The following is a 113,702-nucleotide window of genomic DNA, read 5'->3' as shown; positions in this document are numbered from 1 at the left end:
GGCGGGGGAGCGGGCCCACTCCGCGCGCAGCTGGATGGGGTCGAACGCGATCCACGCCGCGGCCCCCGTGCTGGCCAGGCTCGCCGCGTACGAGCCGCGACGCCCCGTGATCGACGGCCTGGAGTACCGCGAGGGGCTCAACGCCGTCGGCATCGAGGGCGGCGTCGCCACCAACGTCATCCCGGACTCCTGCACCGTGGTGGTCAACTACCGGTACGCCCCCGACCTGGACCCCGACGCGGCCGAGGCGCACGTCCGGGAGGTCTTCGCGGACTGCGGCGTCGTCGAGTTCACCGTCGACGACCACTCCGGCGCCGCGATGCCCGGGCTCTCGCACCCCGCCGCCAAGGCGTTCATGGACGCGGTCGGCGGCACGGCACAGCCCAAGTTCGGCTGGACCGACGTCTCCCGGTTCGGCGCGCTCGGCGTTCCCGCGGTGAACTACGGTCCCGGGGACGCGCTGTTCGCGCACAAGCGGGACGAGCACGTGTCGGTCGACCGGATCACGCACTGCGAGGAGCGCCTGCGCTCCTGGCTCACCAGCTGACTCACGGCATTCCCCTGCGCGTAACCTCCGCCGATCTAGGCTGAAGCGACACACGCACAACGCAGGTCGGCGGAGGGAGCAGGTCATGGGCAACCCGGAGGACGCACGGATCCCCGAGGGCGCGCAGATTCCCGAGGGCGCGGTGCCGCCCGAGGAACAGCGGATGGGCCCGGTCCTGCGCCGCAGGGACCAGGTGCAGCCGGGCACGACCGACCAGCGGCTGCTCGACACCGAGGGTGACTCCGAGTGGGTGCACACCGACCCGTGGCGGGTCATGCGGATCCAGTCGGAGTTCGTGGAGGGCTTCGGGGCGCTGGCCGAGCTGCCGAGCGCCATCAGCGTCTTCGGCTCCGCCCGCACCCCGGCCGACGGGCCGGAGTACGAGGCGGGCGTGCGGATCGGCAAGGCCCTGGTCGAGGCGGGGTTCGCCGTCATCACCGGCGGCGGCCCCGGAGCGATGGAGGCGGCGAACAAGGGGGCCCGGGAAGCCAAGGGCGTCTCGGTCGGGCTGGGCATCGAGCTGCCCTTCGAGTCCGGGCTGAATCCACATGTCGACATCGGTGTCAACTTCCGCTACTTCTTCGTCCGCAAGACGATGTTCGTGAAGTACGCCCAGGGATTCGTCGTCCTGCCCGGCGGTCTGGGCACGCTGGACGAGCTCTTCGAGGCGCTCACCCTGGTCCAGACGGGCAAGGTGACGCGCTTCCCGATCGTCCTCTTCGGTACGGCGTACTGGGGCGGCCTGGTGGACTGGCTGCGGGACACGGTGGTGGCGGGCGGCAAGGCGTCCGAGCGGGACCTGCTGCTGTTCCACGTCACGGACGACGTGGACGAGGCGGTCCGGCTGGTGACGAAGGAGGTCGGCCGCTGAGGACCGCCCCGCGGAGGTTGCCGGAGTAGGAACCCCTACGCCAGTCCCCGCCGCGCGACGGCCGGTGGCCGGTGGCCCGCGATGGACGCCACCATGTCCAGGACCTGGCGGGTCTCGGCCACCTCGTGCACGCGGTAGACCCGCGCCCCCAGCCACGCCGAGACGGCCGTCGTCGCGAGCGTGCCGATCACGCGTTCCTTCACCGGCCTGTCGAGCGTCTCACCGACGAAGTCCTTGTTGGAGAGGGAGACCAGCACCGGCCATCCCGTGGCCGTCATCTCGTCGAGCCGGCGTGTCGCCTCCAGCGAGTGCCGGGTGTTCTTCCCGAAGTCGTGACCGGGATCGATCATGATCCCGTCCGGCCTCACCCCGAGCTCCACGGCACGCTCCGCGAGGCCCAGGGTCACCCCCAGGATGTCGGACACCACGTCGTCGTACGCGATCCGGTGCGGCCGGGTACGGGGCTCCGCGCCGCCCGCGTGCGTGCACACCAGCCCGGCACCGTACCGTGCGGCCACCTCCGCCAGCTTCGGGTCGACGCCGCCCCACGCGTCGTTCAGGAGATCGGCCCCGGCCTCGCAGACGGCCTCACCGACGTCGTGCCGCCAGGTGTCCACACTGATCACGACGTCCGGGTGGCGGCGCCGCACCTCGGCGACGAAGCCCACCGTGCGACGGGCCTCCTCGTGCGCGGTCACCTCCTCGCCGGGACCGGCCTTCACCCCGCCGATGTCGATGATCGCGGCGCCTTCCGCGACGGCCTGCTCGACCCTGGAGAGCGCGGGTTCGTCGCGGAACGTCGCCCCCTGGTCGTAGAAGGAATCGGGGGTCCGGTTCACGATCGCCATGATCACCGGCTCATGAGGTCCGAACTCCCGCCGCCCCAGCCTGAGCGCCCCGCTTCGCATTCCTGGTTCCTCCCTGTAGCCCGCCTGCGACCCTAACCGTCGGTGGCGCATGGCACGATCTGACCTGGACAGGTATTCCGCTTCCGGGGAGATGCACGTGTTCTGGTTCTTGCTGCTCACGATGGCCGTGGTCGTGGCCGCGGTCACCCTGGCGGTGGTCGGCGGAGGCGGAAGCCCGGTGCTGCAGGACGTCGAGTCCGAGCGGCTCACCGACCCGCTGCCCGCGAACCGCCCCGTCGGCCGCGCCGACGTCGAGGCCATGCGGCTCCCCATGGCCGTGCGCGGCTACCGCATGACGGACGTGGACGAGGCCCTCGGCCGGCTCGGTGCCGAGCTGGCCGAGCGGGACGCCCACATCGCCGAGCTGGAGTCGGCGCTCGCCGGTGCCCAGGCGACCGCGGTGAACGGCGGCCCGGACCTGTTCAAGCGCCCCGGCGAGCAGGACCCCGGCGAGGACGGCCCGCAGGACGGCGAGGACGGGCGGTGAGCGGCGCCGTGGCAGCCGCCGACGGCCGCCCGCGCTGCCCGTGGGGCCTGTCCACGGAGGACTACCTCGCCTATCACGACACCGAGTGGGGACGTCCGGTCCACGGCGACGACGCCCTCTTCGAGCGGCTCTGCCTGGAGGCCTTCCAGTCGGGGCTGTCGTGGCTGACGATCCTGCGCCGTCGCGAAGGGTTCCGCAGCGCCTTCGCCGGGTTCAGGATCCCCGCCGTGGCGGAGTTCACCGACGCCGACAGGGAACGGCTCCTCGCCGACGCCGGGATCATCCGCAACCGCGCGAAGATCGACGCCACGCTCGCCAACGCCAAGGTGCTGGCCGGCTGGGGCGAGGGCGAGCTGGACGCACTGATCTGGTCCCACGCCCCCGACCCCGCCGCCCGCCCCGCCCCGCGCACCCTCGGCGACGTCCCGGCGATCACCCCGGAATCCACCGCGCTGGCCAAGGACCTGAAGAAGCGGTCCATCCGCTTCGTCGGCCCCACGACCGCCTACGCCCTGATGCAGGCGTGCGGGCTGGTCGACGACCATCTGGCCGACTGTGTCGCCCGGGGCGGCGGCCGGTAGCCCCGCCTAGGCGCCGAGGTACCTCGCCGGCTGCTTGGTGAGGAACGCCTCGACCGCGATCGTGTGGTCCCGCGACGCGCCCGCCTTCGTCTGGAGCTCGTCCTCCTTCTCCAGTGTCTCGGCGAGCGTGTGGCCGGCGCCGTACGCCACGGACGCCTTCAGGGCCGCGTACGCCACCGTGGGCCCCTCCGCCAGGGCCCGGGCCACCGCCTGTGCCTCCTTCGCCAGGTCCGCCGAGGGCACCACCCTGTTCGCGATGCCCAGCTCGTAGGCCTCCTGGGCGGTGATCGAGCGCGGGAAGAAGAGCAGGTCCGCCGCGCGGCTCGCACCGATGAGGCGCGGCAGGGTCCACGAGACGCCCGAGTCGGCGGTCAGGGCGACGCCCGCGAAGGAGGTGTTGAAGGCGGCGGTGTCGGCGACCACGCGGTAGTCGGCGGCGAGCGCGAAGCCGAAGCCCGCCCCCGCTGCGACCCCGTTGACCCCCGCGACCACGGGCTTCTCCATCTCGGTGATGGCGCGGACGATCGGGTTGTAGTGCTCCCGCACCGTGCTCAGCGCGTTCCCGCCGTCCGACCCACGGGCCTCGGAGAGCTTGGCGACGTGCTCCTTGAGGTCCTGGCCCACGCAGAAGGCGCGCCCGGCGGCCGTGAGCAGAACCGCCCGTACGGCGGGATCGTCGGCGACCGCCCGCAGGGCGTCGCGCAGCGCGACCTTCGCGTCCGTGTTCATGGCGTTCATCGCGTCGGGGCGGTTGATCGTGATCGTCGCGAGCCCGTCGCTCACGTCCGTGAGCACCGGGTCAGCCGTGGTGTCGGCCATTGAGGGATCTCCTTACGGGGCCGGCGTCGTTGCCTGTCGAGGCAAGCATGGCGGACTTCCGGCGGGCCGGACATGTGACCTGCGTCTAACGATTGGACCTCGGCTGGGGGGTGAAGGTGGCGCAGTATCGCAGCCGGATCGCCGAATTGGGTGGTTATGGGAAAGCGCGTTGCGTAAGCGATGCCGACCGATGTTGGTCATCGGGGTCTCCGATGCGGGATAATGCGGAGGAAGCATTGTGTTCGACGCCGGTGAGGCAGCGCCTGTCATGGAGCCGCCGGCTGCGATGAGCTGGTTTCAGGAAGGGGAACGAGCATGGCGGCCATGAAGCCGCGGACGGGCGACGGCCCGCTCGAGGTGACAAAGGAGGGGCGGGGCATCGTCATGCGCGTTCCGCTCGAAGGCGGCGGTCGGCTTGTCGTCGAGCTGACTCCGGACGAGGCAGACGCACTCGGTGACGCGCTGAAGAAGGTCGTCGGCTGAGGCCGTAGCGCCCACACTTCACTGCTGCCCCGGCACACGGTTTCCGTGCCGGGGCAGCGGTGCGTCGACGCCGGATCCCGCGAACGGACGACGGACGGGCCGACGTGAGGTCGAACGGATCCGGAAGGGGTCAGCCGCGCCGGACCGCGCACAGCAGGCCGTCGCCCACCGGGAGCAGCGTCGCCATGAGCTCCTGGCTCTCCCGTACGGCCCGCAGCAGTTCGCGCAGGCGCAGTACCTCGGCCGGCTGGGCGGCCGAGTCGATCGTGCGGCCGTCCGCGAAGACGCCCTCGAAGCAGACGAGACCGCCCGGCTTGAGCAGACGCAACGATTCAGCCAGACAGTCCAGGCTCTCCAGCCGGTCGCCGTCGCAGAAGACGAGGTCGTACCCGCCGTCCGCGAGGCGCGGCAGTACGTCGAGGGCACGCCCGGGGATGAAGCGGGCGCGGTTCGTGGCGAAGCCGGCGGCCCGGAAGGCCTCACGGGCGAACTGCTGGCGTTCGGGTTCCGGGTCGACGGTCGTCAGCACGCCGTCCGCGCGCATGCCCTGCAGCAGATAGATGCCGGACACGCCGGTCCCGGTGCCGATCTCGGCCACCGCTTTGGCGTCCGCGGTGGCAGCGAGCAGGCGCAGTGCCGCACCGGTGCCTGACGACACCGGGCGGATCCCCGCCTCGTGGGCCCGGTCCCGGGCCCAGAGCAGAGCTTCTTCCTCGGCGACAAAGGCGTCGGCGAATGCCCAGCTCGTCTGCCGGTTGGCGGTAATGACCCTCTCCTGTCCCCGTAGTTGGCGCAACGGTGACTGTATCCGCTGCACCCGGGAACCCGCAGATGGGACCGGGCGTTATGAAGGGGCGAGGGGGAACGCGCCGACCAGGCCCTGCGGCCGGGTCCGGAATGTTCCTCTTGCTCCCGGAGACACCGGGGCACCAGCAGGTAAAAAGGCTTATCCGGAGCTAACGGGCGAGGTGGTTATGGTAGGGGCTCCGCTGGACACCACCAGAGCCGATAGGGGAGGTGCGGCTGCGCCTGTGGATCGGAGAGGCGCGCTGCGGCGGCTTCTCGGGTCGGCGGGTGAGCCGAAATCCGTGACCGACACCGCTGACCGTTCTTCCAACGCTTCCGCACCGACCGCGACCTTCGCCTCAGATGCGGATTCCCAGGCGTGGACCCCGCCCTCATGGGAAGAGATCGTCAGCACGCACAGCGCCCGTGTGTACCGTCTCGCGTACCGGCTGACGGGTAACCAGCACGACGCCGAGGACCTCACCCAGGAGGTCTTCGTCCGGGTGTTCCGGTCGCTGTCGACCTACACACCCGGCACTTTCGAGGGCTGGCTGCACAGGATCACGACGAATCTCTTCCTGGACATGGTCCGCCGCAAGCAGCGGATCCGTTTCGACTCCCTCGGCGACGACGCGGCCGAGCGACTGCCGAGCCGTGAGCCGTCCCCGCAGCAGGTCTTCAACGACACGCACTTCGACGCGGACGTCCAGCAGGCGCTGGACACGCTCGCGCCCGAATTCCGTGCCGCGGTGGTGCTCTGCGACATCGAGGGCCTCTCGTACGAGGAGATCGCCGCCACGCTCGGCGTCAAGCTCGGGACCGTGCGCAGCCGCATCCACCGCGGTCGGTCGCACCTGCGCAAGGCGCTCCAGCACCGTTCGCCCGAGGCCCGCGCCGAGCAGCGTTCCCTCGCGGACGCTGTCCTCGCGGGGGAGGGCGGGACGGCGTGAGTGGCACAGGTGCGACCCCGGCCGAACAGCATCTGGGGGACCGGCTCGCCGCGCTCGTCGACGGCGAGCTCAAACACGATGCCCGGGAGCGGGTCCTGGCCCACCTGGCGACCTGCGCCCGGTGCAAGGCCGAGGCCGACTCCCAGCGGCGGCTGAAGAGCGCCTTCGCGACATCGGCGGCCCCTTCGCCCTCGGAGGGCTTCCTCGCCCGTCTGCAGGGGCTTCCCGGCGGTGGCGGTGAGGGCCCGGGCGGCGGCCCGCGCTTCGGGGAGGGGGTCTTCCCCGTTCTGCAGTCCGGCGGGCCGGCCGACCAGGCGCGCTCTCCGCTGGACGGCTTCGGATACCTTCCCACCGCTCACGGCTCGACCTCCGTGCTGCCCGGCGGCCCCTCCGGTTCCGGCTTCCGCGTCCATGACGTGGCCCGGGACGCCGAGCGTTCGCCCTGGCGCGCGAGGCGCTTCGCGTTCGTCGCGGCCAGCGCCGTCTCGCTCGCGGCCATCGCACTCGGAGGCTCGCTTCCGCTCGACTACGGCCCCGAGCCGCCGCTCAGTGCCGAGGGCGCGGGCAGCAACGCCACCCCGCTCGCCGCCGACGACCGCACGGGCGGTGCCACCGCGGCCGCCAGCCGCAGTGGTGGCGGTGCCCTCGCCTTCGGAGAGGACGCGAGCGCCCGGCCGAGTGCCGCGCCGTCCTCGTCCGCCCGGCCCGCGTCCGCCTCCGCGCCCACACTGCTGAGCACCTCGGTGCTCACCGGGGGCACCTTCGTCTTCCCGGTGCTCAACGTGGCCGTGCCGCCGCTGATACGCCCGACGGACGCCGGCCCGCTGTACTCGGCCGCGGTCGGCGGGGGAGAGGACCCGAAGCCGTCGGCGACGCCCTCCGCCCCGCTGCTGCACGACCGCGCGATGCCGCTCACCCCGCTGCGCTGACCGGGACCCTGCGCGCCCATTCGCAAACCTGGTTGAATTCCGGCAGGGACGCCTCTGTGGGGCGTGCACGGGCCAGTTGCGGGGAGAGCATGGACGACGGGAAGCCCAGCGGGCCGAAGGCGAAGTGGTGGAGCCGCCCCTCAGCGGGACGGGACCGTCCGGCCGGGCCGGAGGGCGAGCCGGCCGCCACCCACTCCGCTGCCGTGCCCGCCCCGGACACGGTGGTGGGGGCGCATACCGACCCCGGCGGGCCCCCCGGGCCCCTGCGCGGGGAGCGCACCCTGCCGACGACAGCGGACGGCGACTACACGCCCGCACCGCCGGCCACCGCACCGGCGCCGCCCGTCGCCGACCAGGACACACCGGTGCCGGCCGCGCCCGTGCCGTCCGTCACCGAACCGCACCGTACGCAGCCGCTGCACGCGCCCGACGAGTACAGCACCCCTCCCTACGGAGGCCCGGGACCGTGGGCGCCCGCACCGCCCGTGCAGCGCCCGGTGCCGACTCCCGCCCACGGGACGCCCGTGCCGCCGCCGTACGCGGGCACGAACGGCCACGGTGCGGCCGCCGCCTCCGCACCCGCTCCGGCACAGGACGGCCAGGGGCACCACGCGGAGGCCTGGGCGCCGCCGCCCCCGCAGCACACCGTGCCGCAGCAGCACCCGGTCCCCCAGACCTCCCAGCAGACCTCCCAGTGGCTGCGTTACGACCCGTGGGGGGCGCCCCAGCAGCCGCTGAGCCACCCCGGGCCCGGCCACCAGGGCACGGACAGCGCACGGCCGCGCAGGGCCCGCCGGGGAACGGTCCTCGTCGGAGCGGTGCTGCTCGCCCTCCTCGCAGGCGGGATCGGCGGCGGGATAGGCGCCTACGTCGAGCGCAACGGCGGTCTGACCACGGTCGAACTGCCGCAGTCCGGCCGGGGCGCCGGCGGGCGGGCACCCGACAGCGTCGCCGGTATCGCCGCCAGCGCACTGCCCAGCGTGGTCACCCTGCACGTCAACGGCTCCGCCGAGTCCGGTACGGGCACCGGCTTCGTCCTCGACGACAAGGGCCACATCCTCACGAACAACCACGTGGTCGCCCCGGCGGGCTCGAACGGCGACATCACCGTCACCTTCAGCGGCGGGGAGAGCGCGGCGGCCGAGATCGTCGGCAAGGACAGCGGCTACGACCTGGCCGTCGTCAAGGTGACCGGCGTCTCCGGCCTCACACCGCTTCCCCTCGGCAACTCCGACAACGTGCGGGTGGGCGACCCGGTGGTGGCGATCGGCGCGCCCTTCGACCTGTCCAACACGGTCACCTCCGGCATCATCAGCGCCAAGGAGCGTCCCATCACCGCGGGCGGCGAGAAGGGCGACGGCACCGACGTCAGTTACGTCGACGCCCTGCAGACCGACGCCCCGATCAACCCGGGAAACTCCGGCGGCCCCCTGGTCGACGCCGAGGCCCGCGTCATCGGCATCAACAGCGCCATCCGCGCCGCCGACAGCGGAACCGGCCTCGACGGCGGCCAGTCCGGTTCCATCGGCCTGGGCTTCGCGATACCGATCAACCAGGGCAAGCGGGTCGCCGAGGAGCTGATCAACACCGGTAAGGCCACCCACCCCGTGATCGGCGTCACGCTCGACATGGAGTTCACCGGGGACGGGGCCAAGGTCGGCGGCGAGGCGGGCGACGGTGCCGCGGTGACCGAGGGGGGTCCGGCCGCCGAGGCGGGCATCCGGTCGGGCGACATCATCACCGAGGTGGAGGGCCAGCGCGTGCACAGCGGTGAGGAACTGATCGTCAAGATCCGCGCCCACCGGCCCGGCGACCGGCTCCGTCTCGTCCTGGAACGCGGTGGCAAGGACCTGTCCATGACGTTGACCCTGGGCTCCGCGAGCGGTACCTGACGGCCACCGGCAGGTACCGCACGGACAGCTTCGCCGGGTACCGTGGAGCGGTCCGGGCCCCTGACCTGGCGGCGGAGACCACGCGGAGAAGACGCAGAGAACACGAGGAGCAGCAAGGTGTTCAATGACATAGGCGCACTCGAGCTGCTGACGCTCGTGGTTCTCGCCGTGCTCGTATTCGGCCCGGAGAAGCTCCCGAAGGTCATCCAGGACGTCACGCGCACCATCCGCAAGATCCGCGAGTTCTCGGACAGCGCCAAGGAGGACATCCGCTCGGAGCTCGGTCCGCAGTTCAAGGACTTCGAGTTCGAGGACCTCAACCCCAAGACGTTCGTCCGCAAGCAGCTCATGGACGGCAACGACGACCTGGGGCTCAAGGAGATCCGCGAGAGCTTCGACCTGCGCAAGGAGATGGCCGAGGTCACCGACGCGGTGAACGGCCGCGAGAGCGCCCCCGCGGCGGCCGCGGCCGGTGCCGCCGCCACACCCGACCTGCTCGAGAAGTCCGCGCCCGACCTTCTCGAGAAGACCACGCCCGACCCCCTCAAGAAGCCCGCGCAGCCGGTGAGGGACGAGCGCCCGCCCTTCGACGCCGACGCCACCTGAGACCGTCAATCCCGACTCGTCCGGACGGTATGGCTATTCTCCATCTGTCCGGTTGCGAGTTTGCCCATGCCCACGGGGGGAGGGCCGCTCCGGATCAGCGAAAGATCGAGGAGGCGGCCGGGCAGATGGAGACGACGAGTCGGGCAGGGGCGGACGGTGCGCCCAGCGCGGACACCGCAGAGGGGGTGCCGGCGACCCGGCGTACTGTCGACGGCTATCTCAAGGCGCCGTTCCCCTGGTACGGGCTGGACGAGGCCTTCACGGGCCCGCGCTGGCTGATGCACGTCACCGCCGCGGCGGACGACACGGTGCAGCACGGTTCCACCGGGCACGGCGAGGAGCCCGTCGTGCGGGCCGACGCGGGGGCGGAGAAGGCACGCTTCGCGGTGGTCGTGACCGTGGGCAGCAGCCCGGTGCGGGACAGCGACGACGGTACGGGGGTGCTGGACGCCACCACGGTGTCGTCGGCGGCCTGGCTGGCGGGCTCGGGCCTGCTGGACTGCACCTGGCCCCCGCAGATGGACCACACGCTGCGTGGCGAATGGCTGAACCAGCAGACGGAGACCGCGTTCGAGCTCGCGGACGATCTGGGCCGCGCGCCCTGGTCGACGCTGTCCCTCCCCGTGGACGGCGTACCGGTGGACTTCCACTACAGGGAGTCCGAGTTCGGCTGGGTGCTCGCGGGTTCGGCCCCCGACGGGGTGCACATCGGCGCGTACGGGCGCGGTATGAGCGCCTACGGTCTGGGCTTCGCGGTGATCGGCGACATCGCCTCGTACGACGAGAGCTGAGCGACACGCGCACGGGCGGTGGGCGGACTTCCGAGGAGGCCGCCCACCGCCCGTCGGACGCTCAGAACTTGTTGCGCGGGGTGAGACCCAGCGACATGCCGGACAGGCCGCGCTGACGGCCGCTCAGCTTCTCCGCGATGGAGCGCAGCGCGGAGCCCGCGGGGGAGTCCGGGTCGGAAAGGACGACGGGCTTGCCCTCGTCGCCGCCCTCGCGCAGCCGTACGTCGATCGGGATGGACCCCAGCACCGGAACCTCGGCACCGACCGTCCTGGTCAGCCCGTCGGCGACCCGCTGTCCGCCGCCCGAACCGAAGACGTCGACCATCTCGTCGCAGTGCGGGCACGGCATGCCCGACATGTTCTCGACGACACCGACGATCTTCTGGTGGGTCTGCACGGCGATCGAGCCGGCCCGCTCCGCCACCTCGGCGGCGGCCTGCTGCGGGGTCGTGACGACCAGGATCTCGGCGTTCGGGACGAGCTGCGCCACGGAGATCGCGATGTCACCGGTGCCCGGCGGCAGGTCGAGGAGCAGGACGTCCAGGTCGCCCCAGTACACGTCGGCGAGGAACTGCTGCAGCGCGCGGTGGAGCATGGGACCGCGCCACACCACCGGGGTGTTGCCCGGGGTGAACATGCCGATGGAGATCACCTTCACGCCGTGCGAGGAGGGCGGCATGATCATGTTCTCGACCTGGGTCGGCTTGCCGTCGGCGCCGAGCATCCGGGGCACGCTGTGCCCGTAGATGTCCGCGTCGACCACACCCACCTTGAGGCCGTCGGCGGCCATCGCCGCCGCGAGGTTGACCGTCACCGAGGACTTGCCGACGCCGCCCTTGCCGGACGCCACCGCGTAGACCCGGGTCAGCGAGCCGGGCTTGGCGAACGGCACCTCGCGCTCCGCGGTGCCGCCGCGCAGCGACGCGGCGAGCTCCTTGCGCTGTTCGTCGCTCATCACGTCGAGCGTGACCTCGACCCGCGACACGCCCTCGACACGGGCCACCGCGTCGGTCACGTTCTTGGTGATCGTCTCGCGCATGGGGCAGCCGGAGACCGTGAGATACACGGTGACAGCGACCACACCGTCAGGGTCGATCCCGACCGACTTCACCATGCCGAGCTCGGTGATCGGCCGGTGGATCTCCGGGTCGTTCACTGTCGCCAGCGCTTCGCGCACCGCGTCTTCCGTAGCCATACCCCGATAGTACGGGTGCGCGCAGCGCTCCTTGGAAGGGTGGTGGTGGGCGACGGGTACGGGTGCGCGCGCAGCGTTCCTTGGAAGGGTGGTGGTGGGCGACGGGTACGGGTGCGCGCGCAGCGTTCCTTGGAAGGGTGGTGGTGGGCGACGGGTACGGGTGCGCGCGCAGCGTTCCTTGGAAGGGTGGTGGTGGGCGACGGGTACGGGTGCGCGCGCAGCGTTCCTTGGAAGGGTGGTGGTGGGCGACGGGTGGGCGGTACGGCGCGGGTGCCTACGGGCGGGTAGCCCCTCCGTGGTCGCCTTCGTCACTCTCGGCCTGGGAGAAGAGCCGGCGCTCCTCCAGATCCTTCACCATGGCCTCCAGCTCCGAGCGGATCCAGTCGCGGGTGGCGACCTCACCGAGGCCCATCCGGAGCGCGGCGATCTCCCGGCTGAGGAACTCGGTGTCCGCGATCGAGCGCTCGTTCTGCTTGCGGTCCTGCTCGTGCGTCACCCGGTCGCGGTCGTCCTGCCTGTTCTGCGCGAGGAGGATCAGCGGGGCGGCGTAGGAGGCCTGGAGGGAGAGCATCAGGGTCAGGAAGATGAAGGGGTACTCGTCGAACCGCACCTCCTGCGGCGCGAAGATGTTCCACACCACCCAGACGATGATGATCAGCGTCATCCAGACGATGAACCGTCCCGTGCCCAGGAACCGGGCGATGCGCTCGGAGAACCGGCCGAACGCCTCGGGGTCGTACTCGGGCACCAGCCGGCGCCTCGGTGCCTTCGGGATGTCGAGCCGGGGCCGCGGCGGGCGCACGATGCCCGACGCGCCCGTCGGCACGGCCCTCGAACGTTCCTCAGCGGCCACCGGCGATCCCCTCCTCGCCCTGGAAGTCGGTCTCGCGCCAGTCCTCGGGCAGCAGGTGGTCCAGCACGTCGTCGACGGTCACCGCGCCGAGCAGCGACCCGCTCTCGTCGACCACGGGCACCGAGACCAGGTTGTAGGCGGCCAGATAGCTGGTCACGGCCGGCAGCGGGGTCTCCGGCGTGAGGGGCACGAGATCGCTGTCGACGATCGAGCTGACCAGGGTGAACGGCGGGTCCCGGAGCAGCCGCTGGAAGTGCACGGTGCCCAGGTACCTGCCGGTGGGGGTCTCGTCAGGCGACCGGCAGACGTACACCTGCGCGGCCAGCGCGGGCGACAGGTCCTGCCGGCGGACCCTGGCCAGCGCGTCCGCGACCGTGGCGTCGGGCCGCAGGATGATCGGCTCGGTCGTCATCAGCCCGCCCGCGGTCCGCTCCTCGTACGACAGCAGGCGCCGTACGTCGGCGGCGTCGTCCGGCCGCATCAGGGCCAGCAGCCGCTCCTTGTCGGCCTCCGGCAGCTCCGAGAGCAGGTCGGCGGCGTCGTCCGGGTCCATCGCCTCCAGGACGTCCGCGGCGCGGTCCTCCGCCAGCTTGCCGAGGATCTCCACCTGGTCGTCACCGGGGAGCTCCTCCAGGATGTCGGCCAGCCGGTCGTCGTCGAGGGCCGCGGCGACCTCGGCCCGGCGCTTGGGCGTCAGATGGTGCAGGGCGTTGGCGACGTCGGTGGGGCGCAGCCGGTCGAAGGTCGCCACCAGGTTCTCGGCGCCCTGTCCCTGCTCCTCCAGCGAGAAGCCGCTGATCGCCGACCACTCCACGGTCAGCGTCTCGCCCTTGCGGCGCAGGGCTCCGCCGCGGCCCTTGCGTACGAAGAACTTGTCGATCTCCCAGTCGCGGCGGGCCGGGAGCTGCTGGATGGCGACGTCGAGGACGGTCACCTCCTCGTCCGTCTCCACGAGGCGCACCCGCCGGTCAAGGAACTCGCCGAGGACGAGTCGCTCGGTCGGGCGCTGCTCGAAGCGCCGCATGTTGACCACTCCGGTGGTGATGACCTGGCCCGACTCGACCCCCGTCACCCGGGTCATCGGCACGAAGATGCGCCGCCTGCTGACGACCTCGACGACCATGCCCAGCAGCCGGGGCGGCTTGCCGCCGACCCGGAGCATCGCCACCAGGTCGCGGACCCGGCCCACCTGGTCGCCGTTGGGGTCGAACACCGGTACGCCGGCGAGGTGCGAGACGAAAACCCTGGGAGTGCCTGCAGCCATCCTGTGCGCCTCCCTCCGTCCCTCACGTCCTCCTTCGCCGTGATCAGGCTAGCCCGTACCTGTCCGTGCCGCCCCGGCGGACCGTCCGTACGGAGCTCTGCCGAAGGGCGTGCGCGGCACGGGTACGCTGCGGTCTGCCAACCCCCGACACAGATGAGAGGCAGTGCGCCCGTGACCTCTTCCGCCCCGGTCGTCCGGGCCCGTCGCCGGACCGCTTTCGCCGTGGTGCTCTGCGCGGGGCTGACCGTCGCGCTCACGGCCTGCGCCGGAGAGGACCCGGACAAGGGGACCAACGGCGTCGGCAAGCTGACGGCAGAACAGATCGACAAGAAGGCGCGGGCCGCCGCCGGTGCCGCGGACGCCGTGCGCCTGACGGGAAAACTGGTCAGCAAGGGCGGGACGTACACCCTGAACATGCAGCTCAGCGGCAAGGGCGGCACCGGGTCGGTCACCTCGAAGCAGAACACCTTCGAACTGCTGCGCGTCGGCGACGAACTCTTCCTCAAGGCCGACGCGGGCTTCTGGAAGCACGAGCAGGGCGACGACGGGAGCGACCAGGCGGCCGACAAGCTCGACGGCATGTACGTCAAGGTCCCGGAGGACGACCCGACCTACCAGCAGCTGCGCGGCTTCACGGAGAAGGACACGCTCCTCGACGGGATGCTGAGCCTGCACGGGAAGGTCAACAAGGGCGACCGGGGCACGGTCGGCGGAGTGCGTACCGTGCAGATCATGGGCGGAAAGGGTGAGGGTGGTGCGCTGGACGTCTCCCTCAAGGGCACGCCGTATCCCCTGCGTGTCGCCCGTGGCGGGGGCGGCGGCACCGTCACCCTCGCCGACTGGGGCCATGCCTTCGAGCTGGAGGCGCCGGCCGAGAACGAGACCGTCGACTACGGCGGCCAGTTGCCCAAGTCCTCCGGCTGACGGCCGGTTCCTCACGCACTCCGGCCTGCGGGCACGGTCAGCGCTTCCCGCGGCGCTTCAGCAGCAGCCGGGGGAGCGCGGCGGGAGCCGTCCGGCGCGTCGTCGCCCCGGTGGGCAGCGGCGCGACCGCCAGTGAACCGTCGGGAAGGTCGGTGCTCGACGCACCGGGCGTCAGCCGTACGACACGGCACTCACGGGCCCAGCGATCCGTCAGCTGTTCGGCGTCCGGGGCGTTCAGCCGTTTGCCCCTGAGTTCGCCGACCGCCGCCTCCCACTCCTCGGAACGCGGCTCCAGCACGGTGACGGCGGCGGTCCAGGCCACGAGCCTGCCGCCCTTGTCCTTGCTGCGTACGGTCACCTCGGCCGCGGCCCCGGCGTCCAGTCCGGAAGGGAACGGCTGTTCCCCCGGGCCGTCCCCGACGAGCACGGCCGCACCCTCGTGCCACACGTGCCACAGAGCCCGGGCGGGTCCGGTGCCCCGCACCCAGATCAGGCCGGACTTCTTGGTGGCCTCCTCGACGAGAGCCCGGGCAAGCAACACGTCAGATGAAGTCATGCCCGAACTCTATTAGAGCCAGCCGTTGCGCTTGAGGGTGCGGTGGATGGAGAAGCAGACGACACCGATGAGGGCCAGCACCATCGGATAGCCGTACGTCCACCGGAGTTCGGGCATGTGCTCGAAGTTCATGCCGTAGACCCCGCAGATCATCGTCGGGACGGCGATGATCGCCGCCCAGGAGGTGATCTTGCGCATGTCCTCGTTCTGCGTGACGGTCGCCTGCGCCAGGTTGGCCTGGAGGATCGAGTTGAGCAGCTCGTCGAAGCCGATGACCTCCTCGTGCACCCGGGCGAGGTGGTCGGCCACGTCGCGGAAGTACTTCTGGATGTCGGGGTCGATCAGCCGCATCGGGCGCTCGCTCAGCAGCTGCATCGGCCGCAACAGCGGCGACACGGCGCGCTTGAACTCCAGGACCTCGCGCTTCAACTGGTAGATGCGGCCCGCGTCCGAACCCCGCGTGCCGCCCTTCGCGGGGGTGGAGAACACGTCGATCTCCACCTCGTCGATGTCGTCCTGGACCGAGGCCGCCACCGCGATGTAGCCGTCGACGACGTGGTCCGCGATGGAGTGCAGCACCGCGGACGGCCCCTTGGCGAGCAGCTCCGGGTCCTCCTGGAGGCGGTGGCGCAGGGCGCGCAGCGAACCCTGACCGCCGTGCCGGACGGTGATCACGAAGTCCCGCCCGGTGAAGCACATCACCTCACCGGTCTCGACGACCTCGCTGGTCGCGGTCAGTTCGGCGTGCTCGACGTAGTGGATCGTCTTGAAGACGGTGAACAGCGTGTCGTCGTACCGTTCGAGCTTGGGCCGCTGGTGGGCGTGGACCGCGTCCTCGACGGCGAGCGGGTGGAGGCCGAACTCCCGGGCGATGCCGGCGAACTCCTCCTCGGTCGGCTCGTGCAGACCGATCCAGGCGAAGCCGCCCTCCTCCCGCACGCGCAGCATCGCCTCGCGCGGCGTCAGGCAGGAGACCTCGGTGACCCGGCGTCCGTCCCGGTAGACCGCGCAGTCGACGACGGCGCTGGAGGCGGACGGGTCGCGGGTCGCGTCGTAACTGTTGTACGGGGTGTTGCCCTTGCGCAGGGACGGGCGCACGGCGGCGCGCAGGTCACGGATCATCGACATGGCTGGCTCCTCTTCACGGAGGGCCGTCGGCGGGCACGTGGAACAGCCCGGAATGGGGACGTGCGCTCACGTCCGCAAAGCGGGCGGCACCGCGCGGGCACGATGACGGCGTTCGCTACAGACAGGCAAAAACGAGGGGCGCTTCCGGTGCGCGAACTGCCGTGATGACGTCCGGGAAGGGCGTCAGATCACAGAAGGAAGGCGTCGTGCGGAAGGGCGGTTGGTACTGCACGGTCGACTTGGATCCACCGCGGCCCCACCTCCTCCGGCCGGTCCCCCGTGGGGGATCACGTGTTGTCAGGACTGAGAGCGACGCTTCTGCGTGCTGTCCCGACCGACGCCTCAGGCTATCAGCCGGGTGAGGAGCCAATCCCGTCCTTTGCCCGTTCCGGACGCGTTCTATGCTCGCGGCATGGGAGAAATTCTTGATCTGGTCGAGGCCCGGCTCCGTACGGCGCTGGGGGAGCCGGACGCGCGCGCCGATGTCACGTTCCTCGGCACGGACCGCATCGAGGTGCTCCGCTTCGTCGACGGCGATGTCGTGCGCTACGCCACGCTCGGCATGTCGGCCCAGCCGATGGCCGACCCCACCTCGTCCCTCGCCGACCCCGTGAAGGGCCCGCGCGCCGAACTGGTCCTGTCCGTACGGCTGGGCCTCGCCGACACCGACCAGGTGCTGCGGCCGCTCGCGGTGCTGGCGGCCTCTCCTCAGGTCGAGGGCCTGATCGTGGCCCCCGGCGCGTCACTGGACCTCGGACAGCCGCTGTGGACCGGGGCCCCCTTCAGTTCCGTCCTCGTCGCCGAGCCGGGCGGACTGGTCGAGGACCTGGAGCTGGACGCCCCGATGGAGCCGGTCCGCTTCCTCCCGCTGCTTCCCATGACGCACAACGAGGCCGCCTGGAAGCGGGTCAGGGGCGGGCAGGAGCTCCAGGAGCGCTGGCTCGCGCAGGGCACGGACCTGCGCGACCCGCTGCGCGCGTCCGTACCGCTGGACTGACGCGTCCGACCCCGGCGGCCCGCCACGCGGGCTCAGTCGGCGAAGACGCCGACGCCGTCCTCCGTGGTGCCGTCCTCCGCGGCGTGGCGCGGCTCCAGCTCCTCCGCCTCCCCATCGCTCCCCACCGGATGGTTGTGTTATGCACGTAACGAGTTGGACGGCCTAATGGGTGCAAGGTACATGCATCTCCCCCGGTGGGAGCCGCGCTGCGGACGGGTGATCGTCCTTGACGCGGCGACGAGCGGGGAGGACCGTTGGGCGCTATGAGGGGCGAACCCAGTTGCCCGAAGTGTGGTGGCCGGGTCAGGGCGCCCGGCCTCTTCGCCGATGCCTGGCAGTGCTCCACGCACGGCCAGGTACACCCGATGCAGCCGGTGGTCCCACCCAGCGTCGAGGCGCTGGGCGTGGTGGTGCACCGGGCCGAGGTGCCGGTGTGGATGCCCTGGCCGCTCCCGGTGGGCTGGCTGTTCACCGGCGCGGCGTACGCAGGTGACGACCGCAGCGGCGGCCGGGCCACCGCCGTCGCGTGCTCGGGCCCCGGGCCGCTCGGCGGGATGGCCGAACTGCTGCTCGTCGCCGAGGAACTCGGCGTCGGGCTCGGTGCGCGTTACGCCGGCATCGACGGCCTCGATCCCGGCTCCGGGCTCCGCGTCGACGCGGCCCCCGATGCCAAGGTCCTCGCGGCGGGGCACCCCACCCCGCTCTGGCACGTCAAGGACGCCCCCGCCGACCGGGCCGTCTTCGCCGGCGAGGCGTGTGGGCTGTGGCTCTGGGCGATCGTCTGGCCCGAGCAGTCAGGCCTCCTGATGTACGACGAACTGGTGCTGACCGATCTGCGCGACGCCGGCGGGGAAGTGGACCTCCTGCCGTGCGGAGCGCTCACCCCCCGGCTGATCGCACCGCCCTGACCTGGTGTGCGCGGCAGCGAACGGGGGCCGTAAGGGTGACGCCCGGCGGTTATCCTTGAGCGTCCCCCTGTCCGTCCGCCAGCACTGGAGTACGCGTCGTGCGCATCGATCTGCACACCCACTCCACCGCTTCCGACGGCACGGACACCCCCGCCGAGCTGGTGGCCAACGCCGCCGCGGCGGGCCTCGACGTCGTCGCCCTGACCGACCACGACACGGTCGGCGGGCACGCGGAGGCCGCGGCAGCCCTCCCCGAGGGCCTCACGCTCGTCACCGGCGCCGAGCTCTCCTGCCAGGTCGGCGGCGTCAGCCTGCACATGCTGGCGTACCTCTTCGACCCGGCCGAGCCCGAACTGGCCCGGGAGCGCGAGCTCGTCCGGGACGACCGGGTGCCCCGGGCGCAGGCCATGGTGGTCAGACTCCAGGAGCTGGGCGTCCCGATCACCTGGGAACAGGTGGCGCGGATCGCCGGGAACGGCTCCGTCGGCCGCCCCCACGTCGCGACCGCCCTCGTGGAGCTGGGGGTCGTCGACTCGGTCTCCGACGCCTTCACCTCGGCCTGGCTCGGCAACGGCGGGCGCGCGTACGCAGGCAAGCACGAACTCGACCCGTTCGACGCGGTCCGGCTGGTCAAGGCCGCGGGTGGCGTCACCGTCTTCGCCCACCCGCTCGCCGTCAAGCGGGGTGCTGTGGTTCCCGAAGACGTGATCGCGGAGCTGGCCGAGGCCGGGCTGGACGGCATCGAGGTCGACCACATGGACCACGACCTGCCCACGAGGGCACGGCTGCGGGGGCTCGCCGCCGATCTGGGGCTGCTGCCCACCGGGTCCAGCGACTACCACGGCAGCCGCAAGACCGTCCACCTCGGGGAGTACACCACCGACCCCGAGATCTACGGCGAGATCACCCGGCGCGCCACGGGGGCGTTCCCCGTGCCGGGCGCCGGCGGACCGCTCCCCGCGTAACGGGGCCCCGCCCCCTCTTCCCCTGTCGCGTCACCGTGTGCCCGGCTGTCCCGTGGTGCGCGGGCGCACGCATCCTCCTGTTCGGCCCGCTCCCCACTCGCAAGGCTCACCGTGTTCGACATCGCTGTCTTCGGATCCCTTTTCCTCACCCTCTTCGTGATCATGGATCCGCCCGGAATCACCCCGATCTTCCTGGCCCTCACCGCGGGCCGCCCCGCCAAGGTCCAGCGCAGGATGGCCCTGCAGGCCGTGGGCGTCGCCTTCGGCGTGATCGCCGTCTTCGGTCTGCTCGGCCAGCAGATCCTGGACTACCTGCACGTCTCGGTGCCCGCGCTGATGATCGCGGGCGGTCTCCTCCTGCTGCTCATCGCGCTGGACCTGCTCACCGGCAAGACGGACGAGCCGACGCAGACCAAGGACGTCAACGTGGCGCTGGTGCCGCTCGGCATGCCGCTGCTCGCCGGCCCCGGCGCGATCGTCTCGGTGATCCTCGCGGTGCAGAACGCCGACGGGACCTCCGGCCAGATCTCGGTCTGGTCGGCGATCGTCGCCATGCACCTCGTGCTCTGGGTGACCATGCGGTACTCGCTGCTGATCATCCGCGTGATCAAGGACGGCGGCGTGGTCCTGGTGACCCGGCTCGCCGGGATGATGCTCTCGGCGATCGCGGTGCAGCAGATCATCAACGGCGTCACCCAGGTCATCCAGAACTCCTGAGACCCGGGTGTCCGGACACGGGCCGGACACCACAGCGCCCCCGCACGGACCTTCCGTGCGGGGGCGCCTCGTCTTCAGCTCGTCATCCGCTCGAAATCAGCGACACGAAGCGATGCAAGGTGTTACGAAGCCGACGTGTCGGCCGGCCGGATGTAGATGCGCTGGCCCATGGCGGCGGCCTGCTGCACGATCCGGTTGACGGAGGCGGCGTCCACGACGGTGCTGTCCACGGCGGTACCGTCGACGTCGTCGAGTCGCATGATCTCGAAGCGCATATGGCTTCCCTTCGTCTGATCCTCCTGCTGGAGAACTACTGGGAGGACGGTCTGGCCGTCCGCAAGGATGGGAGCGCAAGACGCCTGCGCCTCGCGCTCCACAAGGGGTACAACGGCTTGCCCTGCGCAAACATTCCCTACGCTAAGGAAATTTTTTGGATGTCTAAGTACCCGTCGGTAATCAGTCATGCGCGGACAATGAGGTCCGCATGAGTCACGCGGACGCGCGGACGGACGAAGGGTCCGGAATCCGCGATCAGCTGGACCGCACCAACGAGTTGCTCCTGCGGGTGCTCGCCGAGGTGTCGAAGACGCCCTCCACCCACGCGATCTTCGTGGACGCGGGCTATGTCTACGCGGCGGCCGGGCTGCTCGTCACCGGCACGGAGGACCGCCGGTCCTTCGACCTGGACGCCGAAGGACTGATCGAGGCCTTCATCGACAAGGCCCGCACGATCTTCGCCGACAGCCGGCTGCTGCGCGTGTACTGGTACGACGGGGCCAGGCGCCGGATCCACACCGTCGAGCAGCAGGCCATCGCCGAACTCCCCGACGTCAAGGTCAGGCTCGGCAACCTCAACGCCAACAACCAGCAGAAGGGCGTCGACTCACTCATCCGCACCGACCTGGAGTCGCTCGCCCGGCACCGCGCCATCAGCGACGCGGCACTCGTCGGCGGCGACGAGGACCTGGTCTCGGCCGTCGAGGCCGCCCAGGGCTACGGCGCCCGCGTGCACCTCTGGGGCATCGAGGCCGGCGAGGGCCGGAACCAGGCCGAGCCGCTGCTGTGGGAGGTCGACAGCCAGCGCACCTTCGACCTCGACTTCTGCCGCCCGTACGTGACCAGGCGCTCCGTCACCATGTACGAGGACGACAGCCCCGCCCCCTCACGTGAGGACGTCCGCTTCGTCGGCGCGCAGATCGCCGCCGGCTGGCTCTCCTCGCGGGGCAGGGAGGCCCTGGCCGATCTGCTGCCCGGGCGCCCGTACCTCCCCGGCTCCGTCGACCAGGACCTGCTCGTCGAGGCCGAACGCCTCCTCCAGCACTCGCTGCGCGGCCACGCCCATCTGCGCCGGGCGCTGCGCGACGGTTTCTGGCAGCACCTGCAGGCGCAGTACTGACGCCGCTGCCCCCACGGCACGCGCGGGGGAGCGTCAGACGCCGTTCCAGAACGAGACCAGGGCCGCCGCGGTCTCCACCGGCCGGGCCGTGTTGGGGGAGTGCTCGGCGTCCTCGATGACGGTGCGCCGGGCGCCGAGCCGTCGCGCCATGTCGTCCAGCAGCGGCACCGGCCAGACGTCGTCGCGCTCGCCCGAGATCACGTGCACGGGCAGGGCCAGCGAGGCGAGCTCGGCCACCCGGTCCGGCTCTGAGGACAGCTGCGCCCCGGTGGCGATCAGCTGGGCCGGGTCGTGGCGCATCCAGCGGCGGCGCAGGTCCTCGCCGTCACCGGTGTCCGCGTCCTCGGGCGGGTCCATCGCGCGCATCATCCGCCACACCTCGGCCATGGTCCAACGGCCGAGCGCGTCGCTGAGCAGCCGCGCCTTCTTCTGCTGGGCGGGGTCGATCTCGGCGGGACCGGACGACATCAGGGTCAGCGAGCGGAAGGGCGAGGCGTCCCGCAGCACGGCCGCGCGGGCGATCTGCCCGCCCAGGGAGTGCCCGAGCAGATGGATGCCGCCGGATGCCGGAACGTCGTCGACGGCGGCGGCCTGCGCCAGCACGTCAAGGGCCAACTCCGCCTGGACGTAAGCCTCTTGACGGCCGTCCCCTTCGGTCTCGTACTGCCCGCGGCCATCGAGGGAGAGCACGCGGAACCCGGCCTCGGCGAGGGGTTCGAGCAGCGCGATGAAGTCCTCCTTGCTGCCGGTGTACCCGGGCAGCAGGAGGGCGGTGGAGTGCGCGCCGGCAGCCGGCGTGGCGTCCAGCGCGGCGAAGTCCCCGCGCTCGGTACGCAGTACGCGGGCACGGGCACAGGGGGGCGGGGTGAAGGTGGGCGGCCGGCTCATGGGGCCGAGCGTATCCCCGGGGGCCCGGACATGCCCGGGCGGACGTACGGCCCCGGCCCCCGCACTGCGGGGACCGGGGCCGTACGAAGGTGACTGCGGCCGGGGATCAGCCCTCGGTCGTCTCGGTGGCGGCAGCCGCCGCGCGGGAACGGCGCCTGCGCGGCTTCGCGGGAGCCGCCTCGCCGTCCGTCGCCACGGTCACCGCGGCGGCCTCCGCCTTCTCCGCGGCGGCACGCGGCCGACGACGGCGCGGCTTGGTCTCCGCGGCCTCCTCGACGGCGGCCGTGTCGGCGACGGCCTCGGTCTTCGGCTTCGCCGCGCTCCGGGTGCTGCGGCGCGCCCTGGTCTGCGGCACGGGCTCGGAGACCGGGGCGATCTGGAAGTCGACCTCGTCGGCCGGCTTCACGACACGGGCCCGGCGGCGCGGCTTGGTGGCCACGGGCTCCGCCGCCTGTGCGGCGACGGCCACGGTCTGGAAGTCGACCACGGGCTCGGCGGCCGGGGCCTGCGCGACGGCAGGCTTCGTGGCCGTGGCCGTGGCCGTGGCGCGCGTGCGGCGACGGCGGGGCTTCTCCTCCGCGGCGGGCTCGGCTTCGGGTACGACCACGGGCTCGGCGGCCGGGGCCTCCACCACGGTCACCGCGGCCTCCGCCACGGCTTCGGCGGCGGCGCGGGTGCGGCGACGGCGGCGCGGGGTGCGCGGCTCCGACGTGTCCTCACCGGCCGCCCCGTCGGCGGGTGCCGGCACGGTGACGGCGCCCTCCTCGAGGGAGCTGCCGCCGCGGGTGCGACGACGCTGGCGCGGCGTGCGCGGCGCGCGCTCCTCACGGGGCGCGGCGGCGGCGGGGGCGGACTTGCGGCCGCGGCCGCCCGTCTCGCCGAGGTCCTCGATCTCCTCCGCCCGCAGACCCGCGCGGGTCCGCTCCGCACGCGGCAGCACACCCTTGGTGCCGGCCGGGATGCCGAGGTCCTCGTACAGGTGCGGAGAGGTGGAGTACGTCTCCGGCGGGTCGGGGAACTTCAGGTCCAGCACCTTGTTGATCAGCTGCCAGCGCGGGATGTCGTCCCAGTCGACCAGCGTGATCGCGGTGCCCTTGGCGCCCGCGCGGCCGGTACGGCCGATGCGGTGGAGGTAGGTCTTCTCGTCCTCCGGCGACTGGTAGTTGATGACATGGGTCACACCCTCGACGTCGATGCCGCGCGCGGCGACATCGGTGCAGACGAGGACGTCCACCTTGCCGTTGCGGAAGGCGCGCAGCGCCTGCTCACGGGCGCCCTGGCCGAGGTCGCCGTGGACCGCGCCGGACGCGAAGCCGCGCTTCTCCAGCTGCTCCGCGATGTCGGCGGCCGTCCGCTTCGTACGGCAGAAGATCATCGCGAGTCCGCGGCTCTCGGCCTGCAGGATGCGGGAGACCATCTCGGGCTTGTCCATCGAGTGGGCGCGGTAGACGTACTGCGCCGTGTTCTTGACGGTCGTGCCCTCGTCGTCGGGCGAGGTGGCGTTGATGTGCGTCGGCTGCGACATGTACCGGCGCGCCAGGCTGATGACCGCACCGGGCATGGTCGCGGAGAACAGCATGGTCTGGCGCTTCGGCGGCAGCATCGTGATGATGCGCTCGACGTCGGGCAGGAAGCCCAGGTCGAGCATCTCGTCGGCCTCGTCCAGGACGAGGGCGCGGATGTGCGAGAGGTCGAGCTTGCGCTGGCCTGCGAGGTCGAGGAGCCGGCCCGGGGTGCCGACGATCACGTCGACGCCCTTCTTGAGGGCCTCGACCTGGGGCTCGTACGCCCGGCCGCCGTAGATCGCGAGGACGCGGACGTTACGGACCTTGCCGGCGGTCAGCAGGTCGTTGGTGACCTGCTGGCAGAGCTCGCGGGTGGGGACGACGATGAGCGCCTGCGGCGCGTCCGTCAGTTTCTCGGGCGCCGCGCGGCCCGCCTCGACGTCGGCGGGGACGGTCACGCGCTCCAGGAGCGGGAGGCCGAAACCGAGCGTCTTGCCGGTGCCGGTCTTGGCCTGGCCGATGACGTCGGAGCCGGAGAGCGCCACGGGGAGCGTCATCTCCTGGATGGGGAAGGGGGACGTGATGCCGACCGCCTCGAGGGCTTCGGCCGTCTCGGTAAGGATTCCGAGGTCGCGGAACGTAGTCAGGGTGCTGCCTCTTCTGTGAGACGCGGCCCGAAGGCGAACGCTGGGGGTCGTACCGTGCCGGGGTTGGTCATCCGGCCGTGGATGGGCCGGGTGGCGCGGGACCACTGCCGTCGCTCGAGCGTTCGTGCCGCTGAGGGGGCCCCTCATCTGCGGTCGTACATGGTGTACGCCCCGCGTGGAGGGCTGTCGGGTCGGAGCCGATCGGGCCACCGACCGGGCATCCTCATTCAAGGTCGCGCTCGTGGCACAGGAAATGCTCAGCAAGCGCAATACCACTGTACCCCGGATTCGCGCATACGTGTCGGGCGAATTCATCGGAAGGGTGTGATGTCTCCTGCCGACCGGGCCCTTACGACGTCGTCGGCTCGGGCTATTCTGCGCTTCATGGAGACGCCTGACAACGCCACTGAAGCACCGGACGAAGCGCCCGCACCGACCGGAATCGCCGCCCAGGACTGGGCCACCGCGTCCGCAGACCCGCAGTACCGCGCCGCGGTCGTGGATCTCCTGGGTGCGCTCGCCTACGGGGAACTCGCGGCTTTCGAGCGGCTCGCCGAGGACGCCAAACTCGCGCCGACACTCGGTGACAAGGCTGCACTGGCAAAGATGGCGTCCGCCGAGTTCCACCATTTCGAGCAGATCACCGACCGGCTCTCGGCCATCCAGGAGGCTCCGACGGCGGCCATGGAGCCGTTCGCGAAGGCGCTGGACGACTTCCACCGCCAGACGGCCCCGTCGGACTGGCTGGAGGGCCTGGTCAAGGCGTACGTCGGCGACTCGATCGCCAGCGACTTCTACCGGGAGATCGCGGCGCGTCTCGACTCCGACACCCGCTCCCTCGTCATCTCCGTGCTCGACGACACGGGCCACGGCAACTTCGCCGTGGAGAAGGTGCGGGCGGCCATCGAGGCGGAGCCCCGGGTCGGCGGAAGGCTCGCGCTGTGGGCGCGCAGGCTGATGGGCGAGGCGCTCTCGCAGGCCCAGCGGGTGGTGGCGGACCGCGACGCCCTCTCCACGATGCTCGTGGGCGGGGTGGCGGACGGGTTCGACCTGGCCGAGGTCGGCAGGATGTTCTCCCGCATCACCGAGGCCCACACCAAGAGGATGGCCGCCCTCGGGCTCGCCGCCTGACGGGCCCGCCGGGTCGCCGGCCGGTCGGCGACCCGCGGCCGGTCCCTACTGGACCGCAGCCGACCGTGCCGGCCGGCTGCCGCGCGGTCGGATCAGCAGGGACAGGGTCACCGCCCCGACCAGCACGGCGCCCGTGGGCGTCGCCAGGACGTGGCCCGAGCCGAGCGTCGAGTGCATCAGGTAGGCGCCGAACAGGGCACCCAGCGCACCCGTGACGAAGACCACGCGGGAGGAGGCCGGGAGACGGCCGGGCAGGTAGTGGAGCGCGGCCCAGGACAGGGCGAGCCCGAGCACGACGGAGCTGATGGATTCCCAGAGCACGGAGGGGTCACCTCGCTTGATTGCGTGGCGGTCGGTCGGTCCCAGTCGGTCCTACCCGTGGCCCGCGGAACGCAATCCTCACTCCGCTCCCGTGAACCCCACCGAGGGAAGAAGGGGAGTGGATCCGGAGCGGAAGAGGTGGAGGCCCGGCGGAATCCTCCGCCGGGCCTCCACCTCTTCCGCCGCGTCGCGCGGGCTACAGCGCGCCGAATCCGACCCGCCGGGCGCTGGGCTCGCCGATCTCCACGTAGGCGATCCGGTCGGCCGGCACCAGGACCTTGCGGCCCTTGTCGTCCGTGAGGCTGAGCAGCTGCGCCTTGCCGTTGAGCGCCTCGCTGACCGCGCTCTCGACCTCTTCGGCGGAAAGCCCGCTCTCCAGAACGATCTCGCGGGGCGTGTGCTGCACCCCGATCTTGACCTCCACGGCTATGTCCCTCCGACGGTCCGTCTCTGCGCGGTGAACCGCGCCGTACGCAGGACACATTAGCCCGGTGAAAGGACGGACCACGGGTCGACCGGCAACGCCCGCAGCGAACACCCGCCGCGGGTCACGCCCGGCTCAGTGCTGATCGGTGCCGTGCAGCGGGAACCCGGCGATGCCGCGCCAGGCCAGCGACGTCAGGAGTTGCACCGCGGAATCGCGCGGGATGCCGGACGGGCTGGACAGCCAGTACCGCGCCACGACCTGGGACACCCCGCCGAGACCGACCGCGAGCAGCATCGATTCGTCCTTGGACAGCCCCGTGTCGCCGGCGATGACGCCGGAGATGGCCTCCGCGCACTGGAGCGAGACCCGGTCGACCCTCTCGCGGACCGCCGGCTCGTTGGTCAGGTCGGACTCGAAGACCAGGCGGAAGGCGCCGCCCTCGTCCTCCACGTAGGCGAAGTAGGCGTCCATGGTCGCCTCGACGCGCAGCTTGTTGTCCGTGGTCGAGGCGAGCGCCGTGCGGACCGCCTGGAGCAGCGACTCGCAGTGCTGGTCGAGCAGGGCGAGGTAGAGCTCCAGCTTGCCGGGGAAGTGCTGGTAGAGCACCGGCTTGCTGACACCCGCCCGCTCCGCGATGTCGTCCATCGCCGCGGCGTGGTAGCCCTGGGCGACGAAGACCTCCTGCGCGGCGCCCAGCAGCTGATTGCGTCGGGCACGGCGGGGCAGCCGGGTGCCCCCGCGGGCGCGCCGCCTCTGTCTGCTCGATGGCTGTCACGCCGCCTCCCAAAATCGTGTTCGAACACAGTCGTACCGTGCACGCTGCGCCGTGGGGACATCGTACTTTTCAGTAACCCGGGTGTGCGCGGCGCGGACGCAGAATTTCACGGACCGGACGGCTGCGGAACCCGCAGACACCTCGGCCCCTGCCGCAAAGCGGTGCGTTCTACCGGTAATCGTCCTCATCCTGTGTGACGACGCGTGCCTGCTCAGCCGCGTCGGCCTCGTTCACGGTGCCGCGGTCGATGCCGGAGAGGGGTTCGTCCCGCTCGGGCCGGACGGCGGCCTGCTGCTCGGCACTGTCGGCTTCCGGTGCCTCGGGGTCCGGTGCGTCCGGCTGCGGATCCTCGAAGGTCTCCGGGTCGCTCGGGTCGACCGTCATGATGGCTCCCTTCCCTTCACTTGCAGCCTAGGAGCAACCTTCCGGGGGCGCTATGCGGCCTGTGACCGCGAACACACGAACCACCGCGTGATCATCTCGTAACATTGCCGCATGCCTTCGACCGAGCTGCCCGGTTCCCAGGCCGCCGCCGCCGCGGTGGCACCCACGGTCAGTGCCGTCCGGGTCACGGAGGGGGAGGAGTTGCGCTCCGTCGCGCTGCCCGGTCTCACCCTGACCGTCCGCTCCCGCCCGGCCGGGACCGCGGAGTCCGCTCCCGCCCTCTTCGTGCACGGCCTGGGCGGCTCCTCCCAGAACTGGTCGGCGCTGATGCCGCTGCTGACGGACACGCTCGACAGCGAAGCGGTCGATCTGCCCGGCTTCGGGGACTCCCCGCCGCCGGACGACGGCAACTACTCCGTCACCGGACACGCCCGGGCGGTGATCCGGCTGCTGGACGCCGGCGGGCGCGGGCCCGTTCATCTTTTCGGTAATTCTCTGGGCGGCGCCGTCGCCACCCGGATCGCGGCCGGCCGGCCCGATCTGGTGCGCACGCTGACGCTGATCTCCCCGGCCCTGCCCGAGATCCGGGTCCAGCGGCCCGCGGTGCCGACGGCCCTGCTCGCACTGCCGGGGGTCGCTTCCCTGTTCGCCCGGCTCACCCGGGGGTGGACCGCGGAGCAGCACACCCGTGGCGCCGTGGCACTCTGTTACGGCGATCCGGCACGAATCTCCGACGAAGCCTTCCGTCACGCGGTGGCCGAGATGGAGCGCAGGCTGGAACTGCCGTACTTCTGGGACGCCATGACGCGCTCGGCACGGGGCATCGTCGATGCCTACACGCTGGGAGGACAGCACGGGCTGTGGCGCCAGGCCGAGCGGGTGCTCGCACCGACCCTGCTCGTGTACGGCGGAAGGGACCAGCTCGTCTCGTACCGGATGGCACGCAGGGCGTCCGCGGCCTTCCGCGACTCGCGCCTGCTCACACTGCCCGACGCCGGGCACGTGGCGATGATGGAGTACCCGGAGGCGGTCGCCCAGGCGTTCCGGGAACTGCTCGACGAACGTGGCGGGAGCTGATCCGGGGCGTGGGACGACACAGCCGAAAGGGCCCCGAGGCCACACGACACGACAGCGGGGCCCCTGCCGGCGCCGCTGCGGAGCGTGGCACCGGCCGCCGACGCGGGCGGGACGCCGCGACACCGCCTCCGCGGGAAGGCGGCGATCCGTTCGGCGACGCTCCGCGGGTGCGCGGCGGGCACCCCGAACAGCGCGAGCCGGGCGGTGGCTGGGGAACCGGACCGCAGCCGCTGCACGACAGCCGGCGGGAGCCGACCGGACCTGCCGGCCAGGAGGTCTTCCGCGCCGGGCAGGCCGCCCTGGCGCGGCAGCAGGCGGCGCAGCGGGCCGATGCCGGGCGCCGCACGGCCGGTCCGGAGACCGGCGCGCTGATACCGGGCCCGCGCCGGGAGTTCCTGGAGGCGTTCGACACCACACCTTCGCGCCCCACGGCACCGGTCGCTCCCGAGGAGACGGCCCGTACCCCCGACGGGCCCGACGAGCCCGAGGGTGGCGACACCCCCGGCGCGAAGGGCGACAAGGGCGGCAAGGGCCGTACGTTCACGGGGATCGCGGCCGCCGCCGTGACCACGGTCCTCGCGGTCGTGGTGGCCGGACAGGTGGCGCAGGACACGGGCGGCGCGAGGGACGGCCGGGAGTCCGCCGGCGTCGGCCGTCAGGACTCCGACGACACCTCACGCTCGGTGGACCGGACGGCCCCTCAGACGCAGAAGCGGGAGGTCAAGCCCCTGTCCTACGCGCAGAAGATGGCCACCGCCTTTCCGCTGGCGCCCGACCTGAAGGCGTCCGGGAAGTTCGACGCGGTGCCGGGGCTGGCGAAGGCGCCGGGCAAGGGCCACATGTACCGGTACCGGATCGATGTCGAGCACGGACTCGGTCTCGATTCCGGGCTGTTCGCCGAGGCCGTGCACAAGACGCTCAACGACGACCGCAGCTGGGCGCACAACGGCGCCATGACCTTCGAGCGGATCTCGTCGGGCGAGCCGGACTTCGTGATCACCCTCGCGAGTCCGGGCACGACGGCGGACTGGTGCGAGAAGTCGGGGCTGGACACCACGGAGGACAACGTCTCCTGCGACTCGGCCGCCACGGACCGCGTGATGATCAACGCGTACCGCTGGGCGCAGGGTGCCTCGACCTTCGGGCCGGACAAGCTGCTGGCCTACCGTCAGATGCTGATCAACCACGAGGTCGGCCACCGGCTGGGGCACAACCACGTGAGCTGCCGCACGCCCGGCGCCCTGGCGCCCGTGATGCAGCAGCAGACCAAGACCCTGGACCTGGACGGCGTCAAGTGCCGCCCCAACCCCTGGGTGTACCCGGGAAGTTGAGCCGGCCGAAGGCCGGGTCGTCCACATGGTGGGACGAACGTCTCATTGCGCGTTGACATCGGGGGAGGGCGTCGTTCATATTTCTCCGCATGTCACGCAGCCCCGCATCCTCCGAGCGCGCCGCCCTTGAGCTGGCGCTCCTCGGCGTGGCCGGGCACTGCGTAGCCGACATTCTCTGTCGCTGACGCCTGCTCGAGCGCGCGTCGGCCACCCCCTGAGGAGCCCTTTCGGCTCCTCGGCCGTTCTTCTGCCGCGCCCGGGCGTATTCCGTCCGCAGGCGCGGCAGTTCGGTTTCTCCGGTTCCTTCCCTCCCCACCGGGCAGGACCTGCTGCGCCCGTGCGGACCTGTCTCCTCACCCTGCCGCAGTACACCGAGAGGTCATCTTCCGATGAGTCAGCCGTCCGTCATATCGCGCCGCGTGGCAACCGCCGCCGCTGTCAGTCTCGCCCTGGTCGCCGGTCTCGCGGCCTGCGCAGGCCCCCAGAGCAACGACGACGGGGGCGACGGAGCCGGCTCCGGAGCTTCGGGCAAGCCGCGGAAGGGTGGCACCCTCACGGTCCTCAACAGCAACCCGCAGGAGGACTTCGACCCCGCGCGGCTCTACACCTCAGGCGGCGGCAACGTCCCCTCCCTGGTGTTCCGCACCCTCACCACCCGCAACCGCGAGAACGGCGAGGCGGGCGCCCAGGTCGTCCCCGACCTGGCCACCGACCTGGGCACGCCCAGCAAGAACGCCACCGTCTGGACGTACACCCTCAAGGAGGGGCTGAAGTACGAGGACGGGACCGCCATCACCAGCGCGGACATCAAGTACGGCATCGAGCGGTCGTTCGCCGCCGAACTCTCCGGCGGTGCGCCCTACCTGCGTGACTGGCTGATCGGCGGCGCCGACTACCAGGGCCCCTACAAGGACGAGAAGGGCCTCGACTCCATCGAGGTCCCGGACGACAGGACCATCGTCTTCCACCTGAACAAGCCCGAGGGCGAGTTCCCGTACCTCGCCACCCAGACCCAGACGACCCCTGTGCCGAAGGCCAAGGACACCGGTACCAAGTACGAGGAGCACCCGGTCTCCTCGGGCCCGTACAAGGTCGTCTCGAACGAGAACGACGGCGAGCGGCTCGTCCTGGAGCGCAACCCGCACTGGTCGGCCGCCACCGACGAGGAGCGCAAGGCCTACCCGGACAGGATCGACGTACGCTCCGGACTCGACTCCGCCGTCATCAACCAGCGGCTCTCCGCCTCGCAGGGCGCCGACGCCGCCGCCGTCACCACCGACACCAACCTCGGCCCGGCGGAGCTCGCCAAGGTCTCCGGCGACAAGAAGCTCGCCGCCCGCGTCGGCACCGGCCACTTCGGCTACACGAACTACATCGCCTTCAACCCCAAGGTGAAGCCCTTCGACGACCCGAAGGTGCGCCAGGCGATCTCCTACGCCGTCGACCGCTCCTCCGTGATCAACGCCGCCGGCGGCTCCTCGCTCGCCGAGCCCGCCACCACCTACCTGCCGAACCAGAAGTCCTTCGGCTACACGCCCTACGACCACTTCCCTGCGGGCGAGACGGGCAACGCCGCGAAGGCCAAGGAGTTGCTGAAGGAGGCCGGTCACCCCGACGGCCTGAAGATCACCCTCACGCACTCCAACGACAAGGACTTCGAGACCAGCCCGGAGATCGCCACGGCGATCCAGGCCGCCCTCAAGAAGGCCGGCATCACCGTCGAGCTCAAGGGCCTGGAGAGCAACGACTACTCCGACACCATCCACAGCGCGTCCAAGGAGCCGGGCTTCTTCCTCGCGCACTGGGGTGCCGACTGGCCCTCCGGCGGCCCGTTCCTCGCGCCGATCTTCGACGGCCGACAGATCGTGAAGGACGGAGCCAACTTCAACACGGCCTTCCTCGACGACGCCTCGGTCAACAAGGAGATCGACGAGATCAACAAGCTCACCGACCTGAAGGCCGCCGCCACGCGCTGGGGCGCGCTCGACAAGAAGATCGGCGAGCAGGCACTGACGGTGCCGCTCTTCCACCCGGTCTACAAGCGGCTCTTCGGCCAGGACGTCAAGAACGTGGTCATCAGCGACTGGACCGGCGTGCTCGACATCTCCCAGGCCGCGGTCAAGTAACCATGTCCGAAGCACTTCTGGCCCAGGAGGCGGGAGCGGCGCCCCTCGCCGCCCCCGCCTCGGGGGCCCGGCAGTTCTGGCGGCGGCTGCGCGCACAGCGCGCGGCCACCGCCGCGGCCGTCGTGGTCCTCCTGCTCTTCCTGACCGCGCTCTGCGCGCCCCTGCTCGCCGCGCTGGCCGGCCAGGACCCCGACACCTTCCACCCCGACCTCGTCGACTCGGCGGCCGGCGGGGTGCCCATGGGCTCCTTCGGCGGCATCGGCGCTGACCACTGGCTCGGCGTCGAACCGCAGACCGGCCGCGACCTGTTCGCCCGCATCGTCTACGGGGCCCGGGTCTCGCTGGGCGTGGCCGTCGCCGCGACCCTCCTCCAGGTCACGATCGGCGTGGTGGTCGGACTCGCGGCGGCCCTCGGCAGCCGACGGCTCGACCAGGTCCTCAGCCGCATCACCGACATCAACGTCGCCCTGCCGCTCATGGTCATCGCCCTGGGACTGCTCGCCGTCGTACCGCCCTCGTTCCCCCGGCCCGTCCTGATCGCGCTGGTCATCGGCGGTATCAACTGGGCGGGCACGTCGAAGATCGTGCGCGCCCAGGCGCTCGCCCTGAAGACCCTCGACTTCGTCTCGGCGGCCCGGCTCAGCGGACGCGGACGGTGGAGCATCGCCCGGCGCGAACTGCTGCCGTCGCTCGCCGCGCCCGTCATCACGTACGCCGCGCTGCTCTTCCCCGTCAACATCACCGTCGAGGCGGCCCTGTCCTTCCTCGGCGTCGGCATCAAACCGCCCACACCGTCCTGGGGACAGATGCTCACCGAGGCCGACACCTGGTACCAGTCGGCCCCCACCTACCTCCTGCTGCCGGCCGGGCTGCTCTTCGTCACCGTGCTCTCCCTGACCGTCCTCGGCGAGGGCGTACGCACGGCGCTCGACCCCAGGGCCGCGTCCCGGCTGAGCGTCGGCACGGGCCGCGAGGAACACACGAAGGAGCGGGCGTCGTGACCGGTTTCCTGCTGCGACGGCTCGGCGGGGCCGTCTTCGTGCTCCTCTCCCTGACCGTCGTCCTGTACGCCGTCTTCTACGTGGCCCCGGGCGACGTGGCCCAGATCGCGTGCGGTCCGCGCTGCTCGCCCGCCCAGGTCGCCCAGGTGACCGAGCAGCTCCGGCTCGACGACCCCGTGTACACCCAGTACTGGCACTTCCTCCAGGGCATCGTCGCGGGGCGGGACTTCTCCACCGGGACCGGCGTGGACCACTGCTCCGCACCCTGCCTCGGGGTCTCGTACCAGAGCGACCAGCAGGTCACGCGGCTGATCCTCACCAAGCTGCCGGTGACCGGCTCGCTCGTCGTCGGCGCGTTCCTCTGCTGGATCCTGCTCGGCGTCGGCACCGGCGTCCTGTCGGTGTGGCGGCGGGGCCGGATCACCGAGCGACTCCTGACCTGGCTGACCCTGGCCGGCACGGCGACGCCCGTCTTCGTCATCGGCCTGCTGCTCATCATCATCTTCTGCTCCACGCTGCAGTGGCTGCCGTCGCCGACCTACGTGCCCTTCACCGAGGACCCGGAGCAGTGGGCCTGGGGGCTGCTGCTGCCCTGGGTGTCCCTGGCGCTCATCGAGTCCGCCAAGTACGCCCGCCTGACCAGGAGCTCCATGCTGGAGACGCTCGCCGAGGACCACGTGCGCACCTTCCGCGCGTACGGCGTCAGCGAGCGGGCCGTCATCGGGCGGCACGCGCTGCGCGGCGCGGTCGCACCCGTGATCGCGCTCAGCGCGCTCGACTTCGGCAGCATGTTCGGCGGCGCGGTCCTGACCGAATCGCTCTTCGGGATCCCGGGAATCGGACGCGAACTCGTCCACGCCGTCAAGGTCGTCGACCTGCCGGTGGTCGTCGGCATGGTGCTGGTGACCGGCTTCTTCGTGGTGCTCGCCAATGCCGTCGCGGACATGCTGTACGCGCTGGCCGACCGACGGGTGGTCCTGTCATGACAACACCGCTGGTCCAGGTCGAGGACCTCACCATCGACTTCGGTACCGTCCGCGCCGTGGACGGACTCTCCTTCACACTGGAGGCGGGCGGCGCCCTCGGCGTCGTCGGGGAGTCCGGCTCCGGCAAGAGCGCGTCGGCCTCCGCGCTGCTCGGACTGCACCGGGGCACGGGCGCCCGGGTCACCGGGACCGTCCGCGTCGCCGGTACGGACGTGGGATCCGCCGACGAGGCGGCACTGCGCGCGCTGAGGGGGGCGAAGGCGGCGATGGTCTTCCAGGACCCGCTCTCCTCCCTCGACCCCTACTACACGGTCGGCGACCAGATCGCCGAGGTCTACCGGGTGCACAACTCCGTCTCCCGGCGGGCGGCCCGGGCCCGGGCCGTGGAGGTCCTCGACCGGGTCGGCATCCCCGACGCGGCCCGCCGCTCCCGGTCCCGTCCGCACGAGTTCTCCGGCGGGATGCGCCAGCGCGCGCTCATCGCGATGGCTCTGGCCTGCGAACCCCGGCTGATCGTCGCCGACGAGCCGACCACCGCCCTCGACGTGACCGTGCAGGCGCAGATCCTGGACCTGCTGCACGACCTGCGCCGGGAGACCGGGACGGCGCTGCTGCTGGTCACCCACGACGTGGGTGTCGCCGCGGAGAGCGTCGACGACGTCCTGGTCATGCGGCACGGCCGGGCGGTGGAGCGAGGACCGGTCGCCGAGGTGCTGGGCGCGCCGCGGCAGCCGTACACCCGCGAGCTCCTGGCCTCGGTGCCCCGGGTCGACGCGAGGCGGCCCGCGGGCACCGTCCCCGGCCCGAGGACCGCGCCCCCGGACTCAGGGCCGCTCCTCGAAGCCGTCGGCCTGAGGCGCGAGTTCGGCCGGGGCGCCTCCCGCGTCACCGCCGTGGACGACGTCTCGCTCACCGTCCACGCCGGCGAGACCCTCGGCATCGTGGGGGAGAGCGGCAGCGGCAAGACGACGCTCGGCCGCATGCTCGTGCGGCTGGACGACCCGACGTCCGGCCGGCTCCGGTACGGCGGCAGGGAGATCGGCTCGCTGCCCGAGAAGGCCGTCCGCCCGTTCCGCCGCGAGCTCCAGATGGTCTTCCAGGACCCGGTCGCCTCGCTCAACCCGCGCCGTTCCGTCGGCGAGTCCGTGGCCGACCCGCTCCGCGCGGCCGGGGAGACCGACGAGGCCCGGATCCGTGACCGCGTGAGCGGACTGCTGGAGAGAGTCGGTCTCGACGCCGGCCGGTACGAGCGCTATCCGCACGAGTTCAGCGGCGGGCAGCGTCAGCGGATCGGCATCGCGCGCGTGCTCGCCGCCGAGCCGAAGCTGATCGTGTGCGACGAGCCGGTCTCCGCGCTCGACGTCACGACCCAGGCCCAGGTGATCGCGCTCCTCGGCGAACTCCAGCGCGAACTCGGTATCGGACTCGTCTTCATCGCGCACGATCTGGCCGTGGTGCGGCAGGTCAGCGACCGTGTGGCGGTGATGCGGCAGGGCCGGATCGTCGAACAGGGCGTGGTCGACGAGGTCTACGGATCACCGCGCGACGCCTACACGAGACAGCTCCTGGCCGCGGTGCCCACGCTCGACCCCGCGCACGCCGCCGCACGCCGTGCGGCCCGCTCGGAGCTGGCCGCAGCCTGACCCGACGTCACCGACCGCTCAATCGTCGCAACAGAACGCGACTGGCGCGGGAAAGTTACGCCGGTTCACCCCTTTCGGTGGTGCGACGGACAACCGTCCGTCGCACCACCTGTCTGTCCGCATACGGTCGTCCCGCTGTGAGGCCGCCGATCAACGGCGGCCACCCACAAGGGAGATCGGGGGTGTGCTCGTGCGGATCGGACTCCTCACGGACGGTGGTTATCCGTATGCGACCGGTGAGTCCAGACTCTGGTGCGACCGTCTGGTGCGCGGTCTGCCCCAGCACGAGTTCGACCTCTTCGCGCTCAGCCGCTCCGCCGACCAGGAGAAACAGGGCTGGGTCAGACTGCCCGACAGGGTCGGACGGGTGCGGACGGCGCCGATGTGGAACCACGAGCAGGACGCCCGGCACCCGCGCCGCACGGGCCGATTCGCCACCGGCCTGGGGCGCTCGTACGGACGGCGGGACCGACGGCGCTTCACGGCGCACGTGACGGCGCTCGTCGGCGCCGTCTGCGCCGGCGCGGAGACCGGGCCGGAGTGCGGCGGTACGGACGCCGGTGCGGCGTCCGGCCGCTTCACGGAAGGCCTCTACGGCCTCGCCGAGCTGGCGCGGGAACGCGGTGGACTGCACGACGCCCTGCGTTCCGAGACGAGTGCGCGCATCGTGCAGTCGGCCTGCCGCGCCCCGGGCGCCGTGCGGACCGTCCAGAGTGCCACCGTCCCCGACTACCTCTCCTTCGCCGCCGAGCTGGAGCGCGCCCTGCGCCCCCTTGCCCTCGACTGGTACGAGGAGGACGGCCTCGGCGCGGTCGACCTCTGCCATGCCGCTTCCGGCGGCACGGCGGCCCTCCCGGGGCTGCTGGCCAAACGCTTCTTCGGCGTTCCGCTGCTGGTCACGGAGCACGGAGTGCCGTTGCGGGCCCACTACCTCGCGCCCAGGGCCCCTCTCGGCGCGCCGGTGCGCGCCATGCTGGCCACCTTCCACGGGCTGCTCGCCTCCGAGGTCTACCGGCAGGCCGCGATCGTCACCCCCGGCAACACCCACGTCCGGCGCTGGCAGGAGCGGTTCGGTGCCGAACGGAACAAGCTGCGCACGGTCTACCCGGGCATGGAGGCCGAGAGGTTCGGGCACGTGGGGGAGGGCGACGACGCGGGCGGCCCCGGAACGCTGGTGTGGATCGGGCGGATCGAACCGGCCAAGGACCTGATCGCCCTGCTCCACGCCTTCAAAGAGGTGCGCGGGGCCGAGCCGGACGCCCGGCTGCGGATCTTCGGCGCGCCGGTCCAGGGTGCCGAAGGGGAGACCTACCTCGCCCACTGCAAGGCCCTCGCCGTGCAGCTCTTCCCCGACGAGGCCACGGACGCGCACACCGCCGGCGACAACCCGGTCACCTTCGAGGAGATCGGCGGCCCCGAGGTGCCCGACCTCGCGGAGGCGTACGCCGCGGGCGGTGTCGTCGTTCTGTCCAGCCTCGTCGAGGGCTTTCCCATCAGCCTGGTCGAAGCGATGTTCTGCGGGCGGGCCACCGTCTCGACGGACGTGGGCGCCGTCGTCGAAGTCGTCGGCGGTACGGGGCTCGTGGTGCCCCCGCGCAATCCGCGGGCGCTCGCCGACGCCTGCGTCGCGCTGCTGCGCGACCCGGAGCGCCGCGCGCGCCTGGGTGCGGCCGCGCGCGCCAGGGCGCTCGAACTCTTCACCGTCGAGCAGAACCTCGCGGCGTTCCGCGAGATCTACCTGGACCTGGCAGGGCACGCCCCGGCCCGGTGGGCGGCGCAGGTGGACCCCCGGGACCCGGCCGGACCCCCGCGCCCCTTCGCCACGCCCCCGGAAGCCCACGTCCTCGGCGCCCTGCCTCCCGGACCGGTCGCCGTAGGGGCCGCGGCCGGTGCCCCCCGGGTGCCGAGCTGGGCCATCGGCGCGGAGGGCGTGTGCGCGGGCGCACGCGAGGCGGGAGACAGCGATGCGTGACGACACGAACGGCCACGACCACGGAGGACCCCCGAAGGGCGGACCGGCCGGGGCCCCGGACCCGGGCACCGGGGCCGAGCCCGCGGGCAAGGGACCGGGGGCGGTCCGCTCCGCGGTCAGGGCACCCGAGATCGCGTACCACCCGGCGCGCAGATCCCCGGTCCGGCGCGGTCCCGCGGACCCCGTGAAGGTGCTCATGCACCGGCACCGGGACCTCTGCGAGAGCGCCGTCGACCCCCTGGAGATCGCGGCCGGCCTGGAAGCGCACGGCCTGACCGACCGCACCGCCGCACGCTACCGGCACCGCGACGTCTTCTCGCTCGCGGAGGAGCTCTACGCCCGCGTCCCCCTCGCGGGCAGGTCCGCCCGGGCCCACGTCACACGGCCCGGCCCGGGCGGGGAGGCGCGTGCCGGCTGGACGCTGACGGCCCTGCTGCCCGGTGCCGCCTGCCTCGCGACGGCCGGGGCGCTCAGGGCCACGGAAGGGGTGCTCGGCGGCGGAGCCAGGTGCGCGGTGACCGCCGCCGGAGCGCTGCTCGTCCTCCTCGCGCTCCGGCTCTGTCTGCGCGCGGGTCCGCTGCACGCCCGGGCCGGCGCCGGGGGCGTCACCCTGTACGTCTGCTGGCTCCTCGGCTACGCCGTGTACGGCGAAGACCTGCTCACCCAGGTCATCAGCGGCGGTCCCGACGGGCACTGGACGGCGGCGCCCGCCCCCCTCCTCGGACTCTCCGCGGCCCTCGCCCCCGCGGCCTGGTGCGCCCACCTGTTCGCCGCACACGCCCGCCGCCGGCTCGCCGGGTCACACGGGCTGTCGGAGTTCGGCGCGCGCGTACGCCCCGTGCTGTTCGGTGTCGTCGCGTTGTTCCTGTGCGCTCTGACCGGGCTGCTGTACCTCGCCGGCCTCGGCCACCCAGGGCCGGGCACCGGGCTCCTCGGGCCGGTCGCCCTCGGCGGCCTGCTGCTGGTGGCCCGCCTGCTGGCCGTGCACGGCTTCCCTGAGCCCGCCGCCACCGGGCTCGCCGCCGCCTGCGCCGTCGAGGTGGCCGCCCCCTTCCTGGTCCTCGCCGGGCGGCTGCCCGGCCTCGGCCTCCTCGCCCGGCCGGTCGACGCCGTCGTCGCCGCGGCCGGACCCGGCGGCGTGGCCGTCCTCGCCTGCGGGACCGCCGCGTCCGTGCTGCTGATCCACGCATCGGTCGCCCTCACCCGGGCGTCCGCCCACGCCTCGGCCTGACCGCCGCCCGCCCACCCCCGCGGAGCCGACGCCGCGGGTTTCCCGTACCGCACACACCTTCCTCAAGGAGACACCGGACATGACCCCCCAATCCCTCCCACCGGCAGTCAGCCGTCGGCACCGAGGGGGCGCGCGATGAGGGTTCTGCTGCTCGGAGCGAACGGGTTCCTCGGCCGCTTCGTCGCCGACCGCCTGCTCGCCGATCCCGCCGTGCACCTCACAGCACTCGGCCGCGGCGACGACGCCGACGTGCGCTTCGACCTCGCGGGCGGCAGTCCCGGAGCGCTCACCCGCTTCCTGGACGCCGTCCACCCCGGGGTCGTCGTCAACTGTGCGGGCGCCACCCGCGGCGGAGCCCGTGACCTCACCCGCCACAACACCGTCGCCGTGGCCACCGTCTGCGAGGCCATGCGCCGCAGCGGGTGCAGCGCGCGGCTCGTGCAGGTCGGCTGCGCCTCCGAGTACGGGCCCTCGCAGCCCGGTTCGTCCACCGCGGAGGACGCGGTACCCCGTCCGGGAGGCCCCTACGGCGTCAGCAAGCTCGCCGCCACCGAACTGGTCCTCGGCTCCGGTCTGGACGCGGTCGTGCTGCGGGTCTTCTCACCGGTGGGCCCCGGGACCCCGGCCGGCTCGCCGCTCGGCCGGCTCGCCGAGACCATGCGCCGCGCCATGCAGACCGGTGACCCCGAGCTCAAACTCAGCGGCCTCGGGGTGCAGCGGGACTTCGTGGACGTACGCGACGTGGCGCGCGCCGTGCACGCCGCCTCGCTCTCGGCCGCCCAGGGCGTCGTCAACATCGGCACCGGCAGGGCCGTGCGACTGCGCGACGCCGCCGCGGTCCTCGCCAGGGTCGCCGGCTACCCGGGCGCGCTCCACGAGCTCGACACCCCTCCCGCCAGGCTCCCCATCGGCGCCCCGCGCACCTCCGCGGAGTCGGTCGTGGAGCACCTCGCGGCCACTCCGTCCCCCTACCCCGACGGCTGCGGTGCCTGGCAGCAGGCCGATGTGCGCACCGCCCGGGACCGGCTGGGCTGGCGCCCCCGCATCAATCTGGAGGAGTCCCTCGCGGACATCTGGATGGAGGCCGCGTGCCGTATCTGACGAGCACCGGGTCCACCCTGCTGACCGGCGGGGCCGAGCAGCTCGGCGTCGGGGTGCCGGGATACGCCCACCCGCTGCTGGCGCCCGCCGAGTGGGCCGGGCTCAGCCGGCCGGGCACACCGCTGCACTGGGCCGTCCTCAACATCGACGACGGGCCCGGCACGCGGCCCGACCCGCACTGCCTGGAGGCCGCCGGCCGACTGCGCAACGCCCGTGAACGGGCCCTGCACGGGGAGGTGCCCGAGGACACCGTCCGGGCCTCGGGCGGCAGGCTGCTGGGCCACCTCGACCTCACCTTCGGCAGCCGCCCCTTCGGCGATCTGGTCGCCGACGCCCGGTCCTACCTCGACTGGTACCGCGTCGGCGGCTTCTACCTGGACCACTGCCCGGCCGGCCGCGACGGGCTCCCCGCGGTCCGCCGGCTGACCAGTACCCTCACCGCGCTCCTGGCGGACAGCGACAGCGCGGACGAGGAGGGCGGACGGCTCGTCCTGGGGCACGACACCCACCCGTACCCGGGCTACGCCGAGGCCGCCGACCAGCTGGTCACCTTCCGGGGGGCGTGGACCGACTACCGCTGGTCGCAGGTCGCCGAGTGGACCGCGTCGTACGAACCGGGCCGCTTCGCCCACTTCGTCCACGGGGTCCCGCGCACGCACCTGGAGGAGGCCATGCGCATCGCCCGCTGGCAGGGCGCGGGCACGATCTTCTTCACGGACCGGGACGGCACGAGGGGGCAGAACGACCCATTCGCGGCACTGCCCAGCTACTGGGACGAATTCGTCTCGCGGATCGGACCCGGTATCTCGGAATGAGGAGCGGCGTGGCAGTGTTACGGGAGAACAACCGTACGTAGATGAAGTACGTAGAAACCGACCACCTGCATTGTTGAGGTTCCTGTGTCGCTGCCACCCCTGGTCGAGCCAGCTGCTGAGCTCACCGTCGACGAGGTCCGCAGGTACTCCCGCCACCTGATCATCCCGGATGTCGGGATGGACGGACAGAAGCGGCTGAAGAACGCGAAGGTGCTCTGTGTCGGCGCCGGCGGCCTCGGCTCGCCGGCTCTGATGTACATGGCCGCGGCCGGCGTCGGCACGCTCGGCATCGTCGAGTTCGACGAGGTCGACGAGTCGAACCTGCAGCGCCAGGTCATCCACAGCCAGGCCGACATCGGCAAGTCCAAGGCCCAGTCGGCCAAGGAGACCGTGCAGGGGATCAACCCCCTGGTGAACGTGGTCCTTCACGAGGAGCGGCTCGAGGCCGACAACGTGATGGACATCTTCGCCCAGTACGACCTGATCGTGGACGGCACGGACAACTTCGCCACCCGCTATCTGGTCAACGACGCCGCGGTCCTGCTGAACAAGCCGTACGTCTGGGGCTCGATCTACCGCTTCGACGGTCAGGCCTCCGTCTTCTGGTCCGAGCACGGCCCCTGCTACCGCTGCCTCTACCCGGAGCCGCCGCCCCCCGGCATGGTTCCCTCCTGCGCCGAGGGCGGTGTCCTGGGCGTGCTCTGCGCGTCCATCGGTTCCATCCAGGTCAACGAGGCCATCAAGCTGCTCGCCGGCATCGGTGACCCGCTGGTCGGCCGACTGATGATCTACGACGCGCTGGAGATGCAGTACCGCCAGGTCAAGGTCCGCAAGGACCCCGACTGCGCGGTCTGCGGCGAGAACCCCACCGTCACCGAGCTCATCGACTACGAGGCCTTCTGCGGTGTCGTGTCCGAGGAGGCCCAGGAGGCGGCGGCCGGTTCCACGATCACTCCGAAGCAGCTCAAGGAGTGGATCGACGGCGACGAGAAGATCGAGATCATCGACGTCCGCGAGCCGAACGAGTACGAGATCGTCTCGATCCCGGGCTCCCGGCTGGTCCCGAAGAACGAGTTCCTGATGGGCAGCGCCCTCCAGGACCTTCCGCAGGACAGGCGCATCGTCCTGAACTGCAAGACCGGTGTCCGCAGCGCCGAGGTCCTCGCGGTCCTCAAGTCGGCGGGCTTCGCCGACGCGGTGCACGTCGGCGGCGGTGTCATCGGCTGGGTCAACCAGGTCGAGCCCGAGAAGCCGGTCTACTAGACCGGTGGCATGACGTAGGTGGGGGCCGGCTCCGGCAGACGGAGCCGGCCCCCTACGTGTGTCCGGACAGCCGGCGCGGCGCGCCAGCGGGCCCGTCCGCGTCCACCCATGTCTGCTTCCTCCCCGCGTCCCGGGCCGTCGCCCGGCGCGGTCCGGGCGGCACGTCCGCCGGGGCGTCCGACGAGCGGTCACTCGCAGACCGTTCCCGACTTCGGGACCTTCCCCTCGAGCAGGTAGGCGTCCACGGTCCGCTGCACACAGGTGCTGCCGCCGTTGTACGCCCCGTGGCCCTCGCCCTTGTACGTGAGCTCGATCCCGACCCCCTTGCCGAGCTCGGCGGCCATCGCCTTCGCGCCGGCGTACGGCGTGGCCGGGTCGCCGGTGTTGCCGACGACCAGGATCGGGGCCGAGCCGGGCGCGCTGACGTCGGGGGTGTCCTGGGCACCCGCGACCGGCCAGCCCGTGCAGGCCATCAGCCCCCAGCCGAGGTAGTCACCGAACACGGGGGAGGCCTTGCGGAACTCGGGGAGCGCCTTCCTGGTCTGCTCCAGGGTGAACCGCTGCTTGGAGTCCGCGCAGTTGATGGCCGTGTTGGCGGCGTTCGAGTTGTCGTAATGGCCGTCCTCGGAGCGGCCGTTCAGCGAGTCGGCGAGCGCGAGCAGCAGTCCGCCGTTGCCGCCGTCCGCCTCGTCGACGCCCTGTTCGAGCAGCGGCCAGGTCTCCTTGGAGTAGAGGGCCGAGACGATGCCGGTGGTGGCCTGGGTCGCGGTCAGCTCCCTTTCGCCGAGCCCCGGGACGGGCTTCTTCTCGAGCTTCGCGAGGAGCGCGGCGATCCCGTCCTGTACCTCCTTCGCGGTGGCGCCGGCGAGCCGGCAGTCGTCGCGCCGGGCGCAGTCGGCGGCGAAGTTGTCCAGGGCGAGCTGGAAGCCCTCGGCCTGGCCGAGGGAGGACTTGAGGTAGTCCTCCGTCGGGTCGACGACCGCGTCCAGGACGGCCCGGCCGACCGTCCTGGGGTACAGGTGGGCGTAGACACCGCCCAGCTCGGTGCCGTACGAGATCCCGAAGTAGTACAGCTTGTCGTCGCCGAGCACCTGGCGGAGCAGGTCCATGTCCCGGGCCGCGTTCGTCGTGCCGACGTAGGGGAGCTCCTCCCCGGAGTTCTCCTCGCAGTCGGCGATGTAGGACTTCTGGCCCTCGACGAACGCCTTCTCCTCTGCGGCGTCGTCCGGGGAGCCGTCCTGCTCGTAGCGCGCGTCGAGCGTGGCGTCGTCCGCGCACTCGATCCCCTGGCTCCGACCGACCCCGCGCGGGTCGAAGCTCACCAGGTCGTAGCGGGCGCGGAGCGAGTCGTAGGCGGTGCCGAACGACGGCAGTGTGGCGACACCGGACGCACCCGGCCCGCCGAAGTTGAAGATCAGCGATCCGATGCGCTCGTCCTTGTTCTTGGCGGCCGCGCGGATGAGGGCGAGCTCGATGGTCCGGCCCTCCGGGTCCGCGTAGTCGAGGGGGACGTCCATGAACGAGCACTGCCAGGACGTCCCGCCCGGGAGCGGTGAGGGGGACGTGCCGCTGCCCTGGGCCTCGTTGGGGGCCTGGCACGGCTTCCAGTCGAGCTTCTGGGAGGACAGGTTCCCCGGCGTCGCGGTGGGGGCCGCCGTCGAGGCGGACGACGGCGTCGAGCTCCCCGTGCCCCCGTCACCGTCGTCCGAACAGGCGGCCAGTGGCAGCAGCACGGAGGCGGTTGCGGCGAGGGCGGCGGCGCGCAGAGCGGGGGAGGTCCTCATGGACTCATCGTGCGGCGGGGCGCGGGGGACCGCGCGGGGCGGGGGCCATGCGAGTGGCGCGCCCCGCGCAGATGTTCTAGAGCTCACCCTTTCGGGTCAGTTGGTTGAAGCAGATCCAGCCGGGAAGCACCGGAAGCCACAGCGTCATCACGCGGTACAGGAGCACGGCCGGAGCCGCGACCTCCTTCGGCAGGCCCACAGCGATCAGACCCAGCGTCAGGGCGCCCTCGACCGCGCCCATGCCGCCCGGGGTGGGCGCCGCCGACCCGAGGGCGTTGCCCGCGAGGAAGACCACGGCGATGCTCGCGTAGCTGAGCTGCGGGACGTCGGGACCGCTGAAAGCGCGGATCGACGCGTCGAGGCACAGCACGAACAGCCCGGTCAGCAGCAGCATTCCGCCGATGCCGGTGATCAGCTTCTGCGGGCGCTGCACCACGTCGAGCATGCGGGGCACGACGCCGGCGAACAGCGACCGGACCCGGGTCACGACGAACTTCCGCAGGAACGGGATCGCGGTCACCACCAGCACGAGCACGGCGACCGTGAGCAGGCCCGCGATGACCGTCCTCGACGGGGTGAGCGAGTCCGGGGTCTTCTCCGTGCCGGTCAGGTACCCGAACAGGGCGAGCAGCAGGATGTGGGCGCCGAGACCGAACAGCTGGGACGCGCCCACACTCGCGACGGCGAGCCCCGGACGCACCCCGGCCCGCTGCAAAAAGCGCGTGTTCAGCGCCACACCGCCGACCGCCGCCGGGGCCACGATCTTCACGAACGACCCGGCCACCTGCGCCAGCACGGTCTTCCCGAAGGGCACCCGCTCGGGCACGAAGCCGAGCAGGCTCATGGCCGCGGCGACGTAGCTCAGGGCCGAGAAGCCCAGGGCGGCCGCCACCCAGCCCCACTCCGCCTGCTCGACGACCGTGCCGAAGTCGGCCTCGGTGACCTGCGAGATCAGGAAGTACGCGGCGATCGAACCCGCGATGAAGCTGAAGAGGGTACGCGGCTTGATGCGCTCCAGACGGACCGGCTCGACCGGCGCCTGCGGCCTGATCAGCAGCACCTGCCGGCGGATCTGAGCCAGCATGTCCTCCTCGCGGGCCTCTTCCAGGGCGTCGTCCATCGCCCGCTTCTCGGCCTGCTTCTCCGTGCGCAGCGACTTCCGGACGGCCTTGCGGTCGTTGGCCGCCGAGACGTCGTGCTCCTCGGCCTTGGCCTGCTTGGCCGCCTGCGAGGCCTCCAGCACCGCCTCACGCTCGCGCTGCGAACGCTCCCGGGCGAGCCTGCGCAGCGTCGCCCTGGTGGAGCGGCTCAGCGCGATCGGCTGGAGAAGCGGCAGGCAGTCGGCCACGGCGTCGGGCCCGAGCACGGCGAGCGCTCCGGCCACGGCGCGTTCCGCGCCCACCCGCAGCCCGGTGGTGGTGAGCAGCTGGGCGACGTCCATGCGGAGGATCAGGTCACCGGCAGCGATCTCACCGCCCCGCAGGTCCGTGACGAACACCGTGCCGGAACGATCCACCAGGACGGCGTCACCCGTGAGCCTGCGGTGCGCGATCCGCCGGGACTGGAGCGCCCGCACCTGCCGCCAGGCACCCCGCACCAGCTCGTCGGTGATCTCGTCGTCCTCCATGGCGTCCAGCGAGCGTCCGCCGATGTGCTCGTACACGAGCATCACGGCGTCCGGCCCGAGCTCGGAGGTGGCGATCAGCTTGGGTGCGTTGGCACCTGCCGCGATCGCCGCGTACGCGAGGAGCGCCTCCTGCTCGAGGGCCTGGCGCAGCGACTGGATGGAGCGGCGCTGGGTGATGCTGCGCAGGGTGAGCCTGCGCCACACCCGGTAGAAGAAGCCCTGGGCCTGCTGTTCCCGGTCGACGACCGTGACGTCCAGCGGGGGCCCGTCCTCCAGGGTCACCAGATAGCGGCGGCCGCGGTCGATCTGGTCGATGTTGTCGGGAGCGTCGTCCTCGGTGCGCATCGCGGCGACCGGGCGGAAGCCGACGTGCCGCAGGCCGGCCATCAGGTGCTGGCCGGTCGGGCGGACGTTCGGCGATCCGACGGCGTACAGGGTGCCGTACGCCACGGTCCAGCCGATCAGCACGGTGAGGACGATGGAGAACGGGGTGGTGTAGCCGCCGACCAGCATCGCGAAGGCGTCGAGGAGCAGCACCACCCAGAGCACGACCCGCCACCGGGGTCTGCGTGCCATGCCCACCGCCGTCATGTACGCGATGACGGGCGCGAGATATCCGTGCACGGGATCGGTGAGCGCGTCCCCCGGCTGGGGCTGGGTCAGGGCGTCCCGGATCGTCCCGGAGGCCGACCGCGCGACCCAGAGGTCGGTGGCCAGGGTCACCCCGTGGGCCAGTACGGCGGCGAGGACCCCGTCCGCGATCCGCAGCCCGTCGCGTTTCACCAGACGTTCGATCGCGAAGGCGACCGGCACGAGGAGGACGGCGATGCTGGACACCAGGCCCGCCAGCTTGATCAGCAGGTCGGGGGCCTGGTCGGTGCCCTTGGAGATGTCGTTCTCGAGGCCGGTGGTGGTGCCCTGGGCGAAGGCGGCGATGGAGAACAGCAGAGCGATCGCGAGGACCCCGACGAGGAGCCGCAGCAGATCGGAGGGGCGGTGGACCCGGGCGGGCAGCAGGGGCTCGTCGCCCGAGACGTGGTCGGGCAGGCCGTCGGCCGGCGCCAGCGTTGAGCCCGAGAGGTGCTCCCCGGACGGCGCGGGCGTCTCCCCGTCCCCGGGGGCGCCGGACGCACCGGGGACGTCGGGACGCGGCTCGGCGTCAGAGGCGTCCGCCGCCTTCGGTGGCTGCACGCCCTGCTCCTTAGCCTGTGAAGAATCTTCGTGGTCTCGTATCACCGGTCACCGCCCGCACGATGGTGGCACGGCCTGCAGACAGAGGGGGGCATCAGGGTGCATTGCGCGGGCGCGATGCGCAACATACGCTGCTTCGCCCCCGTGCGCACGGTGTGTGACCAGGACGACACCGGGCATGGTGCGTTGTCGGTGGCGTACGGCAGGATGGGTCGGATGAGCGAAGACCGCACGAGCGGCAGCCGGACCGGGGCCGGGCCGGCCGACCCCGTGATCGCCGAGCTGCCCGCCTATGCCGAGCGGGTCCTGGACGTGGCGGACCTGATCCCGCCCGGCCGCGTCATGACGTACGGCGACGTCGCGGAGTGGCTCGGCGACGGCGGGCCGAGACAGGTCGGCAGGGTGATGGCCCTGTACGGCTCCGCGGCTCCCTGGTGGCGCGTCGTGCGCGCCGACGGGACGCTGCTGCCGGGCCATGAACTGCGGGTGCTCGGCCACTACCGCGAGGAGGGCACTCCGCTGCGTGCGGCCCCGCGTGACGCGGACGGGCACGTCCCGCGCCTCGACGTGAAGCGGGCCAGATGGGACGGCGTGACCGGGGGTCCGGGCGACGAAGCTCACAGCTGACAGCTTCCGCCATCGCGCCCCGCCGGGACAGGCGCCGGGCCGGTGAGCAGGACACTCCGGCGAGCCGGAACCGGCCGTATGTGACGCGGGACGCGGCCCGATGCCCGATGTCCGCCCCGCCGACGGCGTAGCGTCGTCCACACGCGGCACGCTCGCTCCCTCATCCTTCATGTGTCACGGCCGGTCCCCTCGGGAACCGGCACCGTCCGTCACCAGTAAGCCTCCGACCGGGCCGTCACCCCATGGCCGGCCACCGCACAGACCCGAGAAGACCCTTCAGGACCGGCGATCCACGTGAGTTCCTCCTCCACCACCCGGAACAGCCCGCACCGTCAGGCACGGCGGCGGGTCACGGGCGCGTACCGACTGGTGCGTACGCCGCCGGGTTCTGTGGACCCCCCTCTCCTGGACGCGCCGCAACGCGCCGTGGTTGACCATGGGGACGGCCCGCTCCTGGTCCTCGCCGGACCGGGCACCGGCAAGACCACGACGCTGGTGGAGGCGGTCGCCCGGCGCGTGGCACGGGGGACCGACCCCACCCGCATCCTCGTCCTCACCTTCAGCCGCAAGGCGGCCGTCGAACTCCGCGACAGGATGGCCGCCCGGCTCGGCGGTACCCGCGGCCCCCAGGCCACCACCTTCCACTCCTACTGCTACGCCCTGGTCCGGGCCCACCAGGACGCCGACCTCTTCGCCGACCCGCTGCGCCTGCTCTCCGGGCCCGAACAGGACGTCACCGTCCGCGAGCTGCTGGCCGGCCAGCTCGGCCTGGAGCAGACCGGACTGGCCCATGTCCGCTGGCCAGACGAACTGCGGGCGTGTCTGACGACCCGCGGCTTCGCCGACGAGGTGCGCGCGGTGCTGGCCCGCAGCCGTGAGCTGGGCCTGGGCCCGGACGCGCTGGCGGCGTTCGCCCGCCGCACCGGCCGCCCGGACTGGAGCGCCGCCGCCCAGTTCCTCGCCGAGTACCTCGACGTACTCGACGCCCAGGGCGTCCTCGACTACGCGGAACTGGTCCACCGGGCGGTCCTGCTCGCCGAGCGCCCGGAGGTGGCGGCGCAGCTGGCCCGGAGCTACGACGCCGTGTTCGTCGACGAGTACCAGGACACCGACCCCGCACAGGTGCGCCTGCTGCACGCGCTGGCCGGGAACCCGGGGATCGCCGCTCCGGGAACCGGCGGCGGCCGGACCCTGATCGCCTTCGGTGACCCCGACCAGTCGATCTACGCCTTCCGGGGCGCCGACGTGAACGGCATCCTCGACTTCCCCGACACCTTTCGGCGCGCCGACGGCGCGCCCGCCCCCGTCGGGGTCCTCACGACCTCGCGGCGCTCCGGCGCACACCTCCTCGAGGCCACCCGGCTACTCACCCGCCGGATGCCCCTCACCCGGCTGCCCTCGGACAAGGTCCGCGCCCACCGGGAGCTGTCCGCCGTGCGGGAAGGGGGGCGCGTGGAGGCGTACACCTATCCGACGCCCTCCACCGAGCTGGAGAACATCGCCGACCTGCTCCGGCGCGCGCACCTGGAAGAGGGTGTGCCCTGGACGGACATGGCGGTCCTGGTACGCGCCGGCGGGCGTTCGATCCCCGCTGTGCGCCGGGCGCTCACCTCGGCCGGAGTCCCGCTGGAGATCGACGGCGACGATCTCCCCCTGCGTCACGAGCCGGCTGTCGCCCCGCTCCTGGCCGCCCTGCGCACCGTCGCCGCGGCGGCGCTCCACCCCGGCGCACCCGGGGGCCCGGAGGAGGGGGCGGCTGGCGGGATCGAAGAGGCGGCGCCCGGCGGCCCCGGCACGGAGTCCGCCGGTGGCGACGCCGCTGCACCTGCCCGTCCCGGCACGGAGTCCGCCGGTGGCCACGCTGCTGCACCTGCCCGTCCCGGCACGGAGTCCGCCGGTGGCGACGCCGCTGCACGCGGCGCCCTCGACACCGAGACCGCCCTCACCCTGCTCACCTCGCCCCTCGGCTCCATGGACGCCGCGGACCTGCGCCGGCTCGGCCGGGCCCTGCGCGACGAGGAGCGGGCCGCCGGGAACCGCGTACCGCCGCCGTCGGGGGATCTTCTGGCGAGGGCGCTCGCCGAGCCGGAACGCCTGGTCACGCACGACCCGGCGTACGCCCGCGGAGCCCAGCGGCTCGGCGCGCTCCTGCGCAAGGCCCGCGAACTCCTCGAAGGCGGCGGTACCGCGGAGGAGGCCCTGTGGACCCTCTGGAACGGCACCCCCTGGCCCGGCAGGCTGGAGCGCGCCGCGCTGCGCGGCGGCGCGGCCGGCCGGAACGCCGACCGGGACCTCGACGCCGTGTGCGCCCTCTTCGACACCGCCGCCCGGGCCGAGGAACGCACCGGGGGACGGGGCGCCCTCAACTTCCTGGAGGAGGTCGACGCCCAGGACATCGCCGCCGACACCCTCTCCCGGCGCGCCGTACGGCCCGACGCCGTACGCCTCATGACCGCGCACCGGTCCAAGGGCCTCGAATGGGGCCTGGTGGTCGTCGCCGGGGTGCAGGAGGGGCTCTGGCCCGACCTGCGCCGCCGGGGTTCCCTCCTGGAGGCGGACCGGATCGGACGCGACGGGCTGGCCGAACCGCTCACCCCGGGGGCGCTCCTGGCCGAGGAGCGCCGCCTGTTCTACGTGGCCGCGACCCGGGCCCGTGAACGCCTGGTCGTCACCGCCGTCAAGGCGCCCGCCGACGACGGTGACCAGCCGTCCCGCTTCCTCACCGAGCTCGGGACCGAGCCCCGGGACGTCACCGGACGGCCCCGCCGCCCCCTCGCGGTGGCCGCGCTCGTCGCTGAACTCAGGGCCACCACCGTCGACCCCGCCGCCTCGGAAGCCCTGCGGGACGCGGCCGCCCGCCGGCTCGCCCGGCTCGCGGCGCTCACGGACGACGAGGGCCAGCCGCTCGTGCCGGCGGCCCACCCCTACCGCTGGTGGGGGCTGAACGAACCGACCCGCTCCGAGGTCCCGCTGCGCGACCGGGACCGCCCCGTCGCCCTCTCGGGGAGCGCGCTCGACCAGCTCGCCAACACCTGCGCCCTCCAGTGGTTCCTGGGCCGTGAGGTGAAGGCCGACGCCCCGGCGACGGCCGCCCAGGGCTTCGGCAACGTCGTCCACGTGCTCGCCGACGAGGTGGCCTCCGGCCGCACCGCCGCCGACCTGGACGTCCTGATGGAACGCCTGGACTCCGTGTGGGACGGCCTCGTCTTCGACGCCCCCTGGAAATCGCAGCAGGAGAAGGACCACGCCCGCGCCGCCCTGGAACGCTTCCTCCACTGGCACGTCCTGGACCGCGCGGGGCGCACCCCCACGGCCAGCGAGCACGACTTCGACGTCACCCTCGAGGCGGGCGAGTACGCCGTACGCATCCGTGGCTCCATGGACCGGGTCGAACAGGACGCCGAGGGGCGGGCCTACGTCGTCGACTTCAAGACCGGCAAGGGCGCGCCGACCAAGGACGAGGTGGCCTCCCACCCCCAGCTCGCCGTGTACCAGCTGGCCGTCAGGGAAGGGGCCCTCGACGAGGTCTTCGACGGCCGCCGCCCGGATGCCGGGGGCGCCGAACTCGTCCAGCTCCGGCAGCCCGCCCCGAAGAAGGAGGGCGGCGACGCCCTCCCCAAGGTGCAGGCCCAGGAGCCCCTCTCCGGTGAGTGGGTCTCCGACCTGCTGGCGACGGCCGCCGGACGGGTCCTGGACGAACGGTTCACTCCCACGACCGGCCAGCACTGCACCCACTGCGCGTTCAAGGCGTCGTGCGGCGCACAGCCCGAAGGACGGCAGATCATCGAATGATCTTCCCGGCGGAATCCGTGCGGTACGGCGTTGTCGGCGCGTCCGGTTAGCCTCTCTGGAGTGTCCTCCCGAATCACCGATCCCGAGCAGCTCAAGGAGCTCCTCGGGATCCCCTTCACCCCGGAGCAGACGGCCTGCATCACCGCGCCGCCCGCCCCGCAGGTGATCGTGGCCGGAGCGGGCTCCGGGAAGACCACGGTGATGGCCGCCCGGGTGGTGTGGCTGGTCGGCACCGGACAGGTCGCGCCCGAACAGGTCCTCGGCCTGACCTTCACCAACAAGGCCGCCGGTGAGCTCGCCGAGCGGGTCCGCAAGGCACTCGTCGCCGCCGGGGTCACCGACCCCGACGTCATCGACCCGGACCACCCCCCGGGCGAGCCCAGCATCTCCACCTACCACGCCTTCGCCGGCCGGCTCCTCACCGACCACGGCCTGCGGATCGGCCTCGAACCCACCACCCGTCTCCTGGCGGACGCCACCCGCTACCAGCTCGCGGCCCGGGTGCTGCGGGAGGCGCCCGGCCCCTACCCGGCGCTGACCCGGTCCTTCCCCACCCTCGTGAGCGATCTGCTCGCCCTGGACGCCGAGCTCGCCGAGCACCTCGTACGCCCCCAGGAGCTCCTGGAGTACGACACGGAACTCCTGCGGGAACTGGAGACGGCCAGGCTCACCAACGCCGAGCTGCGCAGGATCCCCGAGACGGCCGAGGCACGCCGTGAGCTCCTCGGGCTGACCCGGAGCTACCGGGCGGCCAAGCGCAGCCGTGACCTCCTCGACTTCGGCGACCAGATCGCGCTCTCCGCCGAGCTCGCCCTGACCCGGCCCGAGGTCGGCGCCGTCCTGCGCGACGAATTCCGGGTCGTCCTGCTCGACGAGTACCAGGACACCTCCGTCGCCCAGCGGCTGCTCCTGGCCGCACTCTTCGGCGGAGGGGGCGGAGACGGCACGGCCGGTCACGCCGTCACCGCCGTCGGCGACCCCTGCCAGGCGATCTACGGATGGCGCGGCGCGTCCGTGGCCAACCTCGACGACTTCCCGCAGCACTTCCCGCACGCCGACGGCACCCCCGCCACCCGCTACTCGCTCAGCGAGAACCGCCGCAGCGGAGGCCGCCTCCTGCACCTCGCGAACGGCCTCGCCGAACCCCTGCGCGCCATGCACGAGGGAGTCGAGGCACTGCGCCCCGCACCCGGAGCCGAGAGGGACGGCACGGTCCGGTGCGCCCTCCTGGCCACCCACGCCGAGGAGATCGAGTGGCTCGGCGACTCGCTCGCCCATCTCGTACGGACCGGGACGGCACCCGGGGAGATCGCCGTCCTGTGCCGGACCGCCGGGGACTTCCCCCGCATCCAGGCCGCCCTGGTCGCCCGCGACATCCCGGTCGAGGTCGTCGGCCTCTCCGGACTGCTGCACCTCCCCGAGGTCGCCGACCTCGTCGCCGTCTGCGAGGTGCTGCAGGACCCCGGAGCCAACGCCTCCCTGGTCCGGCTGCTGACCGGACCACGCTGGCGCATCGGACCACGCGACCTCGCCCTCCTGGGGCGCCGCGCCCGCCTCCTCGTCCACCGCTCCGCCCCGGAGGACGACGACGCCGATCCGGAGCGGCGCCTGGCGGAGGCCGTCGAGGGAACCGACCCGGCCGAGGTGATCTCGCTCGCCGACGCCCTGGACACCTTCCTGGAGGCGGGCGGCTCCGAGGACGACCGGCTGCCGTTCTCCGAGGAGGCCCGCGTGCGCTTCGCCCGTCTCGCCACCGAACTCCGCGATCTGCGCCGTTCGCTGGCCGACCCCCTCATGGACGTACTGCACCGCGTCCTCGCGACCACCGGCCTGGAGGTGGAGCTCTCGGCGTCGCCGCACGCCCTGGCCGCGCGGCGACGTGAGACCCTCGCCAACTTCCTGGACGTCGCGGCGGGCTTCGCAGCGGTGGACGGGGCGGCGACCCTGCTCGCCTTCCTCGGCTTCCTGCGCACCGCCGCCCAGTACGAGAAGGGCCTCGACAACGCCCTGCCCGGCGGCGAGAACACCGTGAAGGTCCTCACCGCACACAAGTCCAAGGGTCTGGAGTGGGACGTCGTCGCCGTCCCCGGCCTCGTCGGCGGGCAGTTCCCCAGCACCCGGTCCCGGGACGCGTGGACCTCGCAGTCCCAGGTCCTCCCGCACGCCCTGCGCGGCGACGCGCCCACGCTGCCGTCCCTCGACGCCTTCGACGCCAAGGGACTCAAGGCGTTCAAGGAGGAGATGAAGGAGCATCAGCACACCGAGGAGCTCCGCCTCGGCTACGTCACCTTCACCCGCCCCCGCAGCCTGCTGCTCGGCTCCGGCCACTGGTGGGGCCCGTCCCAGAAGAAGCCCCGCGGCCCGTCCGTCTTCCTGGACGCGCTGTACGAGCACTGCGCGGCGGGACACGGCGAGATCGAGGTCTGGGCGGACGAACCCGGCGAGGACGAGGAGAACCCCGAGCTCCGGGACAAGGACGCCGACCAGGCCTGGCCGCTCCCGCTCGACGACACCGCCATGGCCCGCCGCAGGGCCGCCAGGGACACGGTGCTGGCACATCTGGAGGCCCTGGCGGCCGCGCCCGTGCCGGACATGGTGCCGGGAGCGTACGGGGAGACCGCGCCCGGCGGGCACCCCGGGCGCGCACAGGAGCCGCCCTACGACGACGAGCCGCCCTTCGAGGACGACGAGCCGCTTCACGAGGACGACGAGCCGCCGTACGACGACGCGGACGCCCCGTACGACGACCCGTTCCCGGACGGTGAGGAGGATCCGGGCAGCGCCGGCCCGCCCCCGGACGCCCCCGCACCGCGCGTCCCCGCCGCACGCACCCCTGCCGACGAGGGCCTCACCCCCGAGGAGTCCCGCACCCTCGCCTCCTGGGACCGCGACCTCGACGCCCTCGCCGGTGAGCTGCGCCGTGCCCGTGCGGCCGTGCGTGACGTCGTCGTACCCGCCACGCTCTCCGCCACCCAGCTCCTGCACCTCGCCGACGATCCGGAGGGCTTCGCGCGGGAGCTCGCCCGCCCCATGCCGCGCCCCCCGCAGCCCGCCGCGCGCCGGGGCACACGCTTCCACGCCTGGGTGGAGTCGCGGTTCGAGGAACTGCCGCTGCCCATGCTGGGCCCGGACGAACTCCCCGGGGGCGACGGGAACGACGCAGAGATCGCCGACGAACGGGACCTCGCCGAGCTCAAGGAAGCCTTCGAGCGCTCCGCGTACGCCCGGCGTACGCCCTACCGCGTCGAGACACCGTTCCAGATCACACTCGGCGGCCGGGTGATCCGCGGCCGGATCGACGCGGTGTACCGCACGGGTGACACGTACGAGATCGTCGACTGGAAGACCACCCGGCACCGCACGGCCGACCCCCTCCAGCTGGCCGTCTACCGGCTGGCCTGGGCGGAACTGCACGGGCTGCCACTGGAAGCGGTCACCGCGGTCTTCCTCTACGTGCGCACCGGGGAGACGTCCCGCCCCACCGGGCTGCCGGGCCGGGAGGAGCTGGAGAAGCTCCTGCTGGACGAGCCACCTCCGCAGGGCCGATAGGCTCATGAGCATGAGCGACACCCCGGACAGCGCCGTCCGTACGTACACCGAGCAGCACCGCGCGACCTTTCTCGACGACCTCGCCGAGTGGCTGCGCATCCCGTCCGTCTCCGCCCAGCCGGAGCACGACGGGGACGTACGGCGCAGCGCCGAGTGGCTGTCCGGCAAGCTCGCGGAGACCGGCTTCCCGGTCACCGAGGTCTGGGAGACGCCCGGAGCCCCCGCGGTCTTCGCGGAGTGGCCGTCACAGGATCCGGACGCACCCGTCGTCCTGGTCTACGGCCACCACGACGTGCAGCCCGCGGCCCGCGAGGACGGCTGGAACTCCGACCCGTTCGATCCGGTGATCCGCGACGGCAGGATGTACGGACGCGGCGCCGCCGACGACAAGGGCCAGGTGTTCTTCCACACACTCGGGGTCCGTGCCCACCTCGCCGCGACCGGCCGCACGACCCCTGCGGTCCACCTCAAGCTCCTCGTCGAGGGCGAGGAGGAGTCCGGATCGCCGCACTTCCGCGCGCTGGCCGAGGAGCGGGCCGCCCGTCTCGCGGCCGACGTCGTGATCGTCTCCGACACCGGCATGTGGGACGAGAACACCCCCACCGTCTGCACCGGCATGCGCGGGCTCGCGGAATGCGAGATCGAGCTGTCCGGTCCCGGCCAGGACATCCACTCCGGGTCCTTCGGCGGAGCCGTCCCCAACCCCGCGACCGAGCTGGCCCGCCTGGTCGCCGCTCTCCACGACACGGAGGGCAGGGTCGCGGTCCCCGGCTTCTACGACGGGGTCGCCGAACTCACCGGGACCGAGCGCGCCCTCTTCGCCGAACTGCCCTTCGACGAGGACACCTGGCTGCGCACGGCCGGGTCGCGGGCCACCGCCGGCGAGGCCGGCTACTCGACCCTCGAGCGCGTCTGGGCCCGTCCCACCGCCGAGGTCAACGGCATCGGCGGCGGCTACCAGGGAGCCGGAAGCAAGACCGTGATCCCCGCGTCCGCCCTGGTGAAGCTGAGCTTCCGGCTGGTCGCCGGCCAGGACCCCGAACGGATCCAGGAGGCGGTCCGCACCTGGGCGGAGGACAGGATCCCCGTCGGCATCCGCCACCGGATCACCTTCGCGCCCGCCACCCGCCCCTGTCTGACACCGCTGGACCACCCCGCCCTCCAAGCGGTGGCCCGCGCCATGGGCCGGGCCTTCGGGACGAAGATCCTCTTCACCCGCGAGGGAGGTTCGGGCCCCGCCGCCGACCTGCAGGACGTGCTCGGCGCACCCGTCCTCTTCCTCGGCATCTCCGTGCCGTCCGACGGCTGGCACGGCCCCGACGAGAAGGTCGAACTCGACCTCCTCCTCAAGGGCGTGGAGACCGCCGCCCACCTGTGGAGCGAGCTGGCCGACGCACTCCGCTGAATCTCTGAACGCCCGATCCGCCCCCGGGGGAGTAGGAAGCACCTGTGAGCACCTTCGACAACGCCACCGCAGACCGCCCGATCGGTCTCACCGCGCCCAGCGGCATCGACCGCGCCGCGCACCACCGGCTCGACGAGGCCTGGCTCGCCGCGGCCTGGAGCCACCCGACGACCAGAGTCTTCGTCGTCTCCGGGGGGCAGGCGCTCATCGACGACACCCCCGACGGTGGCACCGAGCTCGTCATGACACCCGCCTTCGAGGCGCCGGTCACCGAGACCCACCGCTACTTCCTGGGCACCGACGAGGACGGCGTACGCTACTTCGCGCTCCAGAAGGACTCCCTCCCGGGCCGCATGGACCAGTCCGCACGGCCGGCCGGTCTGCGCGAGGCCGGGATGCTCCTCGGCCCGCGCGACGCCGGTCTGATGGTCCACGCGGTGGCCCTGGAGAACTGGCAGCGGCTGCACCGCTTCTGTTCACGCTGCGGCGAACGCACCGTGATCGCGGCAGCCGGGCACATCCGCCGCTGCCAGGCCTGCGGCGCGGAGCACTACCCGCGCACCGACCCCGCCGTGATCATGCTGGTCACGGACGACCAGGACCGTGCGCTGCTGGGCCGCCAGGTGCACTGGCCCGAGGGGCGGTTCTCCACCCTCGCCGGCTTCGTCGAGCCGGGGGAGTCGATCGAGCAGTCCGTCGCCCGCGAGGTCTTCGAGGAGGCGGGGGTCACCATCGGCGAGGTCGAGTACATCGCCAGCCAGCCCTGGCCGTTCCCCTCCAGCCTGATGCTCGGCTTCATGGCCCGCGCCGTGTCCTCGGAGATCACCGTGGACGGCGAGGAGATCGAGGAGGCCCGCTGGTTCTCCCGCGAGGACCTGACCGCCGCCTTCGACTCCGGCGAGGTGCTGCCGCCCTTCGGCGTCTCGATCGCGGCACGCCTGATCGAGCTCTGGTACGGCAAGCCGCTCCCGAGGCCGGGCGGAGCCGGCTGACGGTGCGGGCGCCGCCGCGGCATCCCGGCTCCGTGCGCGCCGGGACACCTCGGTAGAGTCCGGGGCCATGCCCGAACCGAGCGTCCGCCACGGCGCGACCATCGATGCTCTCATGGCCAATGCCGGCCGTTCGACCCTGGCCTTCAAGCAGGCGAACGCGGACCGGTACCACGCGACTGCCTTCTGGTTCAACGATCTCGTCGACGCCACGTCCGGCACCGAGGTCGTCGAGCAGTACCTCGTGACGGCGGCGGAGATGACGCGCTACGACCTGGGCGAGCTCACGCTGCGGCCTGAGCTGTGCGAACCCGTGATGAGCGCGGAGAGGCTCCTCGTCACGGGCTTCTCCGACGCGTGGACCGTCCTCGGTGACCTGGGTGTCGCCGTGATGCCCACCAGCGGACTCCACGCCCACGGCAGGCGCAAGGGCTGGACCTGGACGACGGACGAGATCACCGACGGGCTGGCCGCGCACCACGACGACATCGCCCGGATCGGTGCCGAGCCCCGGCCGGCGTACATCCTGGGCCACGACGTGGGACAGACGGACGGGGCACGACTGCAGGCCGTCGTCGTGGGCCAGGTGGCACGCGGGGACGACGGCCATGTCCGCTTGGGCTCCACCGTGCCCGAGGGCTGCGCCGGTGCACCGGTCTTCGTCGGGGAGGAGCTCGGGGACGACCGGTTCAGGCTGGTCTGCCTCGGACTCGTCCTGGCCGGTGAGAAGGGGAACCGGATAGCGACCTTCGACCGCATCAGGGCCGCTGTGCGGGAACCGGCGGCGGAGCGCGCCACGGGGCCGGCGGCGGACTCGGTCGAGGACATGGCGAGTCCGCCGGGCCCCGGCGGAGAAGCGGTACGGCGCGCCGGCTGGTGGCGGAGGAAGCCCCGCAAGCGCTGAGAATCGCCTGCCTGCCTGCCTGCCTGCCTGCCTGCCTGCCTGCCTGCCCTGCAGCGCCGCACGGTCGGGGCCCCCGCTCCCCGCGCGATGCGCAGGCCGCGCACACGGCGTCCGGTCCGGCCGCGGCACGTCAGTCCAGCAGGGCGGCGTCCGCGAACGTCCCTCGGGGGGCCGCCGGCCAGGCCTGCGTACGGTACCGGCGCCGCCCGTCCGCCACGGTCGGCCGGCGCCTCGCCGTGGACGGGCTGCCGTCGTACGGGGCCCGGTCACGCGAAGACCCCCGAACCGGCGCCGGGCCGGTCGGGGGTCTTGTGTCCCGTGCGGGTCAGACGCCGAGCGCCTGCTTCACCTGGGCAAGGCTCGGGTTCGTCATCACGACCTCGGCGCCACCACCGGAGGGAACTACCTGAACCGTGGGTACCGTCTGGTTCCCGCCATTCGCCTTCTCGACGAAAGCGGCCGAATCCGGGTCGTGCTCGATGTTGACCTCGGTGTACGCGATGCCCTCGCGATCCATCTGCCCCTTGAGCCGGCGGCAGTAGCCGCACCACGTGGTGCTGTACATCGTCACAGTGCCCGGCATGTCGTCGGTGCTCCCTTGTCTCGTGTGTCCCGTGGGAAGGTCCCGCTGAGTGCGGGACCGGCGCGTCCGCGCACTGTCCCGCATGCAGGGAACGTCCGGGACCCGAACGCCATTCCCGGCCCCGGACCGGGGACGGTTCCCGGACCCGCCGCGTACCGGCACGACACCTCCGAAGCCGGTACGACAATCGGCGGCCCCTGTGGACAACCGCCACGGCCGTTCCTCGCGACCTGGCAGCATGGCAGGGTGACAGCAGCAACGCATTCCACCCTCTTCCCACAGGTCCCCGACTCCGCGGACGCCGTGCTCGACGGGCTCGACCCGGAGCAGCGCGAGGTCGCGCTGGCCCTCGGTGGACCCGTGTGCGTGCTGGCCGGAGCAGGTACGGGCAAGACGCGGGCGATCACGCACCGCATCGCCTACGGGGTGCGTGCCGGGATCCTCCAGCCGACCACCGTGCTCGCCGTCACGTTCACCAACCGGGCGGCGGGCGAGATGCGGGGCCGGCTCCGGCAGCTCGGCGCGACCGGTGTGCAGGCCCGGACCTTCCACTCCGCGGCCCTGCGTCAGCTGCAGTACTTCTGGCCGAAAGCAGTCGGTGGGGAGCTTCCGCGTCTCGTGGAGCGCAAGGTCCAGTTGGTCGCAGAGGCCGCCGCCCGCTGCGGGATCCGGCTCGACCGCAACGAGCTGCGGGACGCCACCAGCGAGATCGAGTGGGCCAAGGTCACGCAGACCGTGCCCGCGGACTACCCGGCCGCGGTCGCGAAGACCCAGCGGGACGCGCCGCGCGACCCTGCCGAGCTCTCGCAGATCTACGCGATGTACGAGCAGCTGAAACGCGACCGATCGGTGATCGACTTCGAGGACGTGCTGCTGCTCACGGTCGGTATCCTCCAGGACCGGCACGACATCGCCGAGCACGTGCGCCGGCAGTACCAGCACTTCGTCGTCGACGAGTACCAGGACGTCAGCCCGCTCCAGCAGCGGCTCCTGGACCTCTGGCTCGGTGACCGGGACGACCTCTGCGTCGTCGGCGACGCCGGTCAGACGATCTACTCCTTCACCGGTGCCACCCCCGACCACCTGCTGAACTTCCGCACCCGCCATCCGGACGCGACGGTGGTCAAGCTGGTGCGGGACTACCGCTCCACCCCCCAGGTCGTCCACCTGGCCAACGGCCTGCTCAGCCAGGCCCGGGGCAAGGCGGCCGAACACCGGCTGGAGCTGGTCTCGCAGCGGGACAAGGGCCCCGAACCCGTCTACACGGAGTACGCCGACGAACCCGCGGAGGCCGAGGGCACCGCACGCCGGATCCGTGACCTGATCGCCGCCGGGGTGCCGGCGGGAGAGATCGCCGTGCTGTACAGGGTCAACTCCCAGTCCGAGGTCTACGAGCAGGCCCTCGCGGACGCGGGTGTGCCCTACCAGCTGCGGGGCGCCGAGCGCTTCTTCGACCGTCCCGAGGTGCGGGAGGCGGGGGTCGCCCTGCGCGGTGCGGCCCGCGCGGGCGGCAACGACTCCTTGCTCGACGGCGCCGACGACCTGCCCTCCGAGGTGCGGGCGGTGCTCTCCACCAAGGGATGGACCTCCAAGCCGCCCGCCGGCTCAGGGGCGGTGCGGGATCGCTGGGAGTCCCTCGCCGCGCTGGTGCGGCTGGCGGAGGACTTCGAACAGGCCAAGCCGGGCGCGACCCTCTCGGATCTCGTGGCCGAGCTCGACGAGCGGGCCGCCGCCCAGCACGCGCCCACGGTCCAGGGCGTCACGCTGGCCTCGCTGCACTCGGCCAAGGGGCTGGAGTGGGACGCCGCGTTCGTCGTCGGGCTCACCGAGGGCATGATGCCGATCGCCTACGCCAAGACGGACGAGCAGGTCGAGGAGGAACGCCGGCTGCTGTACGTCGGCGTCACCCGGGCCCGCTTCCACCTGTCGCTGTCCTGGGCCCTGTCCAGGTCGCCGGGCGGACGGGGCAACCGCCGGGCGACCCGCTTCCTCAACGGGCTCCGCCCCGGATCGGCCGCGGTCGGCACCCGTGGCGGCGCCGGAGGGGGTGGCGGAATCGACCGCGGTTCCCGTCCGGGCAGGGCCGGCACCGTCACGGAGGCGTCCGCCCGGCCCGCGAGGAGGGGCCCGGTGCGATGCAGGGTCTGCGGCAGGACGCTCACCGAGGCCGGCGAGCTGAAACTGATGCGCTGCGAGGACTGTCCTTCGGACATGGACGAGGCGCTGTACGAGCGGCTGCGTGAGTGGCGTGCGGACCGGGCGAAGGAGATCAGCCAGCCCGCCTACTGCGTCTTCACCGACAAGACGCTGATGGCCATCGCGGAGGCGGCGCCGGGCAGCGAGGGCGAGCTCGTCGTCATCGCGGGTGTCGGGAACCGGAAGCTGACCAGGTTCGGGGCCGATGTCCTGGCCATCTGCGCAGGTCGGACGGTGGGTCAGGAGCCGGAGGAGGGCGACGGCGAGGTGTGAGAAAAACTCGGCGAAAAAATAGTTTGCGCCCGCAGCGGCAATCACCATAGGTTCTTAACCACGGGAACAGCGACTTCTCTGAAGCCCTGACTCCGTGCTGTACTTATCCGAATACCGCAGGACCGGTCCCGGCCGGTCCCTTGAGACGCCGAGAGGAGGCGATTGTCGTGATCAGCATCATCAACACCATCGAAATGACCGATCCGTCGGTCGTCTCCGCCTGCTCGCTCGGCCTCACCCGCTCGGCAGAGCTCTCCCTCGGTGGCACCCGTGTGTCCGGCGTTCCCGCCGTCCGCCTGCTGCCCCTGGCGAGCCTGCCGGTGCGGAAGCGCAATGAGCGACCGACCGAGGCGCCGGAAGCAGCAGTAGTGAAGGGACAGGCCTCGGCCTATGCCTTTGCGGCAGCCGCAGCCGGTGCCGGAGCCAAGAAGCAGACGACGCAGCACCACACGATGTGGGCCTTCCGTGGGCCTGAACCCTGGAGTGATCCAGCCTGATTCGAATCAGGCCGGCGCCTTCAGGGCCGCGGAACCCCACCCGGGATCCGCGGCCCTTTTGTTTTGTCCGAACGGATGAGACGAGACGAAGGAGCCTCGGGACAGCAGGACCTGGTACCAGCCGCCAACCGGCCAACAGGCCGGCACGACCAGACGAGGACAACGCCACCGTGCAACTCGAGACGCACGCCCCGTCCGTACCGCCTTCCGACACGATCTCCCCGCCCGGCCTCACGGAGGACTCCACCTTGATCCCCCTCACCGCGCTCACCGCGCTCGACGACGCCATCGAGAACCTCGGCGTACCCGTTCCCTGCCGTTCCTACGACCCGGAGGTCTTCTTCGCCGAGTCCCCCGCGGACGTCGAGTACGCCAAGTCCCTCTGCCAGACCTGCCCGCTGGTCGAGGCCTGCCTCGCGGGGGCCAAGGAGCGGCGCGAGCCGTGGGGCGTCTGGGGTGGCGAGCTCTTCGTGCAGGGCGTCGTCGTCGCCCGGAAGCGTCCGCGTGGGCGGCCGCGCAAGAACCCGGTCGCGGCGTGACCGCCGGCCTGGGGGTCATGTCCCCCACACGAACGAAGCGCATCGGAACCATCGACCGTCCCCAGACCCATGACCCCCGGAATCAGGCACCAATGACCACCACCACGCGGGAGCCCGTCGGCTCCGCGACCCCGGACGTCACCATCATCGGCGCGAACGACTCGCGCCAGAACAGGACCCGCGAAATGCAACTCATCCCAGAAGCCCTGGCCCGTGCGCATATGCACGACCGCCTGAGGGAAGCCGAGGAGGGACGTCAGGCCGTGCGCCTGGTGTCCGCCCGGCGGATGCAGCGCCGTGCGGAGCGCGCCTCGATGCGCGCCCGTCGCGCGCTCGCCATGGCCGTCATGCACTGACACCCCGTCATGCACTGACACCTGCACCAGTACGGCGCACCACGGCTGCCGGGCCACCGCTCGGCCTTCAGGCAGCCACACTCCCCTTCTGCGGGGCCGGCCCTGACAGGCCGGCCCCGCAGTGCATGTGCGGCGAGGAGGCGGCGTCTCCTACACCTCGACCGGCGTATCCTCCTGGGCACCGTCCTCGTCCGTCGTACGTCCCTCGGCGCCGTCCTCGTCCGGCACGGGATCCATGAGGAACCCCGGGAGCCACGACTCCAGTTCGTCCCGCAGCCGGACGGTCGCGTTCAGTTGGCACAGCACCCCGATCGTGCTCAGGGTCACGCGGTGTATCAGCAGGTAGGACGGGGGCAGATTCAACTGCTTGCCCAACTGGTGTGCGGGGGAGCGCGGGTCGGCGATCCGGGCGGCCTGGCTGCGCAACCAGGAGCGGGTGAAGGTGAACTCGTCCGCCTGGGCCGGCTCGATGATGGGGAGCAGATAGGCGAGCACGGCGTCCGGTTCGAGCTCGATCGACTCCTTGACGAACCCTGCCTCGCGCAGCATCGCGTAGACGCCGTCCGCGTCCCCCTCCAGCGTCATCCGCAGGGCGTCACCGATGGTCTCCGGCAGACCGCCGGGCAGCCGGTCCACCGTGCCGAAGTCCAGCACCCCCAGGCGCCACAGGCCGGGATCCGCGTCCGTGCCCTCGGCGGTCTCCTCCTCAGGAGGGAGCAGCCGGAAGTTGCCGGGGTGGGGGTCCGCGTGCAGCAGACCTGTACGCGCCGGCCCGGAGAAGAGGAAGCGCGCCAGCAACTGGCCCGCGCGGTCCCGCTGTTCCGCAGTGCCGTCGGCGATGACCGCCGACAGAGGGATCCCGTCGATCCACTCCGTGACCAGTACCTGATCCGACTGGTGCACCACTCCCGGGATCACCACGTCCGGATCGCCCTCGAACTCGGCCGCGTGCTCACGCTGGGCGCGGGCCTCGAGCTCGTAGTCCAGTTCCTCGGACACGCGGTCGCGGAGCTCCGTGATGAGCGGTTTGATGTCCATGCCGGGGACCAGGGGGCCGAGCAGCCTCGCGAAGCGGCTGAGCTGGGTGAGATCCGACAGCAACGCCTCACCCGCTCCCGGGTACTGCACCTTCACGGCGACGTCACGCCCGTCGTGCCAGACGGCCCGGTGGACCTGTCCGATCGAGGCCGCGGCGGAGGGCTCGTCCTCGAATTCGGTGAACAGCTCCCGCCAGTCCTCGCCGAGCCGCTCCGCCAGGACACCGTGGACGGCCCGGGTCGGCATGGGCGGTGCGGCCTCCTGGAGCTTCGTCAGCGCCGCCCTGTAAGGGCCCGCGACATCCTCGGGCAGCGCGGATTCGAAGACGGACAGCGCCTGTCCCAGCTTCATCGCGCCGCCCTTCAACTCGCCGAGCACCTTGAAGAGCTGTTCAGCCGTGCGTTGCTGGACCTCGCGGGCCACGATCTCGGCGGACTTCCCGCCGATCCGCTTGCCAAGGCCCCAGGTGGCACGCCCGGCGAAGCCGAGCGGCAGAGCTGCCAGCTTCGCGGTACGGGTGACCGCCTTCCGGGGAAGATCAGACATGTGCCCCTCCAGTTCCCAGACTGCCGTGCCACGTGACGTCCGGCCCACTCCGTCCGTGGCGGTCACCCGGCCATTGTGTCCTGCGTGGCGGCGGCCGCGGAGGTGAGCTCCACCTCAGTGTGCCCGGCGGCGCCGCAGGGGCAGTCGGGGTGCGGCCCCAGCCGCTCCGACCGCCAGTCCAGCAGGGGCATCGCGGCCTCCCACCGTGTCCCCGTGCCGGCGGGGAGTTCTCCGTCGAGGAAGGACAGCGCGTGGGCTGCGGCGAGACCGGCCACCGCTGTCGCCAGGCCCAGATCGCAGGCCTGCACACAGGTGCGTCGCCCGGACTTCCACTGCGCGAGCATCCGCGGCCACTGGGGGTCCTTGTCCGCCCGGCTCAGGGCCAGGCAGCCCGCGCATCCGGTGCCTCCGGGCAGCACCAGCGGACCGACCACTCCCGTGGCCTCGATGACGCCCGCGTAGAGATGCGGTGTCCCCGCGGCGATCCATGGCGCGGCGACGTCCGGATCGGGGGCGTAGACGGAGAGGCCGTCCCTGGGCGCGACCACGATCAGGGACAGGGCGGGCTCAGCGCACGCCGGAGCCGTGCTCGCTCCTCCCTGGCGCGGGGCCCCGCCGACCGCCGATCTGCGCACCAGCTGCCGGGCCGCGGTGTCCCGGCGCTCCCCGACCGACGAGGCCGGAAGTCCCCCCGGAGAGACGTCCCAGGGTTCGGTGCGGCCCCCGTCGAGAACCTCGACGTGACCCACGCCCGAACCGGACAGCACCGCGGCGACGGCCGCGCCGACCCTGCCCGCACCGCGCACCTGGACCCGCATCGCCCGCCGGGCCGCGAGTCTGCGCAGCCCGCCGCCGGGCGCCGGATGGACGACGGAGAGCGCCGCCGCGTCGGGGCGCTGCCGCTCGACGGCCTCGGCGCGACGCCGTAAGGCCTCGGCCTCCGGGCCGCCCGCGTCCGGATCGTCCAGCAGACCGGCTTCCATGAGGCGTGACACCAGAATGTCCACGTGACGGTCCGACAGGTCCAGCGCTCTGGCCTCCTCGCGCAGCAGGGGAAGGCCGCGTGTTCCGTCGAGCAGTTCCAGAAAGCTGCCGGTGGCGATATCCATCGGCCCCAGCGTTACCGCGTGCGCGGGCGTCACGCCGAATTGCACGGTGTTCCGTCCACGCCAGGCCCGCCGGAGTGCGGGCTTCAGCATGAGATGCATGACTTCTCCCAGGTCGGTGTCGGGATCCGTTGTCAGAATGCAACGTGGCGGAGAAACGGGCGGAAAGTTATCCACAGGCTGGGGCATTAGTCGTTCAAATGGTGCGGGCGAAGAAAGTGGATCAAGGTTGCACCGTCGAGGGGTGGGACTTCCGCCGCCGCCAGCGGGTAACGTCGTGCCGTGCCCGCCGACTCCCCTCCCGGTCTCGCCGGGGAGACCCCCGCGCGCCGCGCCGGACGCCAGCAGCGCAGCGCCGCAGCCGCCCATCAGCCCCGTGCGACGGTGACGGGCGCGGTCGAGGTCCGCAGGAGCGCGCGGCGCAGCAGAACGGTCTCCGCGTACCGGGAGGGCGAGCGGACCATCGTGCTCATCCCGGCCCGGATGTCGGAGGCCGAGGAGCAGCGCTGGGTCGGCGTGATGCTCGACAAGCTCGCGGCGCAGGAGAGCAAGCGGGTCATCGGTGACAGCGAGCTGTCCGACCGTGCCGAGCGGCTCTCCGGCCAGTATCTCGACGGCCGGGCGCGGCCCGCCTCCGTGCGCTGGGTGACCAATCAGAACACCCGCTGGGGCTCATGCACCCCGGCGGAGGGCAGCATCCGGCTCTCGCACCGCCTGCAGGGGATGCCGGAGTACGTCGTCGACTACGTCCTGCTCCACGAGCTGGCCCACCTGCTGGTCCCGGGGCACGGGCCCCGTTTCTGGCGGCTCCTGGAGTCGTATCCCCGGACCGAGCGTGCGCGCGGGTATCTCGAAGGAGTCGTGGCGGCCGAGCGGCTTCCCCAACTGCCCGCCGCTCGCGAGGAGTGACGTCGCCGGTTGTGTACCGGGTCTGTACCGGCTTGGCTCATTGTCGTGGTTTGCGGTTAGCCTGACGCGACGCATTCACCTTCGGGATGGGGGACGGTCGTTACGCATGGCCAGGGAATTCCAGCGCGGCCACAAGGCCAAGGTCAGTGATCTCACGTCAGGGACGGATCTGTACGTAGGCGTGCAGATCGCGGGCTCCGGCCTGACGTTCGACATCAGCTGCTTCGGTCTCGACGCCGACGAGCAGCTCTCCGACGACCGGTATTTCATCTTCTTCAACCAGCCGAAATCGCCTGAGGAGTCCATTCAGCTCCTCGGCGCCCAGGCCGGTGACACCGAATCGTTCCGCGTCACCCTCGACCGCATTCCGGCGAACATCCACAAGCTGTCCTTCACCGCGACCCTCGACGGTGCCGGACAGATGTCGCAGATCGGTCCCGGATACATCCGGATCGTCGCGGGCGGTGAGGAGGTGGTGAAGTACGCCTTCACCGGTTCGGAGTTCACCACCGAGCGCGCGGTCATGCTCGGCGACTTCTACCTGAAGGACGTCTGGCGCTTCGCCGCGGTCGGCCAGGGTTTCGACGGCGGACTCGACGCGCTGCTCAAGAACTTCGGCGGCGAGGTCGCCGAGGAAGCTCCCGCCGCACCGCCCCAGGGCGCCCCTCCCGCCTTCGCACCGCCGCCCCAGGCCGCCGCCCCTCCCGCCTTCGGTGCTCCGGCAGCGCCCCAGGCGCCCCAGCCGGCACCCGCCTTCGGCGCCCCGGCGGCGCCGGCTCCCGCACCGCAGCAGCCCCCGGTGCACGCGGCGCCCACGATCGCCGCACCGATGGCACCCCAGGCGCCCGCTCCGTACGGGCAGCCGCCCCAGCCGCCGCAGTTCGGGCAGATCCCGGGACAGGGCGCTCCATCCGCAGCCCCGCCCTACGGTCAGCAGCCTCCTGGTGCCCCGCCCTACGGGCAGCAGCCCCCGGCGCCGTTCGGGCAGCAGCCCCCGGGCATGCCGCACGGCGGTGTCCCCCAGGGGGTCCCCGCCACCGGTGCGGGTCTGCAGGCCGCCCTGCAGCCCTACAAGGAAACGGCCACGGGTCAGCGCTGGACCTCGCAGAACCAGCAGCTCATGCGCGTCGACCTCACGATGGGCGGCATGCCCGTGTTGGCCCGTCAGGGCAGCATGGTGATGTACCAGGGCAAGGTCGACTTCGGTTACAAGGGTGCCGGATTCGCGGGCCGCATGGTCGGCAACGCGACCGGCCAGGAGATGCAGCTGATGCGCTGCACCGGCCGTGGCCAGGTGTTCCTCGCCGAAGAAGGGGCGCATCTGCACCCCATCGAACTGCAGGGCGACGGCATCTGTGTCTCCGCGGAGAGCGTCCTCGCCTTCGACGAGTCCCTGCAGTACGAGGTCCGCAGGATCGAAGGGCACGGCATCCCCGGCGGAGCCCTGTTCACCATGCAGTTCCAGGGCACCGGCACCGTCGTCGTCAAGACCCACGGTGTGCCCGTCGTCCTGCCGGTCACACCGACCACCTTCGCCGACTGCAACGCCGTGGTGGCCTGGTCGTCCGCGTCTCAGGTGATCATCTCCAGCCAGGTCCGGCTGCGCCGCAACGCGTACCCGGGGCACAGCGGGGAGACCGTGAACCTCCAGTTCCGGGGAGCCCCCGGGAACTTCATCGTCGTCCAGCCCTACGAGGTCTGAGGGAGCCCGTCATGAACCAGCAACTCGCGGGCTTCGCCCCGACCCCCGTCACGGCCCGCATGGAGAACCACGGCCGCACGATGCTCAAGGTCGCCATGGCAAGCGGCCAGGACCTGTACGCGCGCACCGGCTCGATGGTGGCCTACGAGGGCTTCATCCAGTACGAGCCCAACCCGCCCGCCGTCCGCCAGATCGCGTCCCAGTGGATCACCGGCGAGGGCACGCCGCTGATGAAGTGCGCCGGCGACGGGCTGCTCTACCTCGCCGACTACGGCGCCGACGTGGTCGTCATCAACCTGGACAACGACTCCCTGTCGGTCAACGGCACCAACCTCCTCGCCTTCGACAGCCACCTCACCTGGGGTGTCGAGAGGGTGAAGGGACTGGCCAAGTTCGCCGGCCAGGGCCTGTGGAACGTCTGCGTCCAGGGCACGGGGTGGGTCGCCATCACCTCGCGCGGTACGCCGATCGTCGTCGACTGCGGCCGGGGCGAGGACGAGACGTACGTCGATCCCGACGCCCTCGTCGCCTGGTCCCCGAACCTCAAGGTGAAGGGCAAGCGCAGCTTCAAGGCGGGCTCGCTCATCGGGCGGGGCAGCGGAGAGGCCTACCAGATGGCCTTCTCGGGTCAGGGCATCGTCGTCGTCCAGCCGAGCGAGGACAGTACGGACCGCCTGCGGGTCCGGAACTGAGCGGGGGAGGAACACACCATGCAGAGTCCGCTTTTCAGCCACACCGAACAGCAGTCGCAGGACCGCTACGCCGTCCAGAACCCGCAGCTCCTGCGCGTCTCGCTGACCGGTCACGACGACGTCCTCGCCCGCAAGGGCGCCATGGTCGCCTACCAGGGGCTCATGGAGTTCGACGGGGAGTACCAGTCGCAGAGCCAGCGCCGCGCCCGCAGGACCACGGGTGAGGGCCTCGACCTCATGCGCTGCTCCGGCCAGGGCACGGTCTATCTCGCCAACCTCGCCCAGTACATCCACGTGGTCGACGTCGACCACGAGGGTATGACGGTCGACAGCGCGTACGTCCTCGCGCTGGACTCCTCGCTGCACACCGAGGTCATCGCCGTGGACAGCCAGTACGGGATCTCCGGCACCGGCAAGTACCAGCTGAACATCTCGGGCAATGGCAAGGTCGCGCTGATGACCTCGGGCCAGCCCCTGATGATGCAGGTGACGCCCGACAAGTACGTCAACGCGGACGCCGACGCGATCGTCGCCTGGTCGAGCGGGCTGCGGGTGCAGATGCAGGCCCAGACCCACTCGTCGGGGGTCATGCGACGCCGCGGCAACACGGGGGAGGGCTGGGAGCTGAGCTTCCTCGGCCAGGGTTTCGCCCTCGTCCAGCCGAGCGAGGTGCTGCCTCCGCAGAACGCCCAGATCGGCCAGGGGGCCGCGGCCCAGTTCGGTGTGGGCCAGCACGGCGCACACGGCCAGAACCAGAACAACGCCTGGAACTGACCCGGTCGTCACCGCGGGCAGTGGGGGCGGTCTTCGTGCGGAGGCCGCCCCCACCCGTGTCTAGAGGCCGTGCGCCAGCCGAGCCCGGGTGCTCTCGAGCAGCCGCACGACCGAGGCGTCCGCCACGCCCGCCACCTCGTCGTAGGGGAACCAGCGCAGATCGAGCGACTCGTCGCTGATCTGCTCCACGGCACCGGCCGACGCCGTCGCCGCGTACTGCACGTCCAGGTGCCAGTTGCACGGCGCCGGGATGGGATGCCGGTCCAGCCGCACCGGCCCGCCGGGCAGCAGGGAGAGCCCGGCGATCCCCGACTCCTCCGCGGCCTCGCGCAGAGCCGCGGCCGCCAGCGTGGTGTCCTGGGGCTCGCAGTGCCCACCCATCTGCAGCCACATCCGCAGCTTCCTGTGCAGGGTCAGCAGCACCCTGCCGCGCTCCGGGTCGACCACCAGCGCGCTGGCCGTGAGGTGTCCGGCTCCGCACGCCTTCCACATGCCGTCGGAATGCCCGGCCAGATGCTCCAGGTACGTCAGACGGAGCCCCGCCTGCTGCGCGTCCCGCCCGTCGTAGCCCTCCAGAACCGAAACCGCGTCGTCGTACAGGCTCACCGGCCGCTGTCGCCCTTGTCGTCGCTCTTCGGGTCGTCGTCCCCGGGCTCGTCCTCGCCCTGCTCCTCGGCGGTGGGCTTCTGCGGGCCCCTGGCCGCTTCTCCGAGCATCTTGTCCAGCTCGGAGAAGTCCAGCTGCTCGTGGTGGACGAAACCGTCCGGGTCGTCCAGGTCCTGGGCCGTCGGCAGCATGTCCGGGTGCTCCCACAGGCCGTCACGGCCGTCGACGCCCCGGGCGTCCGTCAGCGAGGCCCACAGCCGCGACGCGTCCCGCAGCCGGCGCGGCCGCAGCTGGAGACCGATGAGCGTGGCGAAGGTCTGCTCCGCGGGGCCGCCGGACGCCCGGCGCCTGCGCATGGTCTCGCGCAGCGCGTCCGCCGAGGTCAGCCGGGACTTCGCGGCCTCGTGCACCACCGCGTCGACCCAGCCCTCGACGAGCGCGAGGGCCGTCTCCAGACGGGCCAGGGAAGCCTTCTGCTCCGGAGTGTCCTCGGGCTGGAACATGCCCTGCTGAAGCGCGTCCTGCAGCTGCTCGGGCTGCGACGGGTCGAACTGGCCGACGACGTCCTCGAGCTTGCTGGTGTCGACCTTGATGCCGCGCGCATAGGCCTCGACCGCGCCGAAGAGATGCGAGCGCAGCCACGGGACGTGGGCGAAGAGCCGCTGGTGGGCCGCTTCGCGCAGCGCCAGGTACAGCCGCACCTCGTCCTGCGGCACGCTGAGGTCCTTGCCGAACCGCTCGACGTTCAGCGGGAGCAGCGCGGCCTTGCCGGCCGGTGCCAGCGGAAGGCCGATGTCGGTCGAACCGACGACCTCGCCGGCGAGCACGCCGACGGCCTGCCCGATCTGCTGGCCGAACATGGCACCGCCCATGGACCGCATCATGCCGATCAGCGGGCCGGCCATGGCCTGCATCTCCTCCGGCAGGACGTCGCCCATGGCCAGGCCGACGCGCTCTGCGACCGGATCCACCAGCTGCTGCCAGGCCGGCAGTGACGCCTCGACCCACTCGGCACGGCTCCACGCCACCGTCGTGACGGAGCCCGAGGGCATCGACGTCACGCCGTCCAGCCAGAGGTCGGCCAGACGCAACGCCTCATCGACGGAGGACCGCTCGGCGGGGCCCACGCTCGCGTCCTTGCTGCCGTCCGCCGTGCCCTGCGACACGGTCTGGCGGGCGATCTGCTTGGCCATGTCCCAGTTGACCGGGCCGCCCTCGTAGCTCAGCATCTGGCCGAGCTGCTGGAAGGCGGCACCCAGGTCGTTCGGGTTCATCGAGCCGAACATCGCGGCGAACGGGTTGTCCCCGCCCGCGCCGGGCCCGAAGCCGAACGGGTTCGCCGGCCCGTCCGAGCCCTGCCCACCACCGGTGGGGTCCTTCTTCTTGCCCTCGTCGCCGTCTTCCGGCTCCTCCGGCGGAAGGCCGAATCCGAATGGGGTGTCACTCACGGGTTTCCTCGGCTCGTAGGGCCGCCGGCTCGAACCGACGGCGACTGCCCGACATCACCATCCAGCGTAGACACCGAAGTCCGCTCGGGCCCTCAGTGCTCCGCCGGCTCCCGGCCTGCGGCAGGATGGACGCCACCTGGTACGCACGCGTCATGCGGGTACGTACTGAAGACAACCGCTGGAGACGCCCGGTGAGTTCCCCAGATCCGCAGGTTCGCGCAGCGCGAAACCTGGCCGACCCCTCGCCCGAAAGCAAGCCCACGAAAAATTCTTCCCGAAGCCGCGGCCCCGTCGTCGCGGTCACCGGTGCCGCGACCGGCGTCGGTGAGCTGCTCACCGCCCACCTCGCCGCATCCGACCAGATCAAGCAGGTCATCGCCATCGACGAGCGCAGGGGCGACGTCTCGGAGGCGACGTGGCACGTCCTGGACGTCCGGGACCCCGCCATCGCCGAGAAACTGCGGGGCGCGGACGTCGTCGTGCACATGGCCCTCGACCTCGACCTGGAGACCGACCCCGCCGCCCGTACCGCGTACAACGTGCGCGGGACCCAGACCGTCCTGACGGCGGCCGCCGCCGTGGGTGTCCACCGGGTCGTGCTGTGCACCTCGGCCATGGTCTACGGCGCTCTGGCCGACAACGACATCCCGCTCTCCGAGGACGCGGAGCTGCGGGCCACGGCCGAGGCCACCGGTGTCGGTGACCTGCTGGAGATCGAGAGGCTCGGACGCCGGGCGCCCCGCGCCCACCCCGGCCTCAACGTCACGGTCGTGCGGCCCACGGTCCTGGTCGGCGGCACGGACACGGCGCTCACCCGGTACTTCGAGTCCCCGAGGCTCCTCGTCGTCGCCGGTTCGCGTCCGGCCTGGCAGTTCTGCCACGTCGACGACCTGGTGAGCGCCCTGGAGTACGCGGCCCTCGAGAAGATCGAGGGGGAGTTCGCGGTCGGGTGCGACGGCTGGCTCGAGCAGGAGGAGGTGGAGGAACTGTCCGGCGTGCGACGCATGGAGCTGCCGTCCGCCGTGGCCCTCGGCGCCGCGGCCCGGCTGCACCGGATCGGTCTCACGCCGTCGCCGGCGGGCGATCTCGCCTACACGATGCACCCCTGGGTGGTCAGCGTCAGCAGGCTCCACGACGCCGGATGGCGCCCCCGGTGGACGAACGAGGAGGTACTGGCGGCGCTCCTGGAAGAGGTGGAGGGGCGCCACACGGTCGCCGGCCGGCGGCTGGGCCGGAAGGACGCCACCGCCGCGGGTGCCGCGGGGGCCACGGTCGCGCTGCTCGGAACCGCCGCGCTGGTCCGGCGGGCCCGCAAGGCGCGCCGCCGCTTCTAGGCAGAGAGCCGCCCGGTCCCCTCCTGGTAGGAGACTCCAAGAGGGCGGGTGCGGCGCTGGTCGGAAACGCTGTTCCGCGATGTCGGTGCCGTGCGGCACCATGGCCCCATGGCACGCATCCACGCCCATCCCGGCGAGCAGGCTGCCCAGGATCCCATCCGGCTCCTGGACATCCGTGACACACCGCTCTCCGTCGACGAGATCTTCCGAGCGGTCGGGGACGACGCCGCGGGAGGCATGGCGCTCTTCGTCGGCACCGTGCGCAATCACGACGACGGCCAGGACGTCGGTTCCCTCGGCTACTCCTGTCACCCCTCGGCCGCCGACGAGCTCCGCCGGGTGGCCGAGAAGGTGGTGGCCGAGTACCCGGTGCGGGCGCTGGCCGCCGTCCACCGGGTGGGTGAACTGGGTGTAGGCGATCTGGCGGTGGTCGTCGCCGTGTCCTGCGCCCATCGGGGTGAGGCCTTCGAGGCATGCCGCAAGCTCATCGACGACCTCAAGCACGAGGTCCCGATCTGGAAGCACCAGCGTTTCTCCGACGGCACGGAGGAATGGGTCGGCGCCTGCTGAGCGCAAACCGTCCAGGGGGGCATCAGCCCCGATTTGCGTAACGGCACCCCTGCCGTGAGCGTTGGTCCTGCAGGTCGTTAATCTTCTGATCGTCAGTTGCGGTCGCTCATGGGGTAGGGAGGTCGTGATGGCAGCACTTGCCTGGCTGTTGATTCCGCTTATAGCCGCGCTCGGCGCGGCGATATGGGGAGGGTGGGCAGCCCGCAATCGAACGACCGGCGATGTCACCGAACTCGCCGGCTACGCCAGGTTCCGTGAAGCGATGGAGAAATCGCACTCCGGTTCCGAGGCGGTCTGAGACTCCGCGACCGTACGCAGTCGCCAATTCCGCACCGCACCCGCATCCCGCCGCACAGCCTGCGCCGCGAGGCCGCCCGGAGCTCCCGGCCCCGCCCGGATCTCCCTACGGCCGTCCGCCCCGCACGGACCGGCCCCGACGGTGCACTGACAGGCCGTTCCCGTACTGTCGTTCCATGCCACGCCGCACCGCGACGATGCTCGCCTCCACCCTCATCCTCATCGCGCTGCTCTGCGCAGGCGTGCTGATCCGCGTGCCGTACTCGGAGATGTCCCCCGGTCCGACCGTGAACACGCTCGGCGACGCGCGCGGCGAGCCGGTGCTCCACATCAGCGGGCACAAGACCTACCCGACGTCCGGGAACCTCAACATGACGACGGTCCGTGTCACCGGCGCGGACTACGACATGAACATCGTCGAGGCCGTCTACGGCTGGCTGGCCCACGACAGCGTCGTCGTGCCGCACGAGACCCTCTACCCGGACGGCAAGACGGAGGAGCAGTCGACGCAGGAGAACGCCGAGGAGTTCAGCCAGTCCCAGGAGAGCGCCAAGGTGGCCGCCCTGGAGGAGCTGAAGATCCCCGTCACCTCCCGTGTCGTGGTCTCCACGGTCGTCAAGGACAGCGCGGCCGAGGGGGTGCTGCACGCCGGTGACGTGATCAAGGCCGTCGACGGCACGGCGGTCGGGCAGCCGGAGGACGTCGCGAAGCTCGTCACGAAGCACGAGCCCGGCGAGGACGTCGTGTTCACGGTCATCCCGGCCAAGGCCGCGGCCGCCGCCGAGAAGGCGGGCAAGGAGCCCCAGGGCTCCCACGACGTCACCCTCACCACGAGGAAGGCGCCCGAGGACCCCGCGAACCCCTCGGCGGAGGACCGGGCGATCGTGGGGATCCAGGCAGGGACGGACCACACGTTCCCGTTCGAGATCGACATCAAGCTAGCCGACGTCGGCGGGCCGAGCGCCGGGCTGATGTTCTCGCTGGGCATCGTCGACAAGCTGACGCCCGGAAAGCTGACGGGCGGCAAGTTCATCGCCGGCACCGGCACGATCGACGACGACGGCAAGGTCGGCCCCATCGGCGGGATCAACATGAAGCTGGTCGGCGCGCGCGACGCGGGCGCCCGGTACTTCCTGACACCCGACGAGAACTGCTCCGCCGCCGCGTCGGACACCCCGAGCGGCCTCACCCTGGTCAGGGTGAAGACCCTCGCCGACGCCACGCAGTCGGTGGAGAAGATCCGCGCGGGGGACACGGTCGGCCTGCCGAGCTGCTCGAAGGGCTGAGGCCGGCCCCCGCCGCAGGGGGCGGGAACCGGCCGGGGATCAGCTCTCGAAGGTCGCCGCGAGTGCCTCGGCCAGCCCGGGGACCAGCCCCGCACCGGTCAGGACCTCGGTGGGGGAGTCCTTCTCGCGCAGACGCACGGCGGAGTCCCGCGCACCGTCCCGCAGCACCGCCACGGTCATCCGCACCTCCTGCCGGTCGGGGTGCTCACCGACCCACTTGGTCAGCTGGGCGTCGGTCATGCCGTCCGGCACGGACGCCTCCGCGGACGGCGGCAGCATCATCCGCTCCACGGTCATGGCGCAGCCGACCACGGCGTCGGGCCAAGCGATCGTGGCGAGGAACTCGTCCAGCGCCGTGCCGGCGGGGAGCTCCTCCTGCTCGACGGGGGTCAGGGTGGCGGTCGGGGAAGCGGTGTCGTCGAGGCCGAGCTGGGCGGCCAGACCCGGCTCGTGGGCCCGCAGCCGGGCGGTGTCGACCAGGGCGAACAGCCGGGCCGGCTGGTCCCAGCCGAGACCTGCGGCATAGGCGTCGATTTCGAGGACGGCGACGGTCAGTGGACTCGCGGCCATCGGGGGGCCTGAGGGGGAAACGTTGGGCATGCTCGACATCCTGCCTCCTTGGGCCCCGGGAACGGGAACTAGGTAAAGCCTCAGTAAGTTGCATAGGTGGGCTCTACGATCGCTGGGCCTGCTTCACACGACCGCGAACTTCGAGGTGCGCACGTTGGCTTTCCAGATGCCGGACCGCGGCGGAGGCCCGACCGGGCCACGGATCAGAGTCGGCCGCCCGTCCCGGCGCGTCCGTACCCTGCTCATGACATTGGGTGTCCTGGCGGTCCTCGCCATGGCCTTCGTCATGTTCGCCGGGTTCTGGACGGACTGGCTCTGGTACAGGTCGGTCGCGTTCTCATCCGTCTTCACCACCACCCTGTGGACCAAGATCGGGCTGTTCCTCGTCTTCGGACTGCTGATGGCCGTCGCCGTCGGCGTGAACATCTGGCTCGCGCACCGGCTCCGGCCGCCGCTGAGCGCGATGTCGCTGGAGCAGCAGAGCCTGGACCGCTACCGGATGAGCGTCGCCCCGTACAAGAAATGGGTACTGCTCGCGGTCACCGCGCTCGTGGGGCTGATCGCCGGTGCCTCCGCGTCGGGCCAGTGGCGCACGTGGCTGATGTACGTCAACGGCGTGTCGTTCGGGCAGAAGGACCCCCAGTTCAAGCTGGACGTCTCCTTCTACGCCTTCGACCTGCCGTGGTACCGCTTCCTGCTGGGGTTCGGCTTCGCCGCCGTGGTGCTGTCGCTGATCGCGGCGGCTCTGACCCACTACCTCTACGGCGGCCTGCGGATCACGAGCCCCGGTGCGCGTGCGACGGGCGCTGCCACCGGTCATCTCTCCGTGCTGCTCGGCATCTTCGTCTCGCTGAAGGCCGTGGCGTACTGGCTCGACCGGTACGGCCTGGCGGTGAAGTCCAGTGACTTCAAGGCCACGGACAACTGGACGGGCCTGCGGTACGTCGACGCCAACGCCTATCTGCCGGCGAAGACGATCCTGTTCTGCATCGCCGTGATCTGCGCGGTGCTGTTCTTCGCGACCCTCTGGCGGCGCACCTGGCAGCTCCCGGTCATCGGCTTCGGCCTGATGGTGCTGTCGGCGATCCTGATCGGCGGCCTCTACCCGGCGATCGTCCAGAAGTTCCAGGTCCAGCCGAACGAGCAGGCCAAGGAAGCCGCGTTCATCCAGAAGAACATCGACGCGACGCGGGACGCCTACGACATCGACGACGCGAAGGTCGACGACTACGAGGGCACCGGCACGACGGACGACGGCACGAAGCTGAGGGCGAACGCGGACTCAGCCGCCAGTTACCGCGTGATGGACCCGAACGTCGTCTCACCGGCGTTCCAGCAGATCCAGCAGAAGAGGAACTACTACCAGTTCCCCAAGACCCTCGACGTCGACCGCTACAAGAGTCCGGACGGCAAGGAGCAGGACACCGTCATCGGCCTGCGCGAGCTGAACCTCCAGGGCCTTCCCAAGCGGAACTGGATCAACGACCACTTCACGTACACCCACGGCTACGGCGCCATCGCGGCCCAGGGCACCACGACGGGCACCAACCCGGCGGGCTCCCCGGACTTCACCGAGTCGGGCCTGCCCACCACCGGTGATCTGGGCACGTACGAGCAGCGGATCTACTACGGCGAGAAGACCGAGCAGTACTCCATCGTCGGCGGGCCCCAGAAGGAGCTCGACTACGAGGAGGACGGCGAGAAGACCACCAGTTACAAGGGTGACAGCGGCGTCAGTCTGTCGAACGCCTTCAACCGGGCGGCGTACGCCGTGTCCTTCAGCGAGCCGCAGATCATGTACTCCGGAGCCATCGGCGACGGTTCACGGATCCTCTACAACCGCACCCCCAAGGAGCGCGTCGAGGCGGTCGCGCCCTGGCTGACCATCGACGGCGACGCCTATCCGGCGGTCGTCGAGGGTCGCATCCAGTGGATCGTCGACGCGTACACCACGACCAACGGCTACCCGTACGCCTCGCGGACGACGCTCGGTGACACCACGGCCGACTCGCTGACCACCAACCAGCGGGCGGTCGTCGCCCAGCAGAACCAGGTCAACTACATCCGCAACTCGGTGAAGGCGACCGTCGACGCGTACGACGGCAAGGTCAAGCTCTACGAGTGGGACACCGAGGACCCGGTGCTCAAGACCTGGCGCAAGGCGTTCCCCGGCACGGTGGAGCCCCGGGCGGACATCCCGCAGGAGCTCATGGACCACCTGCGCTACCCGCAGGACCTGTTCAAGGTCCAGCGGGAGCTGCTGACGCGGTACCACGTCCAGAACCCGGCGCAGTTCTACAGCGGCAGTGACGCCTGGCAGGTGCCGGACGACCCGACCAACAAGGAACCCGGGTCCGTCCCGCCGTACTACCTGAGCATGAAGATGCCGGGCCAGGACACCCAGAAGTTCTCGCTGACCACGACCTTCACCCCGAAGGGGCGTCCCAACCTCGGGGCGTTCATGGCGGTGGACGCGGACGCGGCCAGTAAGGACTACGGCACGATAAGACTGCTGAGGGTCACCAGCACGGTCAAGGGACCGGGCCAGGTGCAGAGTGAGCTCAACGGCAACGACGACGTCGCGGAGTTCGTGAGGAACCTCAAGGGCACCGACTCGGACATCGAGTACGGCAACCTGCTGACCGTGCCGCTCGACGGGGGCTTCCTCTACATCGAACCGGTCTACACGCGCGGTGGCACGCAGAACTATCCGCTGCTGCGCAAGGTGGCCGCCTCGTACGGTTCGAAGATCGTCTTCGAGAACAGTCTCGGGGAGGCGCTCAACGCCGTCTTCGGGGTCGAGGGCGACACGACGACGCCGCCGGACGAGCCACCGGGTGACACCACGGAGCCACCGGCCACCGGGGACGCGGCTCTGAAGAAGGCCATCGCGGACGCACAGAAGGCGTACACGGCCGGTGAGGCGGCTCTGAAGGAGCAGGACTGGGAGGCCTACGGCAAGGCCCAGGACGACCTGCAGAAGGCGCTGGAGCGGGCCGCGGCGGCCCAGCCCAAGGCGGGCGGCTCCTCGGGCACCGAGGGCGCCGAGAAGCCGGCGGGCGACGACCAGGGCAGCTGAGAAAGGTCCACCCCGCGTCGTGGTAGGGTTTGAACACAACGACGCGGGGTGGAGCAGCTCGGTAGCTCGCTGGGCTCATAACCCAGAGGTCGCAGGTTCAAATCCTGTCCCCGCTACTGGAAGGTGAAGGCCCGGATCCTTTGGGATCCGGGCCTTTGTCATGCCGCGAGACGTTTTTCAAGTTGTCGGAGTGAAGTGCGGTTCGCGGGGCACGAGTTGGTGCCAACCGTGTTTCACTTGTCTCTCTGTGGGCATGTCGACAAAACGCTGAAGTGACCTTACTGGCCGCGGTATTCCAGGTGTACGCGGGTTGCGGGTGGTGCGACGATGGTATTTATGGGGGACAGGGCAACTCTGTTGAAGACAGGGCGGTTTGTGCAGCGAAGCGGCCGGACGACGGAAAACGTGGCAGATGAGGCTTTCGCCGCTGCCCTGGCCGGGACCGCTGACATCGCCGACGGCACCCGTGAGGTCGCCGTCCTCGCCGCGCGGACCGCCGGCACGACCCGTGCCGCCGGCACGCGCACCGAGGGCATCGGGCGCGCCGGGAGCAGGGGCGCCGGCGACAGCACGGACACCACCGACACCGCGGACCACGCCGACGAGACCGAGGCGCGGCACCGGCGGGCAGCGGAGGCCGGCGACACGGCCTCGATGAGCGTGCTGGGCGCCCTGCTGCTGCGTCGCGGAGACCTGGACGGAGCCGAGGCCTACCTGCGCGCGGCCACCGCGGAGGGCGACCGGGCGGCGGCCAACAACCTCGGAGTGCTCCTCCACCAGAGGGGATACGCGGACGAGGCGGCGGGCTGGTGGCGGATCGCGGCCGTCGCCGGCTCCGCGGCGGCCGCGCACGCCCTGGGGCGACACTTCCGGGAGCGCGGCGACGAGCCCGGTGCCGAGTACTGGCTGTGCCAGTCCGCTGAGCAGGGCCACGCACTGGGCGCGTACGCACTGGCCGATCTGCTGGAGCACCGCGGTGACGCCGGTGCCGAGCGCTGGCTGCGCGCCGCCGCCGAGCAGGGGCACCGGGAGGCCGCGTACCGCCTGGCGCGGATGATCGAGCGCAACGCCGTCGGCGACGCGCACGACGCCTTCGGCCTGGGCCGTGTCGTGGGCGAAGACCGCCGGGTGCTGGACGCCGGTGCGTCGGTGAAGCGGGACAGCCCGGTCGCGGGCCCCGATTCCGGCCGGGTCGGCGAGGCCGAGCAGTGGTACCGCCAGTCCGCCGCGCGCGGTCACCGTCGCGCCGCCCTGCACCTCGGCGCGATTCTCGAACAGCGCGGCGAGCTGAAGGAGGCGGGCCGCTGGTACCTCACCGCCGCGAAGGACGGCGAGCCCCGGGCGGCCTGCGCCCTCGGATTCCTGCTGCGCGACGCGGGCGACGAGGAGAGCGCCGCCGTGTGGTGGCTGCGCGCCGCCCAGGACGGCGACGGCAACGCCGCCAACGCGCTGGGCGCACTGCACGCGGCCAGGGGTGAGCAGCAGACCGCCGAGCGCTGGTACCGCGCCGCCATGGACGCCGGTGACGTCAACGGCGCGTACAACCTGGGCCTGCTCTGCGCAGCCCAGGACCGGATCCCGCAGGCGGAGCAGTGGTACCGCCGGGCCGCCTACGCCGGGCACCGCGAGGCGGCGAACGCGCTGGCCGTGCTGCTGCTCCAGGCCGGCGACGCCACCGGTGCCGAACCCTGGTTCTCCAAGGCGGCGGAGGCGGGCAGCGTGGACGCCGCCTTCAACCTCGGCATCCTGCACGCCGGACGGGACGAGGACCGCACGGCGCTCGGCTGGTACCAGCGGGCCGCGGCGGCCGGGCACACCGATGCGGCGCTCCAGGTCGGCATGGCTCTGCTGCGGGACGGGGACGAGCGGGAGGCCGAGCGCCATCTGCGCTGCGCCGCCGGTGGCGGCAGCGCCGAGGCCGCCTTCCGGCTGGCCGGCGTCCTGGATCTCCGGCAGCCGGCCCCCGGCTCTCCCGCGCTCGGGGAGGCGATGCCGGACAAGACCGAGTGCGAGGAGTGGTACGAGAGGGCGGCCGAGCAGGGGCACCGCCGCGCCCAGGTCAGGGCCGGGATGCTCGCGGCCGCCCGAGGAGACATGACGAGTGCCGCGCGCTGGTACCGCGAGGCCGCCGAGTCGGGCAGCCGTAACGGAGCCTTCAACCTCGGGCTGCTGCTGGCCCGTGAGGGCAGCGAGCGCGAGGCGGCCCTGTGGTGGAGCCGCGCCGCCAACGACGGTCACGGCCGGGCGGCCCTGCGGCTCGCGCTGCTCGCGGCCCGCCGGGGCGAGCTCACCGAGGGCCAGCGCTGGTGTGCCCGGGCGGTCGAGCTGGGCCCGGCCGAGGTGACCGAGCGTGCCGCGCGTCTGCTGGAGGCGCTGCACCAGGAGCTCACCGCCTGACCGCGAAGCGGCCGGTTCGCGGTCGGGACGGCGGACCGGCGGATCCCCCGCGCCGCGTCGTCGGTGCCCGGAGGGGTACGGGTGCCCAGCCTCCGGCGCGGACAGTGCGGCCGGCGCTGCACGGGTACCCCGCGTCGTGTCGGTGCCCGGCGTCCTGCGGGCGTCCGGGCAATGAATTTGCTCCGGTCGGCAAAGGTGTCGTACTGTTGCACTCACAACGACGCGGGGTGGAGCAGCTCGGTAGCTCGCTGGGCTCATAACCCAGAGGTCGCAGGTTCAAATCCTGTCCCCGCTACTGAAGACAGAGGCCCGGATCCTTCCAAGGATCCGGGCCTCTGTCGTATGCCCGTGCAAAGACAGGGGCCCGCGCGGCAGGCGCGCGGTGTCCTCCCTCAGGCCGTGGCGGCGCAGTTCGGGCAGATGCCGCGATAGGTCACCTCGACGTCCGAGACGGTGAAGCCGAAGCGCTCGGCGTCCGGCAGGTCGGCCATCGGGTTGCCCGACGGGTGCACGTCCCGGATCGCTCCGCAGCGCCCGCACACCAGGTGGTGATGGGGGCGGTGGGCGTTCGGGTCGTACCGCTTCGCCCGGCGGTCGGTGGAGACCTCGATGACCTCACCGAGGGACACCATCTCGCCCAGCGTGTTGTACACGGTGGCGCGGGAGATCTCGGGCAGTCGCTCGACGGCCCTCGCGTGGACCTCGTCCGCCGTCAGGTGCACATGGTCCCCCTCGAGAACCTCGGCCACCACGCGCCGCTGGGCCGTCATGCGCCAGCCGCGTCCACGAAGTCGTTCCAGGAGGTCACTCATGGGGCCAAGCCTAACAGTGGGCAGGCCGAGTCCCGAGTAGGTGTGACTTTAGATGACAGATTGACTTGGACTAAGTCCATTGTAGGATCGGCAGCGAACTGGCCAAGGACAGGCTGCGGCCGAGAACAGACCGCGCGGGGAAGACGCTGCGCGAACATGACGCAGGAGGCGCGCGTGACTCAGGGACCGCTCACCACGGAGGCCGGCGCTCCGGTGGCCGACAACCAGAACAGCGAGACGGCGGGCCCCGGCGGACCGGTTCTCGTACAGGACCAGGCGCTTCTCGAGAAGCTGGCCCACTTCAACCGCGAGCGCATCCCGGAGCGCGTCGTCCACGCCCGCGGTGCCGGTGCCTACGGCACCTTCACGCTGACCCGGGACGTGTCGCGGTGGACCCGGGCGAAGTTCCTCTCGGAGGTCGGCAAGCAGACCGAGACCTTCCTGCGCTTCTCCACCGTCGCCGGCAACCTCGGCGCCGCCGACGCGGCCAGGGATCCCCGTGGCTGGGCGCTGAAGTTCTACACCGAAGAGGGCAACTACGACCTCGTCGGCAACAACACCCCGGTCTTCTTCGTCAGGGACGCCATCAAGTTCCCCGACTTCATCCACACCCAGAAGCGCGACCCGTACACCGGCTCGCAGGAGGCGGACAACGTCTGGGACTTCTGGGGACTCTCCCCCGAGTCCACGCACCAGGTGACCTGGCTCTTCGGCGACCGCGGCATCCCGGCGTCGTACCGCCACATGAACGGGTACGGCTCGCACACCTTCCAGTGGAACAACGAGGCCGGCGAGGTCTTCTGGGTCAAGTACCACTTCAAGACCGACCAGGGCATCAAGAACCTCACCACCGAGGAGGCCGTCCGCCTCTCGGGTGTCGACCCCGACAGCCACCAGCGCGACCTGCGCGAGTCCATCGAGCGGGGCGAGTTCCCCAGCTGGACCGTGCAGGTGCAGATCATGCCGGCGGCCGAGGCCGCGGAGTACCGCTTCAACCCGTTCGACCTCACCAAGGTGTGGCCGCACGAGGACTACCCGCCGGTCGAGATCGGCAGGCTGGAGCTCAACCGCAACCCGGAGAACGTCTTCGCGGAGGTCGAGCAGTCGATCTTCAGCCCGGCGCACTTCGTCCCCGGTATCGGCCCGTCCCCGGACAAGATGCTCCAGGGTCGTCTCTTCGCGTACGGCGACGCCCACCGCTACCGCGTCGGCATCAACGCCGACCACCTTCCGGTGAACCGCCCGCACGCCACCGAGGCGCGTACCAACAGCCGTGACGGCCACCTGTACGACGGCCGTCACAAGGGCGCCAAGAACTACGAGCCGAACAGCTTCGGAGGCCCTGCCCAGACCGGCCGGCCGCTCTGGGAGCCCGTTCCCGTCACGGGCGGCACGGGCAACCACGAGGCGCCGCTGCACGCTGAGGACGACGACTTCGTGCAGGCCGGGAACCTCTACCGGCTGATGTCCGAGGACGAGAGGGCCAGGCTGATCGACAACCTCGCCGGATTCATCTCCAAGGTCTCGCGCGACGACATCGCCGAGCGCGCGGTCGGCAACTTCCGTCAGGCCGACGGAGACTTCGGCAAGCGGCTGGAGGCCGCGGTCCAGGCCCTTCGCGGCCGGTAGTCCTTGCCGTCGGCGGTGGGCCGGATTCCCCGGGTCGTCCGGGGGGTCCGGCCCGCCGTCGTGCGTGAGGTGGCGGGGGTCAGAGCGTCACGTCCGCGGCCCGCCGCCTGACCGGCGCCCAGCACCTGATGATGTCGCGCACGGAGACGATGCCGACCGGGCCGTCGCCGTCCAGCACGATCAGATGCCGGAAGCCGCCGTGCGTCATGGCTGCCGCAGCCTCCTCCAGGGTCCAGGCGGGAGAGGCGAAGACCACGTCCGTGGTGGTGTGGGTGGACGCGGTCTCGGCGTCGGGATCCAGCCCGGCCCCCACCGCGTCGAGGATGTCGCGCTCGGTGAGGATTCCGAGGCCGCAGGTGTCCGGGTCGTGGACGACGGCCGCTCCGACGCGCCGGGCCGACATCAGCCGGGCCGCCTGGCGGAGCGTGTGGGCCGGCCCGATGGTGAGAACCAGCGTGCTCATGGCGTCGCGGACGAGCATGTGGGGAGCCACCTCCTGGGAAAGTGACCTGTGGAACGGCCTCCGTGCGGCAATTCACAAGTTCACAAGTGGGGGGACTCCCAGAGTCGCACCACGGAGGGGGCCGGACAAGGGTCCTACGCCTAGTAGCGCTGGTTGAGATAGCCCAGCAGTTCCTCGTGCAGCAGGCCGTTGGACGCCGCCGCGTTGCCGCCGCCGGGGCCGGACACCCCGTCCAGGCTGGTGAACCGCCCGCCGGCCTCCTGGACGATGATCGCGTTCGCCGCCATGTCCCACAGGGAGAGCTCCGGCTCCGCGCAGATGTCCACCGAGCCCTCGGCGACCATCATGTACGGCCAGAAGTCCCCGTACCCGCGGGTGCGCCAGCAGGCACGCGTCAGATCCATGAAGCCGTCGAGCCGGCCCTGCTCCTCCCAGCCGGTCATCGAGGCGTAAGCGAACGAGGAGTCGGCGATCCGCTCCACCTTCGACACCCGCAGCCGCGTCGCGGACGTCAGACTGCGGCCGGAGAAGGCGCCGGCGCCCTTGGCCGCCCACCAACGACGGTTCAGTGCGGGGGCGGACACCACACCGACCACCGGCTGGAAGCCGTCCTCGCCCGCCTCCATCAGCGAGATCAGCGTCGCCCATACGGGGACACCGCGTACGTAGTTCTTGGTGCCGTCGATCGGGTCGACGACCCAGCGCCGCGGACCGGTGCCCTCGATCCCGTACTCCTCGCCCAGGATCGCGTCGCGCGGGCGCGCCCGGTGCAGGTGCCCCCGGATCAGCTCCTCCGCGTGTTTGTCCGCCTCGCTCACCGGGGTCATGTCCGGCTTGGTCTCGACCTTGAGGTCCAGAGCCTTGAACCGGTCCATCGTCGCCGCGTCGGCGGCGTCCGCCAGTACGTGGGCCAGGCGCAGATCATCGTGGTAGTCGGGCATGCCGTCACAGTATCCACAGCCACCCGGCCGGGCTACACGGCCCCGCGCGGGTCCGGCCCTCCCCACACCGGCGTGCGGGCCGTGCGCGGACCCTTGACAGGGTGTTCGGGCGCCTCAACTCTGACGCGCGGGTCCCCGGCGTGGGAGGCGACGATGCCCACAGCGCGAGAAGCGCTGCTGGACTCCGCGCACTCGGCGCTCACCACGCTGGCCTGGACCGCCGTACGCATGGCCGACGTGGCGGCCGGTGCCGGGGCTCACTGCGCCGAACCGGACAGCTGCAGACCGATCACACCGACGATCACCAGCGAGATCGACACCAGCTTGAGCGTGGAGACCACGTCGTCGAGGAAGACCATCCCGTAGATCGCCGTGCCCGCCGCTCCGATGCCCGTCCACACCGCGTAGGCCGGGCCGACGTCGAGCTTCTTGAGGGCCAGCGTGAGCAGACCGAAGCTGCCCAGGGCGAACGCGCAGAACGCCACCGTCGGCCAGAGGCGGGTGAATCCGTGCGAGAGCTTCAGACACACGGCGAAGCCGGTCTCGAGCAGTCCAGCGACCACGACCAGCAACCACGCCATCGTCAGGTGCCTCCCACGTAGGTGACGTTCGTCCCGCTTGCGCGATTATGCCCTTACCAGTCGTGGGAGGCCGCAAACGTGCGGCGGGCGGCCCGGCCGCCCGCCGCCCTGCCGTGGTGTCTCAGTCGCCCTCGCGCCGCTCCCGCGTCGCCAGGAGCCTGCGCAGCGAGTCGAGCCGTGCCGGGTCCGCGTGTCCCGCGGTGACCCACGCGTCCAGCGCGCACTCCGGCTCCTGGCCGTCATGGGTGCAGCCGCGCGGGCAGTCCTCCGTGCCCGGCTGGAGATCGGGGAAGGCGTTGATGACCCGCGAGGGGTCGACGTGGTGCAGCCCGAACGACCGTACGCCCGGGGTGTCGACGACCCAGCCGCGGCCGTCCGGCAGCGGCAGGGCGAGCGCCGACGTGGTGGTGTGCCGGCCGCGACCGGTGACGGCGTTGACCACCCCGGTCGTCCGCCGCCGGTCCTTCGGCACGAGAGCGTTGACCAGCGTCGTCTTGCCGACCCCGGAGTGCCCGACGAAGGCGGTGACCCGGTCGTTCAGCAGTTCGCGCACACGGTCGGCGGCGTCACCGTTCTCCAACTCCTCGCGACTGGTCACGATGTACGGGACACCGAGCGGGGTGTAGGCATCCAGGAGCTTGTCCGCCGAGGCCAGATCCGACTTGGTCAGCACCAGGAGCGGGCTGAGCCCGCCGTCGTACGCCGCGACCAGGCAGCGGTCGATCATGCGCGGGCGGGGCTCGGGATCGGCGAGCGCGGTGACGATGGCCAGCTGGTCGGCATTGGCGACGACCACCCGCTCGAAGGGGTCGTCGTCGTCCGCCGTGCGGCGGAGGACCGACGTGCGCGTACCGATCCGCACGATGCGGGCCAGGGTGTCCTTGTCGCCCGAGAGGTCACCGACGAGGGAGACCCGGTCGCCCACGACGGCGGCCTTGCGGCCGAGCTCGCGGGCCTTCATGGCCGTCACCGTGCGGTCGTCGACGAGGCAGGTGAGCCTGCCCCGGTCGACGGTGAGGACCATGCCGTCCTCGGCGTCCTCGTGCTTGGGGCGGGTGTGGGTGCGGGGCCGGTTGCCCTTGGGGTTGGGGCGGACGCGGATGTCGTCCTCGTCAGGATTCTTCCCGTAGCGGCGCATGCCCTCAGACCCCGCGGCTTCCCGCGGAGGCGCCGAGCGCTCCGGGTGAGACGCCGACGGCGCCGGAGGGTTCCCCGAGCATGCCGGTCCACATGTCCGGGAAGTCCGGCAGGGTCTTGGCGGTCGTGCCGACGTTCTCGATCTCCACCCCGGCGACGGCGAGGCCGATGATCGCGCCGGCGGTGGCCATCCGGTGGTCGTCGTACGTGTGGAAGGTGCCGCCGTGCAGCGGGCGGGGCGTGATCCGCAGGCCGTCGGCGGTCTCCGTGACGTCACCGCCGAGACCGTTGATCTCCTTGGTGAGTGCCGCGAGCCGGTCCGTCTCGTGCAGCCGGAGGTGGGCGACGCCGCGCAGGGTGGACGGGGAGTCCGCCAGGGCGGCGAGGGCGGCGATGCCCGGCGTCAGCTCACCGACCTCGCTCAGGTCGACGTCGATGCCGTGGACCGAGCCCGTGCCCGTGAAGGTCAGGCCGCGCTCGGTCAGCTCGCACGCGCCACCCATTGCGGTGAAGATCTCACGCAGCGCGTCACCCGGCTGGGTGGTCCGCAGCGGCCAGTCGGGGACCGTGACCCGGCCGCCCGTCACCAGCGCGGCGGCCAGGAACGGCTGGGCGTTGGAGAGGTCGGGCTCGACGGTCAGGTCGCGGCCCAGCAGCGCGGAGGGGGAGACGCGCCAGACGTCCGGCTCGCCGCCGGTCTCCGGCTCGTCGACCTGGGCGCCGACCGAGCGCAGCATGTCGACGGTCATCCGGATGTGCGGCATGGAGGGCAGGGCCGAGCCGGTGTGCCGCACCTCCAGGCCCTGGTTGAACCGGGGGGCGGAGAGCAGCAGGGCGGAGACGAACTGTGAGGACGAGGACGCGTCGACTGACACCGGGCCCCCGTCCAGCGCGCCCGCGCCGTGCACGGTCAGCGGCAGGGCCCCGCGGCCGTCGTCGTCGATCCGGGCGCCCAGGGACTTCAGCGCGTCGATCACGCCGTGCAGGGGCCGCTCGTAGGACCGCGGGTCGCCGTCGAAGTGGACGGGACCGTCCGCGAGACAGGCCACGGGCGGCAGGAAGCGCATGACCGTACCGGCGTTGCCGACGTCCACCCGGGCCGGACCGTGCAGGCCCGCGGGGATGACCCGCCAGGCCTCGCCCGAGCCGTCGGGGCCCACGCCCTCCTCGATGCCGACGCCCATGGAGCGGAGCGCCTGGGCCATCAGGAGGGTGTCGCGGGAGCGCAGTGGACGGCGCAGCCAGCCCGGCTCGGAGGACAGTGCGGCGAGGACCAGCGCCCGATTGGTGACCGACTTCGATCCGGGCACGGTGACGGTCGCGTCGACGGCCCCGGTCGCTCGGGGGGCGGGCCAGAGGGCGGGGTGCACGGAACTTTCGGTCATGCCCCTCACTTTAGTGGCTCTCCGCAAACCCAGATCCTCAACAAAAGGGCGGAAACCAGGGCGTAATACAAGGGTGGTAGAGGCGGCCCGCCGACCGCACCCGGGTACGAGTGCGTCCGGCCCTCACAGTCCGAGGAGCCAGCGTCCGCCACCGATCAGCGAGCTGAGCGACACGGCGTGGAAGAGGAAGAGCCAGATGGCGGCCGGTGCGTGCGTCAGCCGGGCGAGCTGGTCGGCGTCGGAGTCGGGGGCGCCGCCGTACCGGCGCTTGGACTGGAGCTCGAAGGCCGGGCGCACGCCCCCGAGCAGCAGGAACCAGACCACCGAGTACGCGAACGCGGACTGCACGTCGGCCGAGGTCAGCCACGACACCAGCAGGAACGTCGTCCCCGTGACGATGACGGTCAGGGCTCCGTAGAGGTTGCGGATCATCACCAGCATCACCGCCAGCAGAGCGGTCGCCAGCCACAGGAGCAGCGTGATCCGGCCGTTGGTCAGCAGCCAGGCACCGCCCAGCCCGAGCAGCGGGGGCGCCGTGTAGCCGGCCGCCGCGGTGAGGATCATGCCGATACCCGTCGGCTTGCCGCGGCTCACGGTGAGGCCGCTGGTGTCCGAGTGCAGCCGGATGCCGGAGAGCCGGCGCCCGGTGAGCAGGGCGACCAGGCCGTGCCCTCCCTCGTGGGCGATGGTGATCGCGTTGCGCGAGAGCCGCCATATGAGGTTGGGCACCACGGCGACGAGGGCCGCCGTCGCGGTGACGACCACCAGCCACTGCTCGGGGGCGGGCTGGGTTCCGAAGACGCGATCCCACAGATCGCCCAGGTCGGTGCTGTCCATGGTGCGGGCGGCTCCTTCAGGTGCTCGAGGGATCTGCGTCCACTCGACTGGTGGGTCGTGGCAGTCTGGCACTTATGTGCGGACGGTATGCAGCGAGTCGGCGGCCCGAGGACCTGACCGGACTCTTCGGCGTGGAGAAGTGGGAACCCACGGAGACCCTGGAGCCCGACTGGAACGTCGCGCCGACCAAGGAGGTCTACGCGGTTCTGGACCGTCCTGTGAAGGACGCGGACGACCGGCGGCCGGTTCGCCAGCTCCGCACCCTGAAATGGGGGCTGGTGCCGTCCTGGTCGAAGTCGCCCGAGGGCGGCGCCCGCATGATCAACGCCCGTGCGGAGACCGTCCACGAGAAGCCGTCCTTCCGCCGGCCCTTCGTCTCACGGCGCTGCATCCTCCCCGCCGACGGCTACTACGAGTGGGTCACCGGGGCCGACGAGCGGCAGCTGGAGGAGAAGAAGGGGAAGAAGCGGCCCCGCAAGCAGCCGTACTTCGTGACACCCGCGGACGGTTCGGTCTTCGCCATGGCCGGCCTGTACGAGTTCTGGCGCGACCGGACGCTGCCCGACGACCATCCGCAGGCCTGGTGGGTGACCTGTTCGGTGATCACCACCGAGGCGGAGACGGCCCCGCTCGCCGTGGCTCCCGCCGAGGGGCCCGCCTCGCTGTCCGACATCCACCCCCGGATGCCGCTGATGCTCACCCCGGACCGCTGGGACGCCTGGCTCGACCCCTCGCGCACCGACGTCGACGAGCTGAAGTCGCTCCTGGAGCCGCCGCCCGGCGGGCTGATGCGCGCCTATCCGGTGGCCACCGCAGTCAGCAACGTCCGCAACAACGGCCCGGAACTCCTGGAGGAGCTGGCCGCGCCCGAGGTGGGCACGCTCTTCTGACTTGGCAGGATGGGCACCGTGAGCCGAACCGCGGGGACAGCGAAGAAGACCGAGAGCGTCGGCACGGACGCCGGGGAGGCCAGGATCACCTGGATCCCCGCGAAGAACGCGCGGCTGGTGCTCGCCGTAGGCCACGGCGCCGGCGGCGGCATCGAGGCGCGCGACCTCCAGGCACTGGCCGCCGTGCTCCCGGGCCGCCGGGTGACCGTGGCCCTGGTGGAGCAGCCGTGGCGGGTGGCGGGCAAGAAGCTGGCACCGGCGCCCAGGACGCTGGACACCGGATGGCGGGGGCTGTGGCCGGCCTTGACCGCTCCGGGGCTTCCCGTCGTCGCCGGTGGCCGCAGCGCGGGCGCCAGGGTGGCCTGCCGCACGGCCGCGGAACTCGGGGCCCGCGCGGCGCTGGCCCTGAGCTTCCCGCTGCACCCTCCGGGCAGGCCGGAGAAGTCCCGCGCGGACGAACTGCTCGGCGCGGGCGTGCCGACCCTCGTGGTGCAGGGCGGCCGCGACCCCTTCGGACGGCCGGAGGAGTTCCCACCCGGCGGCCACGGACTCGTCGAGGTGCCGTACGCGGATCATGGTTTCGCCGTGCCGAAGAAGGCACCGCTGACCCAGGATCAGGCGATGGACGTCCTTGCCGGGGCGGTCGCCGGATGGCTGGACGGACTCTCCTGACGACGTAGCCCCGCTCACACTCCGCGCGCCCGCCGGAGCACCGGGAATGCGCCGTGAGGGGCGGCTGTTGTGGCTGGTGTCGGCACACCGCCGATGTCGGTACAACGCCGTCGTACGTGGAGAGGGAGTCCGTCGCATGGGTTCGACCATCTGCCCGAGCCGCTCGAGCGCCGCAGATCTGGAGTGGACGGTGCTTCATGCGGCCAGGAACACCCCGGCGCGCGCCCCGGGCGGAGCCGATCGACAGCCCGCGCAGAAGCAAGGTCGACTATTCTCCGATGCGAGCGGGTCCGGTTTCGGTTCCGCCACATCGTTGGAGGAGGTGGGTCCGGTCACTGGGACCGACACAGGGACCGACGACGGCCGTGCGCAGGAGACGACTGCCGAGCGCAACGCCCGCTTCGAGCGGGACGCCCTCGGATATCTGGACCAGATGTACTCGGCCGCGCTGCGCATGACGCGCAACCCCGCGGACGCCGAGGACCTGGTCCAGGAGACGTACGCCAAGGCGTACGGGTCCTTCCACCAGTTCCGTGAGGGCACGAACCTCAAGGCGTGGATGTACCGCATTCTCACGAACACCTTCATCAACTCGTACCGCAAGAAGCAGCGTGAACCCCAGCGGAGCGCCGCCGAGGAGATCGAGGACTGGCAGCTGGCGCGTGCGGAGTCGCACATGTCGACCGGGCTGCGCTCGGCGGAGTCCCAGGCGCTCGACCACCTGCCGGACTCCGACGTGAAGTCCGCGCTGCAGTCGATCCCCGAGGAATTCCGCATCGCCGTGTATCTCGCCGATGTGGAGGGCTTTGCCTACAAGGAGATCGCGGACATCATGGGGACACCCATCGGTACGGTGATGTCCCGGCTGCACCGGGGACGCCGCCAACTGCGCGGCATGCTGGAGGACTACGCGCGCGAGCGCGGGCTCGTCCCGGCCGGAGCCGGTGAGTCGGACGAAACGAAAGGCTCGGCCTCATGAGCTGCGGAGAGCCGCACGAGACGGATTGCTCAGAGGTTCTCGATCATCTCTACGAGTTTCTCGACCATGAGATGCCCGAGGGCGACTGCACCAAGTTCGAGGTGCATTTCGAGGAGTGCTCCCCGTGCCTGGAGAAGTACGGCCTGGAGCAGGCCGTGAAGAAGCTGGTCAAGCGCTGCTGCGGACAGGATGACGTCCCGTCCGACCTGCGCTCGAAGGTGATGGGCCGAATCGATCTGATCCGCTCGGGACAGGCCGTGCCCGAGCAGGACGTCGCCGTGGGCGGCGCCGACCGTCCGGCCGCCGCCGCGGAGTGACGGCCCTCCGCCGCCCGCACTGAGCGCAGCGCCGGCCCCCGTGATTTCACCCGAATGTGCTAATCCGGCCCGTTCGGGCCCTGGCCGACACCCAGCTCGCTAGCCTGGCGCCTCCATCGACCAGGCTGGGGGCGGGCGGTACAGGTGAGGGGCATATCGGGGGCGGCGCGCGCCCACATCCTGTGCGCGGCCCTCTGCGCCGTGCTCTGCGCCCTGCCAGCGCTGGCTCCCGGGGCCCACACCCCCTGGGGCACGCTCGGCCTGCTCGCGGCGCTCTACCTGGTCTGTGAACTCCCCGGCCGCTGCCGCCTCGTCGGCGGCTCCGTGCCGGTCGGTCCCGGATCGTTCTTCCCCCTGCTGCTCGCGGCCGCGTTCCTGCTGCCCCCGTCCGCTGCCGTCCTCGTCGCGGTGCCCGGATCGCTGGTGGGCCGTGTGGAGCGCCCGCCCGCCGCGGCCCGCCGGATCTGGCGGGCCGCGCAGCTCGCCCTGACCGCGGGGGCCGCCTCCTGGACGTACGCGTTCCTGGGCGGCCCCGCCACGCTCGGCGGCGTCGCGGGGGGCACCCTGCCCGACTTCCCGTACGCCCTCGTCCCCGCCTGCGGCACCGCGCTCGTGTTCAGTCTCGTGCTGGCCGCGCTCGACGGCGGGATCCTCGTCACGGCCGAGCGCGTGGCTCTCAGGCACGCCTGGAGCGGGCTGCCGGCCCGCTCCGTCGGACCGCACCTGGTGCACGCGCTCGCCGGGCTGATGATGGCCGTCCTGTGGCGCAGTTCCTACGGGCCGCTGTCCGCGCTGGTCGTCCTGCTGCCGATGTACATCTCCTGCTGGGTCTTCGCCCAGTACCACCGCCGGCACGCCGCCCACCGCAACACCATCAGGGCGCTGGTGCAGGCGGTCGACATCAAGGACGGGTACACCCGGGGCCACAGCGAGCGCGTGGGCCGTGCCTCCGAGCTCATCGCCCGTGAACTCGGCATGGAGGAGAGCCGGATGGAGGCTCTCCGCTTCGCCGGCATCCTGCACGACGTCGGCAAGCTGGGCGTCCCGACGCGGGTCCTGCGCAAGGACGGCCCGCTCACCCCGGAGGAGCGCCGCGTCATCGAGCTGCATCCGGAGTACGGCCACGAGATCGTCCGGGGGATCGGCTTCCTGGACGAGGCGCGCGCCGCGATCCTGCACCACCACGAGCGCCTCGACGGCAGCGGTTACCCGTACGGTCTCGCAGGTGACCGCATCCCGGAGTTCGCCCGGGTCGTCGCTGTCGCGGACGCCTTCGACGCGATGACCTCGACGCGCTCCTACCGGCGCGGCCGGCCCGTACCGGCGGCCGTCGAGGAGCTGCGGCGCTGCGCCGGGAGCCAGTTCGATCCGCGCATGGTGCGGGCCCTGGCACGCGCCCTGGACCGCCACGGCTGGTCCGCCGCGGCCAACACGGTCACCTCGGACGAGGGACGGACCGGTCTGCCGCGGCAGCGGGCGGCCGCCCGGCCGCCCGCCACGGGGCCCGCGGACCGGCCGGGACAGCCGCGGTGACCCCGGTCCACCCGCAGCCGGCCGTCCTCGCCGTCCGCGGCGCCGCGCTGGTCCTCGCGGTCGTCGCGCTCGCGCACACCCTGTGGAACGGTGTCGTGGAGCCCGGCCACGCCCTCGCCTTCGGGATCCTGGTCACCGTGGGTGAGCTGGCGCGCTGGGGGGCCCTGCCCGGGGAGCGCGAGCCCGCGCCGCTGGGGGCGGCCGGGGCGCTCGCGTACGCGCTGCTGGGGCGCAGCGGCGGACAGGACACGGCGCACGGGGTCCTCCAGGTGGTCACCGTCGTCGTCGCGGCGCAGCTGCTCGCCTCCGTGCCCCATGTGGCGCGCGGCAGCGGCCCCGGGCCCGACCAGGCTGCCCGCCGCGTGCTGGCCGTGGCCTTCGCCGCCCTGTGCTTCCAGCCGCTGCACCATTCGGGCCGCTCGGAGCGCTGGTTCGGCGAGGGGCCCTACTTCGCCCTCTTCCTGCTCGTGCTGCTGGTTCTCACCGCCCTCTGCGACGCGGTTCTCGCGGCCGTGACGGCGGGGACGCCCCGTCCGTTCGGGCCGCGGCTCCGCGACGAGCTCCGCGCGCTCAGCGGTATCGGCTCGGCGGTCGGCGCGACCGGTGCCGTGATGGCGCTCGGGGTGGCCGTCGCGGGGCTGTGGGCCCTGCCCGTGCTGTGCGTACCCCTGCTGCTGACCCAGGTCTCGTTCCGCCGGTACGCCGCCGTCCGCACGACGTACCGGCAGACCATCGCGTCGCTGGCCCGGTCCACGGAGATCGCGGGTTACACGCCGCACGGGCACGCCCGCAGGGTGGCCGATCTGGCGACGGCCGTCGGGCGGGAGCTGGGGCTCCCCGGCCCCGAGCTGACCGTCCTCGAGTACGCGGCGCTGATGCACGACATCGGGCAGCTCTCCCTGGTCGACCCGGTGGCCGACGGGGCGACCACGGTCCTTCCGGCCGCCGAGCAGCACCGGATCGCCCTGCTCGGCGGGGCGGTGGTCCGCCTGACCGGTGTGGATCCGGCGGTCGCCGTGGTGGTGGAGCAGCAGGCCGATCCGTACCGGGAACAACAGACCGCCGCTCGAATCGTCCGTGCGGTCAACGCGTACGACGACCTGTGCGGGGAAGGCGTCAAGGGGTCCCTGGGGGCTCTGGAGCAGCTCAGGCTCGGCACCGGCCACGACTACCAGCCGCAGGTGGTGGAGGCGCTGGCCAGAGTCCTGGCGCGGGGCGGTCTCACCCGGGTCGGTACGGGGTAACCCATGGGTAATGAGCGAGCGTCCGGCCGGGCATGGTTGGATGCGAAGAGAGTGGAAAACGAGGGTGTCCAGTCGGGACAGGCGGGAATCGTGAGGATCTTCGGGAAGGTACGGCATCGGCCGTCCGCCTCTTGGCGGCAGGCCACGGACCGCGCGTTCACGCTGATCGGCGACGGCCGGTACGAGGACGCGGGGGCGCTGCTGACGCGCGCGGCGGACCTGGAGCCCTGGCTCTCCGAGTCCTGGTTCAACCTCGCGCTGCTGCACAAGTTCCGGCACGACTGGGAACAGGCGAGGGCCGCGGGCCTGCGCGCCGTCGCCCTGCTCGACCGGGAGTCCGGAGCCCCGGACTGGTGGAACGTCGGAATCGCCGCCACCGCGCTGCAGGACTGGCCGCTGGCACGCCGGGCCTGGCAGGCCTACGGGCTGAAGGTACCGGGCAGCGGCCAGCACAACGCGGCGGCCAACAGCGAGCCCACGGGCATGGACCTGGGCAGTGCGGCCGTGCGGCTCTCGCCCGAGGGCGAGGCCGAGGTCGTCTGGGGGCGCAGGCTCGATCCGGCGCGCCTGGAGGTGCTGTCGATCCCGCTGCCGTCCTCGGGGCGGCGCTGGGGCGAGGTCGTCCTGCACGACGGCGTGCCGAACGGAGAGCGGGTCACGGCGGCCGGGCCGTCCTTCCCGGTCTTCGACGAGATCGAACTGTGGGCGCCCTCTCCGGTCCCCACCTGGGTGGTGCTCCTGGAGGCCGCCTCCGAGGACGACCGGGACGCGCTGGAGCAGCTCGCCTCGGACGCCGGCTTCGCCGCCGAGGACTGGTCGTCCTCCGTGCGGCTGCTCTGCCGCGCCTGTTCGGAGAGCCGCATGGAGAGCGACGAGGGTGACGGCGAGCACCTGGACCCGCACGACCACAGTGAGCCCGGACACCCCGGGCCCCTGGGGCACCGCACCGCCGGCGACCTGTGGGTTCCGGAGCGTGAATGCGGGATAGCGGCCCCCGCGGGGCTGGTGCGCGGTCTGCTGGACGGCTGGGTGGCGGACAGCCCTGACAGCCGTGAGTGGCGGGATCTGGAAGAAGTCTGCTGAGCGGTGCCCGTAGGCTGTACGGGCACCGATTCCGGTGCGGGTACTCACGGACTCAGGGTTGCAGGAAGGCGAACGGCGGACATGTCGCAGCAGGAGACGGACGAGCGGACCGGTGTGGACGACGAGGGATTCCTCGTGGACACCGAGGACTGCGAGGCGCGCGAGGCGGCGCACCGGGAGCGCGGCACCTCCCGCCCCATCACGGTGGTCGGCAACCCGGTCCTGCACAAGGAGTGCAGCGACGTCACGGAGTTCGACGACGAACTCGCGCAGCTGATCGACGACATGTTCGCCAGCCAGCGGACGGCGGAGGGCGTCGGCCTGGCCGCCAACCAGATCGGCGTGGACCGCAAGGTCTTCGTCTACGACTGCCCGGACGACGACGGGGTGCGGCACGTCGGCGCGATCTGCAACCCGGTGCTGGAGGATCTGGCCCCGGAGCAGCGCAACCTCGACGACTCCAACGAGGGCTGCCTCTCCGTGCCGACGGCGTACGCCGCGCTGGCGCGGCCCGACTACGCGGTCGTGCGCGGCCAGGACGCCCAGGGCAATCCGGTGAAGGTCCGGGGCAGCGGCTACTTCGCGCGCTGCCTCCAGCACGAGACGGACCACCTGTACGGCTACCTGTACATCGACCGGCTCTCGAAGCGGGACCGCAAGGACGCGCTGAAGCAGATGGCCGAGGGCACCCCGCGCTACGAGGTCGTCCCGAACGACTGATCTCCTTGCCGGGAGGGGCTCCGCCACCGGCGGGGCCCCTCCCGGCACGCGCCGGTGCCACGGCTGCGAGTGATCGTCAACGGGCGTTCTCCTGGGCGTAGTTGACGCGCGTCGACTCCTGGGACAGGCTCACCCCTACGCCCACCTGTTCACCTCATCGTGCAGGGAGACCCCCATGCTCAGACGTACCGCACATCTTCTGCTCGGGCTTGTCATGACCATGGCCTTCGCTATCGGAGGGGCCGTCGTCACGGCGGGCACCGCGCAGGCCGACGGCTGCTACACCTGGAGTCGCCCCCTGTCGCAGGGTGCCACGGGCACCGACGTCACCCAGCTCCAGATCCGGGTGGCCGGCTATCCCGGGTACAACTCCGTCCTGGCCGTGGACGGTTCGTACGGCCCGGCCACCACGGCAGCCGTCAAGCGCTTCCAGTCCGCCTACGGCCTCGCGGCGGACGGGGTCGCCGGCCCGGCCACGCAGGCCAAGCTCTACGCGCTCCAGGACGACGACTGCACCCCCATCCACTTCACCTATCCCGAGCTGAACACGTGCAACAGCACCTGGGCGGGCGGGGCGGTCGCGGCGGGGACGGCCAAGGCCAACGCCCTGAGCAGCATGTGGAAGCTGGAGGCGCTGCGCCACGCGCTCGGCGACCAGTCGATCCGGGTCACCAGCGGTTTCCGGTCCACCTCCTGCAACTCGGCGGTCGGCGGAGCGACGAACAGCCGCCATCTGTACGGTGACGCCGTCGACCTCGGTTCCGGGCCGCACTCGCTGTGCACCATCGCCAAGCAGGCCCGCAACCACGGCTTCAACGGGATCCTCGGCCCGGGTTACGCCGGCCACAGCGACCACATCCACGTGAACCAGGGGCCGAACCACTTCTGGTCCGCCTCCGGCTGCGGCATCTGACGGCGCTCCGGGGGCCGTCGGCTCAGGCCGCCTCGGTCATGCCGGACGGCCCCCGGAAGGTGCGCCGGTACGCGTTCGGAGTCGTCCCCAGCGAACGTACGAACTGATGGCGCAGCGCCGCCGCGTTCCCGAAGCCGGTCCGTCCGGCGATCGTGTCGACGGTCTCGTCCGAGGTCTCCAGCAGGTGCTGCGCCAGCAGCACCCGCTGCCGGAGCAGCCAGCGGTACGGGGTGGTGCCGGTCTCCTGCTGGAAGCGGCGGGCGAAGGTCCGGGGCGACATGTGGGTCTGGGCGGCCAGTTGCTCCACGGTCATCTCCTCGTCGAGGTTGCGCTCCATCCAGACGAGCGTCTCGCCGACCGTGTCGCACCGGGTGCGGGGCAGCGGACGCTTGATGTACTGCGCCTGCCCCCCGTCCCGGTGCGGGGGGACCACCATGCGGCGTGCCAGGGCGTTCGCGACGGCGGGTCCGTGCGCCTGGCGAACCAGGTGGAGGGCGGCGTCGATGCCGGCGGCCGTACCCGCCGAAGTGATGACCGGGCCCTCGTCCACGTAGAGCACGTCCGGCTCGACCCGCGCCTTCGGGAAGCGGCGGGCCAGCTCGTCAGAGTGCCGCCAGTGGGTGGTGCAGCGGCGTCCGTCCAGCAGTCCGGCGGCGCCGAGGACGAAGGCGCCTGAGCAGACGCTCAGCACCCGGGCGCCGCGCTCCACGGCCCTGCGCAGGGCGTCGAGGACCTCCTCGGGGTACTCCCGGTCGATGAAGTGACTCCCCGCGGGGACGGTGATGAGGTCGGCCTCCTCCAGACGCTCCAGTCCGTGCGGGGTGGTGATGGTGAAGCCGGCGTGGGTCCGGAGGACCGGCCCCTCGGCGGACACGACCGCGAAGTCGTACACCGGCAGCCCGTCCTCGGACCGGTCGAGGCCGAACACCTCGCACACGACGCCGAGTTCGAAGGGATGTATCTCGTCGAGAAGCAGGGCGGCGACATTCTTCAGCATGACGCCAGTGTGGCAGCAATTCGATGGTCAGTGGCAGTCCTGCCACTGACGAAATCCCGGCGCGCGGACGACAGTAGAGCCATGAACACATTCCTGAGCTACCTGGCCGTAGCCGCACTTTTCGCCCTCGTCCTGCTGCCCGCGCTCGGCGGCCTCGCGCGGGAGCGCCGGATCGACCGCGAGCTGAGGGACGCCCGGCGGCGCGGAGGGGAGACACCCCGGGGAACGACGGACGCCGCACGGCCGGTGGCGGCCGCACGGCGCCCGTACGTCAGGTCCTGGGCGGCCAGGACCTAGAAGTCGTCGTCGAAGCCGACGGACCCCTCCACCGCCACCTGGTACGCGGAGGGGCGGCGCTCGAAGAAGTTGGTCAGCTCCTGCACCCCCTGGAGCTCCATGAACGAGAACGGGTTCTCGGAGCCGTAGAGCGCGGGGAAGCCGAGCCGGGTCAGCCGCTGGTCGGCCACGCACTCCAGGTACTGGCGCATCGACTCGGTGTTCATACCGGGCAGGCCCTCGCCGCACAGATCCCGGCCGAACTGCAGCTCCGCCTCGACGGCCTCCCGCAGCATGTCGGTGACCTGCTGCCGGAGCTCGTCGTCGAAGAGCTCGGGCTCCTCCTTGCGGACGGTGTCCACGACCTCGAAGGCGAAGTTCATGTGCATCGTCTCGTCACGGAACACCCAGTTGGTGCCCGTCGCGAGACCGTGCAGAAGACCGCGCGAGCGGAACCAGTAGACGTACGCGAACGCGCCGTAGAAGAACAGCCCCTCGATGCAGGCCGCGAAGCAGATCAGGTTGAGCAGGAAGCGCCGGCGGTCTGCCTTCGTCTCCAGCCGCTCGATCTTCTCGACCGAGTCCATCCACCGGAAGCAGAACTGCGCCTTCTCGCGGATCGAGGGGATCTCCTCGACCGCGTCGAAGGCCGCCGCACGGTCCTCCGGGTCGGGCAGGTAGGTGTCGAGCAGTGTCAGATAGAACTGGACGTGCACGGCCTCCTCGAACAGCTGGCGTGACAGGTAGAGCCGCGCCTCGGGCGAGTTGATGTGCTTGTACAGCGTCAGCACGAGGTTGTTGGAGACGATCGAGTCACCCGTCGCGAAGAACGCGACCAGACGGCCGATCATGTGCTGCTCACCGGGGGAGAGCTTCGCGAGGTCGGCGACGTCCGAGTGGAGGTCGACCTCCTCGACGGTCCAGGTGTTCTTGATCGCGTCCCGGTAGCGCTCGTAGAAGTCCGGGTAGCGCATGGGGCGCAGGGTCAGTTCGAAGCCCGGGTCGAGCAGGTTCTTGTTCTCGGATGTGCTCATCACTGGCAGGCCTCGCAGGACTCGGGGTTTTCCAGGGAGCAGGCGAGGGCGTCCGCGTCGGGAGCCGACGCCTGCTGTGCGGGGACGGCGGCTGGCGGTGCCTGCCCGGTCGCGGCGCGGGCGATCCGGGTCGCCGGGCGCGAGCGCAGGTAGTACGTCGTCTTCAGCCCCTGCTTCCAGGCGTACGCGTACATCGAGGAGAGCTTGCCGATCGTCGGCGTCTCCAGGAAGAGGTTCAGCGACTGGCTCTGGTCGAGGAACGGCGTACGCGCCGCCGCCATGTCGATCAGGCCGCGCTGCGGGATCTCCCACGCGGTGCGGTACAGAGCCCGCACGTCCTCGGGGATCCAGGCGAAGCCCTGTACGGAGCCGCTCGCCTCGCGCAGCGCCTCGCGGGTCCGGGCGTCCCAGACGCCGAGCTTCTTCAGCTCGTCCACCAGATAGGCGTTGACCTGGAGGAACTCGCCGCTGAGCGTCTCGCGCTTGAAGAGGTTGGAGACCTGCGGCTCGATGCACTCGTACACCCCGGCGATCGAGGCGATCGTCGCCGTCGGCGCGATGGCGAGCAGCAGCGAGTTGCGCATCCCGGTCCTGGCGACCCTGGCGCGCAGCGCGTCCCAGCGCTCCGGCCAGTTCAGCCCGGTGTCGTAGTGGTCGGGGTGCAGCACGCCCCGGGCGGCACGGGTCTCGGACCAGGCCGGCAGCGGGCCGGACCGCTCCGCGAGATCGCAGGAGGTCTCGTAGGCGGCGAGCATGATCCGCTCGGAGATCCTCGTGGACAGCGCTCGTGCCTCGGGTGAGTCGAACGGCAGGCGCAGCTGGAAGAACACGTCCTGGAGGCCCATCGCGCCCAGGCCCACCGGGCGCCAGCGGGCGTTGGAGCGGCCGGCCTGCTCGGTCGGGTAGAAGTTGATGTCCACGACGCGGTCCAGGAAGGTCACCGCGGTGCGGACGGTGGCGTCCAGCCGCTCCCAGTCGATGGTGCCGTCCGCGACGAACGCGCCGAGGTTGACCGACCCGAGGTTGCAGACGGCGGTCTCGCCGTCGTCCGTGACCTCCAGGATCTCGGTGCAGAGGTTCGACGAGTGGACGACACGGCCCGGCTCGGCGGTCTGGTTGGCCGTGCGGTTGGAGGCGTCCTTGAACGTCATCCAGCCCTGCCCGGTCTGCGCGAGGGTCCGCATCATCCGCCCGTACAGCTCACGCGCCGGCATCGTCTTGCGGGCCAGCCCCTTCGCCTCTGCCGCGCGGTAGGCCGCGTCGAACTCGTCGCCCCACAGGTCCACCAGCTCGGGGGTGTCCGCCGGGGAGAACAGCGACCACTCGGTGTCCGCGTCGACGCGGCGCATGAACTCGTCCGGGATCCAGTGCGCCAGGTTGAGGTTGTGCGTGCGCCGCTGGTCCTCACCGGTGTTGTCGCGCAGCTCCAGGAACTCCTCGATGTCCGCGTGCCAGGTCTCCAGGTAGACCGCGGCCGCCCCCTTGCGCCGGCCTCCCTGGTTGACGGCCGCGACGGAGGCGTCGAGCGTCTTCAGGAACGGCACGATGCCGTTGGAGTGCCCGTTGGTCCCCCGGATGAGTGAACCCCGGGCCCGGATGCGGGAGTAGGAGAGCCCGATGCCGCCCGCGTGCTTCGAGAGACGGGCCACCTGGTGGTAGCGGTCGTAGATCGAGTCGAGCTCGTCCAGCGGAGAGTCCAGCAGATAGCAGGAGGACATCTGCGGGTGCCGGGTGCCGGAGTTGAAGAGGGTGGGGGAGGAGGGCAGGTAGTCGAGCCTGCTCATCAGGCCGTACAGCGCGGCCACTTCCTCCAGGGCACGCTCGGAGTTGTCCTCGGCGAGGCCTGCGGCGACCCGCAGCATGAAGTGCTGCGGGGTCTCGATGACCTGGCGGGTGAGCGGGTGACGCAGCAGGTACCGGCTGTGCAGCGTCCGCAGCCCGAAGTAGCCGAAGCGGTCGTCGGCGCCGTCGGCGAGCGCCCGGTCGACCAGCGCGTCGAGGGCGGCGGCGTGCAGCGTGACGAACTCGGCCGTACGGTCCGCGATCAGACCCTCGCGGTGCCCGACGGCGACAGACGCCGAGAAGGAGACAGCGCCCTGGCCGGCGGCCTCGTCCGCGACGGCCCGGGTGAGGAGCCGGGCGGCGAGCCGGGAGTAAGCCGGGTCCTCCGAGATCAGGCCGGCGGCGGCCTCGGTGGCCAGCGAGCGCAGCTCCGCCTCGTCCGACCGGGCGCTGCGGCCGCGCAGCGCGGCGGCGGCGACCCGTCCGGGGTCGGTGTCGGGGAGATCGGCGGTGAGGCCGGTCAGGGTCCGCAGCAGGGCGGTCCCGGGCGCGTCGGTCGTACGGCCTTCGGGTTCCGCGGCTGAAACCGGGTCGGCTGGCGCGATGGTCACTGGGGCTATCCCTCGCTCGGCTCGGGGCCTGCGGGAGCGGGGCAGCCGGACACATGGACACCCGGGGGAGGGCAGCGCGGTGCGCACGGCGTCCACCGGCCCTCCGCGGGGCCCGGACGTCTCTGCGTCCGGTTCGGTCGAGCCGGACGCACTGTCGACAGGTCTTCGGACTCCGCGGTGCGCGAACGCGCACCGGTCACACCGTTGCGGGACAGTTCCGGATTCGCACCGGATTCCCCTGCGGCGACAGCGAGGTCGAGCATACATGTGGGGGCCGCCGATTGCGGCGGCCCCCACATGTAGTGTCGCGGAGGGTCAGAAGGCCAGACGGAACGTCAGGAGGGTGAAGCCCGGCAGGGGGCTCCAGTCCCGCTCCGGAGTCCGTACGAAGCCGAGGCGACGGTAGATCCGGTGGGCTGCCTCCATGGACGACTGGGTCGACAGGACGACTCCGGAGACCCCTTCGGTGGCGCGCGCCCGGTCGACGCACGCCCGTACGAGCGCTTCGCCGGCGCCGCGCCCGCGTGCCTCCGCGGAGACGGCCAGCATCCGGAACTCGGCTTCGTCCCGGCCGGCGATGTCCGCCCAGGGGCCGCCGGGCGCGACATAGGTGACACCGCCCAGAAGCGCGCCGTCCCCGTCCACCGCGGCCAGCACGACGGCCTCGGCGGCCCGTCGACCGACGGCGCGGAGCTGCTCCAGATAGGGGTCGTCGGCGCCGAAGTCCAACAGCCCGTCGCCGAGGTACGCCTGCGCGGTCATCTCGCCCAGGGCCTCGTGCTCCTCGGCGCGCACCGGTCTGACCGAGATATCCATGGGCGCCAGTCTGCCCCGGGCGGCACGCCCGGCGCACTCCCTTTCCCGGACGGGTCGGTCCACACATGACTCCGTCCCGGCGGGGCGGACCCCGCCGGGACGGAAGACGTCGTGCCGAGGGGTCAGTGACCGCCCGGGGCGCCCACCGTGGCGGGCGGGAGCTGCTCCTGGACGCCAGGGTCGCCGGCATCGGCCGTGTAGTCGGACGGCGAGGTCTCGTCCACGCCGGCCGGTGCCTTCACGGCGTTGAGGACGAAGGTCAGCACGACCACCACGATGATGTTCAGCACGATCGCGGTGAGACCGATGTAGCCGATCTCGCCGATGCCCGGGATCTCCTTCGAGGACCCGCCGAAGTGCTTCTGGGTCGGGCTGGCGACGCCGTACGCGGCCACCGTGCCGTAGATCATGCCGACCGCCCAGCCGGCGATCAGGGCCCAGCGGTGGAACCACCGGGTGAACAGACCGCCCACCAGGGCCGGCATGGTCTGGAGGATCCAGATGCCGCCCAGCAGCTGGAAGTTGATCGCGACCGTCTTGTCCATGGTGAGGACGAAGGCGAGCGCGCCGACCTTGACCAGCAGTGAGACCAGCTTGGAGACCTTGGTCTCCTGGGCGGGGGTCGCGTCGGGCTTGATGAAGTCCTTGTAGATGTTGCGGGTGAAGAGGTTCGCCGCGGCGATCGACATGATCGCGGCGGGCACGAGGGCGCCGATCCCGATCGCGGCGAAGGCCACGCCCGCGAACCAGTCGGGGAACATGTTCTCGAACAGCTGGGGGATCGCGAGCTGTCCGTTGTCCACCTTGATCCCGGCGGCGATCGCCATGAACCCGAGCAGGGCCAGCAGACCCAGCATCAGCGAGTACAGCGGCAGGATCGTGGTGTTGCGACGGATCACCTCACGGCTGCGGCTGGAGAGCGTCGCCGTGATCGAGTGGGGATACATGAAGAGCGCGAGCGCCGAGCCCAGCGCCAGGGTGGCGTAGCCCCACTGGCCCATGTCGCCCGGGACGAGGCCGGCCACCGGCTTGCCCGCGGCTTCGTTCTTCGCCGAGAACGCCTCGCTCGCCTTGGCGAAGATGTCGTCGAACCCGCCGAGCTTGATCGGGATGTAGATGATCGCCACGGCGATGACCAGGTAGATCAGGCCGTCCTTGACGAAGGCGATGAGGGCGGGCGCGCGCAGTCCCGAGGAGTAGGTGTACGCGGCGAGGACGGCGAACGCGATCAGCAGCGGCAGGTCCTTGATGAACCAGTGCGTGTTCTCGCCGCCGCCGACGCCCATGACGTCCAGCACGGCCTGGATGCCGACGAGTTGGAGCGCGATGTACGGCATCGTGGCGAGGATGCCGGTGAGGGCGACCGCCAGCGAGAGCCCCTTGGAGCCGAAGCGGCCACGGACGAAGTCCGAGGTGGTGACGTAGCCGTGCTTGTGCGAGACCGACCACAGGCGCGGCAGGAAGGTGAAGATCAGCGGGTAGACGAGGATCGTGTACGGGACGGCGAAGAAGCCGGCCGCACCCGCCGCGTAGATCGCCGCGGGCACAGCGACGAAGGTGTACGCCGTGTACAGGTCGCCGCCGAGCAGGAACCAGGTGACCCAGGTGCCGAACGACCGTCCGCCCAGACCCCATTCGTCGAGACTGGCCTCGTTCTCGGCCTTGCGCCAGCGCGCGGCCATGAATCCGATGACCGTCACGGCCACGAAGAAGAAGATGAACACGGCGAGTGCCACGCCGTTCACGCCGTCCTTCATGCGGACGCACCTCCCTTGCGGGCGCGCTGGTCACGCTGCCACAGCTTGTAGGCGACCATGGTGAGGGAGGTCGAGATGAGCACCCACAGCATCTGGTACCAGTAGAAGAACGGGATGCCGATGAAGGCCGGGTCGACCTTCGCGTACGAACCGACCCAGAGCATCGCCACGAACGGTGCGATCAGGCAGAGCGCGATCGCCACCCTCATGGGTGTCACTGTCGGTGCTGTCGGTGGGTTCGCACCGGTTTCTTCTGACATGCGGCGACTCCGTCCCCTCGCTGATCACCTGTGTAATGCGCAGGAAATCTAGGCGAGAGGTCCGGCCACCGTCACCCCCCGTCCGCATTGCGGTCCTGCAACGGTCCGGTGTCGTCCGGAATGACCGGTCCCCCCGCACGCGCCGGGGGGACCGACCGTACGGGTGTCTCAGTCCGTGGGACGCTTCAGGCGGGCCACGAACTTGTACCGGTCGCCGCGGTACACCGAGCGCACCCACTCCACCGGTTCGCCGTCCCCGTCGATCGAGTGCCGGGACAGCATGAGCATCGGGAGGCCGACGTCGGTGCCCAGCAGCCCGGCCTCGCGCGGTGTGGCCAGAGAGGTCTCGATGGTCTCCTCGGCCTCGGCGAGCCGGACGTCGTACACCTCGGCCAGCGCGGTGTAGAGCGAGGTGTACTTCACCAGCGAACGGCGCAGCGCCGGGAAGCGTTTGGCCGAGAGGTGGGTGGTCTCGATGGCCATCGGTTCACCGCTGGCGAGCCTGAGCCGCTCGATCCGCAGCACCCGCCCGCCCGTCGTGATGTCCAGCAGTCCGGCGAGCGTGTCGTCCGCGGTGACGTAGCCGATGTCCAGCAGCTGGGACGTGGGCTCCAGGCCCTGGGCGCGCATGTCCTCGGTGTACGAGGTGAGTTGCAGCGCCTGGGAGACCTTCGGCTTGGCGACGAAGGTGCCCTTCCCCTGGATGCGTTCCAGCCGGCCCTCGACCACCAGCTCCTGGAGGGCCTGGCGCACCGTGGTGCGCGAGGTGTCGAACTCCGCGGCCAGGGTCCGCTCGGGCGGCACCGGGGTGCCGGGCGGCATGGTGTCCGTCATGTCGAGGAGATGGCGCTTGAGCCGGTAGTACTTCGGGACGCGTGCCGTACGCGCGCCCGCGCCGGTATCACCCGTACTGCTGCCCCCGTCGGCACCCATGGCCCGCCTTCCCGACTGCTGCGTTGCTGCCGTCACCGGCTCCTCCGTCTGTCGCGGCTCACATGGTGGCACGGCCTCGTCACGGGTCGTCGCCCTCCCTCAGGTGTCGGTCCGATAACGGACGCGAGTGCACTTCTTATACACCCTTGACACCCCTAAAGGTCTAGGCCAAGCTCCCGGTACTGGTCTAAACCATTAAAGACCAGGTCCCAGCCCCACAGGTAGCGCCAGGCGTACGTCTTCGCGGTGGGCGGGGGGTTGCTGGTATCCCTGAGGAGGGTGTGGCATGAAGCGCAAGCTCATTGCGGCAGTAGGCGTCGCGGCGATGATGACCGGTATCGCGGCGTGTGGTGGGGACAGTAATGACAACGCCTCGAAGGACCCGAAGGACCGTACCGAGAGCCTGACGGTCTGGCTGATGGTCGACGCGCAGAGCACCTGGCCGGAGCTGGTCAAGGACGTCAACGCGCAGTTCAACAAGAAGTACCCGAAGGTCAAGGTCGACGTCCAGTACCAGCAGTGGGCGGACAAGGCCAAGAAGCTCGACACGTCCCTCGGTGGCGACAAGTTCCCGGACGTCGTCGAGCTCGGCAACACCGAGACGATGCAGTACATCCTCAACGGCGCGCTGGCCGAGATCGACCCCAAGAAGTACGACAACTCGGACACCTGGATCAAGGGTCTGAAGGACACCTGCACCTACGAGGGCAAGCAGTTCTGCGTGCCCTACTACGCGGGCGCGCGTGTCGCGGTCTACAACAAGGACATGCTCAAGAAGGGCACCGGCAGCGACGCCCTCCCGCAGACCGAGGACGAGATGCTCACCGCGCTCGACAAGGTCTCGGCCGAGTACAACAAGAAGGACAAGCGCTTCTCGTCCCTCTACCTGCCGGGCCGTTACTGGTACGCGGCCATGTCCTACGTCGCGGGCTACGGCGGCTCCATCGCCGAGTACGACGAGGGCGCGAAGGAGTGGAAGGGCAACCTCTCCGCCCCCGAGTCCCAGAAGGGCATCGAGCACTTCGTCAACCTGGTCAAGAAGTACAACAAGGCCGACCAGACCAAGGACGAGCAGGACCACGCCAACGTCATGGCCAACGAGAAGGCCGCCCTGATCTACGGCAACGGCTGGGAGGCCGGCTCCGTCGTCGACGGCGCCAACAACGGCAACCCGAAGCTCGAGGGCAAGATCGGTACGGCCGGTATGCCGGGCCCGAACGGCAAGGCCCTCCCGTCCTTCATCGGCGGTTCGGACCTCGCGGTGACCGCCAAGTCCAAGGTCACGGACCTGGGTGAGGAGTGGGTCTCCCTCTTCACCAGCGAGAAGTCGCAGGAGGTGCTCACCGCCAAGAACATCCTCCCGAACAACGAGAAGCAGCTCGAGCCGCTGAAGTCCAAGCCGGAGACGGCCGCCGTCGCCAACGCGGTGCCGGACGCCTGGTTCACGCCGATCGCGCCGGGCTGGACGTCCATCGAGAAGGAGGAGGTCCTGGAGAACATGCTCCTGGAGATCCTCAAGGGCGCCTCGGTGGCCGACGCCGCCAAGAAGGCCGACGGCAAGATCAACGAGCTCATCAACAAGTAGTCCCCGGGCCTTCGGCTCTCCAGGCGGGGGTCCGGCGAACACCGGGCCCCCGCCTCCCTTTTCTCAGGTAGGAACGCCGTGATTCCCGGGTGCAGACCCCCGGAATCCCGATGGAAGGTCAGTCACGTGACTGCTGCCGACACCAAGGCCGCCGGTCCACCGGTCCCCGTACCGCGTGCCCCGGAGAAGACCGGGATCTCGCCATCCGGACAGGAAGCCGACGGGCCCCGACCGAAGAGACGGCGGAAGAAGGGCGAACTCCTCCCCTACCTCCTGATCCTGCCGGCGATCCTGGCCATCGCCGCCGTGTACGTCTACCCGCTGGTCAAGACCGTGATCATGTCCTTCCAGGACCTGGGACGGGCGGCCCTCTGGGGCAACGGCGAGACCCCGTGGGTCGGCTTCGAGCAGTTCACCAACATCCTCGGCGATCCGGAGTTCTGGGCGGTCGTCGGCCGGACCGTCGTCTTCATGACCATCTGTGTCGCGCTGACCATGGGCATCGGCCTGCTGATCGCCCTGATGATGCTGAAGGTCTCCACCTGGGTGCGGCTCGTCCTCACGGTGGCCCTGATCGCAGCCTGGTCCATGCCGCTCATGGTCGCCGCCTCGGTCTTCCGCTGGCTCTCCGACTCCGACTACGGCCTGATCAACACCCTGCTCGCCGACCTCACCGGCGACGAGGACCGGTGGCTCGGCCACAACTGGTTCCTCGACCCGTGGCAGGGCTTCGGCATCATCACGCTCCTGGTCGTCTGGGGCGCCATCCCGTTCGTCGTGATCACGATGTACGCGGCCCTCACCCAGGTCCCCAAGGAACTGGAGGAGGCGGCCTCCCTCGACGGAGCCACCGCGTTCGGCGTCTACCGCTACGTGACCTGGCCGGTCATCAAGCCGGTGTTCACGATGGTCGCCACGCTCTCGGTCATCTGGGACTTCAACGTGTTCGGTCAGATCTGGCTGCTGCGCGGCAACAAACCCGAACCCGAGTACGAGACCCTCGGCCTCTACTCCTTCTCCAAGGCGTTCGAGTCCACCTCCTTCAGCCAGGGCAGCGCGATCGCACTGATCACCGTCCTGATGCTCTCCGGCGTCGCCGTGTACTACCTGCGCCAGCTGATCAAGACGGGAGAGGTCGAATGAGCGCCTCCACGCCCACGAACGCGCCGGCCCAGGTCCTGCGGCCCGACCGCAGGCGGAACCGCCTCGGCTACAACATCCTGGCGCTGGTCACGGCCGCGCTCATGGCCTTCCCGGTCTACTGGCTGATCGTCAGCTCACTGCGCCCCAACCACGAGATCCGGTCCTACGACCAGACCCTGTGGCCGTCCTCCCTCACCTTCGACAACTTCGCGCGCGCGGTGAAGCAGGACAACTTCGTCACGGCGATCCAGTCGAGCCTCATCGTCTCCGTCACCGCCGTCGTCGGCGGAATGATCATCGCGACCCTCGCGGCCCTCGCCATCGGTCGCTTCCGCTTCTTCGGGCGGAAGGCGCTGATGATGGTCATGATCCTGGTCCAGATGCTGCCGCCGACCGCGATGCTGATCCCGATCTACCTCCAGCTCAACGCGCTGGGAGGCATCGACGAGTACTGGGGTCTCATCGTCGTCTACCTGGTGTCCACGCTGCCCTTCGCGACCATCATGATCCGCGGGTTCGTGATCAACATACCCGTGGAGCTCGAGGAGTCCGCGATGGTGGACGGCTGCACCCGCATGGGGGCCTTCCGCCGGGTCATCTTCCCGCTGCTGGCGCCGGGGCTCGCGGCCGCGTCCATCTTCGCGCTGGTCAACGCCTGGAACGAGTACCTCTTCGCCTACATCCTGATCAACGACAACTCCAAGTACACGCTCAACGTGTGGCTGATGACGTTCACGACGGAACGCGGTACGGACTACGGCGCGCTGATGGCTGCCTCCACCCTCATCTCCATCCCGGTCGTCATCTTCTTCATGATCATTCAGGGGAAGATGGCTACGGGGCTCACCTCCGGCGCCGTGAAGGGATAGGCAGCCCCATGACCACCCTCGTATCCACCACGGACACCGTCACGCGTGACGCGCTGGCCGTCCTCCAGCCGGGCTTCACCGGCACGACAGCCCCGGACTGGCTGCTGCGCAGGGTCGGCGAAGGTCTGGCCTCAGTCGGGCTGTTCGGCCGGAACATCCACTCGCCCGAGCAGCTCGCCGCGCTCACCGCCCGGCTGCGGGCCGAGCGGGACGACGTGCTCGTCGCCATCGACGAGGAGGGCGGTGACGTCACCCGGCTGGAGGTCCGCAGCGGCTCGTCCTTCCCCGGCAACCTCGCCCTCGGCGCCGTGGACGACGTGGACCTCACCCGGGCCGTCGCCCGCGAACTCGGCCGCCGGCTCGCCGCGTGCGGGGTCAACCTCAACTGGGCCCCGTCAGCCGACGTCAACTCCAACCCGGGGAACCCGGTCATCGGCGTACGCTCCTTCGGCGCCGGCACCGGGCTCGTCGCCCGGCACACCGCCGCCTACGTCGAGGGCCTCCAGGCCGCCGGTGTCGCCGCGTGCACCAAGCACTTCCCGGGGCACGGCGACACGGCGGTCGACTCGCACCACGCGCTGCCGCGCATCGATGTGGACCTGGACACGCTGTACACCCGTGAGCTGGTGCCTTTCCGGGCCGCCGTCGCAGCGGGTTCCAAAGCGGTGATGAGCGCCCATATCCTGCTTCCCGCACTGGACCCGGACCGGCCCGCGACCCTGAGCCCCCAGATCCTCACCGGTCTGCTCCGCCGGGAGCTGGGCTACGACGGGCTCATCGTCACCGACGGCATGGAGATGGACGCCATCGCCGGCACGTACGGCATCGAGCGCGGATCCGTCCTCGCCGTCGCCGCGGGCGCCGACGCCATCTGTGTCGGCGGCGGTCTGGCCGACGAGGACACGGTGCTGCGGCTGCGTGACGCCCTGGTGGCGGCGGTGCGCAGCGGTGAACTGCCCGAGGAGCGGCTCGCCGACGCGGCCGCACGCGTACGGGCCCTCGCGTCCTGGACGCAGGAGGTCAGGGGGGCTGTCCCGGCGCCGGGCGCGGAGGAGCAGGAGGGGACCGCACCCGGCGCCCGAGCCGGCGTCGGACTGGTCGCGGCCCGCCGCGCCGTGACGGTCACGGGCACCGGCGAGCCGCTGGACGGGCCGCCGTACGTCGCCGCGTTCACCCCGGTCGCCAACATCGCGGTCGGCGACGAGACCCCGTGGGGTGTCGCGGCCGAGCTGTCCCGGATCCTGCCCGGCACCGAGACGGGGACCTACGGCGGCGGGAGCGTGTCACCGGCTGCCGAGGTGCTGAGGGCCGCGGGGGAGCGGCGCATCGTCGCCGTCGTCCGTGACGTCCATCGTCACGGGTGGATGAGCGAGGCGCTGGACGAGGTGCTGGCGGCCCGTCCCGACACCGTCGTGGTCGAGATGGGGCTGCCGGTGGCACCGCCGCGGGGCGCGCCGCACGTCGCCACGCACGGCGCCGCACGGGTGTGCGGGGTCGCGGCGGCGGAGGCGATCACCGGTACGGGCGCCTGAGCCCGGAAGGGCCGACGCGCGAGGGCCGGGTCACCGTCAGGGGTGACCCGGCCCTCGCGCGTGCGGAAGCCCTACAGGCCCTGCCACCGCGGCTTCGCCGCGAAGGTCGCGCGGAAGTAGTCCGCGAGCTTCAGCTTGGACGCCGCCGCCTCGTCGACGACCACCGTGGCGTGCGGGTGCAGCTGCAGCGCGGAGGCCGGCACGACCGAGGCGATCGGGCCCTCGACCGTCCGGGCCACCGCGTCGGCCTTGCCTTCGCCGGTGGCCAGCAGGATCGGGTGGCGTGACTCCAGGATCGTGCCGATGCCCTGGGTGATGACGTGGCGGGGCACCTGCTCGATGTCGTCGTCGAAGAAGCGGGCGTTGTCGATCCGGGTCTGCTCGGTCAGCGTCTTGATGCGGGTGCGGGAGGCGAGCGAGGAGCACGGCTCGTTGAAGCCGATGTGTCCGTCGGTGCCGATGCCGAGCAGCTGGAGGTCCACGCCGCCCGCCTCCGCCAGCGCCTTGTCGTAGGCGTCGCAGGCGGCCTGCACGTCCTCGGCCGCACCGTCCGGCCCCATGAAGGACTTCTCGGACAGGCCCAGCGGCTCGATGACCTCGCGCAGCACGACCGAGCGGTACGACTCGGGGTGTCCGGGGGGCAGTCCGACGTACTCGTCGAGCTGGCAGATGCGGGCGCGGCCGGCGTCCACGGCGCCGGAGCGGACCTTGGCCGTCAGGGCCTGGTAGACGGGCAGCGGGGTCGAGCCGGTGGCAACGCCGAGCAGGGCGTCGGGCTTGCGGCTCAGCAGTGCCGCGACGGCCTCCGCGATGAGCTCGCCGCCTGCCGCGGCGTCCGGGACGATGACAACTTCCACGCTGTGCCTGCCGATCTGGAGAGTGGCGTCATGTGGACTAGACCAATTGTGGGGCCCAATCTAGCAGAACGGCGTAGCACGGAGGTGAACCGTCCACGGGTACGTCGCTGGTTTCCGCCCTGTCGGCGGACGGCCCCGTCCGCGAGGTGAAAGCGCTCCGGACGACTCCGTCCGTGCGGGGAGGAGCTCCCGGAAACACCCGCGGGCCGCGGCGCCGGGACGGGACCCTCAGCCCGTCCGGCACCGCAGCCCGGAGCTTCCTGGCCGGCGGTGTGCGGTGCCTCCGGCCACTTGAGGCGCCGGCGCAGTCAGGGCAGAGAGCGCCGGGTGCCTCGGTCCGCCCCCCCTGTGCGGGGAGGGCGGAGGTCTGTCGCGCGGGGGCCGCGTCCTGGTCGTCGTACCCCTACGTGGTGCATTGTGGACTAGACCATTAGGCCGTGTCCATCCGTCGTCGCGGACATTCTTCCGACCGCGCACGCCCTTGCACAGTGTCACGCATCCGCCGCCCGATCGGTTCGGAACCTCCTCGATTCCACGGGTACGCTCGCACACGTGCCCTCCATGAACGACCTCGTCCGCCAGCACACCGCTCTGAGTGACACCGACCTCGAGTGGCTCCATCTGCTGGTCTCGGAGTGGCAGCTGCTCTCCGACCTGTCCTTCGCCGACCTCGTCCTGTGGGTGCCCACCCGCGACGGGACCCGCTACGTGTCCGTGGCCCAGATGCGGCCCAACACCGGCCCCACCTCCTATCAGGACGACATGGTCGGCCACCTCGTGCCGCGCGGCCGCCGGCCGCTGCTGGACGCCGCCCTGGACGAAGGGCGCATCGTGCGCGAGGGGGATCCGGAGTGGCGGGAGGAGGTGCCCGTCCGGGTCGAGTCCATCCCCGTGCGCAGGGAGGGCCGGATCCTCGGCGTCATCGCCCGCAACACCAACCTCCTCACCGTCCGTACGCCGTCGAGGCTGGAGCTCACCTACCTCCAGTCCGCCTCCGACCTGGCGCAGATGATCGCCGCCGGTACCTTCCCGTTCCCCGGCCAGCAGGTCGACATGGACGCCTCGCCCCGCGTGGGGGACGGGCTGATCAGGCTCGACGCCGACGGGGTCGTGCAGTACGCCAGCCCCAACGGCCTCTCCGCCTACCACCGGCTGGGCCTGGCCTCGGACCTCGTGGGCCACCACCTCGGCGCGACCACCGCCGAACTCGCGCCGTCGCGCGGCCCGGTGGACGAGGCCCTGGTGAAGGTGGCGAGCGGGTACGCGCCACGGGAGTTCGAGGTCGAGGGAGCCGGTGGGGTCATCCAGCTGCGTGCGATCCCGCTCAAGCCCAAGGGGGTGCGCATCGGGTCGCTGGTGCTGCTCCGGGACGTCACGGAACTGCGGCGCCGTGAGCGGGAATTGATCACGAAGGACGCCACCATCCGGGAGATCCACCACCGGGTGAAGAACAACCTCCAGACCGTGGCCGCCCTGTTGCGGCTCCAGGCGCGCCGGATGGACTCGGAGCGGGGTCGTGAGGCGCTCAACGAGGCCGTGCGGCGCGTCGGTTCGATCGCCATCGTCCATGAGACGCTGTCTCAGAATCTGGATGAACGGGTCGAGTTCGACGAGATCGCCGACCGGGTGATCGCGATGGTCGCCGAGATCTCGCCCGGAAAGGTCACCTGCCGCCGGACCGGACGTTTCGGGGTCCTGGACGCGGAAGTGGCCACGCCGCTCTCGATGGTGCTCACCGAGGTGCTGCAGAACGCGCTGGAGCACGCGTTCACCGTGGCCGAGCAGGGCGCGGTGGAGGTGTCCGCGGTGCGCGGCGGCACGTCGGCCGAGACCCGGCTGCTGATCACCGTGACGGACGACGGACGCGGGCTGCCCGAGGGGTTCGACCCGCAGAAGGCCGGCAACCTGGGCCTGCAGATCGTGCGGACGCTGGTGGAGGGTGAGCTGGGCGGCACGTTCGGGATGGTCCCGGCCCCGGTGCGCGGCACCCAGGTGGTGCTGGACATCCCCGTGCAGAACGACAAGTAGCGGAAGGCCGGTTCCCCGGCACACAGCAGTGGGCCCGGACCGTGGTGACGGTCCGGGCCCACTGCGTGGTGCTCACGATGCGATGCGCTTCGGGGGTACTGCGCGCTGCGACTCGAAGGCGGGGCTGTGCGTACGCTCTGTACGCGCCGCCTGGCTGAGGCTCGTCGTACGGGGGGCGTCGGTCAGGCGCTGGCGTTACGCGCCCGGTTGCGAGCGGCGCGGCGCTTCATTGCGCGGCGCTCG

103 protein-coding genes, 2 tRNA genes, 1 pseudogene and 1 riboswitch (2 of these 107 only partly in view) are annotated in these 113,702 nt (G+C 71.5%); of the genes and pseudogenes, 67 read left to right on the top strand and 39 right to left on the bottom strand.

Annotated features, from left to right (window positions below; genetic code table 11):
• Together dapE and LWJ43_RS11085 are read left to right on the top strand one after the other, a co-directional pair.
• Nucleotides 1–547: the 3' portion of a succinyl-diaminopimelate desuccinylase gene (gene dapE, locus LWJ43_RS11090; RefSeq protein WP_277332117.1), read on the top strand. 533 nt of this gene lie to the left of the window's left edge; the window shows 547 of its 1,080 coding nt (coding positions 534–1,080); the start codon falls outside the window, past its left edge; the stop codon is at nt 545–547.
• Between the two features lie 85 nt (nt 548–632).
• Nucleotides 633–1,418, top strand: coding sequence for an LOG family protein (locus LWJ43_RS11085; RefSeq protein WP_277332116.1), 786 nt, complete (start codon nt 633–635; stop codon nt 1,416–1,418).
• Between the two features lie 35 nt (nt 1,419–1,453).
• Here the strand turns inward: LWJ43_RS11085 and folP are convergent, their stop codons facing one another.
• Complete coding sequence (gene folP / locus LWJ43_RS11080) at nt 1,454–2,326, bottom strand: dihydropteroate synthase (RefSeq protein ID WP_277332115.1); 873 nt, start codon at nt 2,324–2,326, stop codon at nt 1,454–1,456.
• A 91-nt stretch (nt 2,327–2,417) separates the two neighbouring features.
• On the opposite strand from folP, the gene LWJ43_RS11075 reads away from it, so the two are divergent.
• Together LWJ43_RS11075 and LWJ43_RS11070 are read left to right on the top strand one after the other, a co-directional pair.
• The gene (locus LWJ43_RS11075) at nt 2,418–2,813 is read left to right on the top strand and encodes a DivIVA domain-containing protein (RefSeq protein ID WP_277335861.1); all 396 of its coding nucleotides are present in this window, start codon (nt 2,418–2,420) and stop codon (nt 2,811–2,813) included.
• Entirely contained in the window at nt 2,810–3,394 is a 585-nt protein-coding gene (locus tag LWJ43_RS11070) for a DNA-3-methyladenine glycosylase I (protein ID WP_277332114.1), read from the top strand. Before LWJ43_RS11075 ends, LWJ43_RS11070 begins: the two co-directional genes overlap by 4 nt.
• Before the next feature lie 6 nt (nt 3,395–3,400).
• Here the strand turns inward: LWJ43_RS11070 and chcB are convergent, their stop codons facing one another.
• Complete coding sequence (gene chcB / locus LWJ43_RS11065) at nt 3,401–4,213, bottom strand: 2-cyclohexenylcarbonyl CoA isomerase (protein WP_277332113.1); 813 nt, start codon at nt 4,211–4,213, stop codon at nt 3,401–3,403.
• A 315-nt stretch (nt 4,214–4,528) separates the two neighbouring features.
• Between chcB and LWJ43_RS11060 the strand changes: the two genes are divergently transcribed.
• Nucleotides 4,529–4,696: a DUF3117 domain-containing protein gene (locus LWJ43_RS11060; RefSeq protein WP_003966491.1), complete on the top strand. Its 168-nt coding sequence runs from the start codon at nt 4,529–4,531 to the stop codon at nt 4,694–4,696.
• A gap of 130 nt (nt 4,697–4,826) precedes the next feature.
• Here the strand turns inward: LWJ43_RS11060 and LWJ43_RS11055 are convergent, their stop codons facing one another.
• Nucleotides 4,827–5,492, bottom strand: a complete 666-nt coding sequence (locus tag LWJ43_RS11055; RefSeq protein WP_277332112.1) for an O-methyltransferase — start codon at nt 5,490–5,492, stop codon at nt 4,827–4,829.
• A gap of 178 nt (nt 5,493–5,670) precedes the next feature.
• Here LWJ43_RS11055 and sigE point away from each other — a divergent pair, with 178 nt between their 5' ends.
• From sigE to LWJ43_RS11030, 5 genes are all read left to right on the top strand, one after another.
• A complete protein-coding gene (gene sigE / locus LWJ43_RS11050; protein ID WP_277332111.1) occupies nt 5,671–6,432 on the top strand; it encodes an RNA polymerase sigma factor SigE in 762 nt (253 codons plus the stop codon).
• The gene (locus LWJ43_RS11045) at nt 6,429–7,361 is read left to right on the top strand and encodes an anti-sigma factor family protein (protein WP_277332110.1); all 933 of its coding nucleotides are present in this window, start codon (nt 6,429–6,431) and stop codon (nt 7,359–7,361) included. The genes sigE and LWJ43_RS11045 overlap by 4 nt, the downstream gene beginning before the upstream one ends.
• An 89-nt stretch (nt 7,362–7,450) precedes the next feature.
• On the top strand, nt 7,451–9,253 hold the full coding sequence (locus LWJ43_RS11040) for a trypsin-like peptidase domain-containing protein (protein ID WP_277332109.1): 1,803 nt from the start codon (nt 7,451–7,453) through the stop codon (nt 9,251–9,253).
• Between the two features lie 117 nt (nt 9,254–9,370).
• Nucleotides 9,371–9,859 (top strand): sec-independent translocase, encoded by a 489-nt coding sequence (locus LWJ43_RS11035; protein WP_277332108.1) that lies wholly within the window; start codon nt 9,371–9,373, stop codon nt 9,857–9,859.
• A gap of 125 nt (nt 9,860–9,984) precedes the next feature.
• Nucleotides 9,985–10,650 carry a hypothetical protein gene (locus LWJ43_RS11030; RefSeq protein ID WP_277332107.1) on the top strand — a complete coding sequence of 222 codons (666 nt, stop codon included), beginning with the start codon at nt 9,985–9,987 and terminating at the stop codon, nt 10,648–10,650.
• A gap of 61 nt (nt 10,651–10,711) precedes the next feature.
• Here the strand turns inward: LWJ43_RS11030 and LWJ43_RS11025 are convergent, their stop codons facing one another.
• From LWJ43_RS11025 to LWJ43_RS11015, 3 genes are all read right to left on the bottom strand, one after another.
• Nucleotides 10,712–11,845: an Mrp/NBP35 family ATP-binding protein gene (locus tag LWJ43_RS11025; protein WP_277332106.1), complete on the bottom strand. Its 1,134-nt coding sequence runs from the start codon at nt 11,843–11,845 to the stop codon at nt 10,712–10,714.
• Nucleotides 11,846–12,119: 274 nt separating this feature from the next.
• A complete protein-coding gene (locus LWJ43_RS11020) occupies nt 12,120–12,698 on the bottom strand; it encodes a DUF1003 domain-containing protein (RefSeq protein WP_277332105.1) in 579 nt (192 codons plus the stop codon).
• A complete protein-coding gene (locus LWJ43_RS11015) occupies nt 12,688–13,962 on the bottom strand; it encodes a magnesium transporter MgtE N-terminal domain-containing protein (protein ID WP_277332104.1) in 1,275 nt (424 codons plus the stop codon). Before LWJ43_RS11015 ends, LWJ43_RS11020 begins: the two co-directional genes overlap by 11 nt.
• A 171-nt stretch (nt 13,963–14,133) precedes the next feature.
• Here LWJ43_RS11015 and LWJ43_RS11010 point away from each other — a divergent pair, with 171 nt between their 5' ends.
• Nucleotides 14,134–14,886, top strand: a complete 753-nt coding sequence (locus tag LWJ43_RS11010; RefSeq protein WP_277332103.1) for a hypothetical protein — start codon at nt 14,134–14,136, stop codon at nt 14,884–14,886.
• Between the two features lie 37 nt (nt 14,887–14,923).
• Here the strand turns inward: LWJ43_RS11010 and LWJ43_RS11005 are convergent, their stop codons facing one another.
• On the bottom strand, nt 14,924–15,442 hold the full coding sequence (locus LWJ43_RS11005) for a hypothetical protein (RefSeq protein ID WP_277332102.1): 519 nt from the start codon (nt 15,440–15,442) through the stop codon (nt 14,924–14,926).
• A gap of 12 nt (nt 15,443–15,454) precedes the next feature.
• Nucleotides 15,455–16,570: a magnesium and cobalt transport protein CorA gene (locus LWJ43_RS11000; protein WP_277332101.1), complete on the bottom strand. Its 1,116-nt coding sequence runs from the start codon at nt 16,568–16,570 to the stop codon at nt 15,455–15,457.
• 412 nt (nt 16,571–16,982) lie between these two features.
• On the opposite strand from LWJ43_RS11000, the gene LWJ43_RS10995 reads away from it, so the two are divergent.
• From LWJ43_RS10995 to LWJ43_RS10980, 4 genes are all read left to right on the top strand, one after another.
• Nucleotides 16,983–17,567 (top strand): suppressor of fused domain protein, encoded by a 585-nt coding sequence (locus tag LWJ43_RS10995; protein ID WP_277332100.1) that lies wholly within the window; start codon nt 16,983–16,985, stop codon nt 17,565–17,567.
• A gap of 263 nt (nt 17,568–17,830) precedes the next feature.
• Nucleotides 17,831–18,475, top strand: coding sequence for a DUF6758 family protein (locus tag LWJ43_RS10990; RefSeq protein ID WP_277332099.1), 645 nt, complete (start codon nt 17,831–17,833; stop codon nt 18,473–18,475).
• 98 nt (nt 18,476–18,573) lie between these two features.
• Nucleotides 18,574–19,440 (top strand): PHP domain-containing protein, encoded by an 867-nt coding sequence (locus LWJ43_RS10985; RefSeq protein ID WP_277332098.1) that lies wholly within the window; start codon nt 18,574–18,576, stop codon nt 19,438–19,440.
• A 111-nt stretch (nt 19,441–19,551) separates the two neighbouring features.
• On the top strand, nt 19,552–20,157 hold the full coding sequence (locus LWJ43_RS10980) for a MarC family protein (protein WP_277332097.1): 606 nt from the start codon (nt 19,552–19,554) through the stop codon (nt 20,155–20,157).
• 122 nt (nt 20,158–20,279) lie between these two features.
• Here LWJ43_RS10980 and LWJ43_RS10975 read toward each other — a convergent pair whose 3' ends face one another.
• Nucleotides 20,280–20,432, bottom strand: a complete 153-nt coding sequence (locus LWJ43_RS10975) for a hypothetical protein (RefSeq protein WP_014154223.1) — start codon at nt 20,430–20,432, stop codon at nt 20,280–20,282.
• 209 nt (nt 20,433–20,641) lie between these two features.
• Here LWJ43_RS10975 and LWJ43_RS10970 point away from each other — a divergent pair, with 209 nt between their 5' ends.
• A complete protein-coding gene (locus tag LWJ43_RS10970) occupies nt 20,642–21,553 on the top strand; it encodes an NYN domain-containing protein (RefSeq protein ID WP_277332096.1) in 912 nt (303 codons plus the stop codon).
• Nucleotides 21,554–21,586: 33 nt separating this feature from the next.
• Here the strand turns inward: LWJ43_RS10970 and LWJ43_RS10965 are convergent, their stop codons facing one another.
• Complete coding sequence (locus LWJ43_RS10965; RefSeq protein WP_277332095.1) at nt 21,587–22,441, bottom strand: alpha/beta fold hydrolase; 855 nt, start codon at nt 22,439–22,441, stop codon at nt 21,587–21,589.
• Between the two features lie 106 nt (nt 22,442–22,547).
• Complete coding sequence (locus tag LWJ43_RS10960) at nt 22,548–24,503, bottom strand: DEAD/DEAH box helicase (RefSeq protein WP_277332094.1); 1,956 nt, start codon at nt 24,501–24,503, stop codon at nt 22,548–22,550.
• A gap of 474 nt (nt 24,504–24,977) precedes the next feature.
• Here LWJ43_RS10960 and LWJ43_RS10955 point away from each other — a divergent pair, with 474 nt between their 5' ends.
• Nucleotides 24,978–25,724 carry a ferritin-like fold-containing protein gene (locus LWJ43_RS10955; RefSeq protein WP_277332093.1) on the top strand — a complete coding sequence of 249 codons (747 nt, stop codon included), beginning with the start codon at nt 24,978–24,980 and terminating at the stop codon, nt 25,722–25,724.
• Between the two features lie 45 nt (nt 25,725–25,769).
• Here LWJ43_RS10955 and LWJ43_RS10950 read toward each other — a convergent pair whose 3' ends face one another.
• The 4 genes and pseudogenes from LWJ43_RS10950 to LWJ43_RS10935 all read right to left on the bottom strand — a co-directional run bounded on the left by LWJ43_RS10950 (nt 25,770) and on the right by LWJ43_RS10935 (nt 27,631).
• Nucleotides 25,770–26,045 carry a hypothetical protein gene (locus LWJ43_RS10950; RefSeq protein ID WP_277332092.1) on the bottom strand — a complete coding sequence of 92 codons (276 nt, stop codon included), beginning with the start codon at nt 26,043–26,045 and terminating at the stop codon, nt 25,770–25,772.
• Nucleotides 26,046–26,241: 196 nt separating this feature from the next.
• Nucleotides 26,242–26,469, bottom strand: a complete 228-nt coding sequence (locus LWJ43_RS10945) for a DUF3107 domain-containing protein (protein ID WP_014154217.1) — start codon at nt 26,467–26,469, stop codon at nt 26,242–26,244.
• Nucleotides 26,470–26,604: 135 nt separating this feature from the next.
• Nucleotides 26,605–27,247, bottom strand: a pseudogene (locus tag LWJ43_RS10940) (TetR/AcrR family transcriptional regulator).
• A 168-nt stretch (nt 27,248–27,415) separates the two neighbouring features.
• Entirely contained in the window at nt 27,416–27,631 is a 216-nt protein-coding gene (locus LWJ43_RS10935) for a hypothetical protein (protein WP_277332091.1), read from the bottom strand.
• A 111-nt stretch (nt 27,632–27,742) separates the two neighbouring features.
• Here LWJ43_RS10935 and LWJ43_RS10930 point away from each other — a divergent pair, with 111 nt between their 5' ends.
• The 12 genes from LWJ43_RS10930 to moeZ all read left to right on the top strand — a co-directional run bounded on the left by LWJ43_RS10930 (nt 27,743) and on the right by moeZ (nt 42,177).
• Nucleotides 27,743–28,708: an alpha/beta fold hydrolase gene (locus LWJ43_RS10930; protein WP_277332090.1), complete on the top strand. Its 966-nt coding sequence runs from the start codon at nt 27,743–27,745 to the stop codon at nt 28,706–28,708.
• 8 nt (nt 28,709–28,716) lie between these two features.
• Complete coding sequence (locus tag LWJ43_RS10925) at nt 28,717–30,039, top strand: DUF3152 domain-containing protein (protein ID WP_277332089.1); 1,323 nt, start codon at nt 28,717–28,719, stop codon at nt 30,037–30,039.
• A gap of 89 nt (nt 30,040–30,128) precedes the next feature.
• The gene (locus LWJ43_RS32885; RefSeq protein WP_315985674.1) at nt 30,129–30,224 is read left to right on the top strand and encodes an Ms4533A family Cys-rich leader peptide; all 96 of its coding nucleotides are present in this window, start codon (nt 30,129–30,131) and stop codon (nt 30,222–30,224) included.
• Nucleotides 30,225–30,428: 204 nt separating this feature from the next.
• Nucleotides 30,429–32,165, top strand: coding sequence for an ABC transporter substrate-binding protein (locus LWJ43_RS10920; RefSeq protein ID WP_277332088.1), 1,737 nt, complete (start codon nt 30,429–30,431; stop codon nt 32,163–32,165).
• Between the two features lie 2 nt (nt 32,166–32,167).
• Complete coding sequence (locus LWJ43_RS10915) at nt 32,168–33,166, top strand: ABC transporter permease (protein ID WP_277332087.1); 999 nt, start codon at nt 32,168–32,170, stop codon at nt 33,164–33,166.
• Nucleotides 33,163–34,152: an ABC transporter permease gene (locus LWJ43_RS10910; RefSeq protein WP_277332086.1), complete on the top strand. Its 990-nt coding sequence runs from the start codon at nt 33,163–33,165 to the stop codon at nt 34,150–34,152. Before LWJ43_RS10915 ends, LWJ43_RS10910 begins: the two co-directional genes overlap by 4 nt.
• Nucleotides 34,149–35,795 carry a dipeptide ABC transporter ATP-binding protein gene (locus LWJ43_RS10905; protein WP_277332085.1) on the top strand — a complete coding sequence of 549 codons (1,647 nt, stop codon included), beginning with the start codon at nt 34,149–34,151 and terminating at the stop codon, nt 35,793–35,795. The genes LWJ43_RS10910 and LWJ43_RS10905 overlap by 4 nt, the downstream gene beginning before the upstream one ends.
• 190 nt (nt 35,796–35,985) lie before the next feature.
• On the top strand, nt 35,986–37,767 hold the full coding sequence (locus tag LWJ43_RS10900; RefSeq protein ID WP_277335860.1) for a DUF3492 domain-containing protein: 1,782 nt from the start codon (nt 35,986–35,988) through the stop codon (nt 37,765–37,767).
• Nucleotides 37,760–38,998 (top strand): hypothetical protein, encoded by a 1,239-nt coding sequence (locus tag LWJ43_RS10895; RefSeq protein ID WP_277332084.1) that lies wholly within the window; start codon nt 37,760–37,762, stop codon nt 38,996–38,998. Before LWJ43_RS10900 ends, LWJ43_RS10895 begins: the two co-directional genes overlap by 8 nt.
• A 135-nt stretch (nt 38,999–39,133) precedes the next feature.
• A complete protein-coding gene (locus tag LWJ43_RS10890; RefSeq protein WP_277332083.1) occupies nt 39,134–40,099 on the top strand; it encodes an NAD-dependent epimerase/dehydratase family protein in 966 nt (321 codons plus the stop codon).
• Nucleotides 40,087–40,914 carry a spherulation-specific family 4 protein gene (locus LWJ43_RS10885; protein WP_277332082.1) on the top strand — a complete coding sequence of 276 codons (828 nt, stop codon included), beginning with the start codon at nt 40,087–40,089 and terminating at the stop codon, nt 40,912–40,914. Before LWJ43_RS10890 ends, LWJ43_RS10885 begins: the two co-directional genes overlap by 13 nt.
• Nucleotides 40,915–40,998: 84 nt before the next feature.
• A complete protein-coding gene (moeZ, locus tag LWJ43_RS10880) occupies nt 40,999–42,177 on the top strand; it encodes an adenylyltransferase/sulfurtransferase MoeZ (protein ID WP_277332081.1) in 1,179 nt (392 codons plus the stop codon).
• Between the two features lie 188 nt (nt 42,178–42,365).
• Here moeZ and LWJ43_RS10875 read toward each other — a convergent pair whose 3' ends face one another.
• The gene (locus tag LWJ43_RS10875; protein ID WP_277332080.1) at nt 42,366–43,961 is read right to left on the bottom strand and encodes an alpha/beta hydrolase; all 1,596 of its coding nucleotides are present in this window, start codon (nt 43,959–43,961) and stop codon (nt 42,366–42,368) included.
• Nucleotides 43,962–44,037: 76 nt separating this feature from the next.
• Complete coding sequence (locus LWJ43_RS10870) at nt 44,038–46,779, bottom strand: lysylphosphatidylglycerol synthase transmembrane domain-containing protein (protein WP_277332079.1); 2,742 nt, start codon at nt 46,777–46,779, stop codon at nt 44,038–44,040.
• Nucleotides 46,780–46,995: 216 nt separating this feature from the next.
• On the opposite strand from LWJ43_RS10870, the gene LWJ43_RS10865 reads away from it, so the two are divergent.
• The 6 genes from LWJ43_RS10865 to LWJ43_RS10840 all read left to right on the top strand — a co-directional run bounded on the left by LWJ43_RS10865 (nt 46,996) and on the right by LWJ43_RS10840 (nt 58,045).
• Nucleotides 46,996–47,406: an MGMT family protein gene (locus LWJ43_RS10865; RefSeq protein WP_277332078.1), complete on the top strand. Its 411-nt coding sequence runs from the start codon at nt 46,996–46,998 to the stop codon at nt 47,404–47,406.
• Nucleotides 47,407–47,700: 294 nt separating this feature from the next.
• A complete protein-coding gene (locus LWJ43_RS10860) occupies nt 47,701–51,198 on the top strand; it encodes an ATP-dependent helicase (protein WP_277332077.1) in 3,498 nt (1,165 codons plus the stop codon).
• 60 nt (nt 51,199–51,258) lie between these two features.
• Nucleotides 51,259–54,747, top strand: a complete 3,489-nt coding sequence (locus LWJ43_RS10855; protein ID WP_277332076.1) for an ATP-dependent DNA helicase — start codon at nt 51,259–51,261, stop codon at nt 54,745–54,747.
• A gap of 10 nt (nt 54,748–54,757) precedes the next feature.
• Entirely contained in the window at nt 54,758–56,152 is a 1,395-nt protein-coding gene (locus LWJ43_RS10850; protein WP_277332075.1) for a dipeptidase, read from the top strand.
• Nucleotides 56,153–56,196: 44 nt separating this feature from the next.
• Nucleotides 56,197–57,144: an NAD(+) diphosphatase gene (gene nudC / locus LWJ43_RS10845; RefSeq protein ID WP_277332074.1), complete on the top strand. Its 948-nt coding sequence runs from the start codon at nt 56,197–56,199 to the stop codon at nt 57,142–57,144.
• 67 nt (nt 57,145–57,211) lie between these two features.
• Entirely contained in the window at nt 57,212–58,045 is an 834-nt protein-coding gene (locus LWJ43_RS10840; RefSeq protein WP_277332073.1) for a hypothetical protein, read from the top strand.
• A 325-nt stretch (nt 58,046–58,370) separates the two neighbouring features.
• Here LWJ43_RS10840 and LWJ43_RS10835 read toward each other — a convergent pair whose 3' ends face one another.
• The gene (locus tag LWJ43_RS10835; protein ID WP_277332072.1) at nt 58,371–58,628 is read right to left on the bottom strand and encodes a mycoredoxin; all 258 of its coding nucleotides are present in this window, start codon (nt 58,626–58,628) and stop codon (nt 58,371–58,373) included.
• Nucleotides 58,629–58,874: 246 nt separating this feature from the next.
• On the opposite strand from LWJ43_RS10835, the gene LWJ43_RS10830 reads away from it, so the two are divergent.
• From LWJ43_RS10830 to LWJ43_RS10815, 4 genes are all read left to right on the top strand, one after another.
• A complete protein-coding gene (locus LWJ43_RS10830; protein WP_277332071.1) occupies nt 58,875–61,097 on the top strand; it encodes an ATP-dependent DNA helicase UvrD2 in 2,223 nt (740 codons plus the stop codon).
• Nucleotides 61,098–61,264: 167 nt separating this feature from the next.
• Complete coding sequence (locus LWJ43_RS10825) at nt 61,265–61,594, top strand: hypothetical protein (protein ID WP_277332070.1); 330 nt, start codon at nt 61,265–61,267, stop codon at nt 61,592–61,594.
• A 170-nt stretch (nt 61,595–61,764) separates the two neighbouring features.
• Nucleotides 61,765–62,133, top strand: coding sequence for a WhiB family transcriptional regulator (locus LWJ43_RS10820; protein ID WP_277332069.1), 369 nt, complete (start codon nt 61,765–61,767; stop codon nt 62,131–62,133).
• Nucleotides 62,130–62,489 carry a hypothetical protein gene (locus LWJ43_RS10815; RefSeq protein WP_277332068.1) on the top strand — a complete coding sequence of 120 codons (360 nt, stop codon included), beginning with the start codon at nt 62,130–62,132 and terminating at the stop codon, nt 62,487–62,489. The genes LWJ43_RS10820 and LWJ43_RS10815 overlap by 4 nt, the downstream gene beginning before the upstream one ends.
• A 150-nt stretch (nt 62,490–62,639) precedes the next feature.
• On the opposite strand, the gene LWJ43_RS10810 is transcribed toward LWJ43_RS10815, so the two are convergent.
• Both LWJ43_RS10810 and LWJ43_RS10805 read right to left on the bottom strand, forming a co-directional pair.
• Complete coding sequence (locus LWJ43_RS10810) at nt 62,640–64,073, bottom strand: ABC1 kinase family protein (protein ID WP_277332067.1); 1,434 nt, start codon at nt 64,071–64,073, stop codon at nt 62,640–62,642.
• Nucleotides 64,074–64,135: 62 nt separating this feature from the next.
• Nucleotides 64,136–65,281: a ThiF family adenylyltransferase gene (locus tag LWJ43_RS10805; protein ID WP_277332066.1), complete on the bottom strand. Its 1,146-nt coding sequence runs from the start codon at nt 65,279–65,281 to the stop codon at nt 64,136–64,138.
• Nucleotides 65,282–65,461: 180 nt separating this feature from the next.
• On the opposite strand from LWJ43_RS10805, the gene LWJ43_RS10800 reads away from it, so the two are divergent.
• The 4 genes from LWJ43_RS10800 to LWJ43_RS10785 all read left to right on the top strand — a co-directional run bounded on the left by LWJ43_RS10800 (nt 65,462) and on the right by LWJ43_RS10785 (nt 69,256).
• Complete coding sequence (locus LWJ43_RS10800; RefSeq protein ID WP_277332065.1) at nt 65,462–66,088, top strand: M48 metallopeptidase family protein; 627 nt, start codon at nt 65,462–65,464, stop codon at nt 66,086–66,088.
• Nucleotides 66,089–66,194: 106 nt separating this feature from the next.
• Nucleotides 66,195–67,790, top strand: coding sequence for a TerD family protein (locus tag LWJ43_RS10795; protein ID WP_277332064.1), 1,596 nt, complete (start codon nt 66,195–66,197; stop codon nt 67,788–67,790).
• 11 nt (nt 67,791–67,801) lie between these two features.
• Nucleotides 67,802–68,482 carry an AIM24 family protein gene (locus LWJ43_RS10790; RefSeq protein ID WP_277332063.1) on the top strand — a complete coding sequence of 227 codons (681 nt, stop codon included), beginning with the start codon at nt 67,802–67,804 and terminating at the stop codon, nt 68,480–68,482.
• A gap of 18 nt (nt 68,483–68,500) precedes the next feature.
• On the top strand, nt 68,501–69,256 hold the full coding sequence (locus LWJ43_RS10785) for an AIM24 family protein (RefSeq protein ID WP_277332062.1): 756 nt from the start codon (nt 68,501–68,503) through the stop codon (nt 69,254–69,256).
• Nucleotides 69,257–69,316: 60 nt separating this feature from the next.
• Here LWJ43_RS10785 and LWJ43_RS10780 read toward each other — a convergent pair whose 3' ends face one another.
• Both LWJ43_RS10780 and LWJ43_RS10775 read right to left on the bottom strand, forming a co-directional pair.
• On the bottom strand, nt 69,317–69,862 hold the full coding sequence (locus tag LWJ43_RS10780; RefSeq protein WP_277332061.1) for an NUDIX hydrolase: 546 nt from the start codon (nt 69,860–69,862) through the stop codon (nt 69,317–69,319).
• A complete protein-coding gene (locus LWJ43_RS10775) occupies nt 69,859–71,310 on the bottom strand; it encodes a zinc-dependent metalloprotease (protein WP_277332060.1) in 1,452 nt (483 codons plus the stop codon). The genes LWJ43_RS10780 and LWJ43_RS10775 overlap by 4 nt, the downstream gene beginning before the upstream one ends.
• A 191-nt stretch (nt 71,311–71,501) precedes the next feature.
• Here LWJ43_RS10775 and LWJ43_RS10770 point away from each other — a divergent pair, with 191 nt between their 5' ends.
• From LWJ43_RS10770 to LWJ43_RS10755, 4 genes are all read left to right on the top strand, one after another.
• Complete coding sequence (locus LWJ43_RS10770; protein ID WP_277332059.1) at nt 71,502–72,644, top strand: SDR family oxidoreductase; 1,143 nt, start codon at nt 71,502–71,504, stop codon at nt 72,642–72,644.
• Nucleotides 72,645–72,752: 108 nt separating this feature from the next.
• Nucleotides 72,753–73,214 (top strand): molybdenum cofactor biosynthesis protein MoaE, encoded by a 462-nt coding sequence (locus LWJ43_RS10765; protein ID WP_277332058.1) that lies wholly within the window; start codon nt 72,753–72,755, stop codon nt 73,212–73,214.
• 127 nt (nt 73,215–73,341) lie between these two features.
• Nucleotides 73,342–73,512 (top strand): hypothetical protein, encoded by a 171-nt coding sequence (locus tag LWJ43_RS10760; RefSeq protein ID WP_014048224.1) that lies wholly within the window; start codon nt 73,342–73,344, stop codon nt 73,510–73,512.
• A gap of 175 nt (nt 73,513–73,687) precedes the next feature.
• Complete coding sequence (locus LWJ43_RS10755; protein ID WP_277332057.1) at nt 73,688–74,797, top strand: YlbL family protein; 1,110 nt, start codon at nt 73,688–73,690, stop codon at nt 74,795–74,797.
• Nucleotides 74,798–74,836: 39 nt separating this feature from the next.
• Here the strand turns inward: LWJ43_RS10755 and LWJ43_RS10750 are convergent, their stop codons facing one another.
• Entirely contained in the window at nt 74,837–75,406 is a 570-nt protein-coding gene (locus tag LWJ43_RS10750) for a PPA1309 family protein (RefSeq protein WP_277332056.1), read from the bottom strand.
• Between the two features lie 127 nt (nt 75,407–75,533).
• Here LWJ43_RS10750 and LWJ43_RS10745 point away from each other — a divergent pair, with 127 nt between their 5' ends.
• From LWJ43_RS10745 to LWJ43_RS10730, 4 genes are all read left to right on the top strand, one after another.
• Nucleotides 75,534–78,446 carry a UPF0182 family membrane protein gene (locus tag LWJ43_RS10745; RefSeq protein ID WP_277335859.1) on the top strand — a complete coding sequence of 971 codons (2,913 nt, stop codon included), beginning with the start codon at nt 75,534–75,536 and terminating at the stop codon, nt 78,444–78,446.
• 42 nt (nt 78,447–78,488) lie between these two features.
• Nucleotides 78,489–78,562: transfer RNA gene (locus LWJ43_RS10740), tRNA-Met, on the top strand.
• A gap of 211 nt (nt 78,563–78,773) precedes the next feature.
• Nucleotides 78,774–80,843: a tetratricopeptide repeat protein gene (locus tag LWJ43_RS10735; protein ID WP_277332055.1), complete on the top strand. Its 2,070-nt coding sequence runs from the start codon at nt 78,774–78,776 to the stop codon at nt 80,841–80,843.
• A 221-nt stretch (nt 80,844–81,064) separates the two neighbouring features.
• Nucleotides 81,065–81,138 (top strand) — tRNA-Met (locus tag LWJ43_RS10730).
• A gap of 97 nt (nt 81,139–81,235) precedes the next feature.
• On the opposite strand, the gene LWJ43_RS10725 is transcribed toward LWJ43_RS10730, so the two are convergent.
• On the bottom strand, nt 81,236–81,655 hold the full coding sequence (locus LWJ43_RS10725; RefSeq protein WP_037828427.1) for a Fur family transcriptional regulator: 420 nt from the start codon (nt 81,653–81,655) through the stop codon (nt 81,236–81,238).
• A gap of 156 nt (nt 81,656–81,811) precedes the next feature.
• Between LWJ43_RS10725 and LWJ43_RS10720 the strand changes: the two genes are divergently transcribed.
• Complete coding sequence (locus LWJ43_RS10720) at nt 81,812–83,284, top strand: catalase (protein ID WP_277332054.1); 1,473 nt, start codon at nt 81,812–81,814, stop codon at nt 83,282–83,284.
• Between the two features lie 79 nt (nt 83,285–83,363).
• Here the strand turns inward: LWJ43_RS10720 and LWJ43_RS10715 are convergent, their stop codons facing one another.
• The 6 genes from LWJ43_RS10715 to LWJ43_RS10690 form a co-directional block, all read right to left on the bottom strand.
• Complete coding sequence (locus LWJ43_RS10715) at nt 83,364–83,765, bottom strand: CBS domain-containing protein (protein WP_277332053.1); 402 nt, start codon at nt 83,763–83,765, stop codon at nt 83,364–83,366.
• 122 nt (nt 83,766–83,887) lie between these two features.
• Nucleotides 83,888–84,688: a histidinol-phosphatase gene (gene hisN / locus LWJ43_RS10710; protein ID WP_277332052.1), complete on the bottom strand. Its 801-nt coding sequence runs from the start codon at nt 84,686–84,688 to the stop codon at nt 83,888–83,890.
• A gap of 257 nt (nt 84,689–84,945) precedes the next feature.
• The gene (locus tag LWJ43_RS10705) at nt 84,946–85,269 is read right to left on the bottom strand and encodes a DMT family transporter (RefSeq protein WP_014154170.1); all 324 of its coding nucleotides are present in this window, start codon (nt 85,267–85,269) and stop codon (nt 84,946–84,948) included.
• 121 nt (nt 85,270–85,390) lie between these two features.
• Nucleotides 85,391–86,407 (bottom strand): ribosome small subunit-dependent GTPase A, encoded by a 1,017-nt coding sequence (gene rsgA / locus LWJ43_RS10700; RefSeq protein WP_277332051.1) that lies wholly within the window; start codon nt 86,405–86,407, stop codon nt 85,391–85,393.
• A 4-nt stretch (nt 86,408–86,411) separates the two neighbouring features.
• Nucleotides 86,412–87,791 carry a 3-phosphoshikimate 1-carboxyvinyltransferase gene (gene aroA / locus LWJ43_RS10695; RefSeq protein WP_277332050.1) on the bottom strand — a complete coding sequence of 460 codons (1,380 nt, stop codon included), beginning with the start codon at nt 87,789–87,791 and terminating at the stop codon, nt 86,412–86,414.
• 123 nt (nt 87,792–87,914) lie between these two features.
• The gene (locus LWJ43_RS10690; protein ID WP_277332049.1) at nt 87,915–88,628 is read right to left on the bottom strand and encodes a M50 family metallopeptidase; all 714 of its coding nucleotides are present in this window, start codon (nt 88,626–88,628) and stop codon (nt 87,915–87,917) included.
• Between the two features lie 74 nt (nt 88,629–88,702).
• On the opposite strand from LWJ43_RS10690, the gene LWJ43_RS10685 reads away from it, so the two are divergent.
• The 9 genes from LWJ43_RS10685 (at nt 88,703) to LWJ43_RS10645 (ending at nt 96,979) form a co-directional block, all read left to right on the top strand.
• Complete coding sequence (locus LWJ43_RS10685; RefSeq protein WP_277332048.1) at nt 88,703–89,518, top strand: SOS response-associated peptidase; 816 nt, start codon at nt 88,703–88,705, stop codon at nt 89,516–89,518.
• A gap of 9 nt (nt 89,519–89,527) precedes the next feature.
• A complete protein-coding gene (locus LWJ43_RS10680) occupies nt 89,528–90,190 on the top strand; it encodes an alpha/beta hydrolase family protein (RefSeq protein WP_462100873.1) in 663 nt (220 codons plus the stop codon).
• Between the two features lie 322 nt (nt 90,191–90,512).
• Complete coding sequence (locus LWJ43_RS10675; RefSeq protein ID WP_030123667.1) at nt 90,513–91,169, top strand: sigma-70 family RNA polymerase sigma factor; 657 nt, start codon at nt 90,513–90,515, stop codon at nt 91,167–91,169.
• Nucleotides 91,166–91,486, top strand: coding sequence for a mycothiol system anti-sigma-R factor (rsrA, locus tag LWJ43_RS10670; protein ID WP_277332046.1), 321 nt, complete (start codon nt 91,166–91,168; stop codon nt 91,484–91,486). Before LWJ43_RS10675 ends, rsrA begins: the two co-directional genes overlap by 4 nt.
• 144 nt (nt 91,487–91,630) lie before the next feature.
• Entirely contained in the window at nt 91,631–93,019 is a 1,389-nt protein-coding gene (locus LWJ43_RS10665; RefSeq protein WP_277332045.1) for an HD-GYP domain-containing protein, read from the top strand.
• A complete protein-coding gene (locus LWJ43_RS10660; RefSeq protein ID WP_277332044.1) occupies nt 93,016–94,263 on the top strand; it encodes an HD-GYP domain-containing protein in 1,248 nt (415 codons plus the stop codon). Before LWJ43_RS10665 ends, LWJ43_RS10660 begins: the two co-directional genes overlap by 4 nt.
• Nucleotides 94,264–94,353: 90 nt before the next feature.
• Complete coding sequence (locus LWJ43_RS10655) at nt 94,354–95,346, top strand: tetratricopeptide repeat protein (RefSeq protein ID WP_277332043.1); 993 nt, start codon at nt 94,354–94,356, stop codon at nt 95,344–95,346.
• Between the two features lie 81 nt (nt 95,347–95,427).
• Nucleotides 95,428–96,066 carry a peptide deformylase gene (gene def / locus LWJ43_RS10650; protein ID WP_277332042.1) on the top strand — a complete coding sequence of 213 codons (639 nt, stop codon included), beginning with the start codon at nt 95,428–95,430 and terminating at the stop codon, nt 96,064–96,066.
• 175 nt (nt 96,067–96,241) lie between these two features.
• Complete coding sequence (locus tag LWJ43_RS10645; protein WP_277332041.1) at nt 96,242–96,979, top strand: D-Ala-D-Ala carboxypeptidase family metallohydrolase; 738 nt, start codon at nt 96,242–96,244, stop codon at nt 96,977–96,979.
• A 22-nt stretch (nt 96,980–97,001) separates the two neighbouring features.
• Here LWJ43_RS10645 and LWJ43_RS10640 read toward each other — a convergent pair whose 3' ends face one another.
• Entirely contained in the window at nt 97,002–97,976 is a 975-nt protein-coding gene (locus LWJ43_RS10640; protein ID WP_277332040.1) for a GlxA family transcriptional regulator, read from the bottom strand.
• Between the two features lie 81 nt (nt 97,977–98,057).
• On the opposite strand from LWJ43_RS10640, the gene LWJ43_RS10635 reads away from it, so the two are divergent.
• Nucleotides 98,058–98,273, top strand: a complete 216-nt coding sequence (locus LWJ43_RS10635; RefSeq protein WP_277332039.1) for a hypothetical protein — start codon at nt 98,058–98,060, stop codon at nt 98,271–98,273.
• Here the strand turns inward: LWJ43_RS10635 and LWJ43_RS10630 are convergent.
• From LWJ43_RS10630 to LWJ43_RS10605, 6 genes are all read right to left on the bottom strand, one after another.
• Nucleotides 98,270–99,286, bottom strand: coding sequence for a ribonucleotide-diphosphate reductase subunit beta (locus tag LWJ43_RS10630; RefSeq protein WP_277332038.1), 1,017 nt, complete (start codon nt 99,284–99,286; stop codon nt 98,270–98,272). The two genes, LWJ43_RS10635 and LWJ43_RS10630, sit on opposite strands and share 4 nt — an antisense overlap.
• Entirely contained in the window at nt 99,286–101,679 is a 2,394-nt protein-coding gene (locus tag LWJ43_RS10625; RefSeq protein WP_277332037.1) for a ribonucleoside-diphosphate reductase subunit alpha, read from the bottom strand. The genes LWJ43_RS10630 and LWJ43_RS10625 overlap by 1 nt, the downstream gene beginning before the upstream one ends.
• A gap of 139 nt (nt 101,680–101,818) precedes the next feature.
• Nucleotides 101,819–101,942, bottom strand: a riboswitch (cobalamin riboswitch).
• A 52-nt stretch (nt 101,943–101,994) separates the two neighbouring features.
• Nucleotides 101,995–102,495: a GNAT family N-acetyltransferase gene (locus LWJ43_RS10620; protein ID WP_277332036.1), complete on the bottom strand. Its 501-nt coding sequence runs from the start codon at nt 102,493–102,495 to the stop codon at nt 101,995–101,997.
• Between the two features lie 122 nt (nt 102,496–102,617).
• Nucleotides 102,618–104,252, bottom strand: coding sequence for a monocarboxylate uptake permease MctP (mctP, locus tag LWJ43_RS10615; RefSeq protein ID WP_277332035.1), 1,635 nt, complete (start codon nt 104,250–104,252; stop codon nt 102,618–102,620).
• A complete protein-coding gene (locus LWJ43_RS10610) occupies nt 104,249–104,461 on the bottom strand; it encodes a DUF3311 domain-containing protein (RefSeq protein ID WP_277332034.1) in 213 nt (70 codons plus the stop codon). Before LWJ43_RS10610 ends, mctP begins: the two co-directional genes overlap by 4 nt.
• Before the next feature lie 219 nt (nt 104,462–104,680).
• Nucleotides 104,681–105,445: a GntR family transcriptional regulator gene (locus LWJ43_RS10605; RefSeq protein ID WP_277335858.1), complete on the bottom strand. Its 765-nt coding sequence runs from the start codon at nt 105,443–105,445 to the stop codon at nt 104,681–104,683.
• A gap of 286 nt (nt 105,446–105,731) precedes the next feature.
• Here LWJ43_RS10605 and LWJ43_RS10600 point away from each other — a divergent pair, with 286 nt between their 5' ends.
• The 4 genes from LWJ43_RS10600 to LWJ43_RS10585 all read left to right on the top strand — a co-directional run bounded on the left by LWJ43_RS10600 (nt 105,732) and on the right by LWJ43_RS10585 (nt 110,574).
• Entirely contained in the window at nt 105,732–107,030 is a 1,299-nt protein-coding gene (locus tag LWJ43_RS10600; RefSeq protein ID WP_277332033.1) for a sugar ABC transporter substrate-binding protein, read from the top strand.
• Nucleotides 107,031–107,156: 126 nt separating this feature from the next.
• Entirely contained in the window at nt 107,157–108,173 is a 1,017-nt protein-coding gene (locus tag LWJ43_RS10595; protein ID WP_277332032.1) for a carbohydrate ABC transporter permease, read from the top strand.
• Nucleotides 108,170–109,042 carry a carbohydrate ABC transporter permease gene (locus LWJ43_RS10590; protein ID WP_277332031.1) on the top strand — a complete coding sequence of 291 codons (873 nt, stop codon included), beginning with the start codon at nt 108,170–108,172 and terminating at the stop codon, nt 109,040–109,042. Before LWJ43_RS10595 ends, LWJ43_RS10590 begins: the two co-directional genes overlap by 4 nt.
• A gap of 8 nt (nt 109,043–109,050) precedes the next feature.
• Nucleotides 109,051–110,574: a glycoside hydrolase family 3 protein gene (locus LWJ43_RS10585; protein ID WP_277332030.1), complete on the top strand. Its 1,524-nt coding sequence runs from the start codon at nt 109,051–109,053 to the stop codon at nt 110,572–110,574.
• Between the two features lie 71 nt (nt 110,575–110,645).
• Here the strand turns inward: LWJ43_RS10585 and nagB are convergent, their stop codons facing one another.
• Nucleotides 110,646–111,431: a glucosamine-6-phosphate deaminase gene (gene nagB / locus LWJ43_RS10580; protein WP_277332029.1), complete on the bottom strand. Its 786-nt coding sequence runs from the start codon at nt 111,429–111,431 to the stop codon at nt 110,646–110,648.
• Between the two features lie 561 nt (nt 111,432–111,992).
• Here nagB and LWJ43_RS10575 point away from each other — a divergent pair.
• The gene (locus LWJ43_RS10575) at nt 111,993–113,459 is read left to right on the top strand and encodes a sensor histidine kinase (RefSeq protein WP_277335857.1); all 1,467 of its coding nucleotides are present in this window, start codon (nt 111,993–111,995) and stop codon (nt 113,457–113,459) included.
• A gap of 182 nt (nt 113,460–113,641) precedes the next feature.
• Here the strand turns inward: LWJ43_RS10575 and LWJ43_RS10570 are convergent, their stop codons facing one another.
• Nucleotides 113,642–113,702, bottom strand: partial view of a WhiB family transcriptional regulator gene (locus LWJ43_RS10570; protein ID WP_003953983.1) — the final stretch only. Its footprint extends 197 nt past the window's final position; only the last 61 of its 258 coding nucleotides appear in the window; its start codon lies beyond the right edge, outside the window; it ends in the stop codon at nt 113,642–113,644.

The sequence above is a fragment of the Streptomyces sp. JH34 genome (assembly GCF_029428875.1).
Classification (GTDB): domain Bacteria; phylum Actinomycetota; class Actinomycetes; order Streptomycetales; family Streptomycetaceae; genus Streptomyces.
The sequence above is the reverse complement of the archived record's forward strand: the minus strand, read 5'-3'. Positions and strand labels throughout refer to the sequence as shown.

Excerpts from the sequence above, each read along its gene's own strand:
- LWJ43_RS11085 (WP_277332116.1), top strand. The coding sequence starts at position 633 with ATGGGCAACCCGGAGGACGCACGGATCCCCGAGGGCGCGCAGATTCCC.
- folP (WP_277332115.1), bottom strand. The coding sequence starts at position 2,326 with ATGCGAAGCGGGGCGCTCAGGCTGGGGCGGCGGGAGTTCGGACCTCAT.
- LWJ43_RS11075 (WP_277335861.1), top strand. The coding sequence starts at position 2,418 with ATGCACGTGTTCTGGTTCTTGCTGCTCACGATGGCCGTGGTCGTGGCC.
- chcB (WP_277332113.1), bottom strand. The coding sequence starts at position 4,213 with ATGGCCGACACCACGGCTGACCCGGTGCTCACGGACGTGAGCGACGGG.
- LWJ43_RS11060 (WP_003966491.1), top strand. The coding sequence starts at position 4,529 with ATGGCGGCCATGAAGCCGCGGACGGGCGACGGCCCGCTCGAGGTGACA.
- sigE (WP_277332111.1), top strand. The coding sequence starts at position 5,671 with ATGGTAGGGGCTCCGCTGGACACCACCAGAGCCGATAGGGGAGGTGCG.
- LWJ43_RS11040 (WP_277332109.1), top strand. The coding sequence starts at position 7,451 with ATGGACGACGGGAAGCCCAGCGGGCCGAAGGCGAAGTGGTGGAGCCGC.
- LWJ43_RS11030 (WP_277332107.1), top strand. The coding sequence starts at position 9,985 with ATGGAGACGACGAGTCGGGCAGGGGCGGACGGTGCGCCCAGCGCGGAC.
- LWJ43_RS11025 (WP_277332106.1), bottom strand. The coding sequence starts at position 11,845 with ATGGCTACGGAAGACGCGGTGCGCGAAGCGCTGGCGACAGTGAACGAC.
- LWJ43_RS11015 (WP_277332104.1), bottom strand. The coding sequence starts at position 13,962 with ATGGCTGCAGGCACTCCCAGGGTTTTCGTCTCGCACCTCGCCGGCGTA.
- LWJ43_RS11005 (WP_277332102.1), bottom strand. The coding sequence starts at position 15,442 with ATGACTTCATCTGACGTGTTGCTTGCCCGGGCTCTCGTCGAGGAGGCC.
- LWJ43_RS11000 (WP_277332101.1), bottom strand. The coding sequence starts at position 16,570 with ATGTCGATGATCCGTGACCTGCGCGCCGCCGTGCGCCCGTCCCTGCGC.
- LWJ43_RS10995 (WP_277332100.1), top strand. The coding sequence starts at position 16,983 with ATGGGAGAAATTCTTGATCTGGTCGAGGCCCGGCTCCGTACGGCGCTG.
- LWJ43_RS10990 (WP_277332099.1), top strand. The coding sequence starts at position 17,831 with ATGAGGGGCGAACCCAGTTGCCCGAAGTGTGGTGGCCGGGTCAGGGCG.
- LWJ43_RS10975 (WP_014154223.1), bottom strand. The coding sequence starts at position 20,432 with ATGCGCTTCGAGATCATGCGACTCGACGACGTCGACGGTACCGCCGTG.
- LWJ43_RS10970 (WP_277332096.1), top strand. The coding sequence starts at position 20,642 with ATGAGTCACGCGGACGCGCGGACGGACGAAGGGTCCGGAATCCGCGAT.
- LWJ43_RS10965 (WP_277332095.1), bottom strand. The coding sequence starts at position 22,441 with ATGAGCCGGCCGCCCACCTTCACCCCGCCCCCCTGTGCCCGTGCCCGC.
- LWJ43_RS10960 (WP_277332094.1), bottom strand. The coding sequence starts at position 24,503 with ATGACGCTCCCCGTGGCGCTCTCCGGCTCCGACGTCATCGGCCAGGCC.
- LWJ43_RS10955 (WP_277332093.1), top strand. The coding sequence starts at position 24,978 with ATGGAGACGCCTGACAACGCCACTGAAGCACCGGACGAAGCGCCCGCA.
- LWJ43_RS10935 (WP_277332091.1), bottom strand. The coding sequence starts at position 27,631 with ATGACGGTCGACCCGAGCGACCCGGAGACCTTCGAGGATCCGCAGCCG.
- LWJ43_RS10930 (WP_277332090.1), top strand. The coding sequence starts at position 27,743 with ATGCCTTCGACCGAGCTGCCCGGTTCCCAGGCCGCCGCCGCCGCGGTG.
- LWJ43_RS32885 (WP_315985674.1), top strand. The coding sequence starts at position 30,129 with ATGTCACGCAGCCCCGCATCCTCCGAGCGCGCCGCCCTTGAGCTGGCG.
- LWJ43_RS10920 (WP_277332088.1), top strand. The coding sequence starts at position 30,429 with ATGAGTCAGCCGTCCGTCATATCGCGCCGCGTGGCAACCGCCGCCGCT.
- LWJ43_RS10915 (WP_277332087.1), top strand. The coding sequence starts at position 32,168 with ATGTCCGAAGCACTTCTGGCCCAGGAGGCGGGAGCGGCGCCCCTCGCC.
- LWJ43_RS10905 (WP_277332085.1), top strand. The coding sequence starts at position 34,149 with ATGACAACACCGCTGGTCCAGGTCGAGGACCTCACCATCGACTTCGGT.
- LWJ43_RS10895 (WP_277332084.1), top strand. The coding sequence starts at position 37,760 with ATGCGTGACGACACGAACGGCCACGACCACGGAGGACCCCCGAAGGGC.
- LWJ43_RS10890 (WP_277332083.1), top strand. The coding sequence starts at position 39,134 with ATGAGGGTTCTGCTGCTCGGAGCGAACGGGTTCCTCGGCCGCTTCGTC.
- LWJ43_RS10875 (WP_277332080.1), bottom strand. The coding sequence starts at position 43,961 with ATGAGGACCTCCCCCGCTCTGCGCGCCGCCGCCCTCGCCGCAACCGCC.
- LWJ43_RS10865 (WP_277332078.1), top strand. The coding sequence starts at position 46,996 with ATGAGCGAAGACCGCACGAGCGGCAGCCGGACCGGGGCCGGGCCGGCC.
- LWJ43_RS10850 (WP_277332075.1), top strand. The coding sequence starts at position 54,758 with ATGAGCGACACCCCGGACAGCGCCGTCCGTACGTACACCGAGCAGCAC.
- LWJ43_RS10840 (WP_277332073.1), top strand. The coding sequence starts at position 57,212 with ATGCCCGAACCGAGCGTCCGCCACGGCGCGACCATCGATGCTCTCATG.
- LWJ43_RS10835 (WP_277332072.1), bottom strand. The coding sequence starts at position 58,628 with ATGCCGGGCACTGTGACGATGTACAGCACCACGTGGTGCGGCTACTGC.
- LWJ43_RS10810 (WP_277332067.1), bottom strand. The coding sequence starts at position 64,073 with ATGTCTGATCTTCCCCGGAAGGCGGTCACCCGTACCGCGAAGCTGGCA.
- LWJ43_RS10805 (WP_277332066.1), bottom strand. The coding sequence starts at position 65,281 with ATGCATCTCATGCTGAAGCCCGCACTCCGGCGGGCCTGGCGTGGACGG.
- LWJ43_RS10795 (WP_277332064.1), top strand. The coding sequence starts at position 66,195 with ATGGCCAGGGAATTCCAGCGCGGCCACAAGGCCAAGGTCAGTGATCTC.
- LWJ43_RS10790 (WP_277332063.1), top strand. The coding sequence starts at position 67,802 with ATGAACCAGCAACTCGCGGGCTTCGCCCCGACCCCCGTCACGGCCCGC.
- LWJ43_RS10785 (WP_277332062.1), top strand. The coding sequence starts at position 68,501 with ATGCAGAGTCCGCTTTTCAGCCACACCGAACAGCAGTCGCAGGACCGC.
- LWJ43_RS10765 (WP_277332058.1), top strand. The coding sequence starts at position 72,753 with ATGGCACGCATCCACGCCCATCCCGGCGAGCAGGCTGCCCAGGATCCC.
- LWJ43_RS10760 (WP_014048224.1), top strand. The coding sequence starts at position 73,342 with ATGGCAGCACTTGCCTGGCTGTTGATTCCGCTTATAGCCGCGCTCGGC.
- LWJ43_RS10755 (WP_277332057.1), top strand. The coding sequence starts at position 73,688 with ATGCCACGCCGCACCGCGACGATGCTCGCCTCCACCCTCATCCTCATC.
- LWJ43_RS10750 (WP_277332056.1), bottom strand. The coding sequence starts at position 75,406 with ATGTCGAGCATGCCCAACGTTTCCCCCTCAGGCCCCCCGATGGCCGCG.
- LWJ43_RS10745 (WP_277335859.1), top strand. The coding sequence starts at position 75,534 with ATGCCGGACCGCGGCGGAGGCCCGACCGGGCCACGGATCAGAGTCGGC.
- LWJ43_RS10735 (WP_277332055.1), top strand. The coding sequence starts at position 78,774 with ATGGTATTTATGGGGGACAGGGCAACTCTGTTGAAGACAGGGCGGTTT.
- LWJ43_RS10725 (WP_037828427.1), bottom strand. The coding sequence starts at position 81,655 with ATGAGTGACCTCCTGGAACGACTTCGTGGACGCGGCTGGCGCATGACG.
- LWJ43_RS10720 (WP_277332054.1), top strand. The coding sequence starts at position 81,812 with ATGACGCAGGAGGCGCGCGTGACTCAGGGACCGCTCACCACGGAGGCC.
- LWJ43_RS10715 (WP_277332053.1), bottom strand. The coding sequence starts at position 83,765 with ATGCTCGTCCGCGACGCCATGAGCACGCTGGTTCTCACCATCGGGCCG.
- hisN (WP_277332052.1), bottom strand. The coding sequence starts at position 84,688 with ATGCCCGACTACCACGATGATCTGCGCCTGGCCCACGTACTGGCGGAC.
- LWJ43_RS10705 (WP_014154170.1), bottom strand. The coding sequence starts at position 85,269 with ATGGCGTGGTTGCTGGTCGTGGTCGCTGGACTGCTCGAGACCGGCTTC.
- rsgA (WP_277332051.1), bottom strand. The coding sequence starts at position 86,407 with ATGCGCCGCTACGGGAAGAATCCTGACGAGGACGACATCCGCGTCCGC.
- aroA (WP_277332050.1), bottom strand. The coding sequence starts at position 87,791 with ATGACCGAAAGTTCCGTGCACCCCGCCCTCTGGCCCGCCCCCCGAGCG.
- LWJ43_RS10690 (WP_277332049.1), bottom strand. The coding sequence starts at position 88,628 with ATGGACAGCACCGACCTGGGCGATCTGTGGGATCGCGTCTTCGGAACC.
- LWJ43_RS10685 (WP_277332048.1), top strand. The coding sequence starts at position 88,703 with ATGTGCGGACGGTATGCAGCGAGTCGGCGGCCCGAGGACCTGACCGGA.
- LWJ43_RS10680 (WP_462100873.1), top strand. The coding sequence starts at position 89,528 with ATGGGCACCGTGAGCCGAACCGCGGGGACAGCGAAGAAGACCGAGAGC.
- rsrA (WP_277332046.1), top strand. The coding sequence starts at position 91,166 with ATGAGCTGCGGAGAGCCGCACGAGACGGATTGCTCAGAGGTTCTCGAT.
- def (WP_277332042.1), top strand. The coding sequence starts at position 95,428 with ATGTCGCAGCAGGAGACGGACGAGCGGACCGGTGTGGACGACGAGGGA.
- LWJ43_RS10645 (WP_277332041.1), top strand. The coding sequence starts at position 96,242 with ATGCTCAGACGTACCGCACATCTTCTGCTCGGGCTTGTCATGACCATG.
- LWJ43_RS10640 (WP_277332040.1), bottom strand. The coding sequence starts at position 97,976 with ATGCTGAAGAATGTCGCCGCCCTGCTTCTCGACGAGATACATCCCTTC.
- LWJ43_RS10635 (WP_277332039.1), top strand. The coding sequence starts at position 98,058 with ATGAACACATTCCTGAGCTACCTGGCCGTAGCCGCACTTTTCGCCCTC.
- LWJ43_RS10630 (WP_277332038.1), bottom strand. The coding sequence starts at position 99,286 with ATGAGCACATCCGAGAACAAGAACCTGCTCGACCCGGGCTTCGAACTG.
- LWJ43_RS10620 (WP_277332036.1), bottom strand. The coding sequence starts at position 102,495 with ATGGATATCTCGGTCAGACCGGTGCGCGCCGAGGAGCACGAGGCCCTG.
- mctP (WP_277332035.1), bottom strand. The coding sequence starts at position 104,252 with ATGAAGGACGGCGTGAACGGCGTGGCACTCGCCGTGTTCATCTTCTTC.
- LWJ43_RS10610 (WP_277332034.1), bottom strand. The coding sequence starts at position 104,461 with ATGAGGGTGGCGATCGCGCTCTGCCTGATCGCACCGTTCGTGGCGATG.
- LWJ43_RS10605 (WP_277335858.1), bottom strand. The coding sequence starts at position 105,445 with ATGGGTGCCGACGGGGGCAGCAGTACGGGTGATACCGGCGCGGGCGCG.
- LWJ43_RS10600 (WP_277332033.1), top strand. The coding sequence starts at position 105,732 with ATGAAGCGCAAGCTCATTGCGGCAGTAGGCGTCGCGGCGATGATGACC.
- LWJ43_RS10590 (WP_277332031.1), top strand. The coding sequence starts at position 108,170 with ATGAGCGCCTCCACGCCCACGAACGCGCCGGCCCAGGTCCTGCGGCCC.
- LWJ43_RS10585 (WP_277332030.1), top strand. The coding sequence starts at position 109,051 with ATGACCACCCTCGTATCCACCACGGACACCGTCACGCGTGACGCGCTG.
- LWJ43_RS10575 (WP_277335857.1), top strand. The coding sequence starts at position 111,993 with ATGAACGACCTCGTCCGCCAGCACACCGCTCTGAGTGACACCGACCTC.